Origin of the sequence: Aeromonas sp. FDAARGOS 1417, from assembly GCF_019046985.1 — a bacterium.
Classification (GTDB): Bacteria; Pseudomonadota; Gammaproteobacteria; order Enterobacterales; family Aeromonadaceae; genus Aeromonas; species Aeromonas veronii.
Window position 1 is genome coordinate 1440771 of record NZ_CP077221.1, and the last position, 115343, is coordinate 1556113.

The 115343-nt window shown below is 58.0% G+C and carries 99 protein-coding genes, 1 tRNA gene, 1 pseudogene and 2 riboswitches; of the genes and pseudogenes, 33 read left to right on the forward strand and 68 right to left on the reverse strand.

What is annotated here, in order from left to right:
* The first annotated feature begins 79 nt into the window (after positions 1–79).
* Positions 80–1597 (forward strand): HD domain-containing phosphohydrolase, encoded by a 1518-nt coding sequence (locus I6L47_RS06295; RefSeq protein WP_005361714.1) that lies wholly within the window; start codon positions 80–82, stop codon positions 1595–1597.
* Positions 1598–1690: 93 nt separating this feature from the next.
* Here I6L47_RS06295 and I6L47_RS06300 read toward each other — a convergent pair whose 3' ends face one another.
* A complete protein-coding gene (locus tag I6L47_RS06300; protein ID WP_216949324.1) occupies positions 1691–2956 on the reverse strand; it encodes a TIGR03503 family protein in 1266 nt (421 codons plus the stop codon).
* Positions 2953–3687: a DNA polymerase III subunit epsilon gene (gene dnaQ, locus I6L47_RS06305; RefSeq protein ID WP_005337813.1), complete on the reverse strand. Its 735-nt coding sequence runs from the start codon at positions 3685–3687 to the stop codon at positions 2953–2955. Before dnaQ ends, I6L47_RS06300 begins: the two co-directional genes overlap by 4 nt.
* Positions 3688–3766: 79 nt before the next feature.
* On the opposite strand from dnaQ, the gene rnhA reads away from it, so the two are divergent.
* Positions 3767–4231 carry a ribonuclease HI gene (gene rnhA / locus I6L47_RS06310; protein WP_005353268.1) on the forward strand — a complete coding sequence of 155 codons (465 nt, stop codon included), beginning with the start codon at positions 3767–3769 and terminating at the stop codon, positions 4229–4231.
* Here the strand turns inward: rnhA and I6L47_RS06315 are convergent.
* Positions 4219–4941 carry a methyltransferase domain-containing protein gene (locus I6L47_RS06315; protein WP_005361718.1) on the reverse strand — a complete coding sequence of 241 codons (723 nt, stop codon included), beginning with the start codon at positions 4939–4941 and terminating at the stop codon, positions 4219–4221. The two genes, rnhA and I6L47_RS06315, sit on opposite strands and share 13 nt — an antisense overlap.
* A gap of 72 nt (positions 4942–5013) precedes the next feature.
* On the opposite strand from I6L47_RS06315, the gene gloB reads away from it, so the two are divergent.
* Together gloB and I6L47_RS06325 are read left to right on the forward strand one after the other, a co-directional pair.
* On the forward strand, positions 5014–5778 hold the full coding sequence (gene gloB / locus I6L47_RS06320) for a hydroxyacylglutathione hydrolase (RefSeq protein ID WP_216948920.1): 765 nt from the start codon (positions 5014–5016) through the stop codon (positions 5776–5778).
* Between the two features lie 70 nt (positions 5779–5848).
* A complete protein-coding gene (locus tag I6L47_RS06325; protein WP_005361719.1) occupies positions 5849–7402 on the forward strand; it encodes a LysM peptidoglycan-binding domain-containing protein in 1554 nt (517 codons plus the stop codon).
* A gap of 160 nt (positions 7403–7562) precedes the next feature.
* Here the strand turns inward: I6L47_RS06325 and astE are convergent, their stop codons facing one another.
* A complete protein-coding gene (gene astE, locus I6L47_RS06330) occupies positions 7563–8588 on the reverse strand; it encodes a succinylglutamate desuccinylase (protein WP_216948921.1) in 1026 nt (341 codons plus the stop codon).
* A gap of 292 nt (positions 8589–8880) precedes the next feature.
* Positions 8881–9090: a DUF1127 domain-containing protein gene (locus tag I6L47_RS06335; protein WP_005337823.1), complete on the reverse strand. Its 210-nt coding sequence runs from the start codon at positions 9088–9090 to the stop codon at positions 8881–8883.
* 523 nt (positions 9091–9613) lie between these two features.
* On the opposite strand from I6L47_RS06335, the gene I6L47_RS06340 reads away from it, so the two are divergent.
* Entirely contained in the window at positions 9614–10507 is an 894-nt protein-coding gene (locus I6L47_RS06340; protein WP_042057948.1) for a DNA replication terminus site-binding protein, read from the forward strand.
* 155 nt (positions 10508–10662) lie between these two features.
* Here the strand turns inward: I6L47_RS06340 and I6L47_RS06345 are convergent, their stop codons facing one another.
* The 3 genes from I6L47_RS06345 to I6L47_RS06355 form a co-directional block, all read right to left on the reverse strand.
* On the reverse strand, positions 10663–14538 hold the full coding sequence (locus I6L47_RS06345) for a DEAD/DEAH box helicase (RefSeq protein WP_216948922.1): 3876 nt from the start codon (positions 14536–14538) through the stop codon (positions 10663–10665).
* Positions 14539–14971: 433 nt separating this feature from the next.
* Entirely contained in the window at positions 14972–16057 is a 1086-nt protein-coding gene (locus I6L47_RS06350; RefSeq protein ID WP_216948923.1) for an ATP-binding protein, read from the reverse strand.
* Positions 16054–16782 carry a response regulator gene (locus I6L47_RS06355; RefSeq protein WP_216948924.1) on the reverse strand — a complete coding sequence of 243 codons (729 nt, stop codon included), beginning with the start codon at positions 16780–16782 and terminating at the stop codon, positions 16054–16056. The genes I6L47_RS06350 and I6L47_RS06355 overlap by 4 nt, the downstream gene beginning before the upstream one ends.
* Before the next feature lie 157 nt (positions 16783–16939).
* Here I6L47_RS06355 and I6L47_RS06360 point away from each other — a divergent pair, with 157 nt between their 5' ends.
* Together I6L47_RS06360 and I6L47_RS06365 are read left to right on the forward strand one after the other, a co-directional pair.
* Complete coding sequence (locus I6L47_RS06360; protein WP_216948925.1) at positions 16940–18097, forward strand: efflux RND transporter periplasmic adaptor subunit; 1158 nt, start codon at positions 16940–16942, stop codon at positions 18095–18097.
* Between the two features lie 15 nt (positions 18098–18112).
* On the forward strand, positions 18113–21247 hold the full coding sequence (locus I6L47_RS06365; protein WP_216948926.1) for a multidrug efflux RND transporter permease subunit: 3135 nt from the start codon (positions 18113–18115) through the stop codon (positions 21245–21247).
* An 86-nt stretch (positions 21248–21333) separates the two neighbouring features.
* Here the strand turns inward: I6L47_RS06365 and I6L47_RS06370 are convergent.
* Positions 21334–21423: transfer RNA gene (locus tag I6L47_RS06370), tRNA-Ser, on the reverse strand.
* 439 nt (positions 21424–21862) lie between these two features.
* Between I6L47_RS06370 and I6L47_RS06375 the strand changes: the two genes are divergently transcribed.
* Positions 21863–22771, forward strand: a complete 909-nt coding sequence (locus I6L47_RS06375) for a L,D-transpeptidase family protein (protein ID WP_216949325.1) — start codon at positions 21863–21865, stop codon at positions 22769–22771.
* A 39-nt stretch (positions 22772–22810) separates the two neighbouring features.
* Entirely contained in the window at positions 22811–23797 is a 987-nt protein-coding gene (locus I6L47_RS06380) for a DUF481 domain-containing protein (RefSeq protein WP_058055848.1), read from the forward strand.
* A 116-nt stretch (positions 23798–23913) separates the two neighbouring features.
* On the opposite strand, the gene I6L47_RS06385 is transcribed toward I6L47_RS06380, so the two are convergent.
* The 4 genes from I6L47_RS06385 to I6L47_RS06400 form a co-directional block, all read right to left on the reverse strand.
* A complete protein-coding gene (locus tag I6L47_RS06385; protein ID WP_076495096.1) occupies positions 23914–25329 on the reverse strand; it encodes a DASS family sodium-coupled anion symporter in 1416 nt (471 codons plus the stop codon).
* Positions 25330–25573: 244 nt separating this feature from the next.
* The gene (locus tag I6L47_RS06390; RefSeq protein WP_019445964.1) at positions 25574–26299 is read right to left on the reverse strand and encodes a MaoC family dehydratase; all 726 of its coding nucleotides are present in this window, start codon (positions 26297–26299) and stop codon (positions 25574–25576) included.
* 245 nt (positions 26300–26544) lie between these two features.
* The gene (gene rlmF, locus I6L47_RS06395) at positions 26545–27516 is read right to left on the reverse strand and encodes a 23S rRNA (adenine(1618)-N(6))-methyltransferase RlmF (RefSeq protein ID WP_216948927.1); all 972 of its coding nucleotides are present in this window, start codon (positions 27514–27516) and stop codon (positions 26545–26547) included.
* A 148-nt stretch (positions 27517–27664) separates the two neighbouring features.
* Entirely contained in the window at positions 27665–28153 is a 489-nt protein-coding gene (locus I6L47_RS06400; protein WP_005334331.1) for a C40 family peptidase, read from the reverse strand.
* A gap of 275 nt (positions 28154–28428) precedes the next feature.
* Between I6L47_RS06400 and I6L47_RS06405 the strand changes: the two genes are divergently transcribed.
* Entirely contained in the window at positions 28429–29151 is a 723-nt protein-coding gene (locus I6L47_RS06405) for a 4'-phosphopantetheinyl transferase superfamily protein (RefSeq protein WP_216948928.1), read from the forward strand.
* Positions 29148–29996, forward strand: a complete 849-nt coding sequence (locus I6L47_RS06410) for a tetratricopeptide repeat protein (protein WP_216948929.1) — start codon at positions 29148–29150, stop codon at positions 29994–29996. Before I6L47_RS06405 ends, I6L47_RS06410 begins: the two co-directional genes overlap by 4 nt.
* A gap of 159 nt (positions 29997–30155) precedes the next feature.
* Here I6L47_RS06410 and I6L47_RS06415 read toward each other — a convergent pair whose 3' ends face one another.
* Both I6L47_RS06415 and ribB read right to left on the reverse strand, forming a co-directional pair.
* Positions 30156–30398 carry an Lpp/OprI family alanine-zipper lipoprotein gene (locus tag I6L47_RS06415; RefSeq protein WP_005334342.1) on the reverse strand — a complete coding sequence of 81 codons (243 nt, stop codon included), beginning with the start codon at positions 30396–30398 and terminating at the stop codon, positions 30156–30158.
* A 225-nt stretch (positions 30399–30623) separates the two neighbouring features.
* Positions 30624–31277, reverse strand: a complete 654-nt coding sequence (ribB, locus tag I6L47_RS06420) for a 3,4-dihydroxy-2-butanone-4-phosphate synthase (protein WP_005334344.1) — start codon at positions 31275–31277, stop codon at positions 30624–30626.
* Between the two features lie 104 nt (positions 31278–31381).
* Positions 31382–31538, reverse strand: a riboswitch (FMN riboswitch).
* A gap of 259 nt (positions 31539–31797) precedes the next feature.
* Here ribB and purU point away from each other — a divergent pair.
* Positions 31798–32634: a formyltetrahydrofolate deformylase gene (gene purU / locus I6L47_RS06425; protein WP_005361738.1), complete on the forward strand. Its 837-nt coding sequence runs from the start codon at positions 31798–31800 to the stop codon at positions 32632–32634.
* A 79-nt stretch (positions 32635–32713) separates the two neighbouring features.
* Here the strand turns inward: purU and I6L47_RS06430 are convergent, their stop codons facing one another.
* Both I6L47_RS06430 and cls read right to left on the reverse strand, forming a co-directional pair.
* Positions 32714–33976 (reverse strand): DUF945 family protein, encoded by a 1263-nt coding sequence (locus tag I6L47_RS06430; RefSeq protein ID WP_120415757.1) that lies wholly within the window; start codon positions 33974–33976, stop codon positions 32714–32716.
* A gap of 107 nt (positions 33977–34083) precedes the next feature.
* Positions 34084–35565 (reverse strand): cardiolipin synthase, encoded by a 1482-nt coding sequence (cls, locus tag I6L47_RS06435; RefSeq protein ID WP_216948930.1) that lies wholly within the window; start codon positions 35563–35565, stop codon positions 34084–34086.
* Positions 35566–35662: 97 nt separating this feature from the next.
* On the opposite strand from cls, the gene I6L47_RS06440 reads away from it, so the two are divergent.
* The gene (locus I6L47_RS06440; RefSeq protein ID WP_005353308.1) at positions 35663–36205 is read left to right on the forward strand and encodes a DUF1439 domain-containing protein; all 543 of its coding nucleotides are present in this window, start codon (positions 35663–35665) and stop codon (positions 36203–36205) included.
* Positions 36206–36210: 5 nt separating this feature from the next.
* Here I6L47_RS06440 and I6L47_RS06445 read toward each other — a convergent pair whose 3' ends face one another.
* Positions 36211–36651, reverse strand: a complete 441-nt coding sequence (locus I6L47_RS06445) for a GNAT family N-acetyltransferase (protein ID WP_041980377.1) — start codon at positions 36649–36651, stop codon at positions 36211–36213.
* A 340-nt stretch (positions 36652–36991) separates the two neighbouring features.
* Between I6L47_RS06445 and I6L47_RS06450 the strand changes: the two genes are divergently transcribed.
* Positions 36992–37729, forward strand: coding sequence for a lytic transglycosylase domain-containing protein (locus I6L47_RS06450; RefSeq protein ID WP_058055841.1), 738 nt, complete (start codon positions 36992–36994; stop codon positions 37727–37729).
* A 92-nt stretch (positions 37730–37821) separates the two neighbouring features.
* On the opposite strand, the gene aqpZ is transcribed toward I6L47_RS06450, so the two are convergent.
* Positions 37822–38511 (reverse strand): aquaporin Z, encoded by a 690-nt coding sequence (gene aqpZ, locus I6L47_RS06455; RefSeq protein ID WP_005334357.1) that lies wholly within the window; start codon positions 38509–38511, stop codon positions 37822–37824.
* A gap of 270 nt (positions 38512–38781) precedes the next feature.
* Positions 38782–38994 carry a DUF1653 domain-containing protein gene (locus tag I6L47_RS06460; RefSeq protein ID WP_005334366.1) on the reverse strand — a complete coding sequence of 71 codons (213 nt, stop codon included), beginning with the start codon at positions 38992–38994 and terminating at the stop codon, positions 38782–38784.
* Between the two features lie 381 nt (positions 38995–39375).
* Here I6L47_RS06460 and I6L47_RS06465 point away from each other — a divergent pair, with 381 nt between their 5' ends.
* On the forward strand, positions 39376–40590 hold the full coding sequence (locus I6L47_RS06465; protein ID WP_005334367.1) for a pyridoxal phosphate-dependent aminotransferase: 1215 nt from the start codon (positions 39376–39378) through the stop codon (positions 40588–40590).
* Between the two features lie 63 nt (positions 40591–40653).
* Here the strand turns inward: I6L47_RS06465 and I6L47_RS06470 are convergent, their stop codons facing one another.
* From I6L47_RS06470 to I6L47_RS06500, 7 genes are all read right to left on the reverse strand, one after another.
* Positions 40654–42129: a YfcC family protein gene (locus tag I6L47_RS06470; protein ID WP_216948931.1), complete on the reverse strand. Its 1476-nt coding sequence runs from the start codon at positions 42127–42129 to the stop codon at positions 40654–40656.
* A 162-nt stretch (positions 42130–42291) separates the two neighbouring features.
* On the reverse strand, positions 42292–43485 hold the full coding sequence (fabV, locus tag I6L47_RS06475) for an enoyl-ACP reductase FabV (protein ID WP_005353312.1): 1194 nt from the start codon (positions 43483–43485) through the stop codon (positions 42292–42294).
* A gap of 287 nt (positions 43486–43772) precedes the next feature.
* Positions 43773–45398 (reverse strand): methyl-accepting chemotaxis protein, encoded by a 1626-nt coding sequence (locus I6L47_RS06480; RefSeq protein ID WP_216948932.1) that lies wholly within the window; start codon positions 45396–45398, stop codon positions 43773–43775.
* Between the two features lie 323 nt (positions 45399–45721).
* The gene (locus I6L47_RS06485) at positions 45722–46309 is read right to left on the reverse strand and encodes a histidine phosphatase family protein (protein ID WP_216948933.1); all 588 of its coding nucleotides are present in this window, start codon (positions 46307–46309) and stop codon (positions 45722–45724) included.
* A gap of 154 nt (positions 46310–46463) precedes the next feature.
* Positions 46464–47117: a transcriptional regulator gene (locus tag I6L47_RS06490; RefSeq protein ID WP_005334376.1), complete on the reverse strand. Its 654-nt coding sequence runs from the start codon at positions 47115–47117 to the stop codon at positions 46464–46466.
* 64 nt (positions 47118–47181) lie between these two features.
* Entirely contained in the window at positions 47182–48471 is a 1290-nt protein-coding gene (locus I6L47_RS06495) for a serine dehydratase subunit alpha family protein (RefSeq protein WP_216948934.1), read from the reverse strand.
* 22 nt (positions 48472–48493) lie between these two features.
* On the reverse strand, positions 48494–48877 hold the full coding sequence (locus I6L47_RS06500) for a Rid family detoxifying hydrolase (RefSeq protein WP_005344164.1): 384 nt from the start codon (positions 48875–48877) through the stop codon (positions 48494–48496).
* Positions 48878–49128: 251 nt separating this feature from the next.
* Between I6L47_RS06500 and I6L47_RS06505 the strand changes: the two genes are divergently transcribed.
* The 3 genes from I6L47_RS06505 (at position 49129) to I6L47_RS06515 (ending at position 53187) form a co-directional block, all read left to right on the forward strand.
* Positions 49129–50424, forward strand: a complete 1296-nt coding sequence (locus tag I6L47_RS06505; RefSeq protein WP_005334398.1) for an amino acid permease — start codon at positions 49129–49131, stop codon at positions 50422–50424.
* Positions 50425–50625: 201 nt separating this feature from the next.
* Positions 50626–52632 (forward strand): methyl-accepting chemotaxis protein, encoded by a 2007-nt coding sequence (locus I6L47_RS06510; protein ID WP_216948935.1) that lies wholly within the window; start codon positions 50626–50628, stop codon positions 52630–52632.
* Between the two features lie 267 nt (positions 52633–52899).
* Positions 52900–53187: a hypothetical protein gene (locus I6L47_RS06515; protein WP_108613157.1), complete on the forward strand. Its 288-nt coding sequence runs from the start codon at positions 52900–52902 to the stop codon at positions 53185–53187.
* An 80-nt stretch (positions 53188–53267) separates the two neighbouring features.
* On the opposite strand, the gene I6L47_RS06520 is transcribed toward I6L47_RS06515, so the two are convergent.
* Positions 53268–53456: a hypothetical protein gene (locus tag I6L47_RS06520; RefSeq protein WP_005334402.1), complete on the reverse strand. Its 189-nt coding sequence runs from the start codon at positions 53454–53456 to the stop codon at positions 53268–53270.
* A gap of 260 nt (positions 53457–53716) precedes the next feature.
* On the opposite strand from I6L47_RS06520, the pseudogene I6L47_RS06525 reads away from it, so the two are divergent.
* The 4 genes and pseudogenes from I6L47_RS06525 (at position 53717) to I6L47_RS06540 (ending at position 58259) form a co-directional block, all read left to right on the forward strand.
* Positions 53717–54648: pseudogene (locus I6L47_RS06525) on the forward strand (LysR substrate-binding domain-containing protein).
* Positions 54649–54889: 241 nt separating this feature from the next.
* A complete protein-coding gene (locus tag I6L47_RS06530) occupies positions 54890–55651 on the forward strand; it encodes a hypothetical protein (protein WP_139460355.1) in 762 nt (253 codons plus the stop codon).
* A 104-nt stretch (positions 55652–55755) separates the two neighbouring features.
* Positions 55756–57738, forward strand: a complete 1983-nt coding sequence (locus I6L47_RS06535) for an alkyl/aryl-sulfatase (RefSeq protein WP_216948936.1) — start codon at positions 55756–55758, stop codon at positions 57736–57738.
* A complete protein-coding gene (locus I6L47_RS06540; protein WP_005353417.1) occupies positions 57735–58259 on the forward strand; it encodes a hypothetical protein in 525 nt (174 codons plus the stop codon). Before I6L47_RS06535 ends, I6L47_RS06540 begins: the two co-directional genes overlap by 4 nt.
* Before the next feature lie 84 nt (positions 58260–58343).
* Here the strand turns inward: I6L47_RS06540 and speA are convergent, their stop codons facing one another.
* Positions 58344–60245, reverse strand: a complete 1902-nt coding sequence (gene speA, locus I6L47_RS06545) for a biosynthetic arginine decarboxylase (protein ID WP_005344160.1) — start codon at positions 60243–60245, stop codon at positions 58344–58346.
* Between the two features lie 1014 nt (positions 60246–61259).
* Between speA and pepT the strand changes: the two genes are divergently transcribed.
* Together pepT and I6L47_RS06555 are read left to right on the forward strand one after the other, a co-directional pair.
* Positions 61260–62483 (forward strand): peptidase T, encoded by a 1224-nt coding sequence (pepT, locus tag I6L47_RS06550; RefSeq protein WP_216948937.1) that lies wholly within the window; start codon positions 61260–61262, stop codon positions 62481–62483.
* A gap of 202 nt (positions 62484–62685) precedes the next feature.
* On the forward strand, positions 62686–64395 hold the full coding sequence (locus I6L47_RS06555; RefSeq protein ID WP_216948938.1) for a lysophospholipid acyltransferase family protein: 1710 nt from the start codon (positions 62686–62688) through the stop codon (positions 64393–64395).
* Between the two features lie 114 nt (positions 64396–64509).
* Here the strand turns inward: I6L47_RS06555 and I6L47_RS06560 are convergent, their stop codons facing one another.
* From I6L47_RS06560 to I6L47_RS06575, 4 genes are all read right to left on the reverse strand, one after another.
* A complete protein-coding gene (locus tag I6L47_RS06560; RefSeq protein WP_043821170.1) occupies positions 64510–64818 on the reverse strand; it encodes a SelT/SelW/SelH family protein in 309 nt (102 codons plus the stop codon).
* Between the two features lie 78 nt (positions 64819–64896).
* Positions 64897–66021 (reverse strand): adenosylhomocysteinase, encoded by a 1125-nt coding sequence (locus tag I6L47_RS06565; protein ID WP_216948939.1) that lies wholly within the window; start codon positions 66019–66021, stop codon positions 64897–64899.
* 182 nt (positions 66022–66203) lie between these two features.
* On the reverse strand, positions 66204–66941 hold the full coding sequence (locus I6L47_RS06570) for a hypothetical protein (protein ID WP_216948940.1): 738 nt from the start codon (positions 66939–66941) through the stop codon (positions 66204–66206).
* Entirely contained in the window at positions 66941–67501 is a 561-nt protein-coding gene (locus tag I6L47_RS06575; protein WP_005334411.1) for a YceI family protein, read from the reverse strand. The genes I6L47_RS06570 and I6L47_RS06575 overlap by 1 nt, the downstream gene beginning before the upstream one ends.
* Before the next feature lie 109 nt (positions 67502–67610).
* Between I6L47_RS06575 and I6L47_RS06580 the strand changes: the two genes are divergently transcribed.
* Positions 67611–68510: a LysR family transcriptional regulator gene (locus I6L47_RS06580; RefSeq protein WP_216948941.1), complete on the forward strand. Its 900-nt coding sequence runs from the start codon at positions 67611–67613 to the stop codon at positions 68508–68510.
* A gap of 45 nt (positions 68511–68555) precedes the next feature.
* Here the strand turns inward: I6L47_RS06580 and I6L47_RS06585 are convergent, their stop codons facing one another.
* Entirely contained in the window at positions 68556–68984 is a 429-nt protein-coding gene (locus tag I6L47_RS06585; RefSeq protein WP_216948942.1) for a hypothetical protein, read from the reverse strand.
* A gap of 67 nt (positions 68985–69051) precedes the next feature.
* On the opposite strand from I6L47_RS06585, the gene I6L47_RS06590 reads away from it, so the two are divergent.
* On the forward strand, positions 69052–70782 hold the full coding sequence (locus I6L47_RS06590; RefSeq protein WP_216948943.1) for a formate--tetrahydrofolate ligase: 1731 nt from the start codon (positions 69052–69054) through the stop codon (positions 70780–70782).
* Between the two features lie 262 nt (positions 70783–71044).
* Here I6L47_RS06590 and I6L47_RS06595 read toward each other — a convergent pair whose 3' ends face one another.
* From I6L47_RS06595 to folE, 11 genes are all read right to left on the reverse strand, one after another.
* Entirely contained in the window at positions 71045–71506 is a 462-nt protein-coding gene (locus I6L47_RS06595; RefSeq protein WP_081045667.1) for a Mov34/MPN/PAD-1 family protein, read from the reverse strand.
* Positions 71493–73277, reverse strand: coding sequence for an E2/UBC family protein (locus tag I6L47_RS06600; RefSeq protein WP_216948944.1), 1785 nt, complete (start codon positions 73275–73277; stop codon positions 71493–71495). The genes I6L47_RS06595 and I6L47_RS06600 overlap by 14 nt, the downstream gene beginning before the upstream one ends.
* A 6-nt stretch (positions 73278–73283) precedes the next feature.
* The gene (locus tag I6L47_RS06605) at positions 73284–74588 is read right to left on the reverse strand and encodes a cyclic GMP-AMP synthase DncV-like nucleotidyltransferase (RefSeq protein WP_216948945.1); all 1305 of its coding nucleotides are present in this window, start codon (positions 74586–74588) and stop codon (positions 73284–73286) included.
* Entirely contained in the window at positions 74588–75655 is a 1068-nt protein-coding gene (locus I6L47_RS06610; RefSeq protein WP_058394985.1) for a CBASS cGAMP-activated phospholipase, read from the reverse strand. Before I6L47_RS06610 ends, I6L47_RS06605 begins: the two co-directional genes overlap by 1 nt.
* A gap of 409 nt (positions 75656–76064) precedes the next feature.
* Positions 76065–76661: a hypothetical protein gene (locus tag I6L47_RS06615; RefSeq protein WP_111901669.1), complete on the reverse strand. Its 597-nt coding sequence runs from the start codon at positions 76659–76661 to the stop codon at positions 76065–76067.
* Positions 76658–77092, reverse strand: coding sequence for a diadenylate cyclase (locus I6L47_RS06620; RefSeq protein ID WP_162632681.1), 435 nt, complete (start codon positions 77090–77092; stop codon positions 76658–76660). The genes I6L47_RS06615 and I6L47_RS06620 overlap by 4 nt, the downstream gene beginning before the upstream one ends.
* Positions 77093–77260: 168 nt before the next feature.
* Entirely contained in the window at positions 77261–77893 is a 633-nt protein-coding gene (gene gmtX, locus I6L47_RS06625) for a gamma-mobile-trio protein GmtX (protein ID WP_216948946.1), read from the reverse strand.
* On the reverse strand, positions 77883–80834 hold the full coding sequence (locus tag I6L47_RS06630) for an integrase family protein (protein WP_216948947.1): 2952 nt from the start codon (positions 80832–80834) through the stop codon (positions 77883–77885). Before I6L47_RS06630 ends, gmtX begins: the two co-directional genes overlap by 11 nt.
* Before the next feature lies 1 nt (position 80835).
* Positions 80836–82308 carry a gamma-mobile-trio recombinase GmtY gene (gmtY, locus tag I6L47_RS06635; protein WP_111901673.1) on the reverse strand — a complete coding sequence of 491 codons (1473 nt, stop codon included), beginning with the start codon at positions 82306–82308 and terminating at the stop codon, positions 80836–80838.
* Positions 82309–82611: 303 nt separating this feature from the next.
* A complete protein-coding gene (locus I6L47_RS06640) occupies positions 82612–84267 on the reverse strand; it encodes a methyl-accepting chemotaxis protein (protein ID WP_216948948.1) in 1656 nt (551 codons plus the stop codon).
* Positions 84268–84678: 411 nt separating this feature from the next.
* Positions 84679–85335 (reverse strand): GTP cyclohydrolase I FolE, encoded by a 657-nt coding sequence (gene folE, locus I6L47_RS06645; protein WP_058055823.1) that lies wholly within the window; start codon positions 85333–85335, stop codon positions 84679–84681.
* Positions 85336–85644: 309 nt separating this feature from the next.
* Here folE and moeA point away from each other — a divergent pair, with 309 nt between their 5' ends.
* Complete coding sequence (moeA, locus tag I6L47_RS06650; RefSeq protein WP_302056645.1) at positions 85645–86871, forward strand: molybdopterin molybdotransferase MoeA; 1227 nt, start codon at positions 85645–85647, stop codon at positions 86869–86871.
* The gene (gene moeB, locus I6L47_RS06655) at positions 86868–87623 is read left to right on the forward strand and encodes a molybdopterin-synthase adenylyltransferase MoeB (protein ID WP_213386462.1); all 756 of its coding nucleotides are present in this window, start codon (positions 86868–86870) and stop codon (positions 87621–87623) included. The genes moeA and moeB overlap by 4 nt, the downstream gene beginning before the upstream one ends.
* 72 nt (positions 87624–87695) lie before the next feature.
* Here the strand turns inward: moeB and I6L47_RS06660 are convergent, their stop codons facing one another.
* From I6L47_RS06660 to moaA, 18 genes are all read right to left on the reverse strand, one after another.
* Positions 87696–88454, reverse strand: a complete 759-nt coding sequence (locus tag I6L47_RS06660) for a hypothetical protein (RefSeq protein WP_234898251.1) — start codon at positions 88452–88454, stop codon at positions 87696–87698.
* Positions 88447–89490, reverse strand: coding sequence for a plasmid segregation protein ParM domain-containing protein (gene parM, locus I6L47_RS06665; RefSeq protein ID WP_103252105.1), 1044 nt, complete (start codon positions 89488–89490; stop codon positions 88447–88449). The genes I6L47_RS06660 and parM overlap by 8 nt, the downstream gene beginning before the upstream one ends.
* Positions 89491–89595: 105 nt before the next feature.
* Positions 89596–90372 carry an alpha/beta fold hydrolase gene (locus I6L47_RS06670; protein WP_216948950.1) on the reverse strand — a complete coding sequence of 259 codons (777 nt, stop codon included), beginning with the start codon at positions 90370–90372 and terminating at the stop codon, positions 89596–89598.
* A 91-nt stretch (positions 90373–90463) separates the two neighbouring features.
* Positions 90464–91546 carry a molybdenum ABC transporter ATP-binding protein gene (gene modC / locus I6L47_RS06675; protein WP_216949326.1) on the reverse strand — a complete coding sequence of 361 codons (1083 nt, stop codon included), beginning with the start codon at positions 91544–91546 and terminating at the stop codon, positions 90464–90466.
* A 14-nt stretch (positions 91547–91560) separates the two neighbouring features.
* Positions 91561–92241 (reverse strand): molybdate ABC transporter permease subunit, encoded by a 681-nt coding sequence (gene modB, locus I6L47_RS06680; RefSeq protein WP_069526763.1) that lies wholly within the window; start codon positions 92239–92241, stop codon positions 91561–91563.
* Positions 92242–92352: 111 nt separating this feature from the next.
* Entirely contained in the window at positions 92353–93081 is a 729-nt protein-coding gene (modA, locus tag I6L47_RS06685; protein ID WP_216948951.1) for a molybdate ABC transporter substrate-binding protein, read from the reverse strand.
* Between the two features lie 87 nt (positions 93082–93168).
* Positions 93169–93642, reverse strand: coding sequence for a molybdopterin synthase catalytic subunit MoaE (gene moaE / locus I6L47_RS06690; protein WP_139493415.1), 474 nt, complete (start codon positions 93640–93642; stop codon positions 93169–93171).
* 2 nt (positions 93643–93644) lie between these two features.
* Positions 93645–93890: a molybdopterin synthase sulfur carrier subunit gene (gene moaD, locus I6L47_RS06695; RefSeq protein ID WP_139731817.1), complete on the reverse strand. Its 246-nt coding sequence runs from the start codon at positions 93888–93890 to the stop codon at positions 93645–93647.
* Positions 93887–94411, reverse strand: coding sequence for a cyclic pyranopterin monophosphate synthase MoaC (moaC, locus tag I6L47_RS06700; protein WP_216948952.1), 525 nt, complete (start codon positions 94409–94411; stop codon positions 93887–93889). Before moaC ends, moaD begins: the two co-directional genes overlap by 4 nt.
* A 9-nt stretch (positions 94412–94420) precedes the next feature.
* The gene (gene moaB / locus I6L47_RS06705) at positions 94421–94927 is read right to left on the reverse strand and encodes a molybdenum cofactor biosynthesis protein B (protein ID WP_005344126.1); all 507 of its coding nucleotides are present in this window, start codon (positions 94925–94927) and stop codon (positions 94421–94423) included.
* Positions 94928–95169: 242 nt separating this feature from the next.
* Positions 95170–95760, reverse strand: a complete 591-nt coding sequence (locus tag I6L47_RS06710) for a cytochrome c3 family protein (protein WP_088869497.1) — start codon at positions 95758–95760, stop codon at positions 95170–95172.
* Positions 95761–95771: 11 nt separating this feature from the next.
* A complete protein-coding gene (locus I6L47_RS06715) occupies positions 95772–96227 on the reverse strand; it encodes a nitrate reductase cytochrome c-type subunit (protein ID WP_005334452.1) in 456 nt (151 codons plus the stop codon).
* Entirely contained in the window at positions 96227–97102 is an 876-nt protein-coding gene (napH, locus tag I6L47_RS06720) for a quinol dehydrogenase ferredoxin subunit NapH (RefSeq protein ID WP_201980896.1), read from the reverse strand. Before napH ends, I6L47_RS06715 begins: the two co-directional genes overlap by 1 nt.
* Positions 97099–97836, reverse strand: coding sequence for a ferredoxin-type protein NapG (napG, locus tag I6L47_RS06725; protein WP_216948953.1), 738 nt, complete (start codon positions 97834–97836; stop codon positions 97099–97101). The genes napH and napG overlap by 4 nt, the downstream gene beginning before the upstream one ends.
* 16 nt (positions 97837–97852) lie before the next feature.
* Positions 97853–100342: a nitrate reductase catalytic subunit NapA gene (gene napA / locus I6L47_RS06730; RefSeq protein ID WP_159157283.1), complete on the reverse strand. Its 2490-nt coding sequence runs from the start codon at positions 100340–100342 to the stop codon at positions 97853–97855.
* Positions 100343–100443: 101 nt separating this feature from the next.
* The gene (locus tag I6L47_RS06735; RefSeq protein WP_031227438.1) at positions 100444–100698 is read right to left on the reverse strand and encodes a chaperone NapD; all 255 of its coding nucleotides are present in this window, start codon (positions 100696–100698) and stop codon (positions 100444–100446) included.
* 29 nt (positions 100699–100727) lie between these two features.
* Positions 100728–101270: a ferredoxin-type protein NapF gene (gene napF, locus I6L47_RS06740; RefSeq protein WP_088869499.1), complete on the reverse strand. Its 543-nt coding sequence runs from the start codon at positions 101268–101270 to the stop codon at positions 100728–100730.
* 239 nt (positions 101271–101509) lie between these two features.
* Entirely contained in the window at positions 101510–102505 is a 996-nt protein-coding gene (gene moaA, locus I6L47_RS06745) for a GTP 3',8-cyclase MoaA (protein ID WP_129503609.1), read from the reverse strand.
* A riboswitch (molybdenum cofactor riboswitch) is annotated at positions 102493–102633 on the reverse strand. (Overlaps the previous gene by 13 nt.)
* 78 nt (positions 102634–102711) lie before the next feature.
* Here moaA and narQ point away from each other — a divergent pair.
* From narQ to I6L47_RS06760, 3 genes are all read left to right on the forward strand, one after another.
* Positions 102712–104424, forward strand: coding sequence for a nitrate/nitrite two-component system sensor histidine kinase NarQ (narQ, locus tag I6L47_RS06750; RefSeq protein ID WP_005334468.1), 1713 nt, complete (start codon positions 102712–102714; stop codon positions 104422–104424).
* Positions 104424–105062: a two-component system response regulator NarL gene (gene narL, locus I6L47_RS06755; protein ID WP_005334471.1), complete on the forward strand. Its 639-nt coding sequence runs from the start codon at positions 104424–104426 to the stop codon at positions 105060–105062. The genes narQ and narL overlap by 1 nt, the downstream gene beginning before the upstream one ends.
* Positions 105063–105165: 103 nt before the next feature.
* Entirely contained in the window at positions 105166–105741 is a 576-nt protein-coding gene (locus I6L47_RS06760) for an LON peptidase substrate-binding domain-containing protein (RefSeq protein ID WP_005334473.1), read from the forward strand.
* A 248-nt stretch (positions 105742–105989) separates the two neighbouring features.
* Here the strand turns inward: I6L47_RS06760 and I6L47_RS06765 are convergent, their stop codons facing one another.
* Both I6L47_RS06765 and I6L47_RS06770 read right to left on the reverse strand, forming a co-directional pair.
* Positions 105990–108086, reverse strand: coding sequence for an ATP-binding protein (locus I6L47_RS06765; protein WP_216948954.1), 2097 nt, complete (start codon positions 108084–108086; stop codon positions 105990–105992).
* 31 nt (positions 108087–108117) lie between these two features.
* Positions 108118–109302 (reverse strand): FIST signal transduction protein, encoded by a 1185-nt coding sequence (locus tag I6L47_RS06770; protein WP_047438498.1) that lies wholly within the window; start codon positions 109300–109302, stop codon positions 108118–108120.
* 113 nt (positions 109303–109415) lie between these two features.
* Between I6L47_RS06770 and yvcK the strand changes: the two genes are divergently transcribed.
* Complete coding sequence (gene yvcK / locus I6L47_RS06775) at positions 109416–110330, forward strand: uridine diphosphate-N-acetylglucosamine-binding protein YvcK (protein WP_047438497.1); 915 nt, start codon at positions 109416–109418, stop codon at positions 110328–110330.
* A gap of 39 nt (positions 110331–110369) precedes the next feature.
* Here the strand turns inward: yvcK and I6L47_RS06780 are convergent, their stop codons facing one another.
* The 3 genes from I6L47_RS06780 to lpcA form a co-directional block, all read right to left on the reverse strand.
* Positions 110370–110705, reverse strand: coding sequence for an Hpt domain-containing protein (locus I6L47_RS06780; RefSeq protein WP_019446543.1), 336 nt, complete (start codon positions 110703–110705; stop codon positions 110370–110372).
* Positions 110706–110996: 291 nt separating this feature from the next.
* Positions 110997–111806, reverse strand: a complete 810-nt coding sequence (locus I6L47_RS06785) for a class II glutamine amidotransferase (RefSeq protein WP_216948955.1) — start codon at positions 111804–111806, stop codon at positions 110997–110999.
* Positions 111807–111970: 164 nt separating this feature from the next.
* A complete protein-coding gene (gene lpcA / locus I6L47_RS06790) occupies positions 111971–112549 on the reverse strand; it encodes a D-sedoheptulose 7-phosphate isomerase (protein ID WP_021230835.1) in 579 nt (192 codons plus the stop codon).
* A 255-nt stretch (positions 112550–112804) separates the two neighbouring features.
* On the opposite strand from lpcA, the gene fadE reads away from it, so the two are divergent.
* Positions 112805–115261, forward strand: a complete 2457-nt coding sequence (gene fadE, locus I6L47_RS06795; protein WP_216948956.1) for an acyl-CoA dehydrogenase FadE — start codon at positions 112805–112807, stop codon at positions 115259–115261.
* Positions 115262–115343: the final 82 nt, after the last annotated feature.

Below are 115343 nucleotides of genomic sequence, written 5' to 3' on the forward strand. Positions count from 1 at the left end.
CAAATTTTATTTCCCAATAAGTTTCCTATCCTTAGTGAAGCAGTTAATGTAAGCACAGGATGCCAAACAGGATTGTATGATGGATGACCAAATCCTGATTATTGATGATGACGATCTCTCCCTCCCCGACGCACAGCAAGCGGGCTGGAAGGTGATGATTGTTGACGATGAGCCTGAAGTGCATCGCATCACCAAAATCACCTTGAACAAATTCGAGTTTGACAATCGCCCCATCGATTTTCTGCATGCCTATTCCGCGGCACAGGCCAAAGAGTTGCTGGCCACCACCCCGGACGTTGCTCTGTTGCTGCTGGACGTGGTGATGGAGGTCGACCACGCCGGCCTCGATGTCGTCAAATACGTCCGTGAAGATCTGCAAAACAAGATGGTACGCATCGTGCTGCGTACCGGCCAGCCCGGCCAGGCGCCGGAAGATGACGTGGTCACCAACTACGACATCAACGACTACAAGGATAAAACCGAGCTCACCTCCCAGAAGCTACGCACCCTGCTGCGGGCCAGCCTGCGATCCTATCGGGATATCCGCACCCTGGAGAGTAACCGTCAGGGGCTGGAAAAAGTCATCGAAGCCTCCAAGGGGATCTTTGAGAAACGGGCCTTGCGCCAGTTTGTCGAAGGCGCCCAGGAGCAGCTCAGCGCCTTGCTCCATCTGGGGGAAACCCAGATATACGACGTCAAGCAATACGCCTATGAGGTGAAGGATCAAGTATTGGAGCCCCTGCTCCCCGGCCATCCCGCCATGCTCCTCACGGACGCGCCGGAGATCCTGCGCCAGGCCATGAGCAAGCGCAGCAATGTCTATAACGCCACCCAGATGGTGCTCTACTGCCAGAATCCGCGCCACCATCTGCTGTTCCACATCGAGACCACCCGCCAGCTCAGCCAGATCGATACCAGTCTGCTGACCCTGTTTACTGAAAACATCATAGTGGCGCTGGAGAATATCCGGCTCAATGAGGTGATCGCCGACAACCAGCGGGAGATCATCTATCGCATCGGCGAACTGGTCGAAACCCGTTCAAAAGAGTCAGGACTGCACGTCAAACGGGTCGCGCTCTATACCGAACAATTCTGCCACCTGATGGGCATGAGCGAAGAGCAGAGCGAGCTGGTGAAACGTGCCTCGCCGCTCCATGACATTGGCAAGGTGGGAATTCCCGATGCCATCTTGCACAAGCCGGGCAAGCTGACACCGGAGGAGTGGGAGATCATGAAAACCCACGCCCAGCTCGGGCAGGATATGCTCTCCGGCAGCGATCTAGCGCTGTTTCAGATTGGTGCCACCATCGCAGGTAATCACCATGAGAAGTGGAATGGCAGTGGCTATCCCCGCGGTTTGAAGGGGGCCGATATTCCGCTGGAGGGGCGGATTGTGGCACTGGCTGACGTGTTCGATGCCCTGGGTTCGGATCGCTGCTACAAGAAAGCGTGGCCGCTGGACAAGGTGCTGGCCCTGATTGAAGAGGAGAAGGGGCAGCATTTCGACCCCCAGCTGGTCGAGCTGATGATGGCCAATCTGGACAAGTTCCTCGAGATCCGCGAGCAGAACAAGGATGTCTATATCGGCGAACACTGATAGCCAGCTTGTTCTGTTTATGAATTCAAAAAAACCGCCCTGCTCATCAGGGCGGTTTTTTATCTCTGGCATCACGCCACTTCAGTACGAGGGTTACTGCTCTGGCAGATTGAGATCCAGCTTGGCGGCTGGTTGTCCTGCTTGCTGATTCTCGGCCTGCGCAGCGGCCAGAGCACGCTTCAGGGCACGCCGTTTTTGTATCACCACAAACCCGACCCCACCCAATACCGCCAGCAGCACACCACCACCCGCCAATGCCCAGATCAGCCAGCCCATTTCCTCCTCTGCCGGGGCTTGATGGGTCGCCTCAGCACTGGAGGCCGGTGCGGCGGCCGACACCACCTCTACAGGAGGCGGCGGTGGCGGGAAGACATTGAAGGTTTTCACCGGCAACTCGATTTTCAGCTCACGGCCGAGGCGAGTGGTGCCATAGAGGGTTGCTTTCACCTCATGCTGACCGACCTCCTTGATGTTGGAAAGATCGATATCAAGCTTGGGGTCGCTGGCAGTCTCGCTGAACTCGTAGAGGCCGCCCACATTGCTGGTCACACTCCCCTTGATCACCACGGAGGCGGGATCCAGCTCATCACGGTCGATTAGCAGTGAGAGCTTGGCTCCCAGCTCTTCCGAAGGCGGCGACAAGTTATAGCTGAACGGATAGGGGTAAAGCAGCACATCCTGATAACGGGCACGGACAAACACCTGATTGCCCGTGCTGAACATGGCGCGGTACTTGCCACCGGGAATATCCTGCAGCGTCACTTCCGCCGTCATGATGCCATCGCCTGGCACCTCATCTAGCCCCTTGCCATCATCACGATAGTGGCCAAGTACTTGATCCAGCACGACCTCTTTCTTATCGGCATCGCTGAACGATTGCAGCTTGACGGTCATGCCAAGGTCAGAGAGATAGTATTTATCTTTCGGCGGCTGACTATTGATCAGCAACCACGCCTTGAGCTTGACCACCTCCCCCTGATAGAGCTGCATCGGCAGGGCGGCGATATCGAGCCGGATATCGGAGAGAATGCGCACCCGGTTGTCGGGATCCACCTCGCCAATCGCCTGCCAGGGGCCCGGCATAGGATTGCGCAGGGTAATGAGATCATGCTCCGGCAGCGCCAGCCAACCCACATCTGCGGGTTTGACCTTGCCCACGTAAAGCTTGCTGCCATCGGGGCGAACCAGGATCACGGACGGGGTGCCCGGCTTGCGCTTGATGATGAAGGTTATCTCCTTAACCCCATAATCGATGCGAAAGCGGTTATCCAGCAGCGGAATATCGGAAGGGGCAAATACCTCGGTCGCCGTCGCCCCCAGCGAGAGCAACAACAGCAGACCGGCACACCACTTGCTCATTGCCGCCACAGACAACTTCCTCCTTTCTTCTGTACCAGATCCAGTCTCGCCTCGTGCAGGGCCTGAACCTCGGTGCTGGCACGCACCACCTTGAGGGCGGGTCGGTTGCTCTCTAACCGGCGAATGCTGGTGTCCTGATTGCTTTCGTTTTCGTTGCTCTCGGTGGCCAGATTGAGTTTGGTCTGGCCGCCGGTCATCAGCAGGTAGACGTCCGCCAGGATCTCCGCATCGAGCAGAGCCCCGTGCAGGGTACGGTGGGAGTTGTCGATACCGTAACGATCGCACAGCACATCCAGGTTGTTGCGCTTGCCGGGGAAGAGATCCCGCGCCATCGCCAGGGTATCTGTGATGGTGCAGATATCCGCCGTCTTGAAGTTGAGTCCGAGCTTGCTGAACTCGTAGTCCATGAAGCTCACGTCAAACGGCGCGTTGTGGGCAATCAGTTCGGCGCCGCGGATGAAGTCGAGGAATTCATCGGCAATCTGGCTGAACGACGGTTTGTCACGCAGAAACTCGTCGGTGATACCGTGCACCTGGATCGCTTCCGGGTCAACCAGACGATCAGGCTTGATATAGACGTGATAGTGGTTACCGGTCAGCTTGCGGTTGATCACCTCCACACAGCCGATTTCGATAATGCGGTGCCCCAGATAGACAGGGCCGCCCGCCGTATTCATACCTGTGGTTTCAGTATCCAGAATGATCTGGCGATTCAGTTGGGGTGTGTTCATGATCCAATCTATGTCAAACTTCGGCTTTACTTACTCGCTAGTTTACCCCAAGCCTCATGTTAAAACAGATTGATTGCTCATGTTAAAACAGATTGATGTCTATACCGACGGCTCCTGCCTCGGCAATCCGGGCCCGGGTGGTTACGGGGCCGTCATGGTCTACGGCAAGCACCGCAAAGAGATTTCCGCCGGATTCAAGTTGACCACCAATAACCGGATGGAGCTGATGGCCGCCATCATGGGGCTGCGCACCCTCAACGAACCGTGCAAGGTGCGCCTCACCACCGACAGCCAGTATGTGCGCCAAGGGATCACCCAGTGGATCATCGGCTGGAAGAAGAAAGGGTGGATGACCGCCAACCGGCAACCGGTCAAGAACGTCGATCTCTGGAAGGAGCTGGATGCGGAAGTGGGTCGCCACCAGATTGAGTGGCTCTGGGTGAAGGGTCACTCCGGCCACCCGGAGAACGAACGGTGCGACGAGCTGGCCAGAGAGGCCGCCTGCGGCAAGGATCTGGCCGAAGATACCGGCTACCAGCCCTGACGGGCCATTCCCGGTGTGGCGAGGGACTTTGGCAGTTGCCAGCGCCGCCGCACCGGGATCAGTGGAAAGCGCCGTTTACGGGCCGCAATCACGTATACCGATGCAAATGCCCTGCAATAATCCCGCCCGATACTCTCCCGCCACCAACTGTGCCAGCTCTGTTTCCCCATAAACGAGTAACCGAAACGCTCGTCGAACATCACCTCGCATCCCAGCAGATGCAGCCAGTCCGTCACCCGCCCCGGGGTGAACATCCGTGCCGACCAGGGCATTCTGCGCCGCAAGAACGGCACACAGTGACCGATCCCGACCAGACTCATGGGGTTATAGCCACTGATGATCAGCCAACCATCGTCGGTCAACACTCTTTCGGCTTCGCGCAACACTTGGTGGGGATCGGCGGAGAAATCGAGGCAGTGAGCCAGCAGGCAGGCATCGACGCTGCCGGTCCGCACCGGCAGATCGAGGGGATCGCCATACATGTCGAGCAACCGCCCGCCGGGGGCGACCCCGATCTGGTGACGAATGGAGGAGCGTTTGCAGGAGAGTTCAGCGCTCAGAGCGCCAATTTTCAGCAGATGATACCCAAACAGATTGGGACACCAGTTGTCGAGCCGATCCTGGATCTCGGCCGCTACCCAGTCCCCCATAGGCAATGCAGACCAGCTGGTCGGGATCTCGATTTGTTGTTCGGTACGTGCCACCTGCATAATAGGGCTCAACTCGGGGTTTCGAACGCCATCCTGTTATATAAGATACCCTCCCTAAAGAGAAGCAGACTCATGTATCCAGTGATCACAGTTCCAGCCTTTAATGACAACTACATCTGGTTGATCCGCCACGAAAATCACTGCCTGGTGGTCGATCCGGGCGATGCCGCACCCGTGCTGGAGCGGCTTGAGGCATTGGGGCTGGTGCTCGATGCCATCCTGCTGACCCATCACCATCACGACCATGTCGGGGGTGTCACCGACCTGCTTGCCCATTTCCCCCACGCCCGGCTCTATGGCCCCAAACTTGACCCGATGCCGGATCACCACGGTCAGTGGCTGGAAGATGGCGATCAGATCAACTGGCACGGCCTCGCCCTCGAGGTGATCCATGTGCCCGGGCACACTCGCGGCCACATCGCCTACCACGGCAACGGCATGCTGTTTTGTGGCGATACCCTCTTCTCGGCCGGTTGTGGCCGCCTGTTTGAAGGGACGCCGGAGCAGATGTACCACTCGCTGCAACGACTCGCCGCCCTGCCCGATGAGACACTCATTTATTGTGCCCACGAGTACACCCTCTCCAACCTGCGTTTTGCCTATGCGGTCGAACCGGACAACCCGGCGATCCACAGCCAGATCGGGCTGATCAGCAAACTGCGGCAACAAGGGCTGCCAAGTCTGCCAACCCGGCTGGGTGACGAACGCACTTTCAACATTTTTCTGCGATGCGAACAGGATTCAGTGAAATTTTCTGCTGAAAAACATGGGCTAAAATGCGTGGAAAATCCGGTAGATACCTTCACCATCCTGCGTCAGTGGAAGGACGTTTTTTGAACAAACCTTGATCAGGGGGCCATTGCCCCTTATGATGCGAGCTGTTTTTCCTAAAAATGACCGGAACGAGATGAAGGTACGAACGGCCTTATTGGCAGCGCTGTTGCTCAGCGGCTGCCAAAACCTGAGCCATCAGGATGACCGGGCGCTAACGGCAATCGAGCCGATCAAGTCCCCCCAGGTCAAGAAAAAAGCGCATAAAAAACACTCTTCCCATTTCCTGTTTGGCGATGAACAGCTGGACGAAATGGAAGATACGGACAATCTGTGGGTGCGTATCAGCGATGATATGCAACTGGAAACTCCGGACAATCCGCGCATCCGCCAGCAACGTGAGTGGCTGTTGCGCAATGATAAGCATCTGGCGACCATTGCCAGCCGGGCTGAACCCTACCTCTATCTGATGGTAGAGGAGATTGAACGGCGTGAGCTGCCAATGGAGCTTATTACTGTCCCGATGATCGAGAGCATGTTTGATCCTCATGCCCGATCCCGCAGCAATGCCGTCGGACTCTGGCAGTTTGTGCCAGCGACAGGCAGAAACTTCGGTCTGCGCCACGACAACTGGTATGACGGACGGCGCGATGTGCTGGCCTCCACCAATGCGGCGCTCGACTATCTGGAGTACCTGAACCGCTTCTTTGACGGTGACTGGCTGCAAACGCTGGCCGCCTATAATGCCGGTGAAGGTCGGGTGCGCAACGCCATCCAGCGTAACCAGCGCGCAGGCAAACCGACCGACTACTGGTCGCTCGATCTGCCCCGCGAAACCCGGATGTATGTGCCCAAGATCCTCGCCATGGCTGACATGATCAGCAATGCGGACAAGTACAATATCCAGTTGCCGGTGCTCGCCAACGAGCCGAAGCTGCGAGTGGTGGAGACCGGCAGCCAGATCGATCTGAATGTGGCCGCCCAACTGGCCGGTCTGCGCACGTCACAGCTCAAGGAGGTCAATCCGGCCCTGAGCCGTGGCGTGATGTCGCCCCGTGGCCCTTACCGCCTGCTGGTACCGGTAGAGTATGCCGATACTCTGGAGCTGGCACTGGCCGATCTGCCCAAGAGCGAGCGTATTCGTACCCGCTCCTATCAGGTCACCAGTGGCGATACCCTATCGCGTATCGCCCAGAATCATGGCGTCAGCGTGAACGAGCTGAAGCTGGCCAACAATCTGCGCAGCAACAACCTGCGTCGCGGTCAGCAACTGGTGATCCCGACCCACGGTCAGGTCAGCAGCAAGGCCAGCTCCGCCAGCAAACCGCAACAGCTGGCAAGCCGTGGCAGCAGCCAGAAGGCCAAAGTCAGTTACAAGGTGCGCTCGGGTGACAACCTGTGGAGCATCAGCCAGGCGCACGGCGTCTCCCACGAAGAGCTCGCCAAGTGGAACGGTCTGAATGCCAAGTCGGCGCTCAAGCCAGGCATGAAGCTGGTGGTCTATCCCAAGCAAGGGAAGAAGAGCGACAAATCGATGGTGTATCAGGTTCGCCGTGGCGACTCCATCTCCTCCATCGCGGCTCGCTTCCAGGTGGCCATCAACGATGTGATGCGCTGGAACCAGCTGGATAAAGGGGATTACCTCAAGCCCGGTCAGGAGCTGACCCTGTTTGTGAAGAACAACAGCTAAGCCTCACCGCTTGAACCCGATAAAAAACGGGGCCTGTCATCTGACTGGCCCCGTTTTTTATTACTGCGGCTAACCGCTACTGTGTCTGAGCCGCCGACTAAAACAATGGCTTGGCGCCGCCTGCGGATGCACCACCGCTCGGCAGGCAAAACTATCACCGCTATTCCCAGAGCCTTGTCGGCACCACCATCAGCACGGTGCGCTGACCGATCGCCACGTTGGCATTGGGAAAGACCACCGCCTCACGCGGCTTCTCGACCGTGTAGCGCAGCTCACCATCCTCGGCCAGCACGAACCCTTGGGGGAATTCGGTGAAGTTGTCGACATCGCTGGCGAACAGGAAGCGAAAGTCCGCCGATTTTTTGGTGATCACCCGATCGATGGCAAACAGGGTGAAATCATCCGCCCGCCACGGCTCCAGCGCCACCTCATCCTGAGTGACCAGCTCTTGCAGCGCTTGGCGGGTTTCGATAAAGCGGGTCATATCGTTCTCGCCAAACGGGCGCACCTTGCCCAACTCCACCGTAAAGGCGTGGGCACCATGCTGGCGGGAGCTGTAGTAGCTGAAGGTCGTGGTCGGGCTGGCGGAGAGCAGAATAGTACGCACCCCGCAGGCGCCGAGGAACTGCACCTGCTCGCGGCAGTGGGGCCGCTCGTGGGGGAAGGGGTAGACGGCAAACTTCTCGTGGCGCGAACCGCGAATGGCGGTGTGCAGGTCGTAGTGGTAACGGGGACGAGCCGGATTGGCAAAGAAGCGGCTCACATACTGCTCGAGGCGCATGGCGCGGATCCGCTCCCGATTGCAGAGCCCCTCTCCCTTGCTGTGGGCTCCGGAGAAGAGCCGGTTCATGTTCTCCTCCACCTCCCGCAATCCCAGATTCATCGCCGCCGGATTGCCAAACAGGAACAGCACCCGATGGCAGGCACTCAGCTCGCCTGAGAGCAGACGGCTCAGCAGCTGGTTGCAGATCTCGATGGGAGCGGTCTCGTTGCCGTGGATACCGCAGGAGAGGACGATATCCTTGCGCCCTCCCGGCTGGTCGTCCGCGCCACTGGCAGGCTCCAGACAGAGCACGCCCGTATCCCAGACGCTGACCCGCGCACCATCGGGCAGGGCAAATTCAAAGGGCTCAAGCTGCCACTCATGGCTACGGGTCAAGGTCAAAAAATCGTGCTGGGGAATCATCCGTCTCACCCTCTTGCGCTGGAATACTATGGACGGATTATACGCAAGGCATCGCGGCTTAAAATCGTTTTTTAAACAAATTCAAACATTAACGATACAAGTGTGATAACAATCGAACGACGACAGCAATGGCAGTAGCAATGTGGAATAAAGAGGAGAGGAAAAAGGACCAACAAATAACAGGGGGAAAACGGGGGATATAAAACAGACAATGACAGACTTGGCGGCCGGGCGCCACGGGGCAGAACAGCAAACGACTCAGCAGAAAAACAAGGCATCCATGCCCGGCAGATCAACCACGCCAGAACGGCTTGGTGGTCTCTTGATAACGGTCAGCTTCGTTCAGGCCGATATCTTTGAGCAGGTACTCGGGCAGCTCGGAGAGCTGGCGACGGCTGCGGCTGCGCTCCAGCCAGGTCAGAACAGTCATTTTAACGCGAGCAACCAGATTCAATTGGCTGGAATGCTGGTAACCGGTTTCGGTATAAGTCATGTTTGCCATGATGTGGCTCCTCTGAATATTTGTTTACGCACTGGGCTTTATTTGATGCGCAAAGCTTAGTCAGGGAGCAGGGCCGACTCAATTGACGAATTTTGATACGTTACATTAGGAAAACTAATAGTAAAAAACTGACTGATACAATTTTAATACTTTGATTTATAAAGAATAATTAAGTCACTATTCGACCATCAACGGCCCGCAGCATATTGTGCTGCATGGCACCACCTTACATATGCAATTTACCGCATTGCCTATGCACTCGCCAACGGACGTGCCATGGGTTGCAACCCCGTCATTACATTCGATTGTTAATTTGTCGATCTCTTTACGATCTTAAATCAACATCACGAAACATAAAAAAAACTTACTTTTCCTCCCGCGCAGCTCCCTCGATGAAGACCCGAAAAGGCCCCTCTTGGCGCGCAACCGGCATACTGGTATGGTTATTTATACAGTAGTTTATTCCCCTGCCCTGACGCCATCGTTTATGCCGTCAGCGGCGGATGAAACCACAGGATCATCGATGGATACCTTTACCCCGACCGCCGCCCTGCGTCAACAGATGGCCGCCATTGAAGCCTCTCTCAACCAGCTGGCCGATCTGCTTGGCCAACTCGATCTGCAGGAGGCTCATGTCTATCCTCTCCCCCCGGTTGCACAGGGAGAAGAACACGACCCGATCGAGCAAATTGAGGTGGGCTATCTCAACGGTGAAGCCGCGCTGGCGGCCACCCTCGCCGCCTATCGGGACCACAGCGCCCGCCCCGGCTGCTCCACCAAGGCGACTCATCGGCTGCCCGGCTGGTTGCGCTTTCCTGCCGCCGCAGCCCCCTTGCTGCAACCGCTGATCGACCAAATAAACCAGCACAAGCTCGATTTCAAGGCGCTGGTGCAGCAGGCGGGGGGACGGGACGAGAAGTTCGAGCTGGTACATACCGCTCTGCCCGGGGTGATCACCTTGCAGGTCTACCGCAAACTGACCCTGTTGGCGGGGGAGCTGCAATCCCTCGGCTTTACCTGGGCTGACAAGCAGACCATCAATCGCCTCAGTCGCGAGCAGGTGCTTGAGATGCTGGAGCGCAGCCGCCGCTATATACCGGCCCTCTCCAACAACGAGGAGTGGAGCAAGATGGTGGATCAGGAGGTGTACGACATTCGCCGTCTGCCCGCCGATGCCGAGCTGCGGATCCGCCGCCCGGTCAAGACTCACCCGATGATCAACCTGCTCTGGCTGGAGCGCACCCCGCGCAAGCAGCAGATCAAGGCGAGCCTGCCCCTGCTGCTCTGCTCCGATACCCCGCCTGCAGTCACCCATCTGGGCAACTATCCTCCCAAGAGCCGGCAGGCGCGGCGAGATCGCAAGATTGGCGGTGAGCCCATCATCGAGCGGCTGCACCTCTATCTCTATCAGGGGTGACTGGATCTGGGATAGCTGGATCTGGGATAACCGGGCCGCCTTACCGCGATAAACGACGAATCCCGCATCTGCGTCCCAAACGAGAAAAGGGAGAACATCTCTGGATGTTCTCCCTTTTCTGTATCGATAGGCGGTATGAAAGGTGGCGTCGCCAATCAGCCCATCAGCAGGGCCCGCAGGCTCTCCACATCCAGCCCGCGCACCTCGGACTGGCCGCTCAGCAGGCCATCGGCCAGCGCCCGCTTCTCGTCGTGCAGGGCGACAATCTTCTCCTCCACCGTCTGCTCGCACACCAGCCGGTACACGGTCACCGGCTGGGTCTGGCCCATCCGGTGGGCCCGATCGCTCGCCTGATCTTCCACTGCCGGGTTCCACCAGGGATCGAGGTGCAGCACGGTATCGGCCTGGGTGAGGTTGAGACCGGTGCCCCCCGCCTTGAGGCTGATGAGGAACAGCGGCACTTCCTCATGACGAAAACGCAGGATGGAGTCCTGACGGGACTTGGCAGAGCACCCCCCATCCAGATAGCAGTAATCCCAGGACTTCTGCTCGATGCGGGCCCGCAACAAACTCAGCAGATCGACGAACTGGCTGAACACCAGCACCCGATGACCACCGTCGATCGCCTCTTCCAGCAGGGCCATCGCCTCATCCAGCTTGCTGCTGGTTTGTGACCACTCGGGCATCACCAGCTCCGGTGAGCAGCAGAGACGGCGCAGCCGGGTCAGGCCACTCAGCACATGCATCAGGGCGCGGCCATCGGCGCTTTGCACCTGCTGCACCACTTCCCGCCGGGTCGCCTCGTAGAGCTGACGCTCCTCGGGGGAGAGGCTGATGTGGTGGATGATCTCGGTCTTGTCCGGCAGCTCGGTCAGCACCTGCTGCTTGAGACGACGCAGGATGAAGGGGCTGATCACCGCCCGCAGCAGCGCCATGTGCTGGGGATCCTTGACCGCCTTGCCAAAACGGCGCTTGAACTCGCCAAGGCTGCCGAGCAGCCCCGGGTTGATAAAGGTGAAGAGGCTCCACAGCTCCCCCAGATGGTTCTCGATGGGGGTGCCGGAGAGGGCGAGGCGAAAATCGCCGTCGAGCTGGAACAGCAGCTTGGCGCGCTGGGTACCGGCGTTTTTGATCTGCTGCGCCTCATCGAGCACCATACTGGACCAGCGGCGGGACTTGAGCGCCTCCGCCAGGCTGCCGAGCATGCCGTAGTTGATGAGGATCACCTGACCGGCCTTGGCCTCGCGAATCATCCCCTCCCGCTCGGCCGGGTTCTCGAACACCACCACATCCAGTTCGGGGGCAAAACGAGTCACCTCCTCCTGCCAGTTGGTGACCACTGACTTGGGTACTACCACCAGCGCAGGGCCAAGGTGCTGGCGCATCCGCAGCACGATAAGCGCCTGCAGCGTCTTGCCCAGACCCATGTCATCGGCCAGACAGGCACCAAAACCGTGATGGGCCAGGGTCGCCATCCAGCGCACCCCCTCTTTCTGATAGTCCCGCAGGGAGGTAAGCAGCTCGTCCGGGCACTCGACCTCCTGCTGCCACTCCTGCTGCAGGGATTGCCACGCCGCATCCCCTTCGGTGGTAATGACCGAGAGCAGACGAGTGAGCGGATAGGCCAGCTTGTTGTTGATGCGCTGCTCTTCATCGAGCATGGCCCCCAGCATGGTGAGCCGCTCCACTAGCTTGTCGCTCAGCATCAGGCTGGTCTTCTCGTCGAGCTGAACGGTGCGCTGCCCCGGGGTCATCTGGCGCAGAATAAGGCGCAGGTCGAGGATCTGGTGCTCATCGAGGGCCAGTGCCCCTTCGACCTGGAACCAGTCCTGCCGCCGCTCGATGCGCAGGCTCAGAGCCGCTTCATCAAGGCTCTTGAGGCGGGCGCTGTCCTGATGCCAGTGAATGACCACACCGGCATCCACCAGCTCGGGCAGGGCATTGACCAGCGCCAGCGCCTGCTCCCCCTGCAGTAGCCACTCGCTGCCGGGCAGGCCGATGGGCAATTGATTGCGCAGCAACTGGGCCTGCAGCTTCTCGGCCCCGAGATCCCGCTGCCAGTAGTGGTACGCCTTGATCCCCTGCCGCACGATCGCCTCCCCCTTGCCAAGGGGCTGGGGCGGCAGATCCTCAAAGCGGGTCACCAGCTTGACCGACAGCTGACCATCCTGCCAATCCAGTTGCACCGAAGGAATGCCCGGCCAGGGAGCCAGTTCGGCGTTGCCGCTAAGCCCCGCAACCTGACTGTGCCAAGGCAACTCGGGAATGGCGTCCAGCGTGCGTTGCAGCTCGGCCAGCCCTTCGGCGGGCAGTAGCGGGATGGATTCGAGCGCTGGCAAGCGGTCGAGCAGCGGCTGCGGGGTGAGGATCAGCTGCCACAGATCTTGCGCCAGCGGCATGATATGGGCCCCGCGGGCGGCCGCATCGGGGCAGAGCTGCGCGCTCATCCCCTGTTCGGTGGCCACCACCTGCAGCAGGGGAGCGCTGATAGCCAGTTGCAGCTTCTGCCCCTTGGCGTTGAACAAGCGGGGGTGATCGGCCAGCGGCGCCCAGACATCCCGCGGCAGTCGTCCCATCACCCGTGGCAGGGTGCGAACCAGTGCCCAGTCATGCTCGTCGAGCATGGCGGCATACTGGGTAGAGAGCAGGGCCGGATCGACCCGGCGACCGGCGGTCCACTCCCCCTTGGTGCTCAGCTTCTGGATCTTGCACTCCAGCTCGGGGCCCTCGGCATGGAGCAGCCACACCAACCGCTCCTGCGGCTTGCGCACGCCACTGGAGCGTCCCAGCCCCTGCAACCAGTTGAGCCAGCTGGCAGAGGCCGCGGTTTTATCCTCGTCCCCGTCATCATCCTGCTCATCACTGCCCTCTTGCGCACTCTCCTCACTGCCGCGCAATTGGCACAAGGGCGCCCCTTTGGCCACCTCGCCCAACAAGATGCGCAGCAGATCCTGACAAAAGGCCATCAGGCGATGATGGGGTTCGGCATCGAGCAGATGGGAGAGATCCCACTTGTGCAACATGGCCACCTGCGCGCTCTGGGCACCGTGACGGGCCAGCGCGCAGAGATCGAGCCAGAGATAGCCCCAGTGGAGCTCCTCCACCGGCAGTTGCAGGGTATCAAACAGGCCAACCGCCTGACCGTGGCGATCACCCGCCCACTGGCTGAGCAGGTCGGCAAGCAGGGGGAACTGGCCAGTCAGACTGCGCTGCCACTTCTTGCGCTGTTCGCTGGCGATGACGGGATCGGCCTGCTGCAACCAGCCAAGCCAGAGCAGGGCGCTGAATGAACGGGGCCACTGGCCCGCCTCACCCTCATCGGTTGCCTGCCACTGGCCCAGCGCGGTGAGCAGTCGCTCGCCAAGCGGGCCGCTCTGGCTCTGCTGGGCCAGCGCCTGCAGGGCTGGCCAGCCGGGGGCGGCATCCTTGTCCTCGCCGGTTGGCGATGTGCTCTCGCCATCCCCGCAGAGCCAGCGCCACTCCGCCTCGAACGCTTTGGCCCGGGCCTGCACCTCGGGGGTGCAGCGCACCAGCGCATTGGCCAGCGGCCAGCGCTCTTCATAGGGGGCATCGAGCAAGAGTTGCAGCGAGAAGTGCTCCAGCAACATTTGCTGCCAGGCGGGGCTGGAGCCCGCCAGCAACTGGTGAGCGTCCGGGGTATCGAGCAGGGTCAGTAGATCGCTGGCCGAGAAATAGGTGGGGATCTCCCCCGCCTTGCCGCGGCAGAGCTCGCGCACCACCGCATGGGTAAGATCCTGCCCGGTCAATGAGGGCACCCGGCTCCAGTCCGGCGCCGGGCAGAGACCGGAACGCACCCCCAGGATCAGCGCCAGCGTCCCTTCGGCGGTCAGGCTCCACTGCTGCTCCCCGCGCAATCTGACCAGTCCTGCATCCTGCAATCGGGTCAGTTTATCGATCAGGGCATGGCCTATCGCCAGTTGTTCTTGCAGCAAACGGGTACTGGCAACGCGCTGCAATTGCAGGGTGGCGAGCAGGGCATAACTATCCGAAGAGAGGGTGGACGCAGACATCAAGACTCACGGGCAAGTGCAAAAGCGGAATTTTAACGGTAAAGCGCCAGCGGCTCGACCCTTTACCGTGAAATAACTCAAAAAAAAACGGCCATCCGTGATGACCGTCGAAAGTAACGAAGGAAATAGCCGGATTTACCAGTTATCTCCCACAGCGGGAAAATCGGGAGCGCTAGCCCCTAATTCGTGGAGCCAATGCTAGAGGTTGGCGCCCGAAAAAGCTTTGAAGCGGATCACAGTTGAAAAGGATTTCTGAAAACGGTTTCAATTTTTAGCGGCAAAAAACCGTGATTTCGCGCCAAATGAGCCATGTTCCAACCCCTCCTGCTCACCCGGCACAAGCGGTAGAAAACCCTATAACGGTCGCTTGTCGAACGCCCTTGTGCGGGCAGCTGTCAGCTGTATAGCTTCATCAGAACCTGCCACCCCTAGGCTAGATTTCAGGGCCACCGGACATGGCCGAGATGGGCCAGGAGAGCACGAATCTGCTCCCTCCCCGCCCGGTAGCTTGGCACACCGCGCTGCCGCCGTGGGCCTCGGCAATCGCCTTGACCACGGCGAGTCCGAGTCCGCTGCCGCCGCTCTTGCGCGAGCGTGACGGATCTCCGCGACGAAACGCATCGAAGATACAGGCGGCGACCTCCTCGCTAATGCCAGGTCCCTCATCTTCCACACTCAGGACACACACTCTCTCCGAGCGATGCAGCCGCACGGTCAGCAGGCCAGGCAGCGCGTGCTTCTGGGCATTTTCCAACAGCGCCATCAGAGCCTGACGGATACGAAACAGATCGCAGCAGACATGAAGTTCGCTATCCAGCTCCCGCTGCAACACAAATCCGCTCGCCGCCAGAGGGCTGGCAAACGCCTCAAGCACCACGGCAAGCTCGTCGGCCAGCCTGACCTCGGTCCGCTGCAACTCCAGATGGCCACTGTCGTTGAGGCTCAATACCCGCAAATCCTCGATCAGGTGATTGAGCCCCTCCACCTGACGCAGCAACCCCTCGAAGAGTTCGCTACTGGGAGGAAATACCCCTTCGGCCAGCCCCTGCAAGCGGCCGCGCAAAATGGTCACCGGAGTGCGCAATTCGTGGGCGATGGCGGCATTCCAGAACTCCCGCTCGCGGGTCATGCTCTGCAGTCGCTCGGCCATGGCGTTGAAGTCGCGCACCAGTTGCGCCGTCTCCCCGATCGCCTGCTCATCCTCCGGCACGCGGGCATCGAGTTTGCCCTCGGCCACCTCGCGCAGGCTGGTTGCCACCGAGTTAAGCGGGGTCAGGATGCGGCGAGAGAGGCGAACCGCCACGTACAGCGCCATCCCCAATGCAATGAGAATGGTGGAGCCGATCCATAACATCTCGACTCTGGAGGGCACCCAGGTCTCGGAGATGCTGCCCGGCACAAACGCCACGGCGATGCCATAAAACACATAGGTGCCGATCACCGCGAGGGAGATGATACCAAGCGTCATCAGACCCAGAGAGCGGATGATCTGCCTGCGAAGGCCGGGCGCCGATTTCATGCATCGCCCCCGAAGCGATAGCCAACGCCCCAGACACTGGCGGGGACCCCCTGAATGCCGTGTGTCTCCAGTTTTTTGCGCAACTTGCTGATGTGGCTATCCACCGTACGCTCCTGGGTATCCCCCTCCGGCAAGCAGTGAGTCAGCAATTCGGCGCGACTGAACACCCGTTTCGGCGCCCGCATCAAAGAGGCGAGCAACTTGAACTCGGTCAGGGTCAGCTCCAGCACCTGCTGCTGGTCATCGCGGAAAATGCTGGCCTCGTGGCTCTCCAGATCGATCTGAAACTGGCCGACCCGCAGCACATTCGCCGTGGCAGGCTTTACGGCCCGGGTGCGCCTGAGCACAGCCTGCACTCGCGCCACCACTTCGGCCGGATTAAAGGGTTTGACCACATAGTCATCCGCCCCCATGCGCAGCCCCATCAGCTTGTCGAGATCCTGATCGAGGGCGGTCAACATGATCACCGGCGTATCGCCGCGCGCCCGGATCTCGCTGAGCACCTGCCAGCCATCCAGCTGCGGCATCTGCACATCCAGCAGCAGGAGATCGGGTTTGAATGCCTGCTGCATGGCCAGCGCTTCACGGCCATCGGCGGCGTGCAGGGAGCGCAAGCCATGACGTTGCAGGTAAGCGGCGAGGATGTCGGCGATCTCGGCTTCATCCTCTGCAATCAGTACCAGTGACTGGCCCGCCGGGCTGGCGGAAGCATTGAGATGGGACATAGTCGGACTCGAAAAAAGGTGGCGTTGAACTTTATCATCGCCTCCATGGATTCTCCACAAAGCCTCGAATCATTCGCAATAGCCCCTCGCCATAATGGCCGCTCGATGCACTCTTCGGTCACATCACACCGGAGAGACGGTTTAACGAGGTGAGTGGATGATGTTTGTCAAACAGCGGTATGCGGGCGCCCTGCTCGCCGTCATTGCCGCATTCGGGTTGGCGGGGTGCGATGCCGCGCCGCAAGAGCAGGAGGCACCCGCCCCTCCTCAGGTATCGGTGCTGACTCTGACTGGTCGGGAGCTGGTCATCAGCGAGGATCTGCCCGCCCGGGTGGCGGCACTGCGCAGCGCCGACATTCGCGCCCAGATCAGCGGCATCGTGCAGCGCCGCCTGTTCGAGCAGGGCGCCGAGATCAGCGCAGGCACAGTGCTGTTCCAGATAAACCCGGCCCCCTTCAAGGCCGATGTCGACAGCGCTGCCGCCGCATTGCAACGGGCCGAGGCCGTGCTGGCCCGCGCCCGCATCCAGATTGACCGCCTGAAGCCGCTGCTGCGCACCGACGCCATCAGCCGCCAGACCTATGACGATGCGGTCTCCCAGCGGGATCAGGCGGCTGCAGATGTAGCCCAGGCAAGGGCGACCCTGGCCCGGCACCAGCTGAACCTGCAATTTGCCAGCGTAGAGGCCCCCATCGCCGGACGCATAGATCAGGCGCTGGTGAGTGAAGGGGCCCTGGTGTCGCCAACCGATGCCACCCCCATGGCCCGGATCCAGCAGATTGATCAGGTCTACGTCGATGTGCGCCAACCGGCCTCGGTGCTGGAATCCCTGCGCCAACAGGCTGGCTCAACGGCACCGGAACTGGCGGTGGAGATCCTCGGCAGCAATGGCACACCGCTGGGCATGAAGGGGCACATCCTCTTCTCCGGTATCGAGGTCGATGCCGGAACCGGCGACGTGCTGCTGCGGGTGCTGGTGGACAATCCCGAGAGGCGCCTGTTGCCCGGCCTCTATGTGCAGGCGCGCATCCCCCGTGCCCGCTATGCCAACGCCCTGACCGTGCCCCAGCAGGCGGTAGTTCGCACATCGGGTCAGACCAGCGTGTGGGTGGTGGATGGCCAGGGGCAGGCACAGCTGGTTCCGGTCAACACCGCTGAACTGGTGAGTAGCCAGTACCGTATCGCGTCCGGGCTCAGTGCCGGGCAACAGGTGGTGATCGAAGGGATCGACCGTCTGACCCCGGGGGTTCAGGTCATTGCCTCCCCCTGGCAACCACCCGCTGTCAGCCAACCGGCTGACGGTGGCATTCGCTGAATCGGAGAGTTATCCATGCCGCAGTTTTTTATCCATCGCCCGGTGTTTGCCTGGGTGATCGCCCTGTTCATCGTGCTGGCAGGGGTCATCGCCATCCCCAAGCTCCCCATCTCCCGCTATCCCTCGGTGGCGCCGGTGTCGGTGACCCTCTATGCCACCTATCCGGGCGCCACACCGCAGACCCTGAATGATGCGGTGGTGAGCCTTATCGAGCGCGAGCTGTCGGGAGTGAAGAACCTGCTCTACTTCGAGTCCTCTGTGGACGCCTCGGGCAGCGCGCAGATCACTGCCACCTTCAAGCCGGGCACCGATCCGGAGCTGGCCCAGATGGACGTGCAAAACCGCATCAAGGCGGTCGAGCCTCGCTTGCCACAAGCGGTGCGGCAAACCGGCCTGCAGGTGGAGTCCGCCTCATCCGGCTTTCTGATGATGGTCGGCATGACCTCACCGGATGGCCGCTTCGATGAGGTTGCCCTCAACGACTACATGGCACGCAATATTGTGCAGGAGTTGCGCCGCATCGACGGGGTAGGACGAGTGCAGCTGTTTGGCGCCGAACAGGCCATGCGCATCTGGGTAGATCCGGCCAAACTCGCCGCCTACGGGCTGACCATCAGCGAGGTGGCGCAGGCCATCGAGCAGCAGAACATCCAGATTGCCCCGGGACGTCTCGGTGATGAACCCGCCCTGCCGGGGCAACGCCTGACGGTTCCCCTCACGGTTCAGGGGCAGCTGACAACCCCCGAGGCATTCGCCGCCATCGTGCTGCGAGCAGGTGGTGATGGCGCCAAGCTGGTGCTGGGTGATGTCGCCCGGGTCGAGCTGGGGGCGCAATCCTACGCCTTTTCCAACCGGGAGAACGGCGTGGCTGCCACCAGCGCCGCCATCCAGCTCTCCCCAGGCGCCAACGCCGTGCGTACCGCCGATGCGGTGCGCACCCGTCTCGCCCAGCTCGCCCCCACCCTGCCGGCGGGCATGGCCTATTCGATCCCGTTTGACTCGGCCCCCTTCGTCAAGGTCTCCATCGAAAAGGTGATCCACACCCTGCTGGAAGCCATGGTGCTGGTGTTTCTGGTGATGTTTCTCTTCCTGCAGAACCTGCGCTACACCCTGATCCCGGCCATCGTCGCCCCCATCGCTCTGCTTGGCACCTTCGCGGTGATGCTGTTGGCCGGTTTTTCGATCAACTCCCTCACCATGTTCGGCATGGTGCTGGCCATCGGCATCATAGTCGACGACGCCATCGTGGTGGTGGAGAACGTCGAGCGCCTGATGGCCACCCGGGGGCTGTCGCCCCGGGAGGCGACCTCGCAGGCCATGAAGGAGATCACCGGGGCGGTGATCGGCATCACCCTGGTACTCACGGCGGTGTTCCTCCCCATGGCGTTTGGCAGCGGCTCAGTGGGGGTCATCTACCAGCAGTTCACCCTGTCGATGGCGGTGTCGATCCTCATTTCGGCCTTCCTCGCCCTGACCCTGACGCCTGCGCTCTGCGCCACCTTGCTGCGTCCGGTCAGTCCGGATCATCATGAGAAACGCGGCTTCTTCGGTGCCTTCAACCGGGGGTTCGAGCGGTTCACGGTAGGCTACTGTGCGCAGGTAACCCGGTTGGTCGGGCGCAGCGGACGGATGATGGCAACCTTTGCCGCCCTCTGCGCCGTGCTAGCCATCGCCGCCGCCCAGCTGCCCTCCTCTTTCCTGCCAGACGAGGATCAGGGCTACTTCATGACCTCCATCCAGCTGCCGACCGGCGCCACCAGCGAGCGTACTCTTGAGGTGGTCAAGGCCTTCGAGGCTCACGTCGCCTCTCGCGAGGCGCTGGACACCAACCTGGTGGTGCAGGGCTTCAGCTTCTCCGGCGCAGGTCCCAATGCCGCCATGGCCTTCACCATGCTCAAAGATTGGGATCAGCGTCATGGTGCCACGGCAGCCGAAGAGGCAGATCTGGCACAAGCGGCTATGGCAAATATTCCTGAAGGCACGGTAATGAGCCTGCTGCCGCCCGCCATCGACGAGCTGGGCACCGCCTCCGGCTTCACCCTGTTCCTGCAAGACAGAGCCAACCGGGGAGATGCCGCTCTGCTGGCAGCTCAGGCCCAACTGCTGGAACTGGCCGCCAAAAGCCAGGTTGTCAGTGATGTGTATCCCGACAATCTGCCTCCCGGCGAGAGCATTCACCTCGAGATCAACCGACAGAAGGCCGAAGCCATGGGACTCTCGTTCGCCAGAGTGAGCAGTACCCTGTCGGCCGCAATGGGGTCGCTCTACGTCAACGACTTCCCCAACGGCGGGCACATGCAGCAGGTCATTCTGCAGGCCGACGCGTCGGCGCGCATGCAGCTCGATGACGTGCTCGGCCTGCGGGTGCGCAATGCCAGCGGCGGCATGGTCCCCTTGCGGGAGGTGGTGACACCGGAATGGCGCGAATCGCCGCAACAGATGATGCGCTTCGATGGCTTCCCCGCCGTGCGTATTGCCGGGGGGGTAGCGCCCGGCATCTCCAGCGGAGCGGCGATGGCGGAGATGGAGCGTCTGGTGGCGCAATTGCCACCAGGCTTCGCATTGGCCTGGACGGGACAGTCGTTGCAAGAGCGCCAGTCGGCCGAGCAGGCACCCCTGCTGATGCTATTGTCGGCGCTGGTGGTCTTCCTGGTGCTGGCGGCACTCTACGAGAGCTGGTCGATCCCGCTCTCGGTGATGCTGGTGGTGCCGCTGGGCCTGCTCGGCGCTGTCGCGGCCGTGATGCTGCGCGGCATGCCCAACGACGTCTTCTTCAAGGTGGGCATGATCACCATCATCGGTCTGTCGGCCAAGAACGCCATCCTCATCGTAGAGTTTGCGCGCCAGTTGCACAGCGAAGGGCGCTCACTGCTTGATGCGGCTGTCACTGCTGCCCGCCTGCGCCTGCGCCCCATTCTGATGACGTCGCTGGCCTTCACCCTCGGGGTGGTGCCCTTGATGCTCGCCAGTGGCGCCAGCGCGGAGACCCAGCACGCCATCGGCACCGGCGTGTTTGGCGGCATGATCAGCGGCACCCTGCTGGCCATCTTCTTCGTACCGGTCTTTTTTGTCTTCATCATCGGGGCGCAGCAGCACCTGCACTCCTGGCAGACACGGCGAGCATCCAACAGCATTCATCCGGACCGATGACCACAGATACACAGGCGGCCGGATAGTCCCTCAACACATCACCAAAAGAAAAAGCCCAACCTGCTAAACAGGTTGGGCTTGGTATGTGGCGGAGAGACAGGGATTCGAACCCTGGGTGGCATTGCTGCCACAATTGATTTCGAGTCAATCCCGTTCGGCCACTCCGGCATCTCTCCGTGGGGAGAGATTTTTACCCAAGCTGGGCCGAGGATGCAATAAAAATTTCTTAGATATCAAATGGCTGAATCAGCTATCTGGGAGCAGGCTCACAATGCGGCGCGTGCTGTTCGCGTTGCCAGGCCACCCTGCATCCACCCGACATTAACCCGCTCGCACACCCGGCCATTATCCATATCGTAATATTCCCCCATTGCCATCAGGCGTCTCTTTTTCCTACTTAGCGCTCAAATTTATGGGTGATGCCGATTTTGGCCGGTTTCCTATGTATCCCTACATCATTGTGGGTGCGCGGCAAGCTGGTAATCATGGGCTGATTGAGGAACAATCGCGCCATCCTAGCGGCTATGTTGATGATGTCCCGCCCCGATTGAACTGATGGATCTTCTTATGCGATTGCCGAAACTCAAGCCCCTACCCTTAACGCCCGCCCTTTCCATGCTGCTGGCAGCCATCCTGCTCTGCGCCGCGCCGGCAGAGGCCAAACGCTACCCGTTGCCAGCTGCCGGGAGTCGCCTTATCGGTGAGCTGGAGGATTACATCATCCAGCAGAATGAACATCTGGAACTGGTTGGAAAAAATACGCAAATTGGATTTTTGGCGCTGCTTGAAGCAAATCCGGGTGTAGACCCCTATTTACCCAAGCCGGGAACCCGCTTGACGCTGCCCACCCAAATGCTGCTGCCTGATGTGCCGCGCGAGGGGATCGTCATCAATCTGCCCGAACTGCGTCTCTACTACTTCCCCAAAGGGAAGAGCGAGGTCATCGTGCTGCCCATCGGAATTGGCGATATCGGCCGCGAGACTCCGGAGATGACCACCACCGTCATCGAGAAGAATCCCAACCCGACCTGGGTGCCCGGCCCCATGGTGCGCAAATCCTGGCTGGAGCAAAAAGGGATCACCCTGCCCGCCGTGGTGCCCCCCGGCCCGGAGAATCCCCTTGGCAAGTTCGCCATGCGCCTTGGCTATGGCAAGCGCGACTACCTGATCCACGGCACCAACAAGGATTTTGGCGTTGGCCTGCGGGTAAGTGCAGGCTGCATCCGGCTGCGACCTGACGATATCGAGGCCCTGTTCAAGATTGTGCCGATCGGCACACCGGTGCGGGTCATCAATCAACCGGTCAAGGTAGCCATCGAACCGGATGGTCGGCGCTGGCTGGAGGTACACTCCCCGCTCTCTCGCACCGAAGAGGAGCTTGAAAATGGCGCCCCGCTGATGTTATCACCGGCCATAGAGAGCTTTATCAGCGCACCTGACGTGATGCAGGATGAGGTGACGGCGGCGCTGGAGAGCAAAAACGGCCTGCCCCGCCCCATCAGCAGCCAACTTGTCAGTGGCTAAGTCACCAGCGCCCGAGTCGCACCGGAGTCACCTTACCTCATGAAATACCTGCCTCTCATACTCATGGTGATCTGCCATCCCCTGTGGGCAAAAGACATCCTCTGGATGAACAATGGCGATCGTCTGACCGGTACCATCGAAGAGATAGGCGATGAGTCGGTACGCATCTCTTTGCCCTATACCGGTGCCGTTACCGTCAAGCGGGATGCCATCAAGCGCTGGCGACTAGAGCATCAGGATAAACCCAAGGCGACCGCCAAAGGTGGATTCACCCTGTTCAAGGATGAGCAGGATGAACGCAAGGCCTGGCTCTGGACCGGTAGTGGCGATCTCAACATCAAGCTCAAACACAAGGACAAGCACACCAACAACGTCAACTTCAAGGGCAAGACCGAGTTGGCCAATCTGGACTGGCGCTACAGCTTCTCCGGAGAGTACTCCTACGAAACGTCTGACAGCGTCACCGATAACCACGACTACAAACTGAACCCGACCATTGACTACTTTTTCGATCAGCAGTGGTTTGTGCGCAGCTCGCTCAATGCCGAATATGACATGCTGGAAAGCAACTACCTCAGCCTCGACTATGGTACCGGGCCGGGTTACCGCTTCTGGAACGAGAAGCGCCGTCGGCTGGAGTTCGTGGCGCAAGGGGGTCTGCGCAAGGCCTACTTCAGAGAAGAGAGCGGGATTGGGTTGCTCTTCAAAGGCAACCGGATCATCGACTACCCCTTTGCCAGCATGAACTGGGATTATCGCCAACCCATCCCGATATGGCGGGAAAAACTGGAGCTGTTCAGTCAGGGGCGCTATCTGCTCTATCTGGATCAACCCTCACCCTATATCACTCTGAATCGAGATGTGACCGGCAGCGTGGGCTTGCGCTACTACTTCAACGACCACCTGCGCCTCTCCTGGTCGAGCGAGATGGAGTGGGAAGATGGCGAAGTCCATTTCGTCGGTCTCGAGCAAAAGTACAAAGAGACCGAATTCAGGCACCTGCTCAATCTGGGCGCCAGTTTCTGAGTCAACTGCAAACAGAAAGAGGAGCCAAGTTGGCTCCTCTTTCTGTTTTGGTCATCACCTGCCATGGCACTTCTCCGATGATGGAGCAGGCAACAGATGAGAAACCGGCCGTACGCTCAGATCAGTCCCCAAGCGGCAATCTGGTAGATCCATACCATCGCCAACAGGGTACCGACCAATCCCATGATGACGCCGATACGCACCATCTGGTGGCTCTCAACCAGACCGGTGGCGTGGGCCAGCGCATTGGGGGGAGTACTGATGGGCAACGACATCCCGAGCGAAACCGAGATGGTAACCGCCAGGATCAGGGTGTGACTGCCACCCCACTCGGCCAGCTCCGGCATGCTGACCGCCAGTGCTGCCACCAGTGGCAGCAGCAGGTTGGCGGTCGCGGTGTTGGACATGAAGTTGGCCATCACCACCGCCAGCAGGCAGGCGCCGACCAGCACCGCCAGCGTAGAGTACTCGTGGAACGGAATATGGGTGATGAGCCGCTCGGCCAGACCTGAGTCCTCCAGCGCCAACCCCAACGCGATACCGCCCGAGACCAGCCAGAGCACGTCGAGGGAGATCTTGTGCAGATCGTCCTTGGTGATGATGCCGGTGGTCAGGAACACCGCCACCGGGATCATGGCGACCACGTAGGAGCTCATGCCGTGCAGATCCCCCAGTAGCCAGAGCACTATGGTGGTGATAAAAGTGAGGTAGACCACCCAGGCGCGAGGGGTCTGCATAAAGCGCCCCTCAATCTTGAGATCCATCCGCTTGAGGGTGCTCGGGAAGAAGCGCCCCAGCAGAAACCAACCTAGCAGCAACAGCAATACCACAAAGGGCACCGCAAATCCCATCCACTGACCGAACGAGATGGCATGCTCGCCGGTCAGGTATTTGAGGGCCACCGCGTTGGGCGGAGTGCCGATGGGAGTGCCGATCCCGCCGAGGTTGGCCGCCAGCGGAATGGCCAGCACAAAGCCGATTTTGGCCGGGTCCTTGTCGGGGAACGCCGCCAGCACTGGGGTAAGGATGGCCAGCATCATGGCGGTGGTGGCGGTATTGCTCATGAACATGGAGAAGGTGGCGGTGATCAACATCAGCCCCAGCATGACGATCCGGGGATCCTGACCAAACGGGCGCAGCAACACCCGCGCCAGATTGACGTCCAGATGGTATTTGGTCGCCGCAATAGCGAGGAAAAAACCACCAAGAAACAGCATGATGACCGGCGAGGCAAAGGTCGCCATCACTTCAGTCGACTTGAGCAACTCACCAAACCCCGGTTCGGCCTTGTCGGCAGTCATGAACCAGAGCCCCTTGTCGGAGAGCAGCAGCAGCTCCAGCACGATGATCAGCACCGAGGTGGCGAAGATAGGGATGGGCTCCAGGATCCAGCAGAGGGCGGCCAGCACGAAAATAGCCACGACCCGCTGCTCGATGACGGTGATCCCCTCCAGCGGGATCCAGTGGGTCGGGATCAGCAGGATGGCGAGGCTCAGCAGCAGTGGCAGAATAATCTTATTATTGATGGGCACTATTGTCTCCAGGATCGGGAGTAAGAAGCCAATAGTGGCATAACATGCTATCGCCTCACGCGGCCAACTCGCCAAAATGAGAGCTGGCTAACTGCACGGCGCACCGTTTTGTGAGTCATATCAAGCTGGGGTCGGCGCGCTATGGCTGACGCCTCAACCCTTGCAACAAACAGGCAAAAAACGGGCCCGCTGTTCGTTGCACACGACAGCGGGCCCGTTTCACCATTCATGCCGATGAGGGGGCTCAGAAGTAGATGCGGGTCACCGACTCGATGACGCAACCCGGGCGGCGGATCCCTTCGATCTCCACCTTGATCTCTTTGAGCAGCTCCAGCCCACCCTTGATGGGGGTGACCCGGGCCAGCTTGGTGCGGGCGCGGATGTTGCTGTCCACCTTGATGGGGTACGGGAAACGTACCTGATCCAGCCCGAAGTTCACCACCATGCGGGCGGTCGGGAACTCGGGGGTGGCCTCATCGACCGAGCCGGTCAACTGCGGCAGCAGCGCCAGGGTCAGGAATCCGTGGGCGATGGTGGTCTTGAAAGGCGACTCGGCGGCCGCACGCTCCGGATCGGTGTGGATCCACTGGTGATCCCCGGTCACTGCAGCAAACTGATCGATCATCTGCTGGCTGACGTGCAGCCACTCGCCGACGTGGGTCTCTTCACCGATGCGGGCCTGCAGGGCGGCATAGAGCTCGGCCGCCTCGGCCCCCAGCTCAACTGCGGGTTCCTGAGCCACGGCAGGCTGACCGTTGGCTACTTGTGCCACGGTTGCTGCATCCTGTTGCTGCTCGCTCTGGGACTCGGCTTGCAAGTCCAGCACACGCCCCAGCAAAGGATGAAGATGTGCCTTTTGCTGAAACTCACGCCAGTAGTCGCGGATCGCCGGAGAGAGCCAATCCTTGAGCTCAAAGGGGTGCTGCGCCAGAATTTCGCGCTTGCGCTTCAGAAAATCGACAACTTTCATCTACCGATCCCTATTTGATTCTATGCCTGTAAAGAGGTCTAACCAGTCCTATTTTATTAAAGTTTCAGCTGTAAGTGCAAAAAAATCTCGGCGTACACCTGTACCAAGGCGGAAGTAACTACTTAGACCATGTAAACCAGCACGATCTGCCAATGAGGAAATCGATTGCCAAAGATGCCGCCAGCAGGGGAAATTCATCGGGGTCGTTATGAAAAAAGGCCCTCGTCGGGCCTTGTGGTTGGGACTCAGCGCGCGCTCGACCAGCCGCGACGCAATCCCTCTTCATCCAGGAAGGACCAGGCGAGGATCCGGCTCACCTTGTTGCCCTGCGCCATGTCGATCACCCGTACTTGACGCGCACCCACCCGGCTCAACGCCTTTTTCGCCCCCGGCAGGTTCTCTTTTTTCGACACCAGCGAGCTGAACCAGAGGCACTGAGTGGCAAACTCCTTGCTCTGGGCAATCATGTTGGCCAGAAACGCCGCCTCGCCCCCTTCGCACCAGAGCTCGGCCTTTTGGCCGCCGAAGTTGAGCACAGGGGCGCCTGTCACCTCCTTGCCCAGATTGCGCAGCTTGCGCTCCGTTCCCTTGCTCGCCTCTTCCAGCGATGCATGGAACGGCGGATTGCACAGCGTCAGGGTGAAGCGCTCCTTCGGCCCGATGATGCCGCGAAACACATGGTTGGGGTTGCCCTGCAAACGGCAATCAATCTGGTTGCCGAGTCCGTTGCTCCTGGCCAGCAGGGTGGCCGCCTTGACCGAGACCGGATCGATATCCGATCCCACAAAACGCCAGCCATATTCGCGGGCACCCAGCAGCGGATAGATGCAGTTTGCCCCCACCCCGATATCCAGCACCCTCACCCCCTTGCCGGTAGGGAGCTCGCCTGCGCTCTCGGCCAGCAGGTCGGCCGCCCAGTGCAGGTAGTCCACCCGTCCCGGGATGGGTGGGCAGAGGTAACCGGCAGGCAAGTCCCAGTGGGCAATCCCGTAGTGATGGGCCAGCAGGGCGCGATTGAGAGTCTTCACTGCATAGGGATCGGCAAAATCGATGGTGCGGGTGCCGTAGTCATTGATAAAGACATGAGCGGCCAACTCGGGAGTTCGCAGGCAAAGCGCCTCAAAGTCGTAACCCGCCTGATGGCGATTACGGGAGTGAAGTCCGGATTTACGGTCGCCCGACTTGGGGCCACCGGCTGATGGGATGCGGGGTTTCATGCTGAGCCTGCCGAAGAAAACGGGCCCACACTATAGTGATTTGACTCGGGAAAGTCTAAACGACGGCAATAAAAAACCGGGCTATCGAGCCCGGTTCAAGTGAGGTTGGAAAAACAGTCCGTACTGCGAGCCGTTTGTCCAGCCTGACTCAGATATCGATCCGGCGAGCTTGCCAGAACTTGTTGCGCCAATATTGGCTATCCAGCTTGGAGCGTGTCACACCGGCGCGAGTCGAGGCGTGGATGAATTCACCATTGCCGACATAGATACCAACGTGGTTGAGACGACGATTGATTTTGAAGAAGACCAGGTCACCCTCGACCAGATCCTGCTTGGAAACGCGCGTCCCTTCATGGACTTGGGAGCGGGTATCGCGGGGTAATTCGATACCGACGGCATTGCGGAACACTTCACGGGCAAAGGCGGAACAGTCGATACCGCGCTGGCTGCTGCCACCCATACGGTACGGAACACCACGCCACTCTTTATATACAGTCAGGATTTCATTCACATCGGGTGTCTGGGAAGCTTCTGGTTCGATGACAGGTTCAACCATGGAAACTTCGATCTTGCTCGCGACCTCGGGTTGGGGGGCCGAGGCACAACCCACCATTCCGAGCGCGACCAGCAGTAGCATCAGGTGGCGCAATCCTTTATCCCCGCTAAATAGTAAATCTTGTTAAAATACGGCCCCAAAGGGCAATTTATAAGGCAACAGCACCCGACTATATCCAAGAATTCTATCGAGGCAAGTGAAAATCCCTATCAAGCTCACATTTTTGCAAGGAAATGCACGATTTTTCATAATTAATGTGATCATGCCCAAACAATATACAATCGCAAAAAGAGCCTTGGGCCTCATAGATAACTGGCTTTTATCCCTGCTTCAGCACCTTTTTAAAGTGAAAAATCATGATCGAAACCGATCTTTTTTTGTTAAAACCGGCCAGGGTATGCCAGGAACTGCTTGCTCAATTGCCTGAATGGCTGTCAACCGATGAGCAACATATCTGGCAAGCCATGACCCATCCTGAACGGCGTCAGGAATATCTGGTGAGCCGCGCCCTGCTGCGCCAGCTATTGGCCGAGCGGCTGCAACAACCCGCCGCCAGTCTGCAATTTTGCAACGGCCCCCACGGCAAGCCGCGACTGCATGATGATGCTTGGCAGTTCAATCTGAGCCACAGTGGCAGCTGGCTGGTGTTGGCGCTCTGCCCGCAGGGGCCGCTTGGGGTGGATATCGAACTGGGCAAACGGCGGCATCATCCCCTCCCCCTGGCCCGCCGGTTTTATGCACAGAGTGAATATGAGTGGCTCTGCGCACTGCCTCCTCAAGAGCAGGAGGGGGCCTTCTACCGGCTCTGGTCGCGCAAGGAGGCGGTACTGAAAGCCCACGGTGGCGGCATAGCGGCTGGACTGGAGAAGGTGCGGTTTCTCCCGGAGGAAGAATGGCGACTCGACAACCGGCTCGATGACACCCCTTATCAGGTACAGGATTGGCCCTTTGCCAGCGGCTGGCTCAGTCTCGCGGCGGCGGCAGCCCCTGTGACCTTTTACCGGCTGGATGAGCGCTTGAATTGCCACTCGCTTAACCCCATGTTACTCAACACCCTTTCTGAAGAGTCCAACTCATGATCGTCGACATTACTCCCCAGAATTTTCACGCTGAACTTATCGATGCGTCCATGAAGAAGCCGGTCGTCATCTATTTCCATGCTCCGCAGATGCCGGAGTGTCAGGGGATGACACCGCTGATCGAATCACTGGTTGGGCCCGCCAATGAGCAGGTCACCCTGGCCAAGGTGGATATGAACGATCCCCAGTTGCAGCCGCTGGCCAGCCAGCTCGGCCTGCGCGCCCTGCCGGCGCTGGTGCTGTTCCATCAGGGTCGCCCTGACGAACAGGGGATCATCGAAGGGCCGCAGGATGAAGCCACCCTGCGCCAGTATTTCGCCGCCTTCGCCCCCAAAGAAGAGGAAGAGTTGCTGGCCAAGGGACAACAGGCGCTGGCTGACGAGCAGCCCAGCATCGCCTATGCCCATCTGACCAAGGCACACCTGCTAGCTCCTGAACGTCACGACATCAGCCTGTGGCTGATCCAGGCCGCGCTCGACCTCAACCTGCTGGAGGAAGCGCAGGAGCGCCTCGGCACCATCCCGATGGCGGCACAGGATAGTCACTTCCATACCCTGAGTTCACGACTGGCGCTGGCCCTGCAAGCGGCAGACAGCCCGGAGCTGCGCGCGCTGGAAGCCCGCCATGCAGAACAGCCTGATGATTTTTCCCTGGCTCAGGAGCTGGCGGTGCAATACAACCAGGCTGGTCGTCAGGAAGAGGCGTTGGGACTGCTGCTGGAGATCCTCAAGCGGGATTTGGCATTCGGCGATGCCAGAAAGACCTATCTCGATATTCTGGCGACCATGGGCAGCACACCGGCGGCGCAGAGCTATCGTCGAAAACTCTATAGTCTGCTCTACTGAGCGGAATCGAACTGGCTGGTAATGATGGGGGAGTGTCGGGAGACCGGCATGACCTCATGGGTCAAATAATACGAAGAAGGTGCTGTGGGAATAGTGGAGAAACGGTGAATTTCAGGCAAAAAAAAATGGCGCAAAACTGCGCCATTTTTTTCGCATGGATTACTTCTTGTAGGAAGTAGCCATGTTGTCGATGCGCTGGTTAGCACGCATAGCTTCTTGCTTGGCTTCGGCAACATCAGCAGCGATTTTGGACTGATCAGCACGAACTGCGCTAACATCTTGAGCCAGTTGGTCAACTTTGTTAGACAGATTCTGAACGGAAGTTTCCAGTTCGCTGGTGTTTGCACAACCGCCCAGCAGAGCGGACAGACCAACAACACCTACCAACAACAATTTTTTCATTTTTAAAGCTCCCTTGAACTCGCCAGACGTTTAGCAAGCGGCGTGATTATGGCACAAAAAAATCCTACTTTGCATAGTCCCCACCACAGATAAATGCATTAAAACCCTCATTTTTTTTTGAATGAACAGTTTTTGTCCAGATTCGTCTAAAAAATGAGTGCCGTGTGGTGGGGGCACGGACAAAGGTTAACCAAATTTTTGCCTTATTACAATTTCGTATGAGGCTCAGGCTGTACGTTCTGACAACAATTGACGATATTGCACCAGATCCTCGATGGTCAGCACCGGCATCTGGTGCTTGCGACCGAACGCAACCAGGTCTGGCAGACGCGCCATCGAGCCATCTTCTTTGGTCAATTCACACAACACACCAAACGGTTTGAGACCAGCCAGCTGCATCAGATCGACCGTCGCTTCGGTATGACCCCGGCGGGTAAGCACCCCACCGGTTCGCGCCCGCAGCGGGAAAACATGACCCGGGCGGTGCAGATCGCCCGGTTTGGCGCCGTCTGCGATGGCTGCACGGATGGTGGTGATGCGATCAGCCGCCGAGACACCGGTCGTGACCCCCTGCGCCGCTTCGATGGTCACGGTAAAGGCGGTCTGGTAGTGGCTGGAGTTGGCCTCCACCATCATCGGCAATTCGAGCTGGCGAACCCGCTCGTCGGGCAGGCAGAGGCAGACGATGCCGGAGCACTCGCGGATCATCAGCGCCATCTGTTCATTGGTCATGGATTCGGCGGCGAAAATGAGGTCGCCCTCGTTCTCCCGATCTTCATCGTCGGCCACCAGTACGCCACCTCCGGCACGCAAGGCAGACAGCGCCGCTTCGACACGGGCAACGGGATCACCGAATTCACTGAGTAGAGACTGATTCATGGTAAAACTCCTAAACAAGACAAGGACCAGAATCAGGGCATGGAAAGGCAGACAGAGACGGGCATGCAGCGGCCAGCCCACAAGGGCCAACACGGCAAGGTCTGTCTTATCCTCTTTCATCCGGACTATGACCGTCGGCTCCGGCATCTCACCGGATCTGCTGACCCCGACCTGGCAATCAGCCGGGTCGGGCGCTCGCGGGCTCCCCGAGTCAATCGGGATACCGCCGGTGGGGAATTGCACCCCGCCCTGAGAATAAGCGCAGACAGCCTAAAGAAAAACGGTTGCAGATACCAGCCAAAATCCCCCGCAGGCTGAAAAGCGTTTCAACATTGCGCCCGGGATCCCGCTCTGCAGCCCGCCCGCCAGCACGAGAGGCCATGACTGGCGAATTTCTTTATGGCGCCGATCGGTTTATGGCATAGTTCCCGAAACAAAAAAACAGGGCCCGAAAAGAGAGCCTGAACAACGCTGCCGGCGCAGACAGCAGCGCCAACACCACAAACGGAAAATGACAGAGATGGAAAAGAAAATACTGCTCACGGATTGCCCGGATGCCAAAGGGCTCATCGCCAAGATCACCAACATCTGCTACAAGCACCAGCTCAACATCATCAAGAACGATGAGTTTGTGGATCACGAGAATGGCCGCTTCTTTATGCGTACCGAGCTGGAGGGGCGCTTCAACGACGAGACCCTGCTGGCCGACCTCGATGATGCCCTGCCCACCGGCGCCCAGCGCCGTCTGGTCAAGGCAGGCAAGAAGCGCATCGTCATCCTGGTGACCAAAGAGACCCACTGCCTCGGCGATATTCTGATGAAGAACTACGCGGGCGCACTGGATATGGATATCGTCGCGGTGATCGGCAACTACGACACCCTGGCCGAGCTCACCGGCAAGTTCGATATCCCGTTCCACACCGTCAGTCACGAGGATCTGAGCCGGACCGAACATGAAGAGCAGGTACGCGCCATCATCGACAGCTATGAGCCTGACTATGTGATCCTGGCCAAGTACATGCGGGTGCTGACCCCGAGCTTCGTCGAGGCCTATCCGCGCAAGATCCTCAACATCCACCACTCCTTCCTGCCCGCCTTCATCGGGGCCCGCCCCTACCGGCAGGCGTTTGATCGCGGCGTCAAGCTGATCGGCGCCACCGCCCACTTCGTGACCGACGATCTGGATGAAGGCCCAATTGTCGAACAGGACGTGATCCACGTCGGTCACGCCTTCAGTGCGGACGACATGGCCAAGGCGGGTCGGGATGTGGAGAAATCGGTGCTGAGCCGCGCGCTGGAGCTGGTACTGAACGAGCGGGTGTTCGTCTACGGCAACAAGACGGTGGTCTTCAAGTAATCCGCCCACATGGCTCGTATGCAAACGCCAGAAACAACAACGGCTCCCATGGGAGCCGTCGTTGTTTCTGCGCCGAGTGTCAGAGCGGCAGATCGTTTACCGTCACCGCGCCCTTCTCCAGCTTCAGCTCGGAGGTCAGCGCTTGCTTGTCGGCCTTCAGATAACCCATCAGGGTCAGCTGATCGAGCATGGGGGCCAGTTGCGGCACCGCCTTGCCCAGCTTGTCGCTGAGGCTGGCATGCAGCACGCCGGAGAGGGCCTGCATCCCCGCGTCGCTGTTGAACAGCTGCTCCAGCGAGGTAGAGGCCAGCTTCACGTCCCCCTTCATGGTCACCGCCTCACCGTTGAGCTTGGCGCTGAGATCGGCCAGTTCAAGGGTCGCGCCACGTTTGAGCATCTTGTCCAGCGCCTGCTGGATAGCGGCATCTTCAACTCCCTTGCCACCGGCGGCCTGCAGCCCCTGATACCCTTCCAGATCCAGACCGTTGAGGTTGAGCGCCAACTTGCTGTCGGTCACCGCCAGGGTGTCGGTCTCGTTCTCCAGATCCAGCTTGGCAATTTTCATCTGATAGCTGCTGGAGAGGGTCTGGGCATCATCACCGGTCAGCTGAGTCTCGGTGGTCATCCCCTGCAGGGCGACCTTGACGCTGTCAGGCAGTTGCACCGTGAGGGCCGAGAGGGTCATCTCGCTCTGGGGCGAGAGGAGCACACCGCTGATCTCGGCAATGTCGGCACTCCCTTTCAGATCGGCCAGCACCAAGTCCATCTTGCTCTGCTCTTCATGGACCGTCATCCCCTGCCAGGTCATGGTGAGGTGACCATTCCCCTCCAGATTGCCGTGGAACTCACCGCTCAGGGGCAGGAAGCTGAACTCGTCCAGCCCCTGTTTGATCTTGAATTCATTGGCCCAGAAACGGCTGCTGTTACCCTGGGTCCAGAGACTGGTGACCGACTCCAGACCGAGTTCCCACTGCTCCATGCCCAGTGCGGTAAAGACCGGCGCTAGCGTGCCATTATGGGTATCGAGCAGGAAGTGGCTCTTGATGTAGAGCGGCAGGATCTGGCTCTTGACCACCAGTTGCAACTCGATGGGCTGACTGCCCTCCAGCTCGCTGTCGATGGCAGCCAGCTCCTCCGGCGTCACCACGACCTTCAGGACCCCGTCACGGGTGAAGAGGTTGCTGCTGCCCGGCAGCCACTGCATGTCGAGCCCGCTCTCTTTCTCCACCTTGGCGATCTGCTCCGCCATGATGTTGTCGAAGCTGTTGCCCGTGTACCAGCACGCAGCCAGACCACCACCTACCAGTGCCGCACCCACGGCGAGGGCCACTATCTTTTTCATATATCCATGTGTCTCCAGGGAGTTGTCACTGCACTGTACGGGGCGGACTCGGGGCTAGGCAAGTCCAATCAGATGGCGAGTCCACTTTCTTGCGGCTCGCCACAACATCACAGCAAGGGGCTGAAGAGATAGAAGATGTTCTCCATCGCCTTCTTGTACCAGGGGCGGGCCTGCCATTGGGCCAGGGTCATCGGGGTGGCTTCCGCCATATAGCCCTGTACCAGCCGGGTCATCTGGGCCACGAACGAGGGGTTGTCCACCAGCAGGGTCACCTCGAAGTTGAGCCAGAGGCTGCGCCGATCCAGATTGACCGTCCCCACCAGCGCGAAGTCATCATCCACCAGCACGCTCTTGGTATGGAGCAGACCGGCATCGTAGCGGTAGATCTCCACCCCGGCCGCCAGCAGCTCCTCCATAAAGGCGTTGCAGGCGTAATTGGCCATGATGGAGTCATTGCGTGCCGGCAACACCAGCTGCACCTGCACCCCGCGCGCTGCTGCCGAACTGAGTGCGGCCGCCAGCGGATCGTCGGGTACAAAGTAAGGGGTCGTCAGCACCAGATGGCTGCGGGCCTGATAGATGGCCAGCAGCAGGCTCTGCTGGATGCAGTCGCCGCCGACGAAGGGACCGGACGGGATCAGCTGGGCGCGGTAGTTGGTCTGGGGCCAGGCCTCCGGCTCATGCTGCAAACTGTCGAGCAGCCGCTCGCCGGTCTCCATCTCCCAGTCCCAGACAAAGATCGACCACATCAGCGGCACCATGGGCCCCTGCACCCGGATCATAATGTCGACCCACTGGCCAACTCCGGCATCTTGCTTGAAGAAACGGGGATCCACCATGTTCATGGAGCCGGTGTAACCCACCCTGTCATCGATCACCACCAGCTTGCGGTGCATCCGCAGATCCTGACGCTGGAACAGAATGCGCCAGGCGCCGACCGGCAGCACCTCCACCAACTTGACCCCCGCCTTGCGCAGCTTTTTGGGCCAGTGGGAGCGGAAGAACTGTTTACTGCCCACCGAATCGAGCAGCAAGCGACAATCCACGCCGCGTTGCGCCACTTCAATCAGCGCCTCGCACACCTCGTCGGCATCGCCGCCCGGATGCCAGATGTAGAATTCCAGATAGCAGGAGAGCGTCGAGCGACGGATATCCTGGGCAATCTCGCGCAAGATCCAGTCCGGCTTGTTGAGCAAGGTCATGCGGTTGCCGGAGAGCATCGGCATGGCAAGCCGTCCCTGGATCAGATCGTGCAGCGGCTGTGCCTTGGCGCCCACTTCGCAGCAGTGCTGCGGGAACAGACGGACCAGTTGACGGATCCAGATGGCGTAAGGGCGATACATGGCCTGGGCGCGCTCGGCACGGCGGCGCCCCAGCTTTATTTCACCAAACAGCACATAGAAGCCCACCCCGGCAAACGGAATGGCATAGATCAGCGCCAGCCAGGCCAGCGACACCCCGATGGGACGGCGTTTCATCACCACCCGAAACGACACACCGGTGACAATCACGGTATGAAAAAGCAGTAGCAGCCAACCCAGAAAACGGGAAAACAGCAGTTGAAGATCGTGTTCCAGACCGTTAAACAACGGGGACTCCTTCTAATCGACAAACAGCGCGGTGGGCAGACCCCAACCGGCCGGGATGGTATGCTGTAAGGCAAATCCATTCTATCAGGTCGCACGCATGATCCTGCAATCTATGCTGCTCAGCCTGGCCATGCTAGGCCAAGGCTCATATGACATCAATGAGCAACAGATAAACCAGTACCTGCAATCTCAGGTGCAAGTCGACAAACAGCTGGAGCTGCCGGGCATCATCAAGGCCCATGTGACGCTTGAGCAGAGCGACGTCCAAATCGGTCGCCAACGCCCCGATACCGCCCGGGTCTATGGCAAGGGCAAGCTCAAAATCGCCCTGCCAGACAATACCGAATATGACGCCCGCCTGCAGATGACCTATGAGGCGAGACCCCGCTATGACAAGAGCCAGAGCGCGCTGTTTCTCGATAACATGAAGCTGGTGGAGTACAAGCTGGAGCCGGAGGCGGCCGAGAAAAAATTCGGGCTGATGCTCAACATGCTGCTGCAGAGCATGGAGAAGCGGCTCGAGACCAAACCGGTCTACAAACTCAATGACAAGGATCCGGATCAGGCCTGGCTGAAGGAGAATCTGCTGGGGCTGGAGCTGTCACCGGGCAAGATCCACCTGCTGACCAAACCCCGCTAAACCGCTCAATTCAGGAGGGGCTGGGTGGTATCCCGTACCAGCAGCTCCACCTGATAACCCTGCTGCTGCTGCCGCTCGTAGAGGGAGAAAAGCGACCCGCTCAATTGATTGAGGGGCATATCGGCAAACCCGGCCTTGAGATAGAAAGGCTTCTCGAAGGGCAGCGCCTGACAGACCACAGGTTTGTCCAACAGACCGTGACAGGCGTGCTGCAGCAGCCGTGACCCCAATCCCAGCGACTGGTAGTGGGGCAACAGGCGAAAGCCGCACAGATGGTAAAACTCCTCCTCGTCCCGCAACCGAACCGCCCCCACCAGCCAGTGAGCATCACGCACGACAAAGATCCGCTCGGCCAGATCCGGCACATAGTGGGAAAACGTCGTCTCGTAATAGTCCCTGATAAGGGAGAGGTCGGCGTCGCAGTACTCTTCGAAAGTGAGTTCCATCGCCAGCTTGCTTGTCACAGACAAATCCTTTGATAATCAGTTATTAGTGCCAGATACGGTGCGCTAATCCGACCACATGACGCCTGCACGATAGCATGCCTTTCGTCAACAAAAAAGCGGACGTCATGGGCAGCTTGCTTACCCGGTGGAAGAGGCCATGACCCACCGCCTGACGGCCAAAACCGTGCTTTATGATGACAATCCTTTATTGCGGCGGATACTTTGATCCCGGTCACCGAATCGGATCATTTGCCCCCTGTTGGCCGCTTGTTCTGCCCTCGTCATGATGCTTTACTCAACATGGTCATCACAAGAAGGAGTATCAGGGTTGAAAGCATGGATGCTGGCAGGCCATATGTTGTTGATCCCCCTGAGCGGATGGAGCCAGACTCCCCCTCCCGCGGAGGTGATCTTCCTGACCGCCGCGCCCTCCCCCTTGCGTCCGAGCAAAGATGCCACTCCCGCCTCACAACCCGACACCGCTCAAACAGCGGCAGTCGCCACCAACGGCAAGAAGCAGATCCAGGTCTATAAATCGGTGCAGCAGAACGGGGTGGTTCGCTACTCCGATATGGCACCCGAACAGGGCCATTACGAGCTGCTGCTGTTCAATGACTGCTTCGCCTGCGATCCCAAATCCAGCGTCAACTGGCAAACCACAGGGCTGTTTCTCTATGACTATGCCAGCACCATCAAGGCGGCCGCCAAAACCTATCAGGTTGAGCCGGCGCTGATCCGGGCGCTGATCCATGCTGAATCCGCTTTTAATCCGCTGGCGGTCTCCCGCAAGGGGGCGATGGGGCTGACCCAGCTGATGCCCGCCACGGCGCGGGAGTTGGGGGTCGGCAATGCCTTGCTGGCGGAGCAGAATATCTTCGGCGGGGTGAAATACCTGGCGGGACTGCTCAAGCAGTATGACGGCAACGTGGCGCTGGCGACCGCGGCCTACAACGCCGGTGCGGGCGCCGTACAAAAACATGGCGGTATCCCGCCCTATGCGGAAACCCGTGCCTATGTGGAGCGCGTCCAGCTCCTCCACCTGCGCTACAAAGAGATGCTGCAGGCCAAAGGGCTCTGAGGTTAGCCTCGGTTAATGCTCTTTTCTTGCCCCTACAGAAACAAAAAACACGCCCGCAGGCGTGTCGATACCACACTTTGTTTCGCAAATGATTACTTCTGCTCAGTCGCCACCAGGCGATAAGCCAGCGCACCCAGAATGGCACCGACAATCGGGGCAACCCAGAACAGCCACAGCTGGCTGATAGCCCAGTCACCGACAAATAGCGCAACACCGGTACTGCGAGCCGGGTTGACCGAGGTATTGGTCACCGGAATGCTGACGAGGTGGATCAGGGTCAGACACAGACCGATGGCGATCGGCGCGAAACCGGCAGGCGCACGGCTATCGGTGGCGCCCATGATGACGAACAGGAAGAAACCGGTCATCACCATTTCGCATACGAGTGCGGCAGTCAGACTGTAACCACCCGGAGAGTGCTCACCGTAGCCGTTGGAAGCAAAACCGGCAGAGAGATCAAACCCGGCCTGACCGCTGGCAATCACGTAAAGCACGGCCGCGGCGGCAATGCCACCCAGCACTTGCGCCACGATATAAGGCAGTACACCGGAGGCCGGAAAACGGCCACCCGCCCACAGACCGACGGTCACGGCCGGATTGAGGTGGCAACCGGAGATATGGCCGATGGCAAACGCCATGGTCAGCACGGTCAGACCGAAAGCCAGCGAGACCCCCAGCAGACCAATCCCGACGTGAGGGAAGGCTGCAGCCAGCACGGCACTGCCGCACCCGCCCAATACCAGCCAGAAAGTGCCCATAAACTCAGCAGCAACAGGTTTCACATTATTTCTCCCATTTGAGATAACACCGAACAAGACCCGAGAAGGGCCCATGCTTGAACAAGCACAGCATTATGGGAGTGTGAGTCCAGATTGCGAACCCGGCAGGCAGGGCTCACTGAATGTGACATTCGTCACAATTGGTTGATTAGATAAGGGATTTATCATTAAGAAAGCTGGCTGCACGTCTCATGCCCAAGGGCGTCATGCGACAACTTGTGACACCATTTAGCTCGAGTGCTCATCCCTTGAACGATATAAACGGAGGCGTGGTCAGTCTCCTGCAGGGGCAAAACGGCTGACAACCTGCCCCTGATGCTCAATCCACTCCATAAACATGGCGACGGGACGGGCATAGACCTGACCATCCTGCTCGGATTGATAAATTACCAACTGCTCCTGGGTTTCGGTATGCAGAGCCAGGGCAAGCACTTGATAGTAACCCCCCTTGAAGTGACGATAGCGGCCTGGAACGGGTGCTTGCATGGGAAAACCTCGCAGAAGTGAACGCCGATGAGCGAACCACATAAAGATGACACCATGGGTACCATTCAACTCATCGAAAAGGGGGACGAAGACGATGTTTTACACAAGCCAATCGTGCCACAGGATCCGGATATTGCAACACAGTCAGGCAGCTTTGTTAATTCGTTCCCCATGTTTCACTAGTTAACCTTGGTTAGCACCAAAGATCGTGCTGAATTTAACGTTCTAGCAACCCTGTTTTAGGGCTAAAAATCAGGGAATTCTTCTAAAAAGAGGATTGTTCTAGCATTCAATTCTGTGAAGAATAGGGGAAAAGAAATTTGATACTAAAAATCGCCTTTTTCGCCAACGCGTCCCTGTGGGGAAGGAATCACACTCACCATGTTCACAATCGACAAGTCGCACAAGCTCGACGATGTCTGCTATGACATCCGCGGCCCGGTGCATAAAGAGGCTCGCCGTCTCGAAGACGAAGGCCACCGCATTCTCAAGCTCAACATCGGCAACCCGGCCCCGTTCGGCTTTGATGCGCCGGAAGAGATCATCAAGGATGTGATCCTCAACATGCCGCTGAGCCAGGGCTACTGCGACTCCAAGGGGCTCTTCTCTGCCCGTAAAGCGGTGATGCAGTACTACCAGCAAAAAGGGATGCGCAAGGTCGATATCGACGACATCTACATCGGCAATGGCGCCAGCGAGCTGATCGTGATGGCCATGCAGGCGCTGCTCAACAATGGCGACGAGATGCTGGTGCCCTCCCCCGACTACCCGCTCTGGACCGCCGCCGTCACTCTCTCCGGTGGCCATGCGGTGCACTATCGCTGCGACGAAGGGGCTGACTGGTACCCGGATCTCGACGATATCCGCGCCCGCATCACCCCGCGCACCCGCGGTCTGGTACTGATCAACCCCAACAATCCGACCGGTGCCGTCTACGGCAGCGAGTTCCTGCTGGAAGTGATCGAGATCGCCCGCCAGCACAACCTCATCATCTTCGCCGACGAAATCTACGACAAGATCCTCTACGACGATATCTCCCACACCAGCGTTTGCACCCTGTGTGACGATGTGATGGTGGTGACCTTCAACGGCCTCTCCAAGGCCTACCGTGCCTGCGGCTTCCGTCAGGGCTGGATGGTCATCACCGGTCCCAAGGGCCGTGCCCGCGGTTACATTGAAGGGCTGGAGATGCTGGCCTCCATGCGGCTGTGTGCCAACGTGCCGATGCAGCACGCCATCCAGACTGCGCTTGGCGGCTACCAGAGCATCAACGAGCTGATCCTGCCGGGCGGCCGCCTGCGCAAGCAGCGGGACAAGGCGTGGGAGCTCTTGAACGAGATCCCCGGGGTCTCCTGCGTCAAACCCAAGGGGGCGCTCTACATGTTCCCGCGCCTCGACCCCAAGGTGTATGACATCCGCGATGACCAGAAGATGGTGTTCGACCTGCTGCAGCAAGAGAAGCTGCTGCTGGTGCAGGGCACCGGCTTCAACTGGCCGGCACCGGATCACTTCCGGCTGGTGTTCCTGCCCCGCGAAGAGGAGCTGGAAGATGCCATCGGCCGCCTCGCCCGCTTCCTCAAGGGCTACAAGCAGTAAGCAAAGCTCATGAAAAAGGCTCCCGAGGGAGCCTTTTTGTTATCTGTGGTTTTATCCGTGCCATCAGCCGTGCAGCAGGGCGCCGGCCACCAGCACCGCCATGGTGATGATGGCTACGCCGATGATAAAGGGCAGCACCCAGCGCACGAAGCGATCGTAGGGGATCTTGGCGAGCGCCAGACCCGCCACCAGATGGGCGGCGGTGGGGGCAAACAGATTGATCCAGCCGGAGGCGGACTGATAGGCGGTGATCACCAGATCCCGCGAGATGCCGGAGAAATCAGCCAGCGGCCCCATCAGCGGCATGGAGACGGTCGCCAGCCCCGAGGTGGAGGGGATGAAGAAGCTCAGGATGATGTGCACCAGATAGGCCATCAGGATGAAGACCGACGAGGAGAGTCCGGTCACCAGCCCTTCGGCCCAGTGTAAAATGGTGTCGATGATGACGCCCTGCTCCATCACCACATAGATGCCGCGCGCCACCGCCACCACCAGCGCCACCCCGATAAGATCCCGAGCGCCGCTCAGGAAAGTCGCCACATAGTTGGACTCCGGCATCCGGTTGATCAGCGCAATCAGGATGGAGGCACTGAAGAAAAGGGTCGAGAGCTCGTCAAACCACCAACCAAAGGTGGGCAGCACGTCGATCCCCAAATCCGACCAGGGCACCACCGCATAGATCATCAGCAGGAAGGTGCCGAAGAAGACCAGCATGGTGAGTTTCTGCTTGCCGGTGAAGGCGAGGTTGCCGCTCTTCATCTGGGAGAACTCGTCGTCATAGACGATGTCGGCCAGCACGGAGCGGGACTTGTCCTGCTGCACCTGCTTGGCGTAGCGCATCACGAACCAGGAGGCGAAGATCACCAGCAGCAGCCACTGGATGACCCTCAAACCGATCCCTTCGCCGATGGGGATACCGGCAAAACCGGAGGCGATACCGGTGGCAAACGGGTTGACGGTGGAGGCAAGCACCCCGACCCCGGAGCCAAGCAGGATAATGCCCGCCGCCACCATGCGATCAAAGCCCGCCGCCATCATCACCGGCACGATCAGCGCCCAGAAGGCCACCGTCTCCTCTGCCATGCCGAAGGTGGAGCCACCGAGGGCAAACAGGGCGATCAGCACCGGGATAAGCAGCCGCTCGCGCCCGGCAAAGCCGCGCACAATGGCCCCCACCCCGGCATCGAGCGCACCGCTCTGCATGGTCACCGCGAGAAAACCACCGATGATGAGCACGAACAGCGCCACGTCGGCCGCCTTGTGAAAGCCCTGGATGGGCGCCTTGAGCACCTCGAATACCCCTTGCGGGTGGGCGGGTAACTCGGTGTAGCTGCCAGGCACTGGCAACAGCCGCTCGTCGCCGCTGTAATCGGCCACGGCCGCTGCCGCAACCGGCTGCTGGGTCTTGGCGGTGACATAGTCATATTTGCCCGCTGGCAGCACCCAGGTGAGGGCGGCCATCAGCGCGATGATGATGAAAAGTAGGGTATAAACTGTGGGGAGTTGGCGCTTCTTGGGCGCCTCGTTTGGAGTGGTCATAGCTTCCGTACCTCGGCAATGCCGTCTGTGATCCGATCAGCGCAAGACTAGCGGGTTTGATATGGGAAAAAGGTGATCGCTGATAATAAAATTCCGCAAATTAGCGGAATGTTTGCCAAAAAAACAGGGCCCCGCGGGGCCCTGTTTTCACTTGAGTCAGACTCAGAGCTCGACCACGTCGAATTTCACATCCGGATTTACATCCGCATCGTAATCGACCTCATCCAGACCGAAACCGAACAGGCGCAGGAACTCCTGCTTGTAGCCGGTGTAGTCAGTCAGCTCGGAGAGGTTTTCGCTGGTGATAGATGGCCACAGGTCGCGGCAGGTCTGCTGCACATCTTCACGCAGTTCCCAGTCATCCATGCGGATGCGAGCCTGCTCGTCCAGCGCCATGTCGGACGCGTAGAGACGGGTGCGCATCATGCGATCCACCTGCTCCATGCAACCCTCGTGAATGCCCTTCTCCTTCATGATCTTGAAAGCCATGGAGATATAGAGCGGCATCACCGGAATGGCGGAAGAAGCCTGGGTCACCACGGATTTGAGCACGGCCACGTGAGCGGTGCCGCCCTTGGCTGCCAGATCGCCACGGATGGCGGCAGCGGCGCGGTCCAGATCTTCCTTGGCGCGGCCCAGAGTGCCATGCCAGTAGATTGGCCAGGTCAGATCGGTACCGATGTAGGAGTAGGCCACGGACTTGGCGCCGTCAGCCAGCACGCCGGCATCACGCAGGGCAGCCATCCACAGCTCCCAATCCTGACCGCCCATCACTGTGATGGTGTTCTGGATCTCTTCCTCGTTCGCCGGCTCGACGGTAGCGGTGATGATCTGATCCTTGTTGGTATCGATGGCGGTGGTGGTATAGACCTCACCGATGGGTTTGAGGGCAGAGCGCACCACTTCGCCGGTTTCCGGCATCTTGCGCACCGGAGAGGCCAGGGAGTAGACAACCAGATCGATCTGACCCAGATCCTGCTTGATAAGCTCGATCACCTTGGCGCGGCACTCGTTGGAGAAGGCATCGCCGTTGACGCTCTTGGCGTAGAGGCCCGCCTCTTTGGCTGCCTTGTCGAAGGCGGCAGAGTTGTACCAGCCAGCGGTACCGGTCTTGGACTCGGTGCCCGCTTTTTCAAAGAAGACGCCGAGGGTGGCGGCGCCGCTACCGAAGGCAGCCGCAATCCGGGAGGCCAGGCCATAACCGGTAGAAGCGCCGATCACCAGCACCTTCTTGGGACCATTCTCGATGGTGCCCTTGGCCTTGGTATAAGCGATCTGGCGACGAACATTGGCTTCACAACCGACCGGATGAGTGGTGGTACAGATAAAGCCGCGAACCTTGGGTTTGATGATCATATGGGGTCTCGGATCCGTTTAATGGATGAAATCGGGGCATAAGATACCTCATCTTGCCGCGATAAGGTGCTCTGATGTGTTGAACTGCGGCAAAAATGGCCATTCAGGGTGACGGCTGCCGTCAAAAATGCACAATTTTTCGGAAAGCGTCACTTCATCAGTCCGGTAATTAATCTCCCCATATCTATGGAAACCGATGACATGTTTCAACGCAGGTGCAGTACGACCAACATGATACAAAAAGGCCCCGAACTCTCGGGGCCTGGGGGTAATGTCATCGAATTATATCAAGCGACATGTGAGCGCCATTTAAAATGATTAATCTGTGTTCTCATTGACTTGGCCATCTCATCAAGACGCTGACACTTGGCCGATACATGGGCTGCCGAGTCCGAGGTATGTACTGCGATATCGGCAATATTGACCATGCTGCGCGTCATCTCTTCGGTGACTTTGCTTTGCTCTTCGGCTGCAGCAGCGACCTGCACATTGAGATTATTCAGATCATCCACCGCACTCACAATTTCTTCCAAAGAGACGCCGCAGGTCAGCATCAGGGTATTCGTCTTCTCCACTTCAGATAATCCGATATTCATACTATCAACAGCCATAGTTGCATTCTGTTGCAGGCGATTGACGGTGTTCTGGATTTCTCCGGTAGAGTTTTGGGTGCGCTGAGCAAGTACCCGGACTTCATCAGCCACAACAGCGAAGCCACGTCCCTGCTCACCCGCTCTGGCGGCTTCAATTGCCGCATTCAGTGCCAATAAATTGGTTTGTTCGGCAATCGAGCGAATAACCCCCATCACCTGGGTAATGTTATTGCTTTCGATAGCCAGGTTTTGCAGCACAGTGGATGTATTTTGCAATTGACCAGAGAGCAGAGCCATATTCCCAATGGTCTCCTTGACAACCGCTTGCCCCTCTTCTGCCTTGTTTTCAGCCTGACGGGCGGCAATTGCAGCACTATTTGTATTCTGGGCGATTTCGTTAACCGTTGCGCTCATCTCATTCATCGCCGCAGCGCTCTGATCTGTCTCCAGACGCTGCTGGGCCATTTGCTCTGCACTGGTTAGCCCCAGCTCGTTCAGTGCATCGGCGCCTGTCGATAACTGTTCGGCCACGTCATCCATTTCGCCAATCAATCTGCGGAAATGGCTAACCATATCATTCAGCGCCCGTGCGACTTGCCCCAATTCATCTTCCCGAATAACAGGGACGGTGACGGTCAAATCCTGCTCATGCTGCAATTTGTAAAGTGCTCTGCGCAAAGCGGTGAGCGGTTGACTGATCCCGCGAAAAATCCAGATCCCCAGCACGGATAAAGCGAACAGGGCAATCCCGGTGATGGAGAGGAAGGCAAATGAAAAATCAACGGCCAGACTTTCCAGGGTACCAACATGCTCATCTGCAAATCTCAGCTGGAGTTCAACCAGCTTGCCCAGCTCCTCATTAAAAGGATCAACCGTGCTGTATAACTGATGAATTGCCTTATCAAGAGGAGCTTTTGATGAAAGATCACTCTTAATACCATCCAGTGTAATGTCGGCTTTGTTCATCAATACCTGGGCAGACTCCGCTATCGCCCGCTCCTCCGCAGACATCTTCTGGGCCATGTAACGCTTCCATTCCGTTGCTGCTTTTAATTGCGCTTCAGTAACGGAACGTTTTGCCTCTTCACGGGTGATTAATCCAACATGCGCTTTATTGATCGCATCAACGACACTGACAGCATACAAGTCTGAAATCAGCTTCAGTTCGGATAACTGCTGCACCTCCTCTTCATTCACCTGATGGGCAGCCTGATTCATCAGGCGCATCCCCCAAAGGGAGAGAGTGCACAGCAAAATCATACAAAACAGCGGTACCACAACCAGCATCAATAATTTGCTACGAACCGAGATCCCTTTCATGGTGTCGTCCTCATACTCAGGCCACTGGTCGTTTAATATGCAATTGATACACCAAGCATCACGCGACCACTCATTTCAATACAATCACCCGCTTACCTCATTAAAAAGCGCGGTCTGTGCACCATAGTGCAATGCAAGTTGCAACCTGTTCGCAAAACCAGACCTTAAACACATCACCGCAGGAGAAGGGCTAATGCCCTTATTGATAATGCGCTTTTTGAGTCTATTCATCATTTCGTTGATGTCTAATCTTCGCAAAGCAAAATCCGTAGCGTGTTGCAGCCTGCATCGTCCATGCACTGATGGCGGCAACGTCCACGAAACTAGCAGGCAATACGGGTGATGTGGCCATCCTGCAGCTTATAGAAGGCATCTTGCGGCAACTCCTGTGACCAGGTCGCCTTATAGTCGAGATCGGCATAGACGCCGCGCAACATGGCACCGAGCAGACCGTGGGAGATGACGATGGCCCGCTCGGCGATGGCAGGATCCTGCAACCACTGGTGTGCCCGGCGCTGAATGCTCTCGAAGCTCTCGGCCCCCGGTGCCTGCAGATACCAGTCCCCCTTGCCGGTATCGAGCTCGGGATGAGCGAGCCGCAGCGCCGGGATCTGGCAGCTCTCCCACTCCCCCATCCCCAGCTCCATCAAGCGATCGTCCCAGACGATGCGATCCGCCGTCAGCCCCAACTGCTCGCACACCAGCAGTGCAGTCTGACGGGCGCGACCGAGCGGGCTGGCGTAGACGGTCCAGCGGGCTGGATCTGCCAGTTCGTCGGCAAGCTGCCGCCCCATGGCGATGGCTTGTGCCTCGCCCTTGTCGGTCAGATCGGAGTTGCAACGCCCCTGCAGACGCTGCTCGGCATTGAATTGGGTCTGGCCGTGGCGCAGCAGATAGATGAGTCGGGACATGGTTTCTCCAGCACGTTCAGAGAGATAGAAAAATAAAGGGGGGTGATGATAGCAGATGAGCCCGAAGGATGGCCCAAACAGAGAGGCTAAAACGGGCGTAAAAAACGGGTCAGGGCTGACCCGTTTGCTGCCAATTTGGCCAGATTAAACCGGCTCAGCCCTTCTTGATCTCCCGCAGATAGCGGTAGATGGAGTGGACCGAGATGCCGAGCTGGCGCGCGGCGATCTGGGCACTGTCCTTTAACTCGAAGATCCCCATGTCGTGCAGCTGGTTGACGATGACCCGGGTCTTCTGGGACGGGGGCACCGCCTCGTTGCCACGCACCTCGGCACTGACGGTGTCGATGGTGCTGTTGAGCGCTTCGTCGATGTTGCGGGCGAACACCTCCGGGGTGGCATGGCTCTCGTGGGGATGCATGCACTCCGGCATCATGGTGCGCAGCACGGATTGCAACGGGGCATCCATGTCGCTGTTGATACAGAGCAACCCGATGGCTCTGTGCTCCCCGTTGCGGATCACGGTAGTGATGGAGCGCAGGGTCTTGCCGGTGGCGCACTTGGTCATGTAGGGACTGGAGATATCCTGCCCGCTCTTGAGCTTCATCATCGCCAGGTTGGTGATGGGGGCGCCGACACTGCGGCCGGTGATATGGCCGTTGGCAATCTTGACGATCGAGGGATTGCGCGCATCCAGACTGTGGAGCAGCACTTCGGTGTGCTGACCATACATGGCGGCGATGCCGTCCACAATGTTCTCCATCGACTTGAGGATCTCAAAATCGCTCGGACTCAACTCTTGCAGCTTCACAATGGGACCTTCTTGCAAGGGTTGCTGCCGGACAATGGACGCCGGGCAGCAACCGACAGGGACATCAGGCAGACATGATATCAATAATGGTGCTGTCTGTGGCAGACATGCCCTCCTTCACCATCTGGCCGACGTTACGGATGGTCTGATCCACGTCGCCGGCGACGATCCCCTGCCCCGACACCGAGTGGCTGTTGAGGGCCATCAGGAAGCCGCGCACCGCCGCGCCGGAGGAGGTACTCACCTTCATGGCGCAGGAGGCTTTCGCCCCGTCGCACACCATGCCGGCACTGTCGCTCAGCACGTTTTGGATGGCGAAGCAGGATTGCTCGAAGCTGCCGCCCGCCAGATAGACCATGGCCATGGAGGCAGCCGCGCTGGTCACGGTATTGCCACAGAAGGCCGACAGCGGCGGATAGTGGGACTTGATATAGATGGCGCCCAGATGGCTCATGATGAGGGCGCGAGCCAGCTGCTCTTCGCTGGCCGCAAAGCGCTCGGCAATCACCATCACCGGAATGGTGGCGGCAATGCCCTGGTTGCCGCTGCCAAAGTTGCTCATGGCTGGCAGGGTCGCGCCTCCCATGCGGGCATCGGAGGCGGCCGCCGTCATCATCACGATGCGGTTCATCACATCCTCGCCGATAAGACCGGCATTGATGTTCTGCTGCATGGTGCGGCCAATCTCCAGGCCATAGGGGTTGTTCATCCCCTCGGCAGAGAGCTTGCCGTTAAGCTCGGAGGCTTTGAGGATGAACCTGATCTGCTCGAACTCCACCTGAGTGGCGAACTCGTAGATGGCGGCGATGCTGATATCGACGCCATCGCAGATGGAACCGGTGGCGCCGCCCTGGCTCTGATCGGCGGTGAAGGTCACCTCGCCATCGCGGCGCTGCTCGACGATGCGGGTATGACCGCCGCAGAGGGTCACTTCGGCGCTGTGTTCTTCACCCTTGTCATCAGAGCCATAAACGGTCACGCGGCAGAAGATAAACTCGGGGGCGGCGGTGCGGCTCACCTGCACCTTGCCGGCATCGATCAGCTGCTGGGCACGCTCCACCTGTGCTGGCTGGATCGCGGCCAGCACTTCCAGCCCGGCGTCGGCGTTACCGCCGATGGCACCGGCCGCGGCCGCAATGGCCAGACCGATCTTGCCAGTGCCCGGCACATAGACACCCATCGAGTTTTTATAGAGATTGTCCGACACCGCAACCTCGAGGCGACCGGGCTCACAGCCCAGTTGCCGGACGGCGACAGCCGCGGCATAGGCGGCGGCGATTGGCTCGGTACAACCCAGCGCTGGTTTGACAACCTGTTGAATAATCTGCAGATACTGCTGCCACGCTTGTTTCATCACTTGAACCTTTTTATCAGCATTAACGAGCGATATGGGCAATCGCTTCCACTTCAACCTTGACGCCCATCGGCAGATCCTTCACTGCGAAGCAGCTGCGCGCCGGACAATCTTTCTGGAAATAGGCTTTATAGACCTCGTTGAACGCGGCAAAATCGCTGATCTCGGCGAGGTAGCAGGTAGTTTTGAGCACGGTATCCAGCGAGCCGCCAGCGGCTTCCAGCACGGATTTCAGGTTTTCCAGTGACTGGCGGGTCTGGGCGGCAATGCCCCCTTCCACCACACCACCCTGCTGCTTGCAGACCGGCAACTGACCGGAGGTAAAGATAAGGTCGCCATAGGCAGTGCCGTGGCTGTAGGGACCGATAGCGTCAGGTGCCGCTGCTGCCGTGATGATGCGTTTCATATAGCCACTCCTGTTTGTTCAATTTTTTTTGCAATCATGAATCTCATTTCGTTCAACATTATTTGCTTTTTATTTTATCCATTCAACAAAAAGATACAAAAATGGCGTTTAAAGGCACCTTTCGGCCTCAATATAAACCGTGATCACCATCCTGATTTGAACAAAAGTACTCTTATGGGCATTGTTTATGACAGTTTCATTCAACTATATTTGCGCCGCTTTCCCACATCCCTACAAAAAAGAAGGTTTTAATGGACGCGCATAGCACTACACTCGCCAGCCCCGTGATGGGCACGCTGGAATGGAAAGAAGCGGTTCGCTTCGACAGCACCGACTGGGGCTGGATCATCATGAGCATCGGCATGGCCATCGGCGCAGGGATCGTCTTCCTGCCGGTACAGGTGGGTCTGATGGGCTTGTGGGTTTTTCTGCTCTCGGCTGTGATCGGCTACCCCGCCATGTACATGTTCCAGCGCCTCTTTATCAACACCCTGGCCACCTCGCCGGAGTGCAAGGATTACCCCAGCGTCATCACCGGCTACCTTGGCAAGAACTGGGGTGTACTGCTCGGTGCCCTCTACTTCGTGATGCTGGTGATCTGGGTCTTCGTCTACTCCACCGCCATCACCAATGACAGCGCCTCCTTCCTGCAGAGCTTCGGCGTCACCGACGGCCTGCTCTCCGAAAACCCGCTCTACGGTCTGGTGCTGATCTGCGGTCTGGTGGCTCTGGCCTCGCGCGGCGAAAACCTGCTGTTCAAGATCTCCACCTTTATGGTGCTGACCAAGATCAGCGTGGTGGCCGTGCTCGGCCTGATGATGGTGGACAAGTGGGATGCGGCCAACATCACCGCCATGCCCGCTGCCGGTGACTGGATGAAGGATGCCATCATCATGCTGCCCTTTACCCTCACCTCCATCCTCTTTATCCAGAGCCTGAGCCCCATGGTGATCTCCTACCGCTCGCGGGAAAAGTCGCTGGAAGTGGCCCGCTTCAAGGCGATGCGCGCCATGAATATCGCCTTCGGCATCCTGTTCGTGGTGGTGTTCTTCTACGCTGTCTCCTTCACTCTGGCCATGGGCCACGATCAGGCGGTCAAAGCCTCTGAAGAGAACATCTCCGCGCTGGCGATGGTAGCCCAGGGGATGCCCGGCCAGACCCTCAAGCTCCTGAGCCTCACCCTCAACATCTTCGCGGTGATGACCGCCTACTTCGGCGTTTACCTCGGTTTCCGTGAAGCCTGTCAGGGTCTGGCGATGAACCTGTTGCGCCGCGTCATGCCGGAAAACCGCATCAACAAAGGATTGGTGGGCAAAGGGATCATGGTGTTTACCGTCATGCTCTCCTGGGGTGCCATCGTGCTCAACGCACCGGTACTGAGCTTCACCTCCATCTGCAGCCCCATCTTCGGCATGGTGGGTTGCCTCATCCCGGCCTATCTGGTCTATCAGGTACCGGCGCTGCACAAGTACAAGGGCACCTCCCTCTACATCATCATCGTCACCGGCCTGCTGCTCTGCGTCTCGCCCTTCCTGGCGTTCAACTGATCGATTGCAAACGCCCTCCTTATCGACTTCGGGCCACCTTCGGGTGGCCCGTTTTCTATTGGGGCGGCTGACGGCGCCCCCGCCCGGAAGTAAAAAGCCAAGGGGATCACAACTTGCAACCGGCCATCACCCAAGGGAGGCCGCTCGGAGTACTATTCAGGCAACACGAATCACGCCCGCACTCAGGTATCGAGGCTTAACATGAAATGGATTTTCAACCCCGCCATCCGGCTGGGCAATCAGCTCTCCTTCAAATACAAATTCCTGCTCTGGTCCTGCCTGATGCTGCTGCCACTGGCCTACAGCATGGCCAATCTGCTGGGGCGGCTGCAGGATGACAACGCGCAGGCCAACCGCGAGCTGGCGGGAGTGGCCAATCTCACCCCCGTGCCCGCTATCGAGCAAGCCCTGCTCACCCATCGCAATCTGGTGACCCGTCACGCCTATGAAGTGGATCCGGTCGGTGATGATCAGGTCAAGGCAGCCGCACAAATAGTTGCTCAGAGCCTGCAAGCCTTTGCCGACACCCGCCAGAACAACCCCTCCTTTGAGGTGATCCAGCAGGGCTGGGCCGCCCTGCTGAGTGAAGCGGGCAAGCTGGAAGTGGAGCAGAGCAACCTGCGCCACGACAAGCTGCTGACCGAGGTGCGCCATCTCTACAAGCACATTACCGCCAGTAGCAGCCTGATCCAGGATCCGGCGCTCGGTACCTACTACATGGTGATCCTCGCCAGCGAGCGGTTGCCGCAGCTGCGCGACTTGCTGGCCCAAGTGCGGGATCGCGCCGCCACCATCGCCGATTTCGGCCTGTTTCAGGCAGAGGGCTACAGCGGCCTGCGTTTTCGTCTTGATCTTATCAGCGCCACCCTGCAGGAGCTGGAAGCAGACCTGACCCTGCTTTACCAGATTGAACCGGCCTACCGCGCCGAGCTGGGTCAGCAGACCGATGCTCTGATACAGCTGGTGCGTCAGGGGGTCGAGACCATGGAAAACAAGATGATGAAGGATCAGCTGGTGCAGCTCTCCACCAAGGAGGTGCAAGCGCTGGGGGATAAAATGGACGAGGCCATCACCGCACTGGCAGGCCTGGTACGCCAGCGGCTGGAAGCCGACTTGCATCAGCGGCTGGCCGCCAACCAGCTCCACTTCTGGTGGGTCACCGCGCCGCTGACCGCCAGCTTGCTGCTCTACCTCTACCTGATGATCGGTGCCTATCTCTCCCTGCGCGAAACCGTGGGGCGGGTGCGTGATATTGCCGCCCGGGTCAACGCCCAGGATCTCAGCCAGCACATCGAGATCGTCGGTCAGGATGAGCTGGCCGCCATCAGCCGGGATTACAACGTGACCCTGGAGACCCTGCGCACCCTGATGCGGCGAGTGCGGGAAAATGGCGTCACAGTAGTGGAGAGCGCTACCGAGATCGAAGCGCGCACCTGCCGCTCGCAGGAGGTCATTGCCGATCAGCAAGGGGAGACCCATCAGGTCGCTACCGCCATCAAGGAGCTGGCTGCGACTTCACAAGACATGGCGGGCAACGCCCTGCAAGCCGCCCGCATGACCCAGGAGGCGCAAAACGTGGTCGGTCAGGGCGAGGATGTAGTGGAACGCACCATCAAGGCCATCGATCATATCAACCGCGAGGTGCTGCGCACCGCCGACACCATAGGCCAGCTGGAGCAGCAGTGCAGTCAGATTGGTGGCGTCATCAGCGTGATCCGCGGCATCGCCGAGCAGACCAACCTGCTGGCCCTCAACGCTGCCATCGAAGCGGCCCGGGCCGGTGAGCAGGGTCGCGGCTTTGCGGTGGTGGCCGACGAGGTGCGATCTCTTGCCAACCGCACCCAAGGGGCTACCGTCGAGATCCAGCAGATGATTGAACAGCTGCAATCCGGCGCCCGCGCCTCGGTCACCGCCATGTCGGCGGCCAGCCATGAAGCGCAAGAGGGGGTCGGGCTGGCGCAGGAGGCGAAACAGGCTTTCGGCGCCATCACCGAGAAGGTGGATCGAATGGTCGATACCAACGCCATCATCGCCAGCGCCATCGAGCAGCAGGGCGCCGTGGTCAACGAGATCGAACGCAACGTGGTGCGCATCTCCGATGGCAGCGACGAGGCGCTGCAAGTGGCCAACGCCGCCCGCGATGCCGCCCGCCAGATCCACCAGCTCACCGAACAGCTGCGCGCCATGGTACAGAGCTTCGTGCTGTAACAGAGCGCTGACAAGCCGGGCTCAACGTGAGCCCGGCATTATCTCGGTCTCGCCCCTGCCAACAACATCTCGGTTGCTCGGATCATCCAGAAAATCTCTGCGACCCACTTGCCGGGCAAACGCCAACAAAGTAGTCTCGAACGAAAACAAAATGCGGCATTCCCGACACGCACGGTCTGCGATGTCGAGGCAAGCAAGCCGCCTGCGAGCCACAGATTAAAACCAGCGTCACGTCATTTATCACCCGCTTCAAGCGAGAATTTACCTATGGCCAGATACCAGTTTTTTACCATTCCGGCGTCCAATCGGCAGCAATACACCTTTATCGACATGGCATCTCCGACTTTTCTGAGTGAAAAGGCGGCACTGCTGACCCAAGGATTCGAGGTGGAGGAGGACTTTATTGACGCGACCAGTCCACGGGAGGCCGTCGAGAAGTACCAATCCAATTTTCTCTATGTAGCGGACGAGATTGGCAAGTCTGATAGCAGCTACGCTGCGGCCGTCGCCATGCTGGAGATTGGCAAGGGGTTATTGGGCAATAAAAACCGCTGAGATAAGGTACAGCGGTGAAGAGTGGTGGCCATCGTGGAAACGCGCCCGATGGCCATATGGCAAGACATCAATTCGGTAAGTCAGAAGCGCCCCAGCTGCTGGAGCATCTCGATCAGCTCCTCTTCGCTGCTCGGCTCATAGGCCAGCTGAAGGCTCGGCGCGGCGCCCCCCATCAGCATGTAGACGTTGGTGCTGCAGTGGTCGTAGTGATACCACTTACCGTCGATACAGACGTCGGTATAGCATCTCGGGTCCCTTTTCAGTTCCATATGCACATCCTTTTGTTGCATCCCATCAACATCACTCCTGACCGTAAGACAACCCGCTGCGACCTATCTTGATACAGATCAAGATGTGTAACGACGTCCTATCAAGAAACTGAAAGAATGCTCGCAACAGCTTGAATCATGATAAGTAATGACGCTGTCTTAGAGCTGTTAAGCTTCCCGTCAGTCATGACAGCAACAATCGAGGATATCGGCTGTTTTACCAAAATACTGGGTAAACGGGATAAAAACAGGATGACTTGATGGCGAGTCCACATATAGACCTCAACCTTTTTCGGATCTTCGATCGCGTCATGACCGAAAAAGGGGTATCAACAGCAGCCTGGATATGACCCCTGCGGCAATAAGCCAGGCCATTCGCCGCCTTAGCGACCAGATTGGCGAGCCACTATTTCTCCGGGAAGGACGCGGGATCACACCGACCAGCCGAGCCCTCGCCCTGCTCAGGGAGATCCGCACAGCCCTCAATACCATGGAGCGCTCCCTGCAACTCAATCAGGAGTTTAAGCCCGGCACCAGTCAGCGCGTCTTTCGCATCGCCAGCCATCCGGATCTGGATCTGCTCCTACTACCCAAATTACTTGCCCACCTCGCCACTACAGCACCTCACTGCCGCGTCGAATCAGTCCCCGGGCTCTATGAGGAGCACCTTCGCCAGCAAGCCCTTCGCCAGTACAATATCGACCTGATACTGGCCAGCACAGCATTGGAAGAGAGCGGCTTTTTGAATCAGCCACTGCTGAATCTGGAGCTCAGAGTGGTGTGCCGTGCAGCCCATCCCCGCATCGAACATCAGCTAGACTTCGAAACCTTCTTTGCTGAAGAACACGTGGTATGGGACGTAAGACGCAAAGATGACTGGGTGATCCGCAGCCTGACCGGCAAGAACTTGCCAGTACGAAAAATCGCCTATGAAAGCAACGCCCTGCTGACAGCGCTCTCTCTGGTCAGTCAGACTGACTGGCTTTGTGTCACCAGCCAATGGCATCTGGCCATGATGCGCCAACCGCTTGCCCTCAAGGACTTTCCTCTCCCCTGGGAATCAGCCCCCTGCCCCGTCTACATCAACTGGCATCAGAGTGCAAAACGAGACCCTGCACTCAGCTGGCTTATTCAACAGTTACAACTTCTCACCACAGCGGAACCCAATCGCAATGGTTTAACGCCTGCTTAACGATTGATTATTGCGAACTGCAATGATCGGGGATGCTGAACAAGTTACGCTAACTGCGTGTAAAAAGTGAGGCATCCTCTCTTTCTTATATAAATATGATTATAAGATGACACACTATTAATTGATGTCGTATCAACGCCATGGATTAATCATATTTCTGATGACACTCATTCACTAACCAAAATAAAAACACCATAACATGATTAAAAAAATACTCCTGCCCCTATGTATAGGGGTAGCTATGCCTGTCATCGCCAAATCATCAGACAATTCTGCACCATTACAGGATATGTCTGACCCACTGGCGGTATATAGCCAATGGGGAAGCGGCATTAGCGACGATGGTCTCAATCTGAAGTTCGGCAACCAATATGACAGCGGTAGCCAAAACAAACGGGCTATGAATATCATCGAGGCAAAAGGGATCATGGGTGAAAGCCTGGGCTGGTCCAATCATCAAAATCGTGACAACTCCCTCGACAGCCTGCGGCTGCGCAATTTCACCATCAATACCGAGAGCGGCCTCGGCACCCAGCTGGATATCATCTACAACTTTGATGAAAGTTATCTGGCCGAGCAGAACGCCTCTATCTCCTATAGCCTGATTAAAGCACTGCCTGCCTGGGGCCCGCTTCAGCTATATCCTCTGGCTGGAGTTGGTGCCAATATATCAATGAATCAATATATTGATAGTAATCGTAAACAGATCGATGCCGGTTATACCATTCCTGGCACATTTTATCTCGTCGGCATGTATAGCAAACTGACTCTTAATGAAAAGTGGTGGTTGAATTACAACCCTATGTTTGCCAATACCCTTTCAGGCTCCGAATTTTATAAAGAGAATGCCTTTGGTGATGGCGAAAGTGCAGCACTGTATCACGAGATCGCACTTTCCTATCAATACTCAGGTCGACTTAACTTCAGAACTTTCATCAACTGGAACAATATTGCCGGAATTGAGGAGGCCGCCTATCGACTGGAGTTCAACTACCAGTTCTGACACACCTTGCCAATTATGCTCAGCAAATTCAAATACGGCAGGCTGCAATCTCCTGACTACACTTAGCGCTGCCGCCCAACACAACTACCTCTGGAGTAATTCTGATGAAACCAAGGTTTTCAGCCCCCACGGTCGTCTCTCTATTGCTGTCCGGCACCCTGCTTCTGCAACCCGCCTGGGCAGTCATCGACCCCAAGCCTGCCAGCGAATTTACCATCAAGGCAAACCAGCAGGTGCTCACCACCCTGCCCTTCAATGACAAGCAGGATTTCGAGGATGCCCAGCGTGGCTTTATCGCCAAACCGGAGACCCTGACCATCAAGGATGACAAGGGCAACGTGGTGTGGGATCTGGAGCAGTACAAGACCTACATCGGCCTCGACAAGGCCGCGCCGGACAGCGTCAACCCCAGCCTGTGGCGCAATGCCCAGCTCAACATGCAGTACGGCTTGTTCAAGGTCACCGACAAGATTTACCAAATTCGCGGCTTTGATCTCTCCAACATCACCTTTATCGAAGGCAACAAGGGATGGGTGGTGTTCGATCCGCTGATCTCCCCGCAAACCGCCAAGGCAGCGCTTGCCTTCATCAACAAGACCCAAGGGGAGCGCCCGGTCACCGCGGTGGTCTACAGCCACTCCCACGTGGATCACTACGGCGGTGCCGCCGGTCTGTTCAACTCGCTGGACGAGGTGAAAAAGAACGGCGTCGAGATCATCGCGCCGGAAGGATTTACCGAACACGCGGTGTCGGAGAATGTCATCGCCGGCAACGCCATGGCTCGCCGCGCCGTCTACATGTACGGCGCCCTGCTGCCGCGCAACCCGCAGGGGGGCGTCAATGGCGGTCTGGGGCAAACCACTTCCACCGGCGTGCCCTCGCTGCTGCTGCCAACCCGCTTTATCACCAAAACCGGTGAGACGCTGACGGTCGATGGCGTCAAGATGGTCTTCCAGATGACTCCGGGCACCGAAGCCCCGGCCGAGATGAACACCTGGTTCCCGGACAGCAAAGCATTGTGGATGGCCGAAAACACCACCAACACCATGCACAACATCCTCACCCTGCGCGGCGCCCAGGTGCGCGATGCGCTGAAGTGGGCCAGCTTTCTCAACGAGACCATCGAAACCTGGGGTGATCAGGCCGAGGTCAAGTTCCAGAGTCACCACTGGCCACGCTGGGGCAATGCCAATATCGTCGACTACTTCAAGAAGCAGCGTGACCTCTACAAATACATCCACGACCAGTCGGTGCGCCTGATGAACATGGGTTATACCGGCGAGGAGATCTCCGAGCAGATCACCCTCCCCCCCGAGCTCAACGACTTCTGGCCGAACCGCGGTTATTACGGCACCCTGCGCCACAACAGCCGCGCCATCTATCAGCGCTATATGGGCTGGTACTCCGGCAACCCCTCCGATCTCGACAACCTGCCCCCAGAAATGGTCGCCCCCAAATATATCGAGTTCATGGGGGGCGAGCAGGAGGTACTGAAAAAAGCCAAAACTTCGTTCGACAAGGGGGAATATCGCTGGGTAGCAGAAGTGCTCAAGCATCTGGTGTTTGCCAACCCGGGCAACACAGAGGGTAAGCTGCTGCTGGCAGATGCACTGGAGCAGCTGGGCTATCAGGCTGAATCCGGCCCGTGGCGCTCCGTCTATCTGCAAGGCGCCTATGAGCTGCGCAATGGCGTTCCCAATGTTGGCGGAACAGTCACCGCCTCGCCGGATACCATCCGGGCCATGAGCCCCAGCATGCTGTTTGACTATCTCTCGGTGCGCATTAATCCCGAGAAAGCGGCGGGCAAGAAGATGGTCATCAACATGGCGTTCACCGACATCGAGGAGAAACATACCCTGAGTCTGGAGAACTCGGTGCTCAACCACACAACCCGCTATGCCGCCAAGCCTGATGTGACCATTACCCTGAGCAAGAAGGCGCTGGATGATATCCAGCTCGGTCAGGGCACCATGGAGCAGAAGATCGCCAACGGAGAGATCAAGATCGAGGGTGATCAGCAGAAGTTCAGTGACTTCATCAGCCTGCTCGACAAGTTCAACTTCTGGTTCAACATAGTGACGCCATGATGCAACGCACCTTGCGCGCATGCATGGTCCTGCTCTGCCTCATCCCCGGGATGGGGCAGAGCTGTGGTTATGATGCCCTTTATCCCAATCCGTTCGAACAGAGCTGGCCGGGGACGGTCAATATTGCCATGGCCACGGCGACTGCGGTGAGCCGTGAGCAGTTGCCCCCCTTGGCAGCCCTGACAGGCGAAGCCGGCTTCTCCCGTAGCCAGGCATGGCTCCAAACCCTCAAAAGTCGACTCCAGCAGGCAGGGGTAGGTGGCGGGATCTCCATTCTGCTTATCGACTCAGGACTCTGGTCCAGAGTACGAGGCAAGGAGTCCCTACTGCTCCAGTTGCACACCAGCGGCCCAAACCCAAAAGACCGGGTGATGCTGCTGAGTGAAGCCGCCATCAACGCCATGTTGAATGGGTCGCTCACCATCGAGCAGGGACTGCAATTGGGTATTGTGGAGCTGCAAAGAGACGACAATCAGCAGTTGCAGCGGGATCTGCACAAGGCGCTGAGCTCGCAGACCTGACCGCCACAGGAGGAACAGATAGAACAAAGGGAGGCAAATGCCTCCCTTTTTTATGCCTTCACGGCGAACGTCAAGCGCGGGCGCTTATTCGTCTTCCAGATAGGCGTAGCCTTGCAGGCCCAGCTCCAGTTCGTCGAGCAGGGCTTTGCGAGTGGCATCGTCCAGCGCTGGGTGAGCGGCGATCCGCTGGTAGTTTTCGCGGATCACGGACGGGTCGATGTTGACGTAACGCAGCAGCTGGTCGACGGTGTCGCCGCGCACCACGTTGCGAATGTCCATCTTGCCCTCTTCGTCCAGCCACACTTCCGCGCAGTGGGTGTCACCGAACAGGTTGTGCAGATCGCCGAGGATCTCCTGATAGGCACCGACCAGGAAGAAGCCGACGTGGCACTCTTCGTTCTCGCCGTAGACCGGCATTGGCAGGGTGCTTTCGACCCCCAGACCGTCGACATAGTGCTCGACCTGACCGTCGGAGTCACAGGTGATATCCATCAGGATACCGCGACGGCTAAGCGGACGATCGAGACCAGCCAGCGGCATCACCGGGAATACCTGACCGATACCCCAGGCATCCGGCAGAGACTGGAACAGGGAGAAGTTGGCAAAGCACTTGTCCGCCAGCTTTTCACTCAGTTCGTCAGCCAGCGCACGGTGGTTGCGGTTGACCGGGTTGAGCATCTCTTTGAGTGCCAGACAGGTGTTCTGGTGCAGCATCTCGGCCCAGGCACGCTGTTCAAGGTTCAAGAGGCCCATGGTGTACTGGGTATTCACGTCACCCAGATCTGCCACCGAGTCATGGAAGATCTCCAGCAGGGAGGGATCTTCGCTGCGCAGATCCAGCCAGCCTTTCCACATGTTCTGCAGAATGGTCGGTGCATCTTCGTCCGGCGCGCTGATGTCGTTCATCTCCACCCCTTCGGCACCAATGATATTGGTAACCAGCACGGCGTGGTGAGCGGTCAGGGCACGGCCGGACTCGCTGATGATGGTCGGGTGCGGCAGGTCGAACTCGCGGCAGACATCGCCGATGCCCCATACCACGTTGTTGGCGTACTCGGAGAGGCTGTAGTTGGCGGAGCAGTGGCTCTGGGAACGGGTTCCCTCGTAGTCCACGCCCAAGCCGCCGCCGACGTCAACGACTTCGATGTTGGCACCGAGGCGACGCAGTTCAGCGTAGAAACGGCCGCACTCGCGGATGCCGCCCTGAATGTCGCGAATATTGGCGATCTGGGAGCCCAGATGGAAGTGCAGCAGTTGCAGGCAATCCAGCTTGCCCAGCCCGCGCAGACGCTCGATCAGCGCCAGGATCTGGGAGGCGGAGAGACCAAATTTGGACATGGAGCCACCGCTCGATTCCCACATGCCGGAGCCGGTGGAAGCGAGCTTGGCACGCACCCCGATGTTGGGCTTGATGTTGAGACGAGCTGACTCGTCCAGCACCATCTCCAGCTCGGAGGGCTTCTCCACCACGATGTAGACCTTGTGGCCCATCAGGTTGCCCAAGAGGGCGTGGCGGATATATTCGCGGTCTTTGTAACCGTTGCAGACGATCACCGAGCCTTGCTCATGGTGATGGGACAGCACGGCCAGCAGTTCCGGTTTGGAACCAGCTTCCAGGCCAAGCCGGGGCTTGTCGCTGTAGGACTGGCTGATGGTCTCGATGACACGACGCTGCTGGTTTACCTTGATCGGGTAAACGCAGAGGTAGTCCCCTTCATAGCCAGACTTCTCGATGGCCTGACCAAAAGCGTTGAACAGCGCATCGACCCGACTCTTGAGGATGTCAGGGAAGCGCAGCAACACGGGGGTGGTCAGCCCGGACTGACGCAACTGTTCGATGGCGTCAGAAAGCACGATATGTGCGTCAGGGCGTGATTTGTCGGGGGCGACGGTCACATGACCGGCGTCATTGATATTGAAAAAACCCGCACCCCAGTAGGGAACGTTGTAGACCTTCAAGGAGTCCTTGCTGGACCAGTTAGTCATGGGCTATGCCTCGCAAATGAGCGACCCAAAGTCGCCTTCGTTACCCTCAATCACATCCAGACCATCTAGTGCAGAGTACGGCGAGCGCTGCCATCACGAGACGCAGCCACCCAAACCAACGCTTTGCACATCGCGGCAAGCCAGAGGCTGCCTGGTGGATCTTGGGGAAGTAACGAGTCTTGATGTGGGGCTGGTGGCTTTACATCAAGCTCAACGGTATGCGGTGCCACTATGCCGTAGCGCCGCGGTACTTTGATGACAGACGACATCAGCCACGCCGTCAGTTCATCATTCGGCAGCGATCCCGACAGAAGGAGAGGGTTCCAAGGAAGAGAAGCGAAGGCGCCAGCACGCATGCGTGTTGATAGACGACAACAACCACAGCCCACCTCACCGTCAGTGACCGCCCATGACAAGGGAAGATGATGAGCCGGTGGCCCACTCGGTCAAATGAAGGATGAGAGTCTGTTGTTCTCCCTGATACCGGAGCCTAACCGGTATTAAAGAAACCATTCCCCAGCAGTGTCTGTCGTTTCTGCGTGCCTCGCCCTATAGGCGTATGATCGGTCGGGTTTCTGGCGGCTCTGCCTGCTTCAGGGTTGCCCTTGGATCGGCGCGGAGTGTACACACTTACCGCGGGCAGTGACAATAAAAAATAGTGTTCAAAATCCCCTTTTAATAAGTCGATCAAATCTTGCTGGCGGGCAGGCGGGCTCTGGGATGGCGCAGGTTATGCGACAACCCGGTTTCCCCTTGAAAAGTGTGTGAAAACGCCATGATTGGGCTGACGCCTTGCTGTGCGGTGGCTGAAGGAAATTTGGCCACCACCGCCAGCGCCTAAATATCGCAATAAATGCCACATTTATGCGATCTCCCTCCCGGACGTTGCCCCGCGCGCCGCACATTCGCCGCTCTCCCCTTGCGTCAAAAAATGGGAAAAACCTGCGCTGACGCAATGAGTGCACTACACAGATTGGCCACAATGACCGCTCACAATCGGTTAGAGGCTGACTAATGGATACCCTGCTTGAGCGTTTTCTGCGTTACGTAACTTTTCATACCCGCTCCGATGAGACCAATCCAGCCTGCCCCAGCAGCGAAGGCCAGCTGACCTTTGCCCGTGCCCTGCAAGAAGAGATGAAGGCGCTGGGGCTGAGCCAGGTCACCCTGGATGAGCACGGCTACCTCACCGGCTGCCTGCCGGGCAACCAGCCGGACGCCCCCGCCATCGGCCTGATTGCCCACATGGACACCGCCGACTACGAGGCGGAGCACGTAGTTCCGCAAATCATCGAAAACTATCAGGGCGGCGACATCTGCCTTGGCAAGGGTGACGAGGTGCTCGCCATCCGTGACTACCGCTTCCTGAAAAACTACCTGGGTCAGGACCTCATCACCACCGACGGCACCACCTTGCTTGGCGCCGACGACAAGGCGGGTATCGCCGAGATCCTCACTGCCATCGACCACCTGCAGGCCCACCCCGAGATCCCCCGCGGCGATATCTGGGTCGGCTTTACTCCGGATGAGGAGATCGGCCGCGGCGCCAACCTGTTCCCGCTGGAGAGATTCCCGGCCAAGTGGGCCTATACCGTGGATGGCGGCGAACTGGGCGAGCTGGAGTATGAAAACTTCAACGCCGCCAGCGCCACGGTGCGTTTTATCGGCAATAACGTCCACCCCGGCACCGCCAAGGGGAGCATGATCAACAGCCAGACCCTGGCCGCCCGCTTCCATGCCGCCATGCCTGCCGAGCAGACCCCGGAGTGCACCGAAGGGTATGAGGGCTTCTTCCATCTGGCCCAGATGAGCGGCACCGTGGAGGAGAGCACCCTGCACTACATCATCCGTGACTTTGACGACGAGCACTTCGCCGCGCGCAAGGCCGAGATGCAGAACCGGGTGGCCGCCCTGCAGGCCGAGTATCCCAAGGCCCGCATCGAGCTGACCCTGACCGACAGCTATCGCAACATGCGCAGCCAGATCGAGCCGCACATGCATATCGTCGAGCTGGCCAAGGCCGCCATGGAAGCCGCCGACGTGGTGCCGAAGATCAAGCCCATTCGCGGCGGTACCGATGGCGCCCGCCTCTCCTTTATGGGTCTGCCCTGCCCCAACCTCTTCACCGGTGGCCACAACTTCCACGGCAAGCACGAGTTCATCCCGCTGCAATCGATGGAGAAATCGGTCGCCACCCTGGTGGAGCTGGTACGCCTCACCGCAGCCTGGCGCGGTTAATCGATTACCATGACAACCAAGGGGGGAGCCGGTTAACCGGCGCCCCCCTTGCTATCTGGCCATCACCCATCAAGAAAGGGAAACCGGGGAGGGTCGCTCAGGAGCTACTGGCTGCCGCTGCCATCAAACTGTCATCCCGCTGACATGTCGCGGGAACAGTGCCACATCATGCTGGGAGCAACGGATCGCCGGAGCCCTCCAGATGTTCACTATCGATACCCTGCTGACCCAGCACTTCCCCCGCCTGCTTGGCTACCCCCTGCTCACCCCGCTGTTAAAGCGGCTGTTGGGCTGGCTGCTCAACGAACGTGTCTTTGCCGACTTTGCCACCCGCTACCCGCACCTGCGCGGCCTCGACTTTGTCGAGCAGGCGCTGACCCAGCTCGATTTCGACTATCGGGTCAGCGAGGCGCAACTGGAGCATATTCCCGCCAGCGGCCGGGTCATTCTTGTTGCCAACCACCCCATCGGCTCGCTGGACGGACTGGCGCTGCTGCAACTGCTCGGTCGCATCCGCCCCGATGTGAAGATCGTCGCCAACCAGCTGCTGGCCCAGCTCGCGCCGCTGCGCCCTTTGCTATTGCCGGTGGACAATATGGAGGGCAAGACCGATCGACAGGCCATCCTCGCCATGAACGAACACCTCGCCCATGAAGGGGCGCTGGTGATCTTCCCCGCAGGTGAAGTCTCGCGGCTTGGCCTCAAGGGGGTGAAAGATGGCCCCTGGCAGGCAGGCTTTATCAAGCTGGCCCAGCGCACCCGCACCCCGCTGGTGCCCATCCATCTGGGGGGACGCAACAGCCTCTGGTTCTATCTCGCCTCCTGGCTCAACAAGCCCGCCTCCGCCCTGTTGCTGGTACGCCAGCTGTTTCGCCAGCAGGGGCAGACCCTGCCGGTGACCATAGGGGCGCGCATTCCACTCGGCAGTTTTCAGGATCTACCCGCCAAGACGGCGGCGCGGCTGGTGCGCAACCACCTCTACCGGATTGGCCGTGGCAAGGCGGGACGGCTGCAGACCGAGGCCCCCATCGCCCTGCCGGAGGATCGCCGCCAACTCAAACAGGCCATCGAAAGCTGCGAGCAGCTCGGCACCACCCCGGATGGTCAGGGGATCTACCTCTACCGCCGCCATGAACTGAGTCACTCGGTGATCCTGCGCGAGCTGGGGCGACTGCGGGAGATCGCCTTTCGCGCTGTGGGGGAAGGATCCGGCAAAAGGCGGGATCTCGATGGCTTTGACAACGACTATCACCACCTGATCCTCTGGGATCCGGCCCGACTCGATATTATCGGCGCCTACCGGTTCGCCCCGGTGGCGGAGCTGCTGGCCAGCAAGGGGAAGGATGGCCTCTACAGCCACACCCTGTTCGGCTTTGAGGATAAGCTGCTGCCCCGGCTGGAACAGGCCATCGAGCTTGGCCGCAGCTTTATTCAGCCCGCCTACTGGGGCAAGCGGGGGCTCGATTATCTCTGGTTCGGCATCGGTGCCTATCTGGCCCGCTATCCCCGCTACCGCTACCTGTTTGGCCCGGTGTCGCTCTCCGGCAGCCTGCCGCCGGCGGCCAAGGATCTGCTGGTGAGCTTCTACCGCCAGCACTTTGCCCCCGAGCTGGCGCTGGCCCCCTCCCGCCGTCCCTACCCCGAGACGCAGCCTCTGTTCGAGGGGGTGGATTACGGCGCCGATCTCAAAGCACTCAAGGCCCGCCTCGACAATCTGGGCTGCGCCATCCCCACCCTCTACAAGCAGTATTCCGAGCTGTGCGAGCCGGGCGGGGTGCAGTTTATGGATTTTGGCATCGACCCCGACTTCAACCACTGCATCGACGGGCTGGTGTGGGTCGATGTGAGCCGCATCAAGTCCCACAAGCGGGCCCGCTATATCGGCAGCCATCTGACCGAGCCGCGCTCATAGCCCTGCTGGCGCCAGGCAAACAGCCAAAGGCAAAAAAGGAGAGAGAGGCCATCGCCTCCCTCTCCTTTCGATCTAATGCTCAGCACCTTTTCGAGGCGCTCGGCCCATCTTGCGTTACTCGGCCGCCTTGCGATCCGAGTGGCCGAGATCCCGCTCAGGGGCGATGACATCGCGCACCCGCTGCTTGATCTCCTTGGCCTCGGGGAAGCCGTCATCGACCACCCGATCCCACACCTGCACCCCGCTCACCAGAATGCGGAACTCCCCCTTGCTGGCCGGCACCAGCGCTACCTCCCCCAGATCGCTGTCGAAGGTGGATAGCAGCTCCTGCGCCAGCCAGGCGGCGCGCAGCATCCAGCGACAGAGGGTGCAGTAGCGGATTTCGATGCGGGGTTTGCTGATCAGGGTTTCAGACTCGGTCATGAGTGACTCCATAAAAAAAGCGGCCAATGGCGGGAAGTGGCGTACCGCCACCCAATGGCCGATCCCGATTCGGTCAAATCAGTGCTGATCAACCCCATGAAAATCGGCCAGCCAATGGCGGGCAATGGTACGCATCGCCGATTCTGGCAGCTCGAACAGGCCGGGAGCAAGAGGGCCTGCCGCCAGCATCCGGATCCCTTCCATGATCTCCGCCAGCACCAGATAGACATATTCACCAATCACGGCGCCATGGACGAAGTTGACCGCCTCGCCCCGGTTGAGCAGGTAGATCTGGGTACCATCCGGCCGGTTGAGGGCCAGCACATGGGGGCACACATCTTCGCTCGGCCACGGCAACTGGGCCAGCGAGAAGGCAAACTCGTCGTCGGCCGAGGTGACCGAGGCGACCATGGTGCCGGGGCGCAGCGCCTGCAGATCCACCAAGTCCAGCGAGCCGTTGCCGGTAGAGCAGATCACCAGCTCGGCACGGCTCAAGGCTTCAGCCTTGGTGATCAAGCGAAAACCGTGAGAGAGCGCTTCGACCTGTCGCAGCACATCGGTTTCCACCAGCCCGAGATGGAGGTTGCGACAACGCAGGTCGCGGGCGATGCTGCGCCCCACCTTGCCATAGCCAAACAGCACGGCTTCGCAGACGTTGAAAGTACGGTTGAGATTACGAGCCAGCGACTCCGCGGAGTAGACCACGCTCAGACCAATCTGGATATCCTCGGCCTGCTTGAGGGGGCTGCGAGCCACCGACACCACAGGGGTCGCCAGCACCTCCTGCTCATAGCGTTGATGGCCGTTCTCGGTCATCTCCACCACCCCGAGGAAACGGGGGCCGAAGTATTCACTCAAGATCACCTGGGTTTTGGCAAAGTAACCACCAATATCGAGGATCAGCAACCGCTCGTGGGGGGCCACCAGCGGCGCAATCTGCTGGATGATACTGTCGGGATCATTGGTCCAGCGCCGGTTGAGGGGCAGCACTGGATAGTGCTGGGATACCCACTCCAGGGTCGGGCCGTGTACCGATTTCGGTTTGGGTAAAATGGCACCAATCCGCCCAATCCGGGAAAGCGCTTCGATAAAATGGGGGCGATCGGGAAGCAGGTGAGTGACCAGCAAAATGCAGAGACCATCGATACGTCCCTGTCCGGTGAAATGGCGAAAAAACAGATGCTCAGATCCTTGACTGCGCAACTGTGGCCTCCTTATGTGCCGCAAAGCAGGCAAACAGAACCCGGCGCGGCCGGGTTCTGTGTGTGTCCAAATAAAATGAAAAACCTTTTTATCTGAAACACATAGGTGGCTCAATCATTATCTGCCAAGAGTATGAGCGGGTATGCAAAAATGACTGTAATTGCCTGTTTTTCATGCAAAGGTCAGTACAAAGAAGCAGCAGGCCACACCCACCACAGGCTGAGCCCGGTTCCTGCGGCAGCAAGCAATATCAGCCCACCCCAACGCACTGGCCACGGTTTGTCACACAACGCCCACTCCAGCAGCGGCAGCAACCAGACCGGCAGCAACACCACCAGCGGCACCTCCACATATTGCCAGGCGAGCATCTGGACGAAGGCGAGGGCCAGCGCCAGACCGGCGGGTGCTACCTTAATGCCAACAAAGGTGGCGAGCAGGGCGCGAAAACCGGCGAAAGCGGCCAGAGCACCGGCCAGCTGGGCAATCAGCAGACTGCCATCGATGCCGATCACCAGCGCCAGCCAGATAAAGCCGAGGGCAAACCCGAGCCCCTCGCGGCTATCACCGCGCAGACCGCTCCAACCAAACCAGAGGATGGCGGGCAGTAGCGCCAGCCAGATCCCGGGTTCGCTCGCCAGTACCGAGGCCAATCCCTGCCACCACACCAGCGCACTGAACACCGCAAAGAGCAGCAGTGAACCGCGCAGATCGTTCACCTGAGCCGCAATGGCGGGCACCAGCAGGGTCAGCGGCAGCCACTGCCACGCCTTTTCCGGCATGCCATAGAGGCCGCCGAGCCAGGATCCCACCAGCCAGAGCGCCAGCGCGCCCCACAGATAACCCAATCGCGGCCAGCGCCACGATAGCAAAGCGGCTCCCAGAGGAGCCGCCAGGGTTTGCAGCAGAAGTTCCGCGCCCATTACTTGCGCACGCCTTCGACAAACAGGTTGATGTTCATCTCGTCCGGGATGCCGGGCAGCATGTAGCTCACGCCAAAGTCACTGCGCTTGATGGTGGTGGAGGCGTTGAAACCGCTGCGGTAGCCGCCCCAGGGATCCTTGCCTTCGCCGATCTTGACCAGATCGAAGGCCACTTCCTTGGAGACGCCGTGCAGGGTCAGGGTCCCTTTCAGCACGCCTTTATCCTTGGTGCCCTCGTAAGCGGAGCTGACGAAGGTCATCTTGGGATACTGCTTCACGTCGAGGAAGTCCGGACTGCGCAGGTGCTTGTCGCGGGCTTCGTGATTGGAGTCGACGCTGGCGGCATCCACTTCAAAGCTTGCCTTGGCGGCCGCCGGGTTGGCGTCATCCATGCTGAAGGTGCCGCTGAAGGTGTTGAAGCGACCCACCAGCTCGGAGAAGCCCAGGTGACCCACCTTGAACTGCACCGTGGTGTGCGCCGCATCCACGTCGTAATCCGCCGCCATCAGAGGGGTAGCCATAAACAGGCAGGAGGCCAGCAGAGCCTTGGTCATTTTCATCCGTTCGTTCCTTCATCTTGGGGTTCACATCAGTGGTTAAAATGCTAACCTCGTTCTGAAGATGAATAATCAGTGATTTATTAAATTCATTATTTACTGAGGATGGAAAATGGACCAGATCGCCGCCATGCGTACCTTTATCAAGGTGGTGGAGTGCCAGAGCTTTACCAAAGCCGCCAACCAGCTCGGCATCTCGGTCGCCATGGCCTCCAAACTGATGCAGCAGCTGGAGGAGTCCCTCGCCACCCGGCTGCTGTCGCGTACTACCCGTCAGGTCAATCCCACCGAGGCGGGGCAGTTCTACTACCAGCGCTCCCTCGCCCTGCTGGCGGAGCTGGAAGAGACCCACAGCCAGCTGACCCACCACAACCAGCAGCCGAACGGCACCCTCAAGCTCTCGGTGCCGATGGATTTTGGCTATCTGCACCTCTCCCCCGCCCTACCGCTGTTTCGCCAGCGCTTTCCCGACCTCAAGCTCGATATCGAGTACAGTGACCGGCGGGTTGCGCTGGTGGAAGAGGGGTTCGATCTGGCGCTGCGGATCGGCCACCTCAGCGACTCCTCGCTGGTGGCGCGCCAGCTGGCCACCATTCGGGTCGAGCTTTGCGCCAGCCCCGCCTATCTGGCACGCAAGGGCAGACCGGAAAAGCCCGAGGATCTCAAGCAGCACGACTGTCTGATCTACACCCTGACCCAGCCGGAGTGGCACTTCAAACGGGGAAGTGAGCAGCAGAACATCCGGCCACAGGGGCCGCTGCGGGCCAACAACGGGGTAGCGCTGACCCGCGCCGCTTGTGATGATCAGGGCATCATATTGCAGCCCACCTTTATCGTGGGGGAGGCCCTGCGGTCAGGGCAGCTGGTCAGCCTGCTGCCGGAGTGGGACAAGGGAGATGTGGGACTTTATGCGGTCTATCCGCACCGCCGCTTCGTCTCGGCCAAGGTGCGCTGCTTTATCGAGTTCGTGCAGGAGCGCTATCTCGCCCCGCAACAGTGGGATAAGCCGTGATGATTGCCAGAGCAGAAGATACGGCCTGCTGGTCCGGCTTGTAACCTAACGCTGGTAGGGTGCGGTGGTGGATGCGGCAACAGGGGTGAGCTTGGCTAGCAGACGCTCCTGCTCGAGGCTTAACTGCCAGCGTGGCAGACGGGTGCGGATCACCGACAACTGCGGCTCACTGAGGGCATAGGGGAGCGCCACTTCAATCTCGGGGCAGTCAAACATGGCGGCAAGCTGCAGGATCAGAATGAGGTTTGCCTCGTCGGTCTTGTGCTTGTTGACCCGTTTGCGGATCTCGTGGCGCAGCTGGGTTTCGGGGTCCTGGGTCATCGCCTGCCAGCCGAAACCGAACAACGGCACCAGCGCGCTGACAATCCCCAGCGCCGTCATCGGCTGCTTGGGGGGATGATAGAGTGCGTTGAGATCCAGCCGAACAGGATTCTGACGAACCTCACCCTCACCAAATAAAATCGTTTTCGTCATTGGATTACCCGTTATATTCCACTAGACTGCGCCGCATATTTTACCCCGATATGCCAACGAGGTGCTGATGCTAAGCGATATCGAGATCTCCCGCCAGTCCCCCCGTCTCTCAATCCACGCGCTGGCCGAACGCCTCGCCATCCCCCAGCACCTGCTCAGCCCTCATGGCCACTACAAAGGCAAGCTCAGCCTCGACCTGCTCAAGTCTCAGCCCACACAGAGCGGCAAGCTGGTACTGGTGAGCGCCATCACCCCTACCCCGCTCGGTGAAGGGAAAACGGTGACCACCCTTGGCCTCTCCATGGGGCTCAACCATATCGGCCAGCCCAGCATCGCCACTATCCGCCAACCGAGCCTCGGGCCGGTATTCGGGGTCAAGGGGGGGGCCGCTGGTGGCGGCCACGCCCAGGTGGTGCCGATGGAGGAGATGAACCTCCACCTCACCGGCGATTTTCACGCCCTGACTGCAGCCCACAATCTGGCGGCGGCAGCCCTCGATGCCCGCCTGTTCCACGAACAGAAACTGGGTGCCGAGTTCACCGCCAAAACCGGCCTGCCGCGGCTCGATATCGATGCCGACAACATTCTTTGGCCACGCACCCTCGACATGAATGACCGCGCACTGCGCCACCTCACCATAGGTCAGGGTGGGGCAGCCGATGGGGTGGAACGCAGCGATCGCTTCGTCATCACCGCCGCCTCCGAACTGATGGCCATTCTGGCGCTGGCAAGCGATCTGAAAGACCTGCGCCAGCGCATCGGCCGCATCCAGCTGGCTCGCGACCTGCACGGCAATCCCGTGACCGCCGAGCAACTGGAAGTGGCGGGCGCCATGACGGTGCTGCTCAAAGATGCGCTGCAACCGACCCTGATGCAGACCACCGAACAGACACCGGTGCTGGTGCACGCCGGCCCCTTTGCCAACATCGCCCACGGCAACTCCTCGGTGATCGCCGATCGTATCGCCCTTGGCCTGACCGACTATGTGGTGACCGAGGCAGGTTTTGGCTCCGACATGGGGCTGGAGAAGTTCTTCAACATCAAGAGCCGCCAATCCGGCATTCCCCCCGCCTGCGTGGTGCTGGTGGCCACGGTGCGCGGCCTCAAGGCCAACAGCGGTCTGCTCGATATCCGCCCGGGCCAGCCGTTGCCAGCCAGCCTGCAGGGAGAAGATCTGCCAACCCTCAAGCAGGGCTGCGCCAACCTCGCCTGGCATATCCGGAACGCCCGCCGCTACGGAGTGCCGGTGGTGGTCGCCATCAACCGCTTCCCCACCGACAGCGAGGCCGAGCTGGCGCTGTTGGCCCATGAAGCGCAGCAAGCCGGTGCCTGTGGCGCGGCCATCTCCAACGCCTTCACCCAGGGTGGTGCCGGTGCCAGCGAGCTGGCCCGCGCCGTGGTCACCGCCTGCGAGCAACCCGGTAAGGTGAAACTGCTCTACCCCGATGAGATGAGCCTCGACACCAAGCTGGCGACCCTGGTGGAGTGCGGCTACGGTGGCCGCGGAGTGCAGCTCTCCGACAAAGCGCGCCAGCAGCTGGCACAGCTCTCCGCAGAAGGGTGGGATCACTTGCCCATCTGCGTGGCCAAGACGCCGCTCTCCATCAGCCACGACCCCGCCCTCAAAGGGGTGCCGACCGATTTCGAGGTGCCCATCGACGAGGTGAAGCTCTGCGCCGGTGCCGGGTTCGTCTATGCGCTGGCGGGCCCCATCATGACCATGCCGGGGCTGGGTCGTCTGCCTGCCTATCGCCATATCGATATTGATGAAGATGGCGAGACCATTGGACTTAGCTAAAGGTCAGTGAGGGGCTGGCGTCGGCCGATTACGCTTCGCTAATCGACCCTACGCTCAACAAACCAGCCAGAAACAACAAGGCCCCGCCAATTGTTATACCGTGTAAAAACGACACTATTTAAGACTAGCTGTGCACTTACAAGGCATCTGAAGTAGTAACAGAACTAAACGAAACGGCCACAGATTTTCTGCGGCCGTTTTAGCCTAGATTAGCTATAAGTGTTAGGGTAAGTCGTGGCGATTCAGCCATTGATAGTAATCATTAGATTTTAAGAAGTGGGACGATTTGTTCAGTGATTTTCTTTGCTGCCCATATTTCTTTCCTACCAACAATTATCACAACCATCTGTTCTTGTGAGACTAAATAGCGTCGCCAGGACCCTAAATCCGTTGCTGAAGGAGAAGGTTGATCCTCTGGATGGGTATGCCATTCTCCCAAGTATTGGAGTTGTCCTCGAGATCGGACAAAAGCATCATCCACTGTAGCTTGGTGGTGAGGGCCACGGCGATCAACGAAGCTACGTCGTCTAATGTCACCCTCGCCTGGTTCGGAGATCTCATGCACAACTATATGTGATTCTCTGCGCTCACCGATTAGTACTCCTGCGGCCTCATTACTAAGTAAATCCAATTGGCGATAGCCTAGTAATTTGTCTAGGACAGAGGGCATAATTACGAGCAATCCACCTAATTTATCCGTAAATGTGAGCTCAATGTTGGTCATGGCAGATAGTACAGTTAGGTTGACGAGGTAGGCGGCGGGGCTGTCTAGAACGGCTACCATCCAACATATGTTCATTGTATGTCCAGCCTAATTTATACTCCAAAGTTGAAAGAACCGCTTCCTGCATCATGCTAGCTGTAATCACACTAACTGCTGCGTCATAAGGCGTGAAAGTACTACCACAGCTGACGAATCGTTCATTATTGGAGTCAATCTCGCTGAACCTCATATCCGAACCATTTTTATAAAACGCTGGCTCAGCAAGTAGACATCCAAAGCAACAGCTTCCATCATCGATTAGCACTTTTGACGCTCGACCATTTCCATCATTGAAACCATGGATAAGCAGGGGCCTCTGACTAGATGGCATGGTTCTAACAACATGAGCTAACCGTTTTGCCACTGGAGGCCGACCTGTAGCATCGATAATAATATCATATTGTTTCAACAACTCAGGATTAATAGAAAATTGGGTATTTTTCCCTTCCACTCTACAGTTCAAGTGAGTGGAGGATTTAAGCATCGCAGCCATTGCAATCGCTTTATTTTCCCCAAAATAGGCCGTTGATAACGGATGGCGGCCAAAATTTTGAGGGCCGAAGGAATCATGATCATAGATATCAAACTTTGTTTCTCCACATCCGGCTCCTGAGCGAAGTAACAAGCCAGAAAGATATCCACCAACGGTGCCACAGCCTATGAGAGCAATCCGCTGGGTACTTAGATCTCCTATAGTTGGGCGGCGCCGGTTACGGCTCAAAATAGTTTTTTTATCTGCTCTGATGACTCCGAGACGGATGAATTTTATGACGGACCGCTTAGCTGATAGTGCAGTAATTAATGCCCCTGATTTGACTATTCGTCCAGTGCGCTTTTTCCGGTTTTTTTTCTTTGAAAATGTATTTAGTCCTGTCGCATCAGTATTTAGTTCTAAATAAACTCCAACCAAATCCTGATGTTGTACATCGAGCAGTAGTAAATGTCGTTTCACTGGGTTATCAACAAAATGCTTTAAAAGACGACTACGAGCGCTGAGATCAACCTCAGTAAGCCATTGAAGCATTGCCCTCAGGTCTTGTGGCGGCCAAGCCACACCAGCTAGACGAGAAGGTTTAACTTTGAAATAGCTAGTGATAATTGGCTTGTTATTAAGCTGAGAAAGGTTTCTCTGCTTTAACCACTCGTTTAACGAACTTTTATCTTCTGTTGCGTAGGCGATCCACTCTTCTTTTGAAGTTAACCCTAGAGTCATAGCTTCGTATATATTGGTAGCCACCAGGCTCTGCAGAGCTACTTTTTCGGCAACATCTGATAACAGATAGACTTTCTTATCTGGTAACCAATAAGAAGAGAATTCCCCTTCCATTTCATGGTCATTAGGTGCGCCTTCAATTGTAGACGCAACAGAAGCATGTAGTGTGAGCTGAATTTGTGCATCTACTTGCGTATAGAGTCCTCGCAAGTTATTTGCATCCCAGTCAGCTTCCATTTCTTGAACATAACAGAGATACCATCCCATATTAATATGGGGCATCAAGCGGCCAGAAAATTGTTCGGGAGTTTTAAGAATATACGCGTTGGGCAGCGTAATATATGGATCTGCAGTGAAACTTAGTGCGACGGTGAATTCACCAGCTGAAGTTTCATATTTCTTTACGTAAAATCCCTTGGCATTATCATAGGTACGTAATGGCGTACTACCAGGAATATGATGAGCTGCGGTGTAGCTATATCCACAGCTCAACAATATTTGATGCAATTCACTGAGCATAGTGCGTTAACCGCTTGCCATAGTAGAACTAATGCGCGCAGCTTGACTACCACGAGACGGCTCACCGGCGAACGCTGGTGCCGATGGTGCGCTAACAATCAGGTCACTCTTATTTACTCGGCAACCAAATGCCCTATTGATGGAGGAAAGAGCGAGCGGCTTAGTTAAACATTTTTCTGCATCATCCAAGATCACTGCCAGCTCAGAGAGTTTTTCCATAATCCCCCTTTCACGTTCTCCATGTTCATTACAAGGCGGGAAAAGGGGTTTTTCATCAGTATGATCTGGGCTTTCTACTCCGTTAGAAAATTCAGTAGGAAGGTATCTCGCAAGTAACTTCATCGTTGCACCTAAGTCATTTTTGTCATGAGGAACACGATCAAGAATACTGACAGTGGCAGCCATGAGTGAAATAGACGATGGGCCTCCACCGTCTTTCCATTGGACATCTCGCCATGACTTCATGAAACGACAGACATCACGTAAGTGAGGCCCAATCCTCCTACAGCAATCGTTGAACCAATCTTCGACAATCTTTGGATCACTCTTGATCCATCTCTGTTTACCATCGCGTATTGCCAGATTGACGCATCCTTCATCAAGGCTGTAGTCAGCACGGTTGCATGCTAGCGATTCGGTACCCATAATCGCAGAATCCATAGCAACATTTGACTGTGATTTTGATAAAGCTGCTTCTTTTAGCAAAAACTGTTCTTCAGGAATTGCATACATTGGCACGTCAATATGAGTGTTCATATCAGGAATCTTAAGGCGTGCACATTTGCTTTGTGCCTCAAACTCCCATCCCTCATTTTCGTCAGCTAAAGACTTTAGAGATGAATCGACAAGGAGCAGGAGAAGGCGATGGCCAATTACTGGCTGGTCTTCAAAGATTGTCATTGGCAAATAAGTGCCATCATCAATGTCCATTTCTTGTGGTGGTGTAAAATACGGATTGTTGAGGGTATCGTATTGAAAGCTACCCTGTGTCCAGAAACGTGGGGTGAGGGATAAAAATGCCTTACGAGCATCTGGGTCCATATCCTTGATAAGTACCGCGACCTCAACTTGATCCTGTGGGCTAAGGTGTTTGAGCCGAGAATTTTCTACTTGCAGCTTCATGCTTTCAAATGAGGATGCAGGGTTTGATGCCTTAGCAAGCTGTTTGGCTTCTTCAAATACTATTTTGGTTCGAATACGAACTTGTTTGCGCAAGCGCTTAAGTGTTGCGATTCGTTCATCTGCCAGTTTTAACTTGCTAATTAGTCCATCTGTACTGTCGCTGTAATAACGGTGAAAATTCCAACTCATCACTTTTGCTCCTGTTGGACAAGTTTCTGGCGTGTAAATGGTGCGGCAGGATGATCAAAGAAAGCTCGCAACCGATGATTTTTAGTAAACTCATTAGTTGCCAATTGTTTACCTCTGCTTGCAAGATTGCGAAGGCTGCTAACACTGGCATTATCTAACGTGATATCTGAGGCTGCCTCATTCGGAACTATATCATCCAAGCTTACATAGTTATCCAATACGTTGTGGCTACTTAATTCACGTATCAACATTGCTTTGTGAAGCTGCTGATTGGCAGTCATAGTAGTTAACACAAGACGCTCACCTAACCCCCATAACCCGAGATAACCATTATTACTTGTCGATTCCAAGGCTGTGGGACTTACTGTGTACTCTTCTCCTAACGTCCCAACGTTCAGTATTTTTATGTCGCTAACACTGACATCAGGAAAATCGCTTCTCATATCGCGTAGAACTTCATGCAACGCAATGAAACTAGGATTGTTAGCTACTAATCCCCCATCAGCAAAATAGGCATCTAAATCTTTACAGTAATGAGGTGTAAAGTATGTTGGTGCAGCAGACGTAGCCATAGCTGCATCGATGAGGGTAAGACGCCCATCCCGATTAAACATTGGATTATGGGGAGTTTTAAAGAATTGGGGCTTGCCCGTTGAAAGGTTTACTGCGGGGAGCATGACACGGCGCGTCAGGTCATTGAAGGTTACTTCAGCACCAATCATGCTAGTTACAGCATCAAAAAGCGGTTTGCTATGATATCGAGCACTAACCGCTGCACGCCATTGCGTCACTAGCCATGCCTTCGATGGGAAAATTTTTGGGGCCTGTACACGAAATACCGCCTCTAATTCTCTTGCACTTTTCCCAGATGCAAGGCCCAAAGCCAGAATGCCACCAATAGAAGTGCCGACGATCAGGTCAAAGTAATCACCCACTTTAATATTTTTCTGATCAGTGTTCTGTTCAATGATGCGTTCAATTTCGGCTAGTACATTGATTGTAAATAACCCTCTAACCCCCCCACCATTCAAGCTAAGGATTTTAACATCTTTGTGTCTTGCCTGCATGAGACATCCCTGATCAAGTTACATGGCAATAATCTGAGGGCTTCTTCGAATATTTTCAACTGACAAATATAATAAAAAGCAGCTTTAGGGTGAATTTTAAACGATTCCTCCCATTATGGAGCAGAAGAATGGTCATGTTGATTGTTGAGGTTACTCGCCACACGCATTTAGTAATGCTTCTCAATAACCATTTTCATTACTTTTTTGCAAGCATATTTCATACCAAAAATGGAGTTGACACATAAATAAATCCGCGAGCGACCCAAATGAGTCTTTTTCTGCAAGGGGGTTGAAAGCTGATGTACACACATAGTAATCATATTTGATTACTATGTGTGTACTAAATAATCTGAGCTTTAAATAAAAGCATGATTATTTGCTCTACTCACTGTATGAGTTAGCGTTTCTGTTAGGTTTCAATTCGTTTAAGTTCATAATGTCCAACTGTTTTTCGGCTGGTGAAATAATTGCCTTTCAGTAGGCCATGTCCCTCAAGACTTAATTTTAAAATAGCAGTTCCATTATATGGCGCTTGTAGGTCGATGTTTGTTTTATTTTTCGGTGTGTTCAAAAAAACATAATATAGTTCTGCCCGACCTGTTTCAGCATCCTTTTTAGGCTTTGCTATCAATGTTTGAGAATCTGAGTCCTCGGCTTCAACATCCATTCCAATTTTCAAAAAACTCTGTTTTATAACTGCTCTAGCTTTGGATGTTCCTTTTTTACCATCCCATTCCCAATGAATAACCATTTCCCAAGTACCATTTAAATCAGGAAACAAGATATCATTTAAAATAGGGTATTTATTCCATATCTTTTTCCAGCCTACGGAAAACATAACAAGTAGTATAATGTTAAGAAAGCCAGCCCCCGCTGCTGCAATTGATATCGCTTGAGTGGGTGGTGTTTTTGAATCAGTTACTGCCCATAAAATTAAGCAACTGATAATGGCATATATAACAGCGATAAAAGAAATAACTCTTCCAATAGGGAGCAGGCTAATCATTTGAGCTCCTTGTAATGAATTTCCTGACCATTCTCAAATATAGAAAGTTTATGCCCTTCACTTACAATTCCTGTCATTATAACTCCTGGTATGGAAGACCCAAAAAGAGCTGCAACAAATCGCCCGCCAACAAGTCGATATCTATCAAAAGATGCATCTCGTATTATAGGCGGAGAAAAATACTGTGAAACATGAGTTAACTCCCCTTTTTTATTTATTATGTGAAAGCCATCATGATACTTTCCTTTCTTTTTTGACAGAGCTGACAATACATCAGAAAGCGTACCGTAAAAGTCTATATTCATATCTCTAAGGTTAACAATTGGTAAATGTTCAGTGTCATCGCATACTATAATACCTACCCCAGAAAAATCATCTCCGGATTTAACCCAAACATCATAAAGCAGTGATGTGAAATCATGTCTAGTCATAACTGAATCCATTAATAACATTGCAACCAATTAGATAAAGCAATCTGTTATAAATATTATTTAATATGGCTGCCTAATAAGGCTAATTTGATATTATCAAACAATTTGTTTTTTAAGGAAAGCGATTTTTAGGATGCTAGGAATCTAGCATCTATGTCCCAAGTAGACTCATTCAATGATCTTCTGGATCGCCGAAACAAACCCTATCTTGAAAATGCAGCGCCCATTAACAGTCAGGATTCGACCATACTCATCAGTCTTCCAGCCTTCGTCGTGCATAAGTTGGTCACTGATTGCATGTCTTAACGCGGCTATTTCTGATTCGGTAAGACCCAGAGATATCGGGAGAATCTGAATGGTCTCCGGTGAATGGCTTGAATTTTTTGCAGTCATGTCGATGACTACTTCGGTGTGTGTCTTAAGCAGGTTCACTTCGCCACGAAGCTTTTTGTTTTCAGCAAGTACAGCTCCCATCACAGCACGCACCGCTGGATCTGGGATCTTGTCTAACACCGCATAGATGGGGTTTTCGCTTGTCTTGCGCAGCTTGCGGGTCATGCCACCAGTATGGTTTGCCCATGCCTTGATTAGGCCTTTAAAATCATCTCCTGTCTTGTTGTGTATAGTCGATTTAACCGGTCCACCTCGCTCTTTGGATAGCCTAGAGATGGTGGCTACCGTGAAATCGGTGCTGCCACGCTCATACTGCTCTCTGCATACGTCATAAATAATATCGAGGTTCTTCGCCTTGCGCTGCGTCGCATTAGCCTTGAGTTTTTCAAGAACGTCTTCAGGATGCATAACTGTCTCCATCGTGTACGGTACTACGAGCAGTATTAATGAGCTGTCTGATAGACGTACCGGATACCTTTTCGCTGAGTACATCCCAAGTTTCTTCAACTAACCCAATTTCCTGCAGTCTGCGATGGCCTTCTGCAAATTCAAGTGCACCTTTGAGAGAGCCAGTGCGAGCCTGAATAAGCTGCATGACTGCATTGCCTACTTCCAGTTGCTGTTGAGGGCTCAGACGGAAGAAGATCGGTGGCATCTTGTTAAACTCCAGCATGCAGTCAAGTAGTTGGGAGCGACGCAAGGAGGGTTTACGCGAATCTATCTCTGGGTAAAGTGTGGCGTTTTCACAAAGTATTTCGAGCTGATGCAACTCCGATGCAGTCTCAGTAAACACCATTTGGATATCGTCCATCTCGCCCACAGCAACAAGTTGTACCCCGTCCTGGTTGGCTTGCTTCATAATCTCAAGAGATCGTCCGATTAAGTGATATGTTGCTTGGAGATCATTGATGACCTTACCCATAGCCTCTGCCTCTGCTTCATAGCGCTGCGAGAGCTTTTCCAGTTCTCTGGTTGCGGTAAATAAACGGCCATCACGTTCACAGTCAGCGCGGTGGTTTTCCAAATCCGTAATGGCTGCTTGCAACTCATTGTGCCTTTCTGCACGCTCGTGAGCCTCATAACTGAGAGAGTTGAAATGGGCTTGCAAACCAGGCAAAAACGCGGGGCCGGATAAAAAGAAACGGCAGCGGACGCAGTTACGCTGTTCCGGGTAGCCGGGCACGGGGGCGTAGACGGGATATCTCTGGTTTTCGTTGACGCACTCACCGCCCACAGCACACAACGTTCCACTCGCCGAACAAATTCCCTTGTCCTCAAAAACGAAAGTTGCAGCCGACTTATGGCCAACTGCAGCATATACGGCATCCGAACTGACGCTGGCAAAACGCTGGCTTATCTGCTCCATCGTAGCATCCATGAGAAAGCGTCGATGGTTGGCCTCCTCGGCAGCCAGCGCGTTGCGCTCGGCTGCACTCAGTACTTCTTTCATGTAGGCGTACCCACATTTGGTGTAGTACAGAGTCATTATGAGTCGTGCGTGGCCAGCGATCAGCTTGGAAACAACTGCCAGAGGTAACTGGAGATCGAGTACCAAGTAGCTGATAAGTGAGACTCGCAGAGCATGGAGAGGATAGAACGTTGTTGTGGGGCTGTTCTCATTGACGAACTTGATCTGCGTGCCATCGTCCAGCGTTTCAGCACGCATTAGGCAACGTTGCTCTAGCCGAGCTAGAAGCAGGTACCAAATTCGGTCAAGAGCAGCACTTATAATTGGCTTTTGCCTATCATTCCCATTTCCTGCTGCATCGCGAAACAAAAAGCAAGTTGATCCCCGCTCCTCTAACACTTGGGGATGTGGTGGGGTGACACCGAAATGTTTCCACTCAAGTTCAGTCCATGCTGTCGGTGTGCTGAGTGGGTTGTATCGTTCTTGCCAGCGGCGCAGTTTCGTCAGCCAATACAAAACCGTTTCGTTAACCCAAGGTATAACATAACCCTTATCATTTTCGGCCTTGCCGTAATCAGCAGTTTTGTTGGTATTAATGAATAATCCAGCCCCGGATTCATTCAAACTTCGGTGGAAAACTCCACGCTGATAGGGCCGCGCAACACTGCCGGTAGCAAGCGGAGAATCATTCAAAACGAAATTGCCACCTTGTAGTCCATGTATATAGGACCATGTGTCAGCCTCTCCAGAATCGAGCATTCGGACCTGAAAAGTACGCAGCGGCAGTTCCAGCTTGAGATAGAGAGCAACAGCTCTCACTGGGGACCACATCTCGGTCACGAGGGAAGGAGTCTTAAAATACTTGCGTTCATATGCACTAGCTGCACGCTCTCGCCAGACGCAATCTGGGTCGTCGGGATCAATTAGATAGGGGGGGACACGAAACCAGTCACCGCCAGAGCTGCCAGCCTCCATTGCCTGTTGAGCCCAGAGCCAGTCACGGAATACCGGCCCTTCGGCAAGCATCGTACGTAATTCCTCGATATAGCGGATGGAGAGTGCGGCCTTGGTAGTTTCCGTCGGGATAATAAAGCCAATTTGGGATTGTCGTACTACTGGATTGTGTAGTGAAGGGGGGATGACCTTGAGACCATGTTCATCCTCAATCGATAGCTTATCGTTTAGTACCCAATCAAGGAATTCAGCAACAGAATTATTAAGCTTGATATCAGCACGACTTAACTGACCGATGGCCCCCTTAGTTTTTACATTTAGCAGGACATCATGAAAGAGTTGAGCGGGTGGTGATGCTCGGGACAGGTAAGTAATGGGGTTACGCGCTAGTCCGCAACCTATGATGTATGCCACTAGGAATTTATCAAGAGCGACGTGCCAAGTAGGGACAGCCCTTTTTTGCTGGCTCAGCCACTCGGCGGCAAGTTTTTTCCAGTGGACCATGCGTTGGTCCTGTGCCACCACATAGTCAAAATTGAGATCGGCCCCCTTGTGAATGACTTTAGTTTTAAGGCGAGGAAAGGGGTTGCGCAGATGTTTTGGCTTCACTAGGAAACCATCGGCATCGGGTTCAGTTAGGTAGGCATGCAGCACCCATTGGAGAAAATCACTTATATGATCGTGCAGCTTTATTCCTGCCCCGCTTTTGTACGATGCTAGATTCAGCGTCGTCCATAGATCCGGTAGACAAGAGCCAGCTTCAAATATGGCTACAGGGCGCTTGTCCAACTGAAGCTTATGCAGGTAGCGTACGAAGAAGGCGGAAAGTGGGGCTGCGTTTGTTTGTGTACGGAAACCAGGCTGCTTCAAAAACCACTCACAGGCAAGTACCTGCCACTGCTCGAAGGCTGGGTCGAGAGCAAGCAGGAAGCGAAACTCGGGGTCAAAAAATTGGTTAGTACCCTTAACTCTATTGCCTCTACCCATCTCATCTTTTCCTCGACAGTTTTGGTGCCTGGCCGCTCATTAACCCCAATGGATCAACGTCCCTGAAGCCATAAATTAGGGGATCAGGTGGTGGCAGAACGATGCCCATTTGCTCACGCACAGCAGCTTCCTCCAGAGATCGAACTAACCTAGCGCGATCTGGTTCGGTATAAACAACCTGCGATTCTAGGGACTTGTGATGCAGCGCCTTTTTGCGCAAAACAGGATCAATCCCTACATTTGTCAAAGTTTGACCATAGGCGTGGCGATGCCCATGTGGCGAGGTACCTATGGCTTTGGCGGCCACAAGCCCAATGCGCTCAACTGCTCGTCGATGTTGACGTTCAAACGAGTCGATGGCGTACGGTTTTCCGTTCTGGGTCACGAACGCAAACGGATGGTCGCAGGCTAGCTGAGCTCGATGTGCCATATAAAGCACCCAAAGCTGCCAAAACAACTTACCGGCCCACTGCGGGAACCAGTTTATGTACATGAAGTGAGATTTCGAGTCGAGGGCGTTCCCCTTCCATCCGGCAAACAGCTGATCGCTCAAGGCGTACTCATTGCGTGGGCGAAGGCCGTACTTACCATTCAAGTAGGCCAAGCGGTTACATATCGTCGGTTTGCCATTGGCACCTAACCAGTCAGGCGGAGCAGCCCCCTGGCTAGGGTGGTAGATACGCACCAACGCGTGATCCGGGTGAATCGGGTCGGGCACTACATCTTGCACGTACAGATGAAAGGGCTCAGACATACGAACTCCGCCGTAATGCATCAGCAGCGTGATCAGGATATCGCGTATATTAAGCCGTTGTTCAAGGCGGGGACTTGTTTGCTTACCTGGCACGATGAAGCCTTTGAATAGTAAGTCCGACATATGCTCATCTGGGAAACGTTTAACTTGCTCATGGTCGATAACTGGAGTTCGCTTGAGTAAGGTGTTGCGAGCATGTGTCATGGCAAGCGATGCCTGTCCTCGATCCCATGTATGTGCTAAAAAGGCACGGTTGTGCTTCTGGTGCCAAGCGGCCCACGCAAGCATTTCCTCACTTTTCGTGGCGTCACGCCAAGGATTGAGCGACTTGGTATCTAGTCCCCGCGCCATCCAGTCTGAGAACCTTGAGATGCAATTCACCAGCACCCTTACCACGGCAGGGGTGCGCCCCTGCCAATAGAGGCCACTGGGGTCAGTACCATTTTCGCCCACTGTGCCGGTATACAAGCGATTGCTGAAGACTTCGAACAATACTTTTGGGTCATCGAAGCAGGTTTGGTTCGCTGTCATGTAGTCGAGTAAGAGACCCACAGCCTGAGCTGTTTTAGTCATCCAAGCACTGCTGCGTACTTGTACGTGGGCTAAGAAGTAGTCAACCAACGGCCTTAATGGGCCATGTTCGGTCAGGATGACAGGGATTTCGGTAACCACGCCGGTATGGTCACGATACACCTTGCCACGGATGGTGGTGTGTTCCATCAATACTCCTTACGTAATAATGAGCTACGTAACCATTGATGCTCCAAAAATCAATGGCGATCTTTGGAGTACTCGAAGACAGGAACATTGCAAGATTCTGTTCTTATGACTGATACCCGGTCATCTTTATTGAATTAGTAAGTGAGTTACAATTAGTATCAGTAATGCGCCATAGCTATACCCTGTCAAGTTAAAAAAAGGCCACCATCAAGTACTGAGGGTGGCCTTTTTGATACCTAATAGTAATGAGTACCTACACGGTATAACAATTGGCGGGGCCTTCTGTTATCCATGCATCAACCCTTAGAGGGTGAAGCGCTGGGTCATATGGTGCAGGGTGTTGGCCAGCTTGCTCAGCTCGACGCAAGCCTGGGCGATCTGATGAGCGCCCTGGGCATTCTCGTCAGCGGCATTATGAATGTTGACGATGCTGCGGTTGAGCTCTTCGGTCACCGCATTCTGCTCTTCGGTAGCGGTGGCGATCAGAGTGTTCATGTCGGTGATGCGCACCACGGCACCATTGATGGTCTCGATACTGGTACCGGCATCCCGTGCCAGACCGACACTCTCCTGCATCTGGTGGCGACTCAGCTGCATGGCGTTGCCCGCCTCGGCGGCGCGGCTCTGCAATAGCTCGATCATCTTGCTGATCTCGGCGGTGGAGTCCTGGGTACGCTGGGCCAATGAACGCACTTCATCCGCAACGACCGCAAAACCACGACCCTGCTCACCGGCACGGGCCGCTTCGATGGCTGCGTTAAGGGCCAGCAGGTTGGTCTGACCGGCGATATCGCGGATCACATCCAGCACCACGCTGATGTTGGCGCTGTCGGCCTCCAGCTGCTGCACTACTGTGCCCGCTTGTTCAATCTTGACCGACACCTCTTCGATGCTGGCAATGGAGCTGCGAACCACTTCGCTGCCAGCAGCAGAGGTGCGGGAGGCATCCTTGGCGGCGCTCATGGCATCCGTGGTGTTGCGGGCCACTTCGTTGACGGTGGACTGCATCTCGTTCATGGCGGTCGCCACCTGGGAGACTTCGTTCTGCTGGATGGCCATGCCGCTGGCAGACTGGCTGGAGATGGCGCTCACCTCCTCCACTGCGCTGCTGAGTTGGCTCACGGAGCCGGCGATCTCGCTCACCAGATCGGAGAGGGAACCCTGCATCCGGTTGATGGCGGAGCCCAGCTGACCCAGTTCATCGCGGTTGAAGCGGCTGTCACGGATCCACTGCTGCAGTTCGCCCTGACCCAGATCGCCATTGGCAATACGCTGGGCCTGACGGGCCAGCATGATCAGCGGGTCGCGGATCTGGCGGGTCAGTACCACGGAGAGCACCACCACAAGGATCAGGCCGATCACCAGCGCGATGGTGACACTCAGATTGGCGGATTGGTAAGAGGCGACAATGTCGCTGCGGGATTCAGACGCATAACCATGGTTAATCTGGATAAGGGAGGCCACTGACTTGCTCAGCGCGGTATAAAGGGGAACCCCCTCCTCAAGGAAGATGCGTTGAGCTTCGGCAAGCTGCTCGCTGTCTTGCAGCTGTTTGACTCGCTGGTGCAGGGCGACGTAACGATCCCAGTCAGACTTCACCGTATCGAAGGTACGGCGCTCCGCCACATCCTCAGGCCAGATCGTCTTGTCATGGGCAATCAGCTGCTGCGCGATCGAGTTAAGCTGCTGACTGGCAATATTCCGATATTCAGCCCTTTTCAGCGGCTCGGCGGCCACCACGAAATAACCCAGCTCATAACGACGCAACTCACCGAGAGAATCCCCGATCGCGCTGGTGCGATTGACCGCTGGCAAGATGCTGTCGGTAAACCGGATGGCAACATCATTCATGTTGCCAAACTGGACAAGGGCAAAACCGCCGATAAAGGCGACCATCAAACCGAGCACGGCAAAGCCGGCGGTGAGTTTTTTACCTATGGTCATGGAACTGGTATTCATGGGATATCCTGGTGGTCGTTAAATTCGTAGCACTCGTCCGGTTCACGCCCTCCTGGCATGAACTATCTGGCCACCTGTTCAGTGGCGCACCATCCAACCTTGATGAATATCTCTGAATTCCATGAGCGGCAGCGAGAGCCGTGAGGGGGCGCTAGAGTAACCGGATTGTGACGGTTCGGAAAGAGTCTGTCCGGTTACTTTTTGTAAGGTGAAAACGAGGTTTTTTTCGTGTTCGATTAAATATACCGCTCAGATGAATAAATCGGAAAAATGCATAACGTTTGCATAAGGCAAGCCGCGCGAGTCAAGCCGTTGCAGGCCGCCACTCTCATTCGGGACCAATGAAAAACGCCAGCAATGGCTGCTGGCGTCTCGTTTATTCAGCGTGGCGGTTACAAAACAACCGCCATCTTATCCGCGCAGGCCACCGAGAAACTCGGCCCGGGTATCGGGCTGGGTCTTGAACACCCCGCCGAGGGAGGTGGTGGTGGTATAGGAAGTGGAGTCCATCACGCCGCGTGCCTTGACGCAGTAGTGGGTCGCCTTGATGCTGATAGCCACATCCTTGGTACCGAGCAGGGTCTGCAGCGCCAGCAGGATCTGCTGGGTCAGCCGCTCCTGCACCTGGGGACGGCGGGCAAAGAACTGCACGATGCGGTTGATCTTCGACAGGCCAATCACCTTGCCACGAGGGATATAGGCCACATGGGCCATGCCGTCGATGGTGACGAAGTGGTGTTCGCAGGTGCTGGTGAGGCTGATGTCCCGCACCATGATCATCTCGTCCACCTGCATCTTGTTCTCGATCACCGTCACCTTGGGGAAGGTGGAATAGTCGAGGCCGGAGAAGATCTCGTTGACGTACATCTTGGCGATGCGATGCGGCGTCTCGGCCAGACTGTCATCGGTCAGATCCAGCCCCAGCGTCTCCATGATGGAGCGCATATGGCCTTCGATCTTCTCCCGCTTCTGCTGGCTGTTCAGCTCGTTGATGACCAGGGGGGTTTCCAGTCCCTGGGCTTCGAGGGCAGCCCTGACCAGCAAGGCTTCCGGACTTAAGGTTGTCATTATCTTCTCTCCCACGCTCAGGGACTGTGAGGGCCGCTCAAGGAGCAACCCCTTATGTTATGGCGGCGTACAGGGCCGACGGTATCGCTGTAATGGTAGCCACACAGGTTGTGGCGGCCATCTGTTATGGCGGCATAGTAAACGGCCATTGCCGCCAAGATTCAAGTCAACTTGTGCGTCACCTCATACTTTATGGCCATCTACCCCCGTTTCAGCGCCGATTACCCCGAGATTCCCTTGAGATAACCTGCCCATCCCAGGGGAATTTTGTGATAATCCCGCCTTCAATCATAGAAAGAGGTCATGACGATGGGATTTGATACCAGCGGACTACTCCCCTTAAGCGATGCCCTGCAAGGGATGCTGGAACAACTCGCCTGCTGCTGCGACAGCGAGCAACTGCCCCTGCCAGAGGCCCTTGGCCGGGTTCTTGCCAGCGACATCGCCTCTCCCCTCGCCGTGCCCCCCTTCGACAACTCCGCTATGGACGGTTACGCCGTGCGCCTTTCGGATCTCACTGCTGGCACCCCGCTAATCATGGCGGGCAAAGCGTTTGCCGGTCAGCCCTATCAGGGCGAGTGGCCCGCCGGCCACTGCGTGCGGATCATGACCGGCGCCCCGGTTCCCGCAGGCACCGATGCGGTGGTGATGCAGGAAGAAACGCAGGCCGACGGCGATCGGATCACTTTTCTGGCACAACCCGAACCGGGCCAGAATATCCGCCGCGCCGGCAGCGATATCGGCAAGGGCGCCTGCGTGCTGCCAGCCGGTACTCGCCTCACCCCGCGCGAAATGCCACTGCTGGCCTCCCTCGGCGTGGCTACCGTCACGGTGCGTCGCCCGCTGAAAGTGGCCATCTTCAGCACCGGCGATGAGCTCAAACCGGTCGGTACCCCGCTCGCCCACGGCGATATCTATGACTCCAACCGCTACGGCGTGCGGGCCATGCTGGCGCGCATGGGCTGCGACTGCCTCGACCTTGGCATCATCCCCGACGATCCCGCCCAGCTACGCGCCGCCTTTATCCGCGCCGACGAAAAGGCCGATGTACTCATCACCACCGGCGGCGTCTCGGTGGGGGAAGCGGACTTCACCAAACAACTGCTGGACGAGCTCGGCGAGATTGGCTTCTGGAAGCTCGCCATCAAACCGGGCAAGCCGTTTGCTTTTGGCTGTCTGCCCCGCGCCTGGTTCTTCGGCCTGCCGGGCAACCCCGTCTCCGCCATGGTCACCTTCGATCAGCTGGTGCAACCGGCGCTGGCCAAGCTGGCGGGCCAGCACTTCGAGCGCCCGCTCCAGCTGCAAGCCATTGCGGCCGAGCCACTCAAAAAGAGCCCGGGCCGACTCGACTTCCAGCGCGGCATCCTGAGTCAGGGACCCAACGGCCTCGAGGTGCGCAGCACCGGCTCGCAGGACTCCGCCGTGTTCAGCTCCCTGTCGCGAGCCAACTGCTACATCGTTCTTGAACGGGAACGGGGCCGCGTCGCCGCGGGCGAGACGGTGACCGTGGAGCCATTCGGGGGATTGCTGCTGTGAGCGAGATCCTGAGCGACGCCGAACTGCTGCGCTACAACCGCCAGATCATCCTCAAATCCTTCGACTTCGAGGGACAGGAGGCGCTCAAGCAGGCCCGTGTGCTGGTGATCGGCGCCGGTGGCCTTGGTTGCGCCGCCAGCCAGTATCTGGCGGTGGCCGGGGTTGGCCAGCTCACCCTGGTCGATTTCGACAAGGTGGAGCTCTCCAACCTGCAGCGTCAGGTGCTGCACAACGATGAGCGCATCGGTCACTACAAGGTGGACTCAGCAGCGCAGTCGCTTCGTGCCCTCAACCCCTGGCTCAAGGTAGAGACCCACGCTGCCGTGGCCGATGAGGCGCTGCTCGATACCCAGCTGCCCCGACATCAGTTGGTGCTCGATTGCACCGACAACCTGGCCATTCGCAACCTGCTGAATCAAAAGGCACGCCAGCACAAGGTGCCGCTGGTCAGTGGCGCCGCAATCCGGCTGGAGGGACAGCTGTGCAGCTTCACCTGGCAGGAAGATGAACCCTGCTACGCCTGCCTCAGCGCCCTGTTTGGCGAGCAGGCCCTCACCTGCGTCGAAGCCGGTGTACTCGCCCCCGTGGTGGGATTGGTGGGCAGCCTGCAGGCACTGGAAGCTATCAAGCTCTTGGCAGGCATGGGCAAAAGCTACAGCGGCCGCCTGCTGATGATCGACGGCCTGAGCGGCACCTTCCGCGAGATGAAGCTGCCCAAACGCCCCGACTGCCCGGTCTGCTCCCACCCTTGACGCAAACGGGATCAAAAAAGCCGAACCCTGTGGTTCGGCTTTTGTATTCCGATTTAGTTACGGTATCGGGGATCAGAAGATCCCCTTGGCTTTGACCTTTTTCATACTGGCAACCTGACTGGAGAGATCCTCGATCAAAGGTTCTGCCTCTGTGCCGACAACACTCTGTCGAGCGGGGGCACTGGCCAGTCGCTGGATCAATCTGTGCTGCTCGCGGATCAGCCGGGATTGCTCTTCCAGTTGGCGAGAGAGCAGCTGGATACTGCTGGCAAGGGGAGCCAGATCCTGCTCGGCCCCTGCTGATGGCAGCTTGCCAGCGATGGCTTCGGCCAGCTGGTCATGATCCAGTGCAGCAGGCAGCCCCTGTCTGAGTTCATCCCACATCTCGCTGGGTTGCTGCTCGCCAAGCCGGCTGACAATCTCGTCTACCAGTGAAGTGGTATCACTCTGTCCCAGCTGTGGCGCCAGTCTAGCCACTATCTCGTCGATCATCACATCTGCGGCAGGCTGCGCCTCGCCAGCGGCCTCACCCAAATTGAAACCACAGCTGGCAAAGGCATGACGCAGGGTCGTCATGCTCACCTGCTCCGGCCCCAGCGCATTGGCAATCGCTTTGCAGAGGTTGGGCGCCAGCACGTACATGAACATGCCGGAGAGGTAGATATCCTTGTGGAAACGGCTCTTGGAGAAGTCAAACTCCTCGGTGCCCTCCTGGATCTTTCGCGCCCGTTGATACCAGTTCTGCAATACCCCGACCGCATAGCGATCAGACTCCAGCGCACCCGGATCCATGTAGATGGAGAAGGTCATGCGCTTGAGTTGACTACTCATCGTCAACCTCGGCCATCACAGGCGCTTCGCGATAGACTTCATCCTCTTCCGTGGTGTAGAGGCAGATTTCACGAGCCAGCGCGGACTGAGCATCGTCCAGCAGCTCAACACGGTCACCCAGGGTGGGATAGGCCGCCTTGATCGCATCATAAATCAGAGATGCGCCGCCACCGACCAGATAGACACGGTTCGGGTTCTTGGCAAACTTCTTCGCTTCATGCGCAACCTGAGTGCCCAGCTCGTCGATCTTGTTTTGCATCTTCTCGAGGATCTTGGGGATCTGGCTCTCATCGTTGACCACATCGCGTACAAAGCTCATGTCGTGACGACGCTTGATAAACTCGTTGGCCACCAGATAGCTGGAGTCGCTGTCTGCTGCGGCCAGCGCCTTGCGAGTAGCGTCGGTCACCATGGAGACACCGATCTCGTTGTTACCGTAGACATCGGAGACATCATCAAACTCACCGACGATGATCCCCATATCCAGAGTGGTGCCGCCACAGTCGATCACCAGAGTCTTGGTGAACTCGTTGCAGCCTGAACCAATCAGACGGGAGAGCGCAGCAGGCAGACTCTCCGGCATCACTTCGACACTGACGATATTGAACAGCTCGCCCTTGTTAAGGGTGATTGGACGCATCAGGTTGCGGCGTTTCTTCTCGATCTTCTCTTCGTTACGCTGGCAATCGTCCGGGTTGTAAAACTCGGTGATGGGCAGGGTTACTGTGATGGCGACATCGCACGGCGTCACACCGGTCTGCAACAGGGCGTGATGTACGGAGAGCAGGTTGAGATCGTCATACTGGTACTCCACATGGGTGGTGGCCAGAGACTTGTCGGAAGTCGCATCGTAGGTGTACTTGGTGTTGCCTATCTCGTAGTTGTAGATCTTCTTGTCTTTACGCAATGCGGCGCTCTTCCAGTCCTTGCGAAAGGAGTTGGGAGAGATGATGGTCTTGAGCACCTTGTTCTCAATCCAGCTCACCTTGACGTTGGTCGAGCCATCATCGATGGCCATTTTCATTACTTCAGACATGAGGAAACACCTGTTAATAGATCAGAAATGGGTCCGATTGCCTTGCCTTATGCCTTTGGCAAGGCGATCGAACCAATACATACACGGGGTAAAAGGGCGACAAGTTTAATGGGTTTCTAAAATCCGGTGAAGCAAATGATTAAATCCGGAAGGATCTTCCGCAGGCCAGGCGTGGTGGCCGTTGGGGGTGTGGATGGTGGCGTTGGGCAAGGCGGCAAACTGCTCTACCCGTTTGGCCAGCGGCAGGTAGTCGTGACTGGTGGAGATGATGGCCACCGGCTGCCAGATGGCGCCGAGCCGGGCGCGTACCGACCAGCCGGGTAACGCCTCCAGCAGCGCCTTGTAGGTTTTCTTTTTATTGCGCACGAAACGCAGCCGGAAGGTGTGGCGCACCTGTGCCAGATCCGGGCCCGGGAAGAGCTCGCGTCCCAGCCACCAGGCGAGCGGGCGCATACCGAACCAGCGCAGCCACTTGAGGCGCTGGGCGTAACGCTCCTGCTCTTTGGGGCTCTCCAGCAGAAACTCGCTAAAACCGTTGACCAGCACCAGCCCCTGCACCTTGTGGGGCAGTTGCAGCGCCAGCTCCAGCGCTACCATGGCCCCCAGTGACAATCCCACCACCCAGGCGGGTTCTGGCTGTGCATCGAGCCAGTTCACCACATCGGCTGCCAGGGTCGTCACATCGAACGGCCCCTCCTGCATGCTCTGGCCGTGGCCGCGCAAGTCCAGCGCCACCACCCGGTAGTGCTCGGAAAACCGTTCGATCTGCGCCTGCCAGTCGAGGCTCGAGGAGCCCAGCCCGTGCAGCAGCAACAGCAAGGGGCCCTCTCCTGCGCTGCGCAGGGCAAGCCCGTTGAATTTCATCACCTGATTGCGGCGCATCAGTGTCTTGCCTCTCGACTCATCACCTGAACCATCTCTCGTTGTTATGTTGCCCGTGGCTATCCTGCCACGTTATCAGCACGGCGCCCAATCAGCCTTCGCTGACCAGACTCACCGCCTTGATATAAGCGAAGATCTGCTGCTCCGGCGCCAGCGCCAGCCGCCTGGCGGAGCGGCTGGTGATCCGGGCCAGCAGTATCTGCTCACCCAGCGCCAACTGCAACAGGGTCTGGCCGGGGCGCACCTCGCGCACCGCCAGCAGACGGGTGACGAGACAGTTGGAGAGACTGGAGTGCTCGATGGGGGCTGTGGCGATCACCACATCCCGCCCCGCCACCTTGATCTGCAAAGGGCCGCTCTCATCCGGCACATGGGTCATGGTGACCCGCAGTTGCTGCTCACCAAGCTGCAGGGTCGCCATCTGCTCCTCTTCATCGTAGTGAGAGAGGGTCGCCGCCAGCATCACTCCGGCATCGTCACGGCTGGCGAGCGAGAGATCGGTTCGGGCGAAAATCTCGCTCGGCCTGCCTTGCGCCTCCACCCTGCCACCTTCCAGCAGCACCAGCTGATCGCAGAGCAGGCTCACCTCCTCCATGGCGTGGCTAACGAAGATCATCGGGATACCGCTCTCCTGCTGCAAGCCCTTTAGCACATGGGCCTGATGGATGCGGCTGCGCCGATCGAGCGCCGAGAAAGGCTCATCGAGCAGCAGCAGATCAGGCTCGGCCAGCAGCGCCCGCCCCAGCGCTACCCGCTGGCGTTGACCGCCAGAGAGGGCATGGGCAGGCTGTCCCAGCAGATCGGCAAAACCGAGCCGCGCCGCCAGCGCTTCGGGCTGCCAGCGCCCTCGCCCCTTGCGGGCCGCCAGTTGCAGATTGCCAAGCACAGTCAGATGGGGGAAGAGGCGCGAGTCCTGAAACACCAGTCCGATCTGGCGCGCTTCGGGCAGAAGTTGAGCATACTCCCGATCGCGCCACCGCAAGCGATCCCCGTTTTGGCGATCGAGCCCGGCGATGATGCGCAGCAGTGTGCTCTTGCCGCAGCCGGAGGGGCCAAACAAGCCGAGGATCCCACCCAGTTCGAGGGTCAGTGCGCAATCGAGGGTAAAGGGGCCAAACTCACGCCGAACATGGAGGTTCAGGGCATGGCGGTGCGGCTCGTTCACTGGCGGCATAGTAGCGGGCTGGTTCATCCAAACACTCTCCGCTGTCGGCGCTGCAACACACCATAGACAAGCACCAGCATCACCAGCGAGAAGACCATCAGGCCGCCCGCCAGATAGTGGGCTTGTCGGTAATCCATCGCCTCCACATGATCAAACAGGGCGATGGAGAGCACTTGGGTCTCGCCGGGGATATTGCCGCCAATCATCAGCACCACGCCAAACTCCCCCAGGGTGTGGGCAAAGCCCAGCGCTGCCGCCATCACGAAGCTGGGCAGGGTCATCGGCAAGATGATGTGGAAGAAGCGCTCCAGCGGGCCGAGCCCCAGGGTCGCAGCAGCTTCCAGCTCCTTGTTGCCCATGTTGACGAAGGCGGAGGTGAGCGGCTGCACCACGAACGGCAGCGAATAGAGGATGGAGGCAAACAGCAGGCCGAGAAAGCTGAAGGCGAGCGGGGCGCCAAAGGTGTCGCGCCACCAGGCGCCGAAACCATATTCGGGGGAGAAGGCCAGCAGCAGATAGAAACCGAGCACCGTTGGCGGCAGCACCAGCGGCAGCGCCACCAGCGCCTCAACCAGCGGCCGCAGCCGGTTCTGACTGCGCGACAGCCACCAGGCCAGCGGCGGTGCCAGCAACAGCAAAATCGCTGTGGTGCAGGCCGCAAGCTTCAGGGTGAGCCAGACCGCCAGCAGATCCCCTTCACTCATTGCCGACCTCCCGGTTGATAAATGCCCCCAACGGCATGGTCTCTATCCTCATTGCAAAGAGTGGCCGACCCGAAAGCAGACCACTCAGGGTATCGCATCAGGCCCATCCCCTTATTGGGGCAAGGCGTAACCCGCAGCCTTGATCTGCGCCTGACCCGACCCCTTGAGCCAGGCCACCAGCGCCTCGACCGCGGCGCCTTTCTTCAATACCAGCCCCTGCTGCTCGATGGGGGGATAGAAGCTCGCAGGCACTGCCCAGGCTTCACCAGTCTTGCCCGCTTCCACCAGATTGGCCCAGGCGACAAAGCCCAGTTCGGCATTGCCGGTGTCGACAAATTGCCAGGTCTGGCCGATGTTGGCACCGGTCAACAGCCGGTACTGCTTGGGATCGAGCTTGAGATGGGTGAGGGTCGCCATGGCGGCAGCACCATAGGGAGCTGTGCGGGCATTGGCGATGGCAAGGTTGCCTTTCCAGCTACGCAGGGTCGCCTCGTCAGGGGCCGGCCCCCCCTTCTTCCACAGCCCCAGCTGGCCGATGGCGTAGGTGAAGCGATCGCTCCCCTTGCCCTCTTTTTCCAGCTTCTCGGGGGTCGCCGCATCGGCGGAGAGGAAGAGATCGAACGGTGCCCCGTGACTGATCTGGGTGTAGAGCACCCCGGTGGCGGCAGACGAGATGGCCAGGGTGTGGCCGGTCTTGGCGGTGAACTCCTTGCCGATACGATCTATGGTGCCCTTGAAGTTGGCCGCCACAGCCACTTTCACTTCATCGGCCTGCACGGCACCGGTATGCAAGGTGGCGGCGCAGATGCCGGCGATGACAACAGATAACAGCGGTTTCATTCCCTTTCTCCTGATGGGGCCCGCACATCCGCGCCCCTTGACGGGGCCGTGGTTCCCGTTGAACCTGTGCCCCTCGTGATGAACAGGTCAGGCTTGCCAGCGGGCAGCGGCGGCGTTGTCGCTCTCCTTGGCCTCGACCCAGCGTTGCACACCCTCGGCGGTCAGCTCTTTTTTCCAGAACGGTGCTCGGGTTTTCAAGAAATCCATGATGAAGTGACAGGCGTCAAAGGCAGCGTCGCGGTGGGCACTGCTCACCGCCACCAGCACAATCTGATCGCCAAGCCACAGCTCGCCGATACGATGAATGAGGGTACACTCCTGCAGCGGCCAGCGGCGGCGGGCCTCCTGCACGATATCGGCCAGCGCCTTCTCGGTCATACCGGGGTAGTGCTCGAGGGCCAACCCCTTCACCTCCTCCCCCTGATTGAAGTCGCGAACCTTGCCAACAAAAGTGACGATGGCACCACTGTCGGGGCGGGTGGCGAGGCGGGCATATTCGTCCGCCAGCGAGAAATCCTCCCGCTGGACCAGAATGCGATCGGTCATGATTGCCTCGCTCATCCTTAACCTCCGGTCACCGGCGGGAAGAAGGCCACCTCATCGCCATCATTGATGGGGGTATCGAGGGACACCAGGGTCTGATTGACCGCGACCAAGAGCTTGCCTGCTTCCAGCGCCAGCGCCCACTTGTCGCCGCGCTCACAGAGCGCCGCACGCAGTTGTTCGGCGGTGGCGTATTCGCACGGCAGGCTCAACTCGTCGCAGGCCACCAGCTCTCTTACTTGCGCAAAAAACAGTACCTTGATCATGCTTGCTCCCCGCTATTTGACCCCAGCTGAAAATGGCCGGACTTGCCGCCCTTTTTCTCTACCAGCCGCACCTGTTCGATCACCATGTCCTTTTGTACCGCCTTGCACATGTCGTAGATGGTCAGCGCCGCTACCGACGCGGCAGTCAGCGCCTCCATCTCGACACCAGTCTTGCCGGAGAGCTTGCAGAGGGTGCGGATATGCACCCTATTCTGCTCGGCCAGCGGCACTATCTCCACCTCGACTTTGGTCAAGGCCAGCGGATGGCAGAGGGGGATGAGATCGGCGGTCTTCTTGGCGGCCATGATGCCGGCGATGCGGGCGGTGGCGAACACGTCACCCTTGTGGTGCTGGCCGCTCAGGATCAGCGCCAGCGTCTCGGGGGCCATGGCAACAAACGCCTCGGCGCGGGCTTCGCGCTCGGTCACCTGCTTGTCGGTCACATCCACCATATGGGCTTCGCCGCTCTGGTTCAGATGCGTCAGGTCGGGCTGGGTCTGCTTGGTATCGGTCTGGTTCATCACTTGCTCTCAGAGGTGGGAGACAAAGTTGCACGGCTTGGTGCGCGCATCGAGCTGATCGCGGATCAGTTGCTCCCAGCCCAGCTGGCAAGCGCCGGTGGAGCCGGGCAGGCAGCAGATCAGGGTGCGATTGGCGAGTCCCGCCAGAGCACGGCTCTGCATGGCGGAGCCTTTAATCTCGGCAAAAGAGAGCTGACGGAACATCTCGCCAAAACCCTGTACGGTGCGCTCGAACAGCACACCGACCGCTTCCGGTACCCGGTTCTGTTCATTGAAGCCGGTACCGCCGTTAATCAGTACCACCTGCACCCCCTCATCGGCGATCCACTCGCTCACCCGCGCGCGGATGCGAAACAGGTTGTCCGGGCAGAGCGCCCGATCGGCCAGCTGATGGCCCGCGTCGGTAAGGGCCGAGACCAGATAGTCACCCGAGCTGTCATCGGCGGCAGTGCGGCTGTCGGAGACCGTCAGCACGGCGATCTTGAGGGGAATAAATGCGTTGTGTTTCTGTCCCATCGGGCAGCTCCTTGTGGCTATGGGCCGTCAACGAGGCAGGAAGAGAAGGGGTATGAGAGGCCAGCTGTCAGAGCACAAAAACTGACGCAGACAGGGATGACCAACTTGCTCAAGCGTGTGACGGCGGGCTGATTCTATCAAAGGTTTCACGAGATATGGGATTTAAAAGACACACAAATCTGATGCTTGTCCCATATATGAACAAAACGCAGGCCGGGCAAACCCGGCCTGTCGTCGCAGGATCAGAACCCTTTCACCCCGGTCATGTCGGGCAACTGGTGAGCTATCCCCTTGTGACAGTCGATGCAGGTACTTTCACCACTGGCCAGATTGGTAGAGTGCATCTTGGCGGCACGCTGCCCCTGCAGGGAGAAGTCCATGTACTCGAAGTTGTGGCAGTTGCGGCACTCGCGCGAATCGGTCTCTTTCATCCGCTGCCACTCCCGCTCCGCCATCTCGCGCCGGTGTGCCTCGAACTTCTCGCGGGTATCCACCTTGCCGGTGATCATGCCCCACAGCTCCTTGGAAGCCTGCACCTTGCGGATGATCTTGTAGGTCCACTCGTGCGGTACGTGGCAATCCGGGCAGCTGGCCCGCACGCCGGAGCGGTTGGCGTAGTGGATGGTGTCGCGGTACTCCTCGAACACGTTGTCCTTCATCTCGTGACAGCTGGTGCAGAAGGCCTCGGTGTTGGATGCTTCCATGGCGGTGTTGAAGCCACCCCAGAAAATCACGCCACCGAAGAAGCCCATCAGCAAGATGACCCAGAGAGCCGCCTTCGATGGTGACTTGAAGGTGGTCCACAGACGCTGGATAAAGCCGGGTAATTTCATCTATGGATTCCTCAGTTCAGCGCTTCAACCGGTTTAAAGGTATTTTCCACCAGCGGCTTGGCATCCGCTTGCGGCACATGGCACTGCAGGCAGAAGTAGCGACGCGGCGACACTTCACCCAGGGTCAGGCCGTCGCGGGTCTCGAAGTGAGTCGGACTGATCTTGGGAGCCTTCATGGCACTGGCATTCTTGAAGCTGTGGCAAGCCAGGCACTTGTTGACCTTGGTATCCACCTCATAGTTGCGAATGTCGTGGGGGATCAGCGGCGGCTGATGCATGTACTGGCGATCGTAGGGCGCGCCATCCTTGCGGAAGTTTTTCAGGGGCGCGGCGGTGGCATCGGTCACCAGATCGGTGGCGCCACGCTCGGACTTGAGGCCACCGGTACTGTTGGTGATCTCGGGGGCCGCTGCCATCAAGGATCCCGCCATCAGGCAGGCCAGCATTGCTCCAATCAGCTTTTTCATTATTTGTTCTCCGACGTTTTTTCTGCCTTGACGGCAAAACCTACAGTGATTTCAAAAACTTGTTCCGCGCAGACATCGATGCAGCGGCCACAGTTGGTACACTCCTGAGCCGCAATCAAGGGCCCGTGACCGCGCTTGGCACCGTGAACAGGCCCGCGCAGGATGGGACGCTCCGGGCAGACCGCATAACAATCCATGCAGTTGTTGCACCGCTCGCGCCCCTTGGCAGAAATCTTGATAAATCCGACCCGGTTGACCAGGGCATAGAAAGCCCCCACCGGACAGAGATGACCGCACCAACCCCGCTCAACCACGAAAAGATCGAACAGGAACAGCGCCACCAGCAGGGCCCAGCCCGCCCCCATGCCAAACAGCAGACCGCGCATGGCCAGCGACACCGGATTGACCAACTCCCACACCATCACCCCGACCACCGCTGGCACCACCAGCACCATGGCCAGCAACCAGTAGCGGGTCGCACGGCTGAACTGGCCGTTGCCCTTGAGGCCAAGTCGCCCCCTTAGCCAGGCTGCGGCATCCGTGATGAGGTTGACCGGACAGACCCAGGAGCAGAACACTCGTCCCCCAACCAGCCAGTAGCCGGCCAGCACAATGGCAGCCCCTAACCAGAGGGTGGTGATGGGCCAGTGACCCGCCGCCAGCGACTGCAACAGAGTGAGGGGATCGGTCAGCGGCACCGTCTCCAACAACAGCGAGCTGGAGAGGTTGCCCTTGAGGATCCAGATGCCCGCCAGCGGTCCCAGCAAAAACAGCCCGAGCACACTGAACTGACTCAGCCGACGCAGCAACAGGAAGCGGTGGGAACGCCACCACCCCAGCTTGATGCGAGCCTCTTCCCCCGGATAACGACTCATAACCCCTCCGGTTTACGGGTGGGCAGGGTGAGCCTGTCGCCGATGAGCGACTTGTTCCCCGCCTTGGCCTTCTCTTCCCAGCCGAGCCTGTAGTGATGACCCAGCTCACCTTTGGCGAGCTGGCGTGGCACCACCTTGATGGCCGCTTCCTCCAGCACGCAGGCATGCTCGCACTTGCCACAGCCGGTACAGATATCGCTGTGTACCGTGGGCAGGAACATGGCGTGTTTGCCGGTACGCTGGTTATGCTGCAGCTCAAGAGTGATCGCCTTGTCAATCAGCGGGCAGACCCGATAACAGACATCGCAGCGCAGCCCCAGATAGTTGAGGCAGGTCTCGTGATCGATGAGCACTGCCACCCCCATCCGGGCCTGATCGATGTCAGTCATCTTCTGATCCAGCGCCCCGCTCGGACAGGCCACCACGCAAGGGATGTCATCACACATCTCGCAGGGCACGGCACGCGCCTTGAAATAGGGGGTACCGGTGGTCACAGGGTCAAACAGCCGGGCGAGCTTGAGGGTGTCGTAGGGGCAGGCCTCAACGCAGAGCCCACAACGCACGCAGGCGCCGAGAAACTCTGTTTCATCGAGAGCGGCAGGCGGGCGCAGCGCCTGGGCAGGCACAGCTTGCGCCTGCTGGCGGGCCATGCCACCGAGCCCCACGCCAAGCAGGCCCACACCGCAGGCCCCCTTGGCCATGTCGGCCAGAAACTGGCGACGACTACGACTCATCTCGCGCTCCCCCGCCTCAGGCCTTCATCACCTTGACGGCGCACTTCTTGTAATCGGTCTCTTTCGAGAGCGGATCGGTGGCGTCCAGGGTCAGCTTGTTGACCAACTGGCTGGCATCAAAGAAGGGCATGAAGACCAGTCCTTTCGGCGGACGGTTGCGACCACGGGTCTCGACCCGGGTCTTCACCTCGCCACGGCGGGAGGAGACGATCACCTCTTCACCACGACGCACGCCGCGAGCCTTGGCATCATCCGGGTGCATGAAGAGCACCGCATCCGGGAAGGCGCGATAGAGCTCGGGCACCCGACGGGTCATGGTGCCGGTGTGCCAGTGCTCCAGCACGCGGCCGGTGGAGAGCCACAGATCGTACTCTTTATCCGGCGACTCGGCAGCGGGCTCGAACGGCAGGGCGAAGATGACCGCCTTGCCATCGGGCTTGCCATAAAAACGCACCCCCTCGCCCGCTTTCACATAGGGGTCAAACCCTTCGCGATAGCGCCACAGGGTCTCTTTGCCATCTACCACAGGCCAGCGCAGACCACGGGCTTCGTGGTACTGATCGAACGGCGCCAGATCGTGGCCGTGACCGCGACCGAAGGTGGCGTACTCCTCGAACAAGCCCTTCTGGACGTAGAACCCGAAGTGTTCGGCTTCGTCGTTCAGCATCCCCTTGCTCTGCTCTTTCGGGAACTGGTTGACCTGACCGTTGGCATAGAGCACATCGAACAGGGTTTTGCCCTTCACTTCCGGCATCTTGGCAATCAGCTCAGCCGGCCACACTTCCTCAACCTTGAAGCGCTTGGAGAACTCCATCAGCTGCCACAAATCGGACTTGGCCCCTTCCGGCGCTTTCACCTGCTGGTGCCAGAACTGGGTGCGGCGCTCGGCGTTGCCGTAGGCCCCCTCTTTCTCCACCCACATGGCGGTGGGCAGAATGAGGTCAGCAGCCTGGGCAGTGACGGTCGGGTACGGGTCGGAGACCACGATGAAGTTGCGCGGATCGCGATAGCCAGGCAGGCGATCGGTATTCATGTTGGGGCCGGCCTGCATGTTGTTGTTACACATCACCCAGTAGGCGTTGAGCTTGCCATCTTTGAGCATGCGATCCTGCAGCACGGCGTGGAAACCCACCTTGTCGGGAATGGTCCCCTCCGGCAGTTTCCAGATCTGCTCGGCAATGGCGCGGTGTTTGGGCTCGGTCACCACCATGTCGGCAGGCAGACGGTGGGCAAAGGTACCCACTTCACGCGCGGTGCCACAGGCAGAGGGCTGGCCGGTCAGTGAGAAAGGACCATTACCCGGCTCGGAGATCTTGCCGGTCAGCAGGTGGATGTTGTAGCAGAGGTTGTTGGCCCAGACGCCACGGGTATGCTGGTTGAAACCCATGGTCCAGTAGGAGACCACCTTCTTGCCCGGATCGGCATAGAGCTTGGCCAGCTTTTCCAGCTTCTCTTTGGAGACGCCGGAGAGCTTGGAGACCGACTCCACATCGTAATCCGCCACGAACTTGGCAAACTCCTCGAAGGTCATCGGAGTGGCATCGCCGCTATCCGGATTCTTCGCTTTCTGCTGCAGCGGATCGGTCGGGCGCAGGCCGTAACCTATGTCGGTGACCCCCTTCTTGAACACGGTGTGCTTGTTGACGAAGTCCCAGTTCACCTTGTCGTTCTGAATGATGTAATTGGCGACATAGTTGAGGATCGCCAGATCGGTCTGCGGGGTGAACACCATGCCGTTGTCCGCCAGCTCGAAGCTGCGGTGCTCGAAGGTGGAGAGCACGTGCACCTGCACATCCGGGTTGGAGAGACGACGATCGGACATCCGCGACCAGAGGATGGGGTGCATCTCGGCCATGTTGGAGCCCCACAGCACGAACGCATCGGCCTGCTCGATATCGTCGTAGCAGCCCATCGGTTCGTCCATGCCGAAGGTACGCATGAAGCCGACGACCGCAGAGGCCATGCAGTGACGGGCATTGGGGTCGATGTTGTTGGAGCGGAAACCGGCCTTCATCAGCTTGGCGGCAGCGTAGCCTTCCCAGACGGTCCACTGGCCGGAGCCGAACATGCCGACAGCGGTGGGCCCCTTCTCTTTCAGGGTTGCCTTGAACTTCTCGGCCATGATGTCGAACGCCTGATCCCAGCTGATGGGGGCGAAGTCGCCATCCTTGTCGAACTGGCCGTTCTTCATCCGCAACATCGGCTGGGTCAGGCGATCCTGGCCATACATGATCTTGGAGAGGAAGTAACCCTTGATGCAGTTGAGGCCACGGTTGACCGGTGCATCGGGGTCGCCCTGAGTCGCCACGACCCGACCATCCTGAGAGCCCACCAGCACGGAGCAGCCGGTACCGCAGAAGCGGCAGGGAGCCTTATCCCAATGGATGGCCGTCTTGTCGGTACTGGTGATGAGATTGGCTGCCAGCGTGGGGGCACTGACACCGGCCACGGCAGCGGCAGCTGCCACCGCATTGGCCTTCATAAAGTCGCGTCGACTCAGCTTCATGGCATATCCTCACATTGCTTATCGCGTAATAGTTGTCGAATCTGTCGAACGGGAGCCAGCCATCAGCGGTAGAGGGCACGCCCGGCATCCCATCACTCTTTTCAGTGACCGCCCAGTTCATCGAACTGGTGGTAAATCAAGGCGGCAGAGAGCACCCCCGGCATCGCCTGTATCGCATCAATGGCCGCCATGATCGGCCGCTGGCTCGGACCTTCCAGGGTCACGACCAGCTTGCCCTCGTCACTGACGGCGTGGATCTCGGCCCCTTCAAGGGCGCCAATCTGCTCGGCGAGCTGATGGCGCAAAGGGGGCTGGGTCAGCACCACCAGACTCGATACATGGAACTCCTGATCCATTGTGGCTTCTGTGTCACACGGCTTCTGACTCATTCTGACTCCTGCTTGAGGGTGGGCTGGCTCGCGCCACCGGATGGGGCGGCTCGCCCGTCGACCTTGATGCTGCCAACCGGACAATCCTGCACACAGGCGCCGCAGCCATTACAGCGATCCGGCTCGACCGTCGGGGTGGGCACACGCCCCAGCACCGGAATAAAACGAATGGCATTGGGCTCACAGCTATCCTGACAGCGCTGGCAGAACACCTGACCATTGGCCAGACAGTTGGCCTCGATATGGGCCTTGTAGTGCCAGGGGGACTCGCTGGTCGGGCGAAACACAGGCGCCTTGCAGACCGTGGCGCACTCGGTGCAGAAGGTGCATTCGCCACGCTGGAAATCGACCACCGGAAAACCGCCCTCGCCATTCACCAGGATCTGCTCCGGACAGGCCGCCAGACAGTCCCCGCAGCGAGTGCAGTCGGCGACAAATGCCGACCAGTTGACTGACCAGGGCAACTGCACCGGCGGTTCGGCAGTTCTCAGCCGCCCCCGGAACAGGCCGCGGCGGGCAAGATCGATCTCATCCGGCATGTTGACTCCTGTTCTGGTGAAAAAGGGGACAGTGCGAGTCCATGATTGGCATTCTTGATACCAATTATAAGAGTGGGTGTATATTGCGGCCCTGACAAGGTAAGGGATATACCACCAGGGAGATAAACAGGGGGGATTCTTGCGCCAGATCAAAGCCTTGCAGCGCAATAAAAATGGAGGTATCGGTTAAAATACCTCCATGTGAGGATTGCTATTTAATCGTTGGCGATTTTTTGCGGTTATCCGCCGATCGAGGCGAGATGAGGGGTGATACCGGCATTGCCCTCATGGAGACGATGGGTAGCACTCTTGCCCGCCAGTGCCGCGCGAATGCGCTGTTGCAGCTCATCGGATTGTGCATCTGCGCCGAGCAGATCCCGCAGGTCGATGCCGTTGTCACCAAACAGGCACAGATGCAGCTTCCCCAGCGAGGAGACCCGCAGCCGGTTGCAACCGGCACAGAAATCCTTGCTGTAGGGCATGATGAGCCCCACCCCACCTTGCGAATCGGGGTGCATAAAGACCTGTGCCGGACCGTCATCCGTGCCCCGCAACTGCTGCACCCAGCCGCTCTCCAGCAAGCGCTGTTTGATCTGCTCGCCGCTGACATGGTGGTCACGAAACAGGGTATCCATCTCGCCGGTCTGCATCAGCTCGATAAAGCGCAGCTCGATAGGCTTGTGCCTGATCCAGCCCAGAAAGGCATCGAGCTGGTAGTCGTTGAGCCCCTTGAGCAGCACCGCATTGATCTTCACCGATTTGAAACCGGCGGCCAGTGCTGCTTCGATCCCCTCCATCACCTCGGCCAGCTTGTTCTCTCCGGTGATCTGGTGAAACTGGCGCGGGTCGAGACTGTCGACACTGACATTCAGCGCGTTGAGTCCGGCATCAAACCACTCCTGAGCCCGCTCCTTGAGGCGATAGCCGTTGGTGGTCATGGCGACCTTCTCGATACCTGGGGTGGAGGCAATCACCTTGACGATCTCGGTGAAATCGCGGCGCAGGGAGGGCTCGCCCCCCGTGATGCGCACCTTGCGGGTGCCCATGGCGGCAAAACCGCTGACCACGCGGCGGATCTCGTCAATCGAGAGAAAGGGTTGACGCCCCGCTTTGTGACCTTCCGGGGGGCGATAGCCGTCAGGCAGGCAATAGGTGCAACGGAAATTGCACACATCGGTCACTGACAGACGCAAATAGTAAAAACGACGGGAAAAACCATCTTCAAGTGGCAACATAAACACCTTTCCAAATACGGGAGGCCAGGGCATTTCTTTCCTGACCCTTACAGCTCGAACGTCGGCTGACGGCTGGTTTCCCCCTATCGCTAGGACTTAGGCAAAACCGCTCGGAGTTCATCTAGTTTTTCGATGCTAACACAAGTTGGAGTACACTCCCACGCATCTTGCGGGGTCCTTATCACTATTCAGAGGTGCGCATCAGTATGGGAAAACGGTTCCGGGTCCATTCGGTCAGCAGTGCCATTGGCCGCGCCATGGTGTTGATCCTCTTCATGGCCAGCCTGATCGCGCTGGTCGCCATGGTCACCCTCTTCTACTCGGTGCCCGATGCCAAGGCGATCAACCTCTCCGGTTCGCTGCGGATGCAAGCCTACCGGATGGCCTACGAAATCGAGCGGGGCGACAGCGTGCTGGGGCGCCTCTCCCAGTTTGAAGAGACCCTGCATGCCGAAGAGCTGCAGGAGACCCAGCGCTGGATCACTCCTGCCTCCCTGCGTCGCACCTATGGCGAGGTGCTCGGCCAGTGGCAGGTGATGCGCCAGCACATCGAGGATCGCACCCCCAGACGGTACACCGATAACACCGAGCAGTTTGTGGCGGCCATCGACAATTTCGTCAATCAGATGCAGTACCACGTGGAATTCAAGGTGCGGATGCTGGCACTGGCGGAGGGGCTCGGCCTGCTGGCCATCATCACCATCGCCTGGTTTACGGTGCGCTTCACCCGCCAGCAGGTGGTCGCCCCCCTCAACCAGCTGGTCTACTGCGCCCGCCAGATCCAGCGGCAGGATTTCGATCTTAAACTGCCCGCCCACGGCGAAAACGAGCTGGGGGAGCTGTCGCGCGCCTTCGTTACCATGGCGGACGAGCTGGGCAAGCTCTATCGGGAGCTTGAGAACAAGGTGGAAGAGAAAACCGCCAAGCTGCAACAGGCCAACGACACCCTCTCGTTTCTCTACTCGACCGCCCAGAAGCTGCACGCTGCTCCACTCAGTACCCGTACCCTCATCAAACTGCTGGACCGCGCCGCCGCCCACCAGCATATCGACCACATCCGGCTGACCCGCTTCGAGCACAACGCCATGCCGGTCTACATCTCGGGGCGCACCGGCTGGCCCGGCGATCTCGATGCGGTGGCCAGCTTTTATCTGCAGATGGATGAGCAGGAGTTCGGCCGCCTCGACATCATCAGCCAGCACCCCATCGATGAGCGGTTGATCAAGAACTTCACCATGCTGCTGGCTCAGGTGCTGCACAAAGACCAGACCCTGCTGCAACAGCAGCGACTGCTGCTGATGGAGGAGCGGGCTGTGATCGCCCGGGAGCTGCACGACTCGCTGGCGCAGGCCCTCTCCTACCTCAAGATCCAGTCCACCCTGCTCAAACGCTCTTACGCCAAGGGGCAGCATGACAAGGCGCAGGAGGCGATGCAGCAGATCGACGAGGGACTTAGCAATGCCTATACCCAGTTGCGCGAACTGCTCGGCACCTTCCGTCTCACCATTGGCGATGCCAATCTGGGGGAAGCGATCCGCGTCATGCTCGATCAACTGCAACCCCAGACCCAGGCCGAAATCCGGTTCCATTACGGACTGGCCGACAACGACCTGGAGGCGGGCCAGCATATCCACATTTTGCAGCTGATCCGTGAGGCAGTGCTCAATGCCATCAAACATGCCAACGCGCAAGTGATTGATGTTAGCTGTGAGACCCTCGCCAGTGGTAACATTGAGGTTCAGATTTCAGATGACGGTGTCGGGATCGGACTCGCCAGCTCGGCGATCAACCATTACGGTTTGAGCATCATGAACGAGCGCGCCAGCAAACTGCACGGTCTGCTGACCATCAACGAGCAGCAACCACAAGGCACCTGCGTGCATCTGACCTTTCCCACCAGTCTAGCGAGAGACGCCTGATGGACGAGATGAAATACACAGTTCTGGTCGTAGATGACCATCCCCTCATGCGCAAAGGGATTGTGCAGTTGCTGGCTCTGGAAGAGAACATGGAGGTGACCGGTGAAGCCTCCAACGGCACAGATGCCGTGGCGCTGGCCAAAGAGTCCGAGCCGGACCTGATCCTGCTCGACCTCAATATGAAGGGGCTCTCCGGCCTCGATACCCTCAAGGCGCTGCGGGCCGAAGAGATCACCTCCCGGGTGGTGATCCTCACCGTCTCCGATGCCCGTCAGGATGTGGTAGCCCTGCTCAAGGCTGGTGCCGACGGCTACCTGCTCAAGGATACCGAGCCTGATCTGCTGCTGGCCCAGCTGGCCGACGTGATGACCGGCAAGCAGATCCTGAGCGAGCCGCTGCGCCCCTATCTCGAAAACATCTACGAGCTGGATCACCTGCAGCAGAAGCTGGAAAGCTTAACGCGTCGCGAAATGCAAATCCTGCGCGAAATTGCAAAAGGCCTCTCCAACAAACAGGTCGCCTCGGTACTCCATATCTCCGAGGGAACGGTCAAGGTTCACGTGAAGAGCCTGCTGAAGAAACTCGAGGCGCAAAGCCGCGTGGAAGCGGCTGTCATGTATCTGGAGCAGCGCAACTAAGCGCCCTCAACCGCCCGAAAAGCCACCCTCCGGTGGCTTTTTTCATTCTCTGGCACAGTCGCTGCATTGTCATATTCAGCAACTACTCAATGGAGGATGGAACATGAAACTACAACCTTTGGCACTGTTCCCCTTGCCTTCCCACATACTGCCGGGCGGCAAGCTTCCTCTGCGTCTGTTCGAGCCACGCCACCTGCAGATGCTCAAGGAGTCATTCATCAACGATCAGGGCTTTGGCATCGTGATGGAAGAGTCGACCACCTCGGGACAATCCGGCCGCATTCTGCCGGTGGGCACCCGGGTCAAAGTGACCGACTTCTACACCCTCAATGATGGCCTGCTGGGTGTGACGGTGCTGGGACTGGAGCGCTTCTGCATCCACGAGATGGAAACAGACGAGATGGGCCTGCGCCGGGCCAAGGTGGAGATGCTGCCCAACTGGCCGAGCACCCACTCAGATTTCAACGACAAGCTGCTGGTCAATCGCCTGCGGGAAGTGTTCGAGCAGTATCCGGAGCTTGATGAGCTCTATCCGGACAAGCGCTTTGAAGATGCCGCCTGGCTCTGCCAACGCTGGCTCGAGATATTGCCGATGCCGATTTATGAAAAGCAGATGCTGATTGCCAAACAAAACAGCGAAGCAGCCCGTAAATTCCTGCATCGCCTGATTTCACAATGACAAAAACAGCGTTGCAAAATGCAATTATTCCAACAATGAAAATGTGAAATTCGCATTTTGCGAGTAAGTAGGAACGCAAAACGCCATAACAAGAGAGAGCCGCTGCGCTAAACGGCCAAAATTGAACACAAAAGAGTCTAAAAAAGTTGGCACAGATTTTTCATATAGATTTGTACAACCCGATTTATCCCGTGCTCTCTTCAGTATTTGCTGAAGAACTGGTCAACCCACAAAGTTGACCATTTTTTTTATCCGCGCGTCGGCAACCGCTGACCAAAGTGACGCTGCAAACACTCTCTTAGCCGTGACAAGGTAATAGGCTTGGCGAGAAAGTCATCCATCCCCTGCGCCAGACAGCAGGCCTTGTCCTCCGCCATCGCATTGGCCGTCAGGGCAACGATTGGCATGGTGCATCCCAACTCCCGCAACCGGCGAGTCGCTTCCAGTCCGTCCATCAGGGGCATCCGCATATCCATCAGGATCAGATCCGGGAGCTGCTCATCCACCTGCGCCAGCGCCTCCAGACCATTGGCTGCCAGCCGTACCTTGCCCACCAGTTTTTGCAGCATCAGCGATACCACCAGCTGATTTACCGGGCTGTCCTCCACCACCAGCACATCCAGTGGCAGCAGTGCCGAAGCCCCCTCCTCCCGCTGCGGCTGGCTATGACAAGGCAGCGCCATGCCGGGCAGTTCGAACCAGAAACAGCTTCCCTTGCCCGGCTCGCTCTTCAGGTGGATCTCTCCCCCCATAAGCGTCACCAGACGCTTGCTGATGGCAAGACCGAGACCTGTACCGGAAAAACGCCGGGTGGCCGAGTTGTCGACCTGGGAGAAGGGTTCAAACAGCAGCGCCTGATCCGCATCGGCGATCCCGATCCCGGTGTCGGAGACCGAGATCAGCAGCTTCTCATCCTGCCAACCCAGGTGCAGTGTCACCTGCCCCTGCTCGGTAAATTTGAGGGCGTTGTCCAGCAGATTGCCCATCACCTGCGACAGACGCATCGGGTCCCCCTGCAACTCCCGGGGGACCGACTCATCGACCCGATAAACCAGCGCAATCCCCTTGGCGGTCGCGCGAGCTTGCAGCGGCTCGACCAGAGATTGGCAAAGCTGGACGGGTTGCAGGGTCTCGCAGTGAAACACCAGGGTTTGCGACTCAATTTTCGAAAAATCGAGTACGTCGTCGATGATGGTTTGCAGCAATCTGGCCGAGTGGGTTGCATGGCGCAGCAGGCTCTGTTGCTCCGGCGCCAGCTCGGCATGCTGCACCAGATCGAGCATCCCCAACACCGCATTCATGGGCGAGCGGATCTCGTGGGTCATCATGGCGAGAAACTGGGACTTGGCACGGTTGGCCGCTTCGGCCTCATCCCGTGCCCGCGCCAGCTCCTCTTCACGGCGGATCTGGTTGCTGATATCCCGGGCAGTGCCGCGATAACCAATAAACAGGCCATCATGGTCAAAGCAGGGCTCGGCGCTCACCTCCATCCAGCAGGGGCCCTGTTGCAGCGCAACCTGCATCCGCACACCTCGCACCGGCTGGCGTAGATCCAAAAGCTGCAGGTATTTCTGGGCATCGCAGCTCTGCTTGTTGCAGACGTAGTCATAGAGGGTCGGCCGGGTCGCCTGCGGGGTCATCTCATCCAGATAACCCGGCTCTGAGGCATAACTGAGGCGATGCTCGGCATCTGTCTCCCAGAACCAGTCAGAGGCCATGGCGGCGAAGCTGCGAAAACGGCGTTCGCTGGCCTGCAGTGCCTCGGTTTTTACCGCGACCTGCTCCTGCAAGCGGGCCCGATAGGTGATGTTGACCAGCGCTTGGGCGATAAGCGGACGGCAACGCTCCATGGCGGCCTTGCTGGTAAGATCGAAGGTGCCCGCCCGAGCGTGGCGGCAGATGAGGGTGGCGGTAAAACCGGGGGCCTGCAGCCCGGTCAACATCACGCTGGCCCAGCCCGGCTCGCTCGCCAGCGGCGCAAGCTCAGGCAGCTGGGCGGGATCGTAAATCACCAAGGTTTCACCCGAGATGGCGCGAGCAAATGCCGGGGTCATGCGCCAGCTGCGGGCTGATAGCATCGGCTCGGTACTGAGGTGGGTACTCCCCTGATCCCCTTCCCAGGCCACTACATCCGCGTGCTCAAAGCCGATAAAGGGTTTAAGCACCTGGATAAGGCTCTCCAGCACCAGCTCCAGCGTCTTGGCATCGGCGAGGGTGGCAACCCCACCCAGCAGGGTCTGGGACTCGTGACGATACTTGGCCTCGCGCTCGCGGCACCGCATAAGGTCGACCAGCGTGGTCTGCAATTTGTCGCCGAGGGCTTCCAGTTCACTGTTGCCAATCATCTTGTTGCCTGCTCTGTTATGTTCTGCCGACTCAACGGGTCAGGAAAATCACGCTCGATACCATCAGGTTGCCGTGGGCCAGCTCGCCATTGGGCAGCCGCCCCTGCTCGCCGAAGGTAAAGGGGGTGATAAAGGGGATCTTGCCGAGGCGAGCCTGGCTCTGCTCGACAAATTGGCACAACATATCACCTAGCGCCAAACGGCAACCAGCACAAAAGATGATGAGAGCGCCGATAGGCTGCAATTCCACATCGACCCCATACCCTGGCTCGACGCGCATGGCATTGAGGCTGCGCTGCAACAACCCTTCCTGACTGCTGTACATCAACAGCAGACGCTCCCCTTGCACCACATCGGTAAAGAGCCGCAACCCGCCCTGTTCGGTCACAGCTTCGGGATGGGAGAGTTTGTAGTAAGGAATGCCATCCAGTGCTCCCACCTGACGAGCTAGCGGGGTGAGCGTGGTCTCCCGCAAAATCGCCCCCACCGGCCAGGGCTGCTCGCGCCCGCACCAGCGGGCATAGACCTCGGCGGCAGGCTGATGATCGATGGTGAGTACCTCCCGCCCGTTGCAGGTGGTGATCTCGCCGCTGAATTCGGCAGGCACATAGCCCGAATGAAACTGAAAGGCCAGCTGGCAATCAGGATAGAGCACCGCCAGACCGATGCCATCCTGGGCCACCGCCTCATCCCAGCAGAGTTGCCAGTCACCGCTGACACTGCTATCAGCCGCAGATCCACCGACCACCGGCACCGAGGCACCGAGTTCGGCCTCGATACCGGCCAGCAGCCCCTCTTCCTTACCGGGACTGGCATGAAACAGGATCAGCTGGGGCAGCTCGCCCGGCCGACCACAGTCGCTCATGGCTCGGCGCAGCAACTGCCGCACATCCACCCCGTCACCGCTGGCACCGGCTACCCCGAATGCCCCTTTCTCATCGTACAGAGCAGCAACGGCCAGCCCATATCCGTCTCGGGCGTGGTGTCCCATCTCGGTCATGACACCACCGCAAGAGCTGCACCCAAGCAGGCGGGTCGTCGGGAACTGGCGTTTGAGCACGTCGCGCAGTATCGCCCCCTCATGGGCTTGGGTAAAATAGAGTAACAGCAGGGAGGGGGCCTGATCGGCATGGTGGCGCAGCTGCGCGCAGATATCTTGGGCCGCCAGCGATGAATTCTGGGCGAGGGAGTGAACGGTCAGAAATTTCAACACCATCTCCTTGTTTTATCGAATGGCAGCCTCAAGCAAAAATCATACCTTTATCAAACAATTATCTCGCTTCGCTTGCTAACATAGCTGTCAACTGAGACCAATAACAGGACGCCCATATGTGGCAAAAAAACATCAATGACTTCGATCGGGTCGTTGCCATCGGTGGTGGCCACGGCATGGGACGAGTGCTTTCGTCCCTCTCGTTTCTCGGTCAACGGCTCACCGGCATCGTCGCCACCACAGATGATGGTGGCTCGACCGGACGCCTGCGCAAGAGTCAGGAGTGCATCGCCTGGGGCGATCTGCGCAACTGCCTGAACCAGCTGGTGACCGATCCCAGCATCGGCAGCCTGTTGTTCGAGTACCGCTTCGCCGGCAAAGGCGAGCTGGCGGGCCACAACCTTGGCAACTTGATGCTGCTGGCGCTCGATAATCTCTGTGTCCGTCCTCTTGATGCTATCAAGCTGATCAGTGACATGCTCAAAATCGAGTCACAATTGCTACCCATGTCTGAATTTCCCACCGATCTCTGCGCCCATATGGAGTGTGGCACCCAGATCCTGGGAGAGGTATCCATCGATCAACTGGCAACACCACCCCTCTCCCTCGGCCTGATGCCGGAGGTGCAAGCGACCCGCGAAGCGGTGCTGGCATTGCAGCAGGCAGACATGATCATTCTGGGGCCGGGCAGTTTTCTCACCTCCATCATGCCGCCATTGCTGCTGGCCGAGATCGCCCAAGCCATCAACGAGAGCAGCGCCATGCTGGTTTTTGTTTGCAATCTGGTGGCGGAAAACGGCCCTGCCAGCCAGCTGGATCTGATGAGTCAGTGTCGCTGGCTGGAGTCCCGGGTCGGTCAGGGTCGGCTGGATGCCATCCTGGCCCCACAAGGCGCGGGTGATGCGGGGGACTGGCAAGGGCGAGTGATCGAAGCCGAGCTGGGCGAGCTTGAGCTGCCCCATCGGCACGATCGGTTGAAGCTGAAACTGGCGCTGGACCGAATCATCCAGCAACTGCTCAACCAACGTTAGGCAACGGTCACGGCGCCCCGGCATCCCTGCATGGCGCCGTTACTGATAATCGGCAAGAAACGCGAGCACCTGGGGCAAGGAGGCCTCCAGCAGTTGCAATTGGCGCTCTGCCTCGGCCACATCGGCCTGCTTGCTGGCCATCTCCAGCGCCATCACCTGCTGATAACTCGGTATGGCGCCATAGCTGCCACAGGATGATTTCATGCTGTGCGCCACCCGAGCCAGCGCCTCCCACTCTCCCTGTTCATAGAGGGGTCTGAGCTGACTCAGCTGCTCGCCCACCTCTTCAATAAAGACTGCGATGACCACGGGCAGCATATCCGGACCGATATCCTCTGCCAGCTGCTGCAACACCTTGCGATCCACCCACTCCATGCGAGGCTCCTCCAGAACGGTATTCAAACAGACCATACTATAGATAGTTTTCGATGTCGTGGCTCACGACCAGGCTGTGATGAAGCACCCGATTGGATGGCTCAGGGAATAAAGTGGCAAAAAATGTGATCAGTATCGAAATTGCGATGCTGAAACGCCCGTCAAGACAACAACTTGATTGCCATAAATTAACAATTGATCAACACTTAATGCCGTCAGAGTGATGATGCTCAGCAACACCTCTCATCCCTTTTGCCTTTTATGGCTGCTGCGAAGAACCAGGGTAGGTATCTACCCTGGTATTTTTTGATCTTGCTCAAGCGCAACCTGATTGGTCGCCACCCGCTCCCCCATGCGAAACAGATTGAATTCGCCGGGCGCCATTTTGACCCAATTCTCATTGCCGGTCAGCGGACGGGTGGTGATCAGGGTGACCACATCGTTGGGGGTGGTCTCCCTTTGAAAGTCGATCACCACCTCCTCATCCAGCAGGCTCGCCTCGCCAAACGGCGCACAGCGGGTCAGCCAGTGCAGGTTGTTGCTGCAGTAGCTCATCACATACTCCCCGTCCGAGAGCAGCATGTTGAACACCCCGAATGCTCTGAGCTCATCACACAGGGTGGCGAGATAGCGAAACATGGCGGGAAAGTTGGCCGGACGCTTGGGATATTTTTGCTCCAGCCGATCGAGCAGCCAGCAGAAGGCGTGCTCGCTGTCGGTATCTCCCACCGGCCGGTGGCGGCCGGTGGGCAGCTTCTTGTAGCCGGTCAGCTGACCGTTGTGGGCGAAGGTCCAGTAACGGCCCCACAGCTCACGGGTAAAGGGGTGGGTATTTTCCAGTGACACGCAGCCACGGTTGGCTTGCCGAATGTGGCTGACCACGGCGCAGCTCTTGATGGGCAGCGCCTGTACCAGTCTGGCGATGGGAGATTGGGCGCTGGGCTCGGGATCCTTGAAGGTGCGAAAGCCCTTCCCCTCGTAGAAGGTGATCCCCCAGCCATCCTTGTGGGGCCCGGTCTTGCCGCCGCGCAGCATCAACCCGGTAAAGCTGAAGCAGATATCGGTCGGCACATTGGCACTCATGCCGAGCAGTTCACACATATCCGGCAGACTCCTTTCATGATTTGGCTTGTGTCATGTTCGACCAGCACGCTGGTTCGACAGACAGCAGGGGAAGGCGCAATTCCTTCCCCTGTGACTGGCAACAACCGGCCGATGGCGAACCATGCTACCGGCGTTGCCTTTGTCTGGTGACGATGGCCTGATTACTTGGCCATCTCTTTTTCGACCAGCTGGATCAGGATGTGGATCACCTTGATGTGCACTTCCTGAATACGGTCGGCATAGCCAAAGTGCGGCACGCGGATCTCGACATCCGCCAGACCTGCCATCTTGCCGCCATCCTTGCCGGTCAGGGCGATCACTTTCATCCCTTTGGCGCGGGCCGCTTCGATGGCTTTCAGGATATTGCCGGAGTTGCCGCTGGTGGAGATGCCAAGCAGCACGTCGCCACGGCGGCCGACCGCTTCCACATAGCGGGAGAAGACATAGTCATAGCCAAAGTCGTTGGAGACGCAGGAGAGGTGGCTCGGATCAGAGATGGCGATACCGGCATAACCCGGGCGGTTCTCGCGGTAACGACCGGTCAGCTCTTCGGCAAAGTGCATGGCGTCACAGTGGGAGCCACCGTTGCCACAGGAGAGCACCTTGCCCTCTTCCTTGAAAGAGTCGGCCAGCATTTTGGCGGCCGCTTCGATGTTTTTCAGGTTCTGCTCATCAGCCAGGAAGGCCTGCAGCACGCTGGCAGCTTCGGTCAGTTCATTGCGGATCAATTCTTGGTACATGATGTCTCTTCCACTGTTTTTAGTGTGCGTGTAGATCGCGACTATTCTCGCACAAGCGAATCGCACAGTCGCCCCCCTGCGAGCCACAGCGCTGGCGGCGCGTGAGCGTTATGGGGATCACAGAGAGAAGGTAATGAAGATGTAAACAGCTTGATAACTTTGTGCGTATGAATTACAACAGGGGCCATATCCAACAGGTCAGACCTCTGGATCAGTTACGCCACGTTGGCAACCTAACCACGCAAGGAGCAAGCAATGACGACGACCCTCACTCTGCTCGGGGTGATCTTGGTTATCGGAGCCCTGGCCTATCGCCGGGCATCCCTGTTCATCTCCACCCTGGTCACCGGCGCCGCCCTGGTGCTTGGCGCCATCTATGGTCATGTGCCCTTGCTGGTATGGGCGCTGTTCGCGGTGATCGCCATCCCGCTCAATCTGGTGGAATTTCGCCGCAATCAAATAACCAAGCCGCTGTTCAAGATCTACAAATCGATCATGCCGGAGATGTCGCGCACCGAGAAAGAGGCGATTGAAGCGGGCACCACCTGGTGGGAAGCCGATCTGTTCGCGGGCAACCCGGACTGGAAAAAGCTGCACGCCATTCCGGTCAGCACCCTCTCTGCCGAAGAGCAGGCCTTTATGGATGGTCCGGTCGAGGAAGTGTGCCGCATGGTGAGCGACTGGGAAGTGACCCACGAGCGCGCGGATCTCTCCCCCGAGGTGTGGCAATACCTGAAGGACAACAAGTTCTTCGCCATGATCATCAAGAAGAAATATGGCGGTCTGGAGTTCTCGGCCTATGCCCAGTCCTGTGTCCTGCAAAAGCTGTGCGGTGCCAGCGCCGTGCTCGCCTCCACCGTCGGCGTGCCCAACTCGCTGGGCCCGGGCGAACTGCTGCAACACTATGGCACTGACGAGCAGAAAGATTACTACCTGCCCCGCCTGGCGGTAGGTAAAGAGATCCCCTGCTTCGCCCTGACCAGCCCGGAAGCGGGTTCTGATGCCGGCTCCATCCCCGACTTTGGTATCGTCTGCAAGGGCGAGTGGGAAGGCAAAGAGGTGCTCGGTATGCGCCTCACCTGGAACAAGCGCTACATCACGCTCGCCCCTATCGCTACCGTCTTGGGTCTCGCCTTCAAACTGCGTGACCCCGAGCACCTGTTGGGGGACGAGGAAGAGCTCGGTATCACCTGCGCCCTCATTCCCACTCACATCAAGGGGGTCGGCATTGGCCGTCGCCACTTCCCGCTCAACGTGCCGTTCCAGAACGGTCCGACCCAGGGCAAGGATGTGTTCGTCCCGCTCGATTTCATCATCGGTGGCCCGGCCATGGCCGGTCAGGGCTGGCGCATGCTGGTCGAGTGCCTGTCGGTCGGTCGCGGCATCACATTGCCCTCCAACAGCACAGGTGGCGTCAAGATGCTGGCCCTGGCGAGCGGCGCCTACAGCCGCATCCGTCGCCAGTTCAAGCTGCCCATCGGCAAGATGGAAGGGATTGAAGAGCCGCTGGCCCGCATCGGTGGCAATGCCTACATCATGGGCGCCGCAGCCAACCTGACCGTGACCGGTATCGACCTTGGCGAGAAGCCCTCGGTCATCTCCGCCATCGTCAAATACCACCTCACCGACCGCGCCCAGAAGTGCATCATCGATGCCATGGACATCCACGGCGGCAAGGCCATCTGCATGGGCCCCAACAACTATCTGGCTCGTGGCTATCAGGGTGCCCCCATCGCCGTTACGGTGGAAGGGGCCAACATCCTGACTCGCAGCATGATCATCTACGGTCAGGGCGCCATCCGCTGCCATCCTTACGTGTTGCCGGAGATGCTGGCGGCCAGCCACCCGGATCAGGAGCAGGCTCTCAAGGACTTCGACAAGGCAGTATTCAGCCACGTCGGTTTTGCCATCAGCAACCTGGTACGCAGCTTCTGGCTGGGTGTGACCGGCGCCCGTTTTGCCGCGGCACCCTATGGCGACCAGACCAAAGGTTACTACCAGAAGCTCTCCCGCCTCTCTGCCAACCTGGCGTTCCTGTCAGACATGGCGATGGGCACCCTGGGTGGCGAGCTCAAGCGCAAGGAGCGGGTCTCCGCCCGCCTTGGCGACGTGCTGAGCCAGCTCTATCTGGCCTCCAGCGCCCTCAAGCGCTATCAGGACGAGGGACGCCAGCAGGCCGACCTGCCGCTGCTGCACTGGGCACTGCAAGATGCCCTGTTCAAGGCACAAGAGGCGATCGACGAGCTGCTGCGCAACTTCCCGAACCGCTGGATTGGGCTTGCCCTGCGCGCCGTGGTGCTGCCGCTGGGTCGTGACCTGAACCGTCCGTGCGACAAGCTGGACCAGCAAGTGGCCCGTCTGCTGCAAACCCCGAGCGAAACTCGCAGCCGCCTGGCCAAGGGCCAATACCTGACTCGCGAAGAGGGCAACCCCTTCGGTCTGCTGGAGCAGGCGCTCGATGACGTGCTGGCCGCCGAGCCGCTGTTCGAGAAAGTCTGCAAGAGCGATGGTATCAAGCGCCCCTTCATGGCACTGGACAAGGTGGCCGACATCGGCTTGGCCGCTGGCGTACTGACCCAGAGCGAAGCCGAGCTGCTGCGCCGCGCCGAGGTAAGTCGCCTGCGCACCATCAACGTCGATGATTTTGACCCCATCGATCTGGTGGCCAACAAGAAGCTGTTTGAAGCCTCCGCTTACCATCACGCGGCCTGATAACCAGCTATCGACAACGCCTCCCTTGTGGAGGCGTTTTTTATGGGCGCTCACCACTATTCACGGCCCGAACAGTCACCAC

Excerpts from the sequence above, each read along its gene's own strand:
- dnaQ (WP_005337813.1), bottom strand. The coding sequence starts at position 3,687 with ATGAACACACCCCAACTGAATCGCCAGATCATTCTGGATACTGAAACC.
- I6L47_RS06785 (WP_216948955.1), bottom strand. The coding sequence starts at position 111,806 with ATGTGTGAACTGCTCGGCATGAGTGCCAATGTGCCGACCGATATCTGC.
- I6L47_RS06480 (WP_216948932.1), bottom strand. The coding sequence starts at position 45,398 with ATGAAAGGGATCTCGGTTCGTAGCAAATTATTGATGCTGGTTGTGGTA.
- I6L47_RS06715 (WP_005334452.1), bottom strand. The coding sequence starts at position 96,227 with ATGAAAAAGCTGATTGGAGCAATGCTGGCCTGCCTGATGGCGGGATCC.
- I6L47_RS06770 (WP_047438498.1), bottom strand. The coding sequence starts at position 109,302 with ATGGTGTTGAAATTTCTGACCGTTCACTCCCTCGCCCAGAATTCATCG.
- I6L47_RS06405 (WP_216948928.1), top strand. The coding sequence starts at position 28,429 with ATGATCGAAACCGATCTTTTTTTGTTAAAACCGGCCAGGGTATGCCAG.
- I6L47_RS06660 (WP_234898251.1), bottom strand. The coding sequence starts at position 88,454 with ATGAGTAGTCAACTCAAGCGCATGACCTTCTCCATCTACATGGATCCG.
- gloB (WP_216948920.1), top strand. The coding sequence starts at position 5,014 with ATGTATCCAGTGATCACAGTTCCAGCCTTTAATGACAACTACATCTGG.
- narL (WP_005334471.1), top strand. The coding sequence starts at position 104,424 with ATGGACGAGATGAAATACACAGTTCTGGTCGTAGATGACCATCCCCTC.
- I6L47_RS06520 (WP_005334402.1), bottom strand. The coding sequence starts at position 53,456 with ATGGAACTGAAAAGGGACCCGAGATGCTATACCGACGTCTGTATCGAC.
- I6L47_RS06470 (WP_216948931.1), bottom strand. The coding sequence starts at position 42,129 with ATGACCACTCCAAACGAGGCGCCCAAGAAGCGCCAACTCCCCACAGTT.
- fadE (WP_216948956.1), top strand. The coding sequence starts at position 112,805 with ATGACGACGACCCTCACTCTGCTCGGGGTGATCTTGGTTATCGGAGCC.
- I6L47_RS06620 (WP_162632681.1), bottom strand. The coding sequence starts at position 77,092 with ATGACTAGACATGATTTCACATCACTGCTTTATGATGTTTGGGTTAAA.
- moaB (WP_005344126.1), bottom strand. The coding sequence starts at position 94,927 with ATGGGACAGAAACACAACGCATTTATTCCCCTCAAGATCGCCGTGCTG.
- moaE (WP_139493415.1), bottom strand. The coding sequence starts at position 93,642 with ATGAGCGAGGCAATCATGACCGATCGCATTCTGGTCCAGCGGGAGGAT.
- gmtX (WP_216948946.1), bottom strand. The coding sequence starts at position 77,893 with ATGCATCCTGAAGACGTTCTTGAAAAACTCAAGGCTAATGCGACGCAG.
- napG (WP_216948953.1), bottom strand. The coding sequence starts at position 97,836 with ATGAGTCGTAGTCGTCGCCAGTTTCTGGCCGACATGGCCAAGGGGGCC.
- I6L47_RS06450 (WP_058055841.1), top strand. The coding sequence starts at position 36,992 with ATGCTGGCAGGCCATATGTTGTTGATCCCCCTGAGCGGATGGAGCCAG.
- I6L47_RS06670 (WP_216948950.1), bottom strand. The coding sequence starts at position 90,372 with ATGCGCCGCAATCAGGTGATGAAATTCAACGGGCTTGCCCTGCGCAGC.
- I6L47_RS06735 (WP_031227438.1), bottom strand. The coding sequence starts at position 100,698 with ATGGATCAGGAGTTCCATGTATCGAGTCTGGTGGTGCTGACCCAGCCC.
- I6L47_RS06585 (WP_216948942.1), bottom strand. The coding sequence starts at position 68,984 with ATGACGAAAACGATTTTATTTGGTGAGGGTGAGGTTCGTCAGAATCCT.
- narQ (WP_005334468.1), top strand. The coding sequence starts at position 102,712 with ATGGGAAAACGGTTCCGGGTCCATTCGGTCAGCAGTGCCATTGGCCGC.
- modB (WP_069526763.1), bottom strand. The coding sequence starts at position 92,241 with ATGAGTGAAGGGGATCTGCTGGCGGTCTGGCTCACCCTGAAGCTTGCG.
- lpcA (WP_021230835.1), bottom strand. The coding sequence starts at position 112,549 with ATGTACCAAGAATTGATCCGCAATGAACTGACCGAAGCTGCCAGCGTG.
- napF (WP_088869499.1), bottom strand. The coding sequence starts at position 101,270 with ATGCCGGATGAGATCGATCTTGCCCGCCGCGGCCTGTTCCGGGGGCGG.
- I6L47_RS06350 (WP_216948923.1), bottom strand. The coding sequence starts at position 16,057 with ATGAAATCGGCGCCCGGCCTTCGCAGGCAGATCATCCGCTCTCTGGGT.
- napH (WP_201980896.1), bottom strand. The coding sequence starts at position 97,102 with ATGAGTCGTTATCCGGGGGAAGAGGCTCGCATCAAGCTGGGGTGGTGG.
- speA (WP_005344160.1), bottom strand. The coding sequence starts at position 60,245 with ATGACTAACTGGTCCAGCAAGGACTCCTTGAAGGTCTACAACGTTCCC.
- I6L47_RS06500 (WP_005344164.1), bottom strand. The coding sequence starts at position 48,877 with ATGAAACGCATCATCACGGCAGCAGCGGCACCTGACGCTATCGGTCCC.
- I6L47_RS06560 (WP_043821170.1), bottom strand. The coding sequence starts at position 64,818 with ATGACCGAGTCTGAAACCCTGATCAGCAAACCCCGCATCGAAATCCGC.
- I6L47_RS06400 (WP_005334331.1), bottom strand. The coding sequence starts at position 28,153 with ATGCTACTGCTGGTCGCGCTCGGAATGGTGGGTTGTGCCTCGGCCCCC.
- I6L47_RS06485 (WP_216948933.1), bottom strand. The coding sequence starts at position 46,309 with ATGTCCCGACTCATCTATCTGCTGCGCCACGGCCAGACCCAATTCAAT.
- I6L47_RS06590 (WP_216948943.1), top strand. The coding sequence starts at position 69,052 with ATGCTAAGCGATATCGAGATCTCCCGCCAGTCCCCCCGTCTCTCAATC.
- yvcK (WP_047438497.1), top strand. The coding sequence starts at position 109,416 with ATGTGGCAAAAAAACATCAATGACTTCGATCGGGTCGTTGCCATCGGT.
- I6L47_RS06510 (WP_216948935.1), top strand. The coding sequence starts at position 50,626 with ATGAAATGGATTTTCAACCCCGCCATCCGGCTGGGCAATCAGCTCTCC.
- I6L47_RS06760 (WP_005334473.1), top strand. The coding sequence starts at position 105,166 with ATGAAACTACAACCTTTGGCACTGTTCCCCTTGCCTTCCCACATACTG.
- parM (WP_103252105.1), bottom strand. The coding sequence starts at position 89,490 with ATGTCTGAAGTAATGAAAATGGCCATCGATGATGGCTCGACCAACGTC.
- I6L47_RS06355 (WP_216948924.1), bottom strand. The coding sequence starts at position 16,782 with ATGTCCCATCTCAATGCTTCCGCCAGCCCGGCGGGCCAGTCACTGGTA.
- I6L47_RS06505 (WP_005334398.1), top strand. The coding sequence starts at position 49,129 with ATGGACGCGCATAGCACTACACTCGCCAGCCCCGTGATGGGCACGCTG.
- I6L47_RS06595 (WP_081045667.1), bottom strand. The coding sequence starts at position 71,506 with ATGACCAACATTGAGCTCACATTTACGGATAAATTAGGTGGATTGCTC.
- I6L47_RS06335 (WP_005337823.1), bottom strand. The coding sequence starts at position 9,090 with ATGGCAAACATGACTTATACCGAAACCGGTTACCAGCATTCCAGCCAA.
- I6L47_RS06315 (WP_005361718.1), bottom strand. The coding sequence starts at position 4,941 with ATGCAGGTGGCACGTACCGAACAACAAATCGAGATCCCGACCAGCTGG.
- I6L47_RS06530 (WP_139460355.1), top strand. The coding sequence starts at position 54,890 with ATGCCTGTCATCGCCAAATCATCAGACAATTCTGCACCATTACAGGAT.
- I6L47_RS06375 (WP_216949325.1), top strand. The coding sequence starts at position 21,863 with ATGCTGCTGGCAGCCATCCTGCTCTGCGCCGCGCCGGCAGAGGCCAAA.
- I6L47_RS06365 (WP_216948926.1), top strand. The coding sequence starts at position 18,113 with ATGCCGCAGTTTTTTATCCATCGCCCGGTGTTTGCCTGGGTGATCGCC.
- I6L47_RS06295 (WP_005361714.1), top strand. The coding sequence starts at position 80 with ATGGATGACCAAATCCTGATTATTGATGATGACGATCTCTCCCTCCCC.
- modA (WP_216948951.1), bottom strand. The coding sequence starts at position 93,081 with ATGAAACCGCTGTTATCTGTTGTCATCGCCGGCATCTGCGCCGCCACC.
- I6L47_RS06430 (WP_120415757.1), bottom strand. The coding sequence starts at position 33,976 with ATGAAAAAGATAGTGGCCCTCGCCGTGGGTGCGGCACTGGTAGGTGGT.
- I6L47_RS06575 (WP_005334411.1), bottom strand. The coding sequence starts at position 67,501 with ATGAAAATGACCAAGGCTCTGCTGGCCTCCTGCCTGTTTATGGCTACC.
- napA (WP_159157283.1), bottom strand. The coding sequence starts at position 100,342 with ATGAAGCTGAGTCGACGCGACTTTATGAAGGCCAATGCGGTGGCAGCT.
- ribB (WP_005334344.1), bottom strand. The coding sequence starts at position 31,277 with ATGAATCAGTCTCTACTCAGTGAATTCGGTGATCCCGTTGCCCGTGTC.
- gmtY (WP_111901673.1), bottom strand. The coding sequence starts at position 82,308 with ATGGAACACACCACCATCCGTGGCAAGGTGTATCGTGACCATACCGGC.
- I6L47_RS06465 (WP_005334367.1), top strand. The coding sequence starts at position 39,376 with ATGTTCACAATCGACAAGTCGCACAAGCTCGACGATGTCTGCTATGAC.
- I6L47_RS06765 (WP_216948954.1), bottom strand. The coding sequence starts at position 108,086 with ATGATTGGCAACAGTGAACTGGAAGCCCTCGGCGACAAATTGCAGACC.
- rlmF (WP_216948927.1), bottom strand. The coding sequence starts at position 27,516 with ATGAAACCCCGCATCCCATCAGCCGGTGGCCCCAAGTCGGGCGACCGT.
- I6L47_RS06605 (WP_216948945.1), bottom strand. The coding sequence starts at position 74,588 with ATGAGTTGGAATTTTCACCGTTATTACAGCGACAGTACAGATGGACTA.
- I6L47_RS06710 (WP_088869497.1), bottom strand. The coding sequence starts at position 95,760 with ATGAAATTACCCGGCTTTATCCAGCGTCTGTGGACCACCTTCAAGTCA.
- I6L47_RS06415 (WP_005334342.1), bottom strand. The coding sequence starts at position 30,398 with ATGAAAAAATTGTTGTTGGTAGGTGTTGTTGGTCTGTCCGCTCTGCTG.
- pepT (WP_216948937.1), top strand. The coding sequence starts at position 61,260 with ATGGATACCCTGCTTGAGCGTTTTCTGCGTTACGTAACTTTTCATACC.
- I6L47_RS06345 (WP_216948922.1), bottom strand. The coding sequence starts at position 14,538 with ATGTCTGCGTCCACCCTCTCTTCGGATAGTTATGCCCTGCTCGCCACC.
- I6L47_RS06600 (WP_216948944.1), bottom strand. The coding sequence starts at position 73,277 with ATGCTCAGTGAATTGCATCAAATATTGTTGAGCTGTGGATATAGCTAC.
- I6L47_RS06570 (WP_216948940.1), bottom strand. The coding sequence starts at position 66,941 with ATGGGCGCGGAACTTCTGCTGCAAACCCTGGCGGCTCCTCTGGGAGCC.
- I6L47_RS06300 (WP_216949324.1), bottom strand. The coding sequence starts at position 2,956 with ATGAGCAAGTGGTGTGCCGGTCTGCTGTTGTTGCTCTCGCTGGGGGCG.
- moeA (WP_302056645.1), top strand. The coding sequence starts at position 85,645 with ATGGGATTTGATACCAGCGGACTACTCCCCTTAAGCGATGCCCTGCAA.
- I6L47_RS06615 (WP_111901669.1), bottom strand. The coding sequence starts at position 76,661 with ATGATTAGCCTGCTCCCTATTGGAAGAGTTATTTCTTTTATCGCTGTT.
- I6L47_RS06340 (WP_042057948.1), top strand. The coding sequence starts at position 9,614 with ATGGATACCTTTACCCCGACCGCCGCCCTGCGTCAACAGATGGCCGCC.
- I6L47_RS06325 (WP_005361719.1), top strand. The coding sequence starts at position 5,849 with ATGAAGGTACGAACGGCCTTATTGGCAGCGCTGTTGCTCAGCGGCTGC.
- I6L47_RS06390 (WP_019445964.1), bottom strand. The coding sequence starts at position 26,299 with ATGAAAGTTGTCGATTTTCTGAAGCGCAAGCGCGAAATTCTGGCGCAG.
- I6L47_RS06495 (WP_216948934.1), bottom strand. The coding sequence starts at position 48,471 with ATGAAACAAGCGTGGCAGCAGTATCTGCAGATTATTCAACAGGTTGTC.
- moaD (WP_139731817.1), bottom strand. The coding sequence starts at position 93,890 with ATGATCAAGGTACTGTTTTTTGCGCAAGTAAGAGAGCTGGTGGCCTGC.
- I6L47_RS06780 (WP_019446543.1), bottom strand. The coding sequence starts at position 110,705 with ATGGAGTGGGTGGATCGCAAGGTGTTGCAGCAGCTGGCAGAGGATATC.
- moaC (WP_216948952.1), bottom strand. The coding sequence starts at position 94,411 with ATGAACCAGACCGATACCAAGCAGACCCAGCCCGACCTGACGCATCTG.
- modC (WP_216949326.1), bottom strand. The coding sequence starts at position 91,546 with ATGCCGCCAGTGAACGAGCCGCACCGCCATGCCCTGAACCTCCATGTT.
- I6L47_RS06460 (WP_005334366.1), bottom strand. The coding sequence starts at position 38,994 with ATGCAAGCACCCGTTCCAGGCCGCTATCGTCACTTCAAGGGGGGTTAC.
- I6L47_RS06640 (WP_216948948.1), bottom strand. The coding sequence starts at position 84,267 with ATGAATACCAGTTCCATGACCATAGGTAAAAAACTCACCGCCGGCTTT.
- I6L47_RS06610 (WP_058394985.1), bottom strand. The coding sequence starts at position 75,655 with ATGCAGGCAAGACACAAAGATGTTAAAATCCTTAGCTTGAATGGTGGG.
- I6L47_RS06540 (WP_005353417.1), top strand. The coding sequence starts at position 57,735 with ATGATGCAACGCACCTTGCGCGCATGCATGGTCCTGCTCTGCCTCATC.
- I6L47_RS06515 (WP_108613157.1), top strand. The coding sequence starts at position 52,900 with ATGGCCAGATACCAGTTTTTTACCATTCCGGCGTCCAATCGGCAGCAA.
- I6L47_RS06360 (WP_216948925.1), top strand. The coding sequence starts at position 16,940 with ATGATGTTTGTCAAACAGCGGTATGCGGGCGCCCTGCTCGCCGTCATT.
- I6L47_RS06580 (WP_216948941.1), top strand. The coding sequence starts at position 67,611 with ATGGACCAGATCGCCGCCATGCGTACCTTTATCAAGGTGGTGGAGTGC.
- I6L47_RS06535 (WP_216948936.1), top strand. The coding sequence starts at position 55,756 with ATGAAACCAAGGTTTTCAGCCCCCACGGTCGTCTCTCTATTGCTGTCC.
- I6L47_RS06410 (WP_216948929.1), top strand. The coding sequence starts at position 29,148 with ATGATCGTCGACATTACTCCCCAGAATTTTCACGCTGAACTTATCGAT.
- I6L47_RS06445 (WP_041980377.1), bottom strand. The coding sequence starts at position 36,651 with ATGGAACTCACTTTCGAAGAGTACTGCGACGCCGACCTCTCCCTTATC.
- purU (WP_005361738.1), top strand. The coding sequence starts at position 31,798 with ATGGAAAAGAAAATACTGCTCACGGATTGCCCGGATGCCAAAGGGCTC.
- rnhA (WP_005353268.1), top strand. The coding sequence starts at position 3,767 with ATGTTAAAACAGATTGATGTCTATACCGACGGCTCCTGCCTCGGCAAT.
- I6L47_RS06380 (WP_058055848.1), top strand. The coding sequence starts at position 22,811 with ATGAAATACCTGCCTCTCATACTCATGGTGATCTGCCATCCCCTGTGG.
- fabV (WP_005353312.1), bottom strand. The coding sequence starts at position 43,485 with ATGATCATCAAACCCAAGGTTCGCGGCTTTATCTGTACCACCACTCAT.
- astE (WP_216948921.1), bottom strand. The coding sequence starts at position 8,588 with ATGATTCCCCAGCACGATTTTTTGACCTTGACCCGTAGCCATGAGTGG.
- moaA (WP_129503609.1), bottom strand. The coding sequence starts at position 102,505 with ATGTTGCCACTTGAAGATGGTTTTTCCCGTCGTTTTTACTATTTGCGT.
- I6L47_RS06440 (WP_005353308.1), top strand. The coding sequence starts at position 35,663 with ATGATCCTGCAATCTATGCTGCTCAGCCTGGCCATGCTAGGCCAAGGC.
- I6L47_RS06555 (WP_216948938.1), top strand. The coding sequence starts at position 62,686 with ATGTTCACTATCGATACCCTGCTGACCCAGCACTTCCCCCGCCTGCTT.
- I6L47_RS06630 (WP_216948947.1), bottom strand. The coding sequence starts at position 80,834 with ATGGGTAGAGGCAATAGAGTTAAGGGTACTAACCAATTTTTTGACCCC.
- folE (WP_058055823.1), bottom strand. The coding sequence starts at position 85,335 with ATGACAACCTTAAGTCCGGAAGCCTTGCTGGTCAGGGCTGCCCTCGAA.